Here is an 86775-nt window from a genome sequence, read left to right as displayed (position 1 = left end):
AAATAAAACACATCATTAAATAAAACACATCATTAAATAAAACACATCATTAAATAAAACGCATCATTAACCATTGATTGAATACCGCTAGATACAACACCGAATGTCATCTTTTTTTCAAAAAGGGGTAGAAATGGCATTCATTCAATCAATCATCCAATCATCCAATCATCCAATCATCCAATCATCCAATCATCCAATCATCCAATCATCCAATCATCCAATCATCCAATCAAGCAACGCTACCCTATTGTTGTAACTTTTACAATAACTTTTACAATAACTTTTACCAAAACCGACTTAAAAATCCCCTCCTTTTTATTATTCCCCTTTCCATTAACCCGCACCGCAACATTTTTGAACCATTTGATTCGATAAGCCCCATTTTTAAATCAGTGGGGCTTACAGAGTTAAATTCAAAGGAGAAGGTGATGGCAAAAGTAGAAGTAGAGTTAAAAAAACTCCATCAAATTTTAGTGGATAGTGAATTTTTTTACCAAGTTCCCGATTACCAACGCCCTTATGTGTGGGATAAAGATCATTTAGGGGCTTTGATTGATGATTTGGTGGGCAGCTATACCAACAACAGAGAAGACGAGTATTTTTGCGGCTCTATTGTGATCGCTGAAAATCAAAAAGATAAAAGATGGGATGTTGTGGATGGCCAACAAACGCTTAACGAGTTTTATCATTCTGGCTTGCACGATTTTAAGGCTTTATAAAGATAGTCTTGGGCAAAAATCTAAAGCTTTTATTAAAGAGAGTATTTATGACAGACACGATAAAGAAAAAGAGCGTCTGAAGTTTTTAACCACTCAAAATTACAATAGCATTTTTGAAAACACGGTGTTAAACCATTTGGAGTTTGAAGACAACATTAAAAAGAGCGAGTTGAATAAGAAATTTGAAGAAAACACTTATTTGCGTAACGCTTATTATTTCAAGGAGCTGTTGAATGAGAGCATGAAAAATGGTTCAATAATCGGTATTGATGATTTTGTCAAGTGGTTTTATGAACACATTGCTTTGACCAGGATCATTTGTTTTGAGCAAGACAGCGCGATGCAAATCTTTCAAGTGTTAAACGACAGAGGCCAACCCTTAAGCCCCATTGATATTTTAAAATCCAGTTTGATGCAAGAAATCAAACAAGATAGTGAAAAGCGTAAGGTTTTTATAACCACTTGGGACAAATTGGTTGAAGCTTGCAAGAGCGTTGAAGGCATAAATATTGATTTGGAAGACTTTTTTAACATGTATTTGGAATACGCTGATCCTAGCACTTCTAAAAAGAGAGCCGATAAGGGATTAAAAAAGGTGTTCAAAGATAGCAAAAAAGACGCTTGCGGGTTCATCTATGAGATCAGCGAGTTCATGAAAGCCTATACCGCATTGCTAAAAAAACAAGACCGATACATCTATTTATTGAGGTATCTCCCCTCTAGGTATTGGGCTAGTATTTTAACGACCGCCCTTTATGTCAAATACCCTGATTTTGACGCTTTGAAAAAGCTTTTAGTGTCTTACTATTACCAAACTTGGATTGCAGGAGGCACGATCATGCGCATCAAACAAACCAGTATCAACATTATCAAAAACGTTAAAAACAATAAAGGCATTGAAACCATCAAAGAGCTTGTATTGCATAACATAGACTCTTATAACACCTTTAACCAATACTTTTATAACTTATGGGAGAGCTCTTCTGTTTATCCTAGCAAATGGGTGCGTCCTGTCTTAGCCCTAGCTAATTATTTCATGGCAGATGAAGAGAAACCCCATTTTATCGTTATGGATGCCGAAACCCAAGTGGAGCATATTTTGCCCCAAAACCCCAAAAGAGGCAGTCAATGGAACGCGGATTTTAACAAAGAAAAAAGAGAAGAATGGGTGAATAGGATCGCAAATTTAACCCTTTTAAAGCGTAAAAAGAACGCGAAAGCTTTAAACATGGATTTTGATGAAAAAAGAAAAATTTATGGTGGCAAAGACACAAGCAAAGCGATTAGCTGTTATGACATCACTAAAGAATTGTATAGCGATTATAGGAAGTGGAATGAGAAGTCCCTCCAAGAGCGATACAAATTTTTGTATGAAATTATCACGCCCGTTTTGCACATAGAAGGGCAAGAAGAGGAATATGAAGAGGAAGATGAAGATGATTTTGATCTAGAATGATTACAGATCGCTAAGCATCAAAATAACAAAGGAGTGATCAATGCCTAAAAAAGAGCTATTAAAGATGTCAAAGAAAAGGATTTTTAAAGACTTCTTCAAAGAAGTCCAACAACACCGCCCCATTGTTTTCTATACGGATAATGATTGTGATGGCATGTTAGCTGGCAGCGTTTTAATGTCTGTGTGTTACAGATTGGGTATTAAAGATTTCTTTTTCTTTAGCCCATTAAGGAATGCGCATGGCTATGGTTTCACTGATCTAGCGATAAATGATTTATTGTCCCAACCTTGCATCTTTAACCCTAAAACCAACCAATTAGTCCGCTTGGATTGCATTAAAAACCAATTCCAAAAAGACCCCTTATTGTTTAGCGCTGATTTGGGGGCGGATTTGGCCGCTGATACACAATTGCAAGAAATCTTATTAGAGCGTTTTGAACAATGCATCATCACAGACCACCATAAGAGTTTTGAAGTTGATTGGATTGATGAAAATAAAACCGCCTACATTAACCTGAATGATGAAAAAGACGCTAACTATTATAGCGGGGCTTTCACAAGCGCTTTAGTGTTTAGTCAAATCTTTCAAATACAAACCACTCCTTTAGAAAAAGAATTGATCGCTATCACGCTTTTAAGCGATCCGCGTTTAAGCGTATTTAATGTTAAGGAATTCAAAAGATACAACGACATTAAAAAGAAAATGGTGAAAGAGAACGAAGAAAGCGCTCAAATTTTTTCTTATAACAAAATATTAGTGGCCATTTTAGATGAAAGCTGCTCTGTTAAATGGGGTATCAGCGGTTTAGTGGCTAATAACTTTTTAAAAAAATACCCTTCCAATCGCTCACTTTGTATCTATAAAGACAATAAAGACGGGTATAGCGGTAGCGCTAGAGGTGATGGGGATTTTTTAAGCCAGATTAAAACCATTCCTTTAATACAAGCTGGCGGGCATGAGGAAGCTTTTGGGTTGAGCTTTGCAAAAGAGGATTTTGAAAAAGTGGCAAAAAGCTTACAAGCCTTATAAAGTCAAATAACGCTAAGGATGGATTTTAAAAAAAGGACTTGACATGTTAATAGATTATGATTTTTTATTGTTATTGAACGATGAGAGCGGGAAGCCAACCAGATACTACTATTTGTTACAAGATTTTGAAAAGGATTTTGTGGCTGGAGAAGTGGCTCAAAATAGAGCGAAGCGATTCGTTAAGGAGATTATTGGGAGCGAGAAAGCCTCCAAAACTAAAAACAGCGCCATTGAAGTTTCTAACACGAAAGCTTCTGCTATTGAGGACGAAACAATTGGAAATAGCGATCTTAAAAAGGTGTGTGAGAAAATCAAAAGCGGGCTACCCTTTGGGATCATCTCAGCCTTTAAACCCTTTAAAGACGCTTTTTACAGAGATTTCAATGATGATGAGCAAAAATTACTGATAGGGGCGGCTAAAAGCGGTTGCATTCAATCTGGCGCTGATAGATTGGCTCAGTTAAGAACGCGCTTGCTCTATTGGCAGGACAAATCGGTTAAAGTGGATTGGGATAAACCCATTGGGATTAAGGACTTCTTTAAAGGCAACAATTACCTTTATAGGAGGTTTTGTTTTTTATTGGGGGAGCATTTTATGGACAGATTTTTAAAGAATAACGCTAAGGCGAGCGTGAAAGACTTTATGTCTAGTAAGGAGTTTGTCGCTAAATACCGATACACCCCCAAGCAAAATACAGAAAGAGCGGAAAAGTTACAATCGTATTTAGAGAATAAGCGTGATTTTATAGGGTTTGTTCAAACGCTTAACTCTTTAAAAGACAGCCCGCAAGATCCTTTTTTACCCCATGAAGAAACGAGCTTTTTGGTGTTCGCTAATGAATCTACTATCGTATTTAATTTAAGGGATTATTTATTGGTGCTAGCACAAATATTCAACCAACAAGCGATCTGTTATTGTGGAAGCAAAGGCTCTATAGAATTGATCAACGCTTCACCGGGTGAGGACTTTAACAAGACACAAGACAGCTTTTCAGACATCAAATTCTCAACACCCAATCAATTAGAACAATCCCTCAACGCTCTTAAAAACAAACTAGCCGTATTCTTTTCAAAACACCCTGATACACATAACGGCATGGAGTTTAATGAAATCGCTAAAACTCAAATAGAAGCGCTTTATATGCCACAATCTGACGGTGGTTTTGATGATTTTCGCGAACATCTTGAAGATAGCGTTAAAAGCTTTATCAGAGCGAAACAAAATCGTGGTTTTCCCAAAATCTTTGATGTTGCAGACATAGAACAAGAAGAGAGGGAAGTCATTGAATGGCGAGAAAAAGAGAAAGCGTCAAAACAAAGCTATAAACAAAACCTTCAAATCCACAAAATCGCTAACGATTTAAAGCATAATAAGGCAGTGGATAAAAGAACGATTTTAAGCGTGATAGACGCTGATATAGAGCGTGGTTTTATCCCGCCTAAAGATTTGTTGAAACAATTAGAAAAAATTAGCGCTTCTCTTTCTAAAGACATCGTCATAGCGATAAAGCAAGTAGAAAAATTAGAGCTTAACTACGCGCTAATAGACAATATCCAACACAACACGCTTGATGACACCCTTAATTTTACCTTTATTGTTGGAGATTCTTTGAGCGTTCAGTCGCTTTATGTTACCTTTAATCTTGTGATTGACATGGATAGACCCATGAGCGAGCAGTTCCTCAACCATATTGGGGAATTGGGGAGTTTTAAATCTAGAGAGCGAGCGTTAGAGTGTGTGCGATTAACACAAGCTAAACTGATCGTTGAAACGCCTAGAGAAGCGCTAAAAAATGCGGAATTATCGCAAATTGAAGAAATACTGACTGGCTGTATTTTTAATGGCGCTTACCGCCTTCAAGGCGATTTTAGGGGCAATAGATCATGAAAATTTTAAGCAAAATCCACACCCCAACAAGGAGGAACAACGCCATGCTGAAAAGATAAAGGACATTAAACGGATAATTGCAACGGATTTTAAAAATTTTTATCAAGGAGTATTTTATGGGTTTTCAAAACGAAAATGAATTAAAAATAGGCACATCAGTCAAAGCCACAATCAATAACAAAGTGGTGGAGGCTAAAGTCATTAATATTGGGTTTAATCGTGTAACCTTAAGGAGCGAAAAAGGCAACGAAGCTTCTTACGCTTTCAATAGCGAAAAATTCTTAAAGTGGTTTAAAGAAGTTCCTTTGAATGAAGTTTCTCATAATCACGCTGAAAAAAGAGCTGATGATTTGTTGAAAGGGCTTAAAATCGTAACGAGCGGACCAACCATTAAGGAAAGGACTTCAACTTCTAAAGAGAAAGAAAGCAAATTCAAATTGGACTTTGATTTCGCTGATGAGAATGAGGGTAGTTTTCTTACTATGGTGGCGCTTTATGCTAACGAAAAAAGGTCTAAAAGACTTGGTGTGTTGTTCGCTCCTATGAGTTATAATGGCGGAGGGTTTCAAGCGAGTTTAATTATTCTCCATGCGCTATCTTATGCGTCAAGTTTTAAACACCACACCGATTTGGAGTTTAACGCTATGATTGAAAGCCGAGACCCTGAAAATTGTATGTTTGATAGCTTTGATAATATGGGTATGGGCGATGTCTTTACTTTTTGTAAAGCGATGGAGATTTATGTGCTTAATTCTAAAAATGGCGATAAGAATGGTATTACTTTGGAAGAGTGGGCGTGGATTTTACCTAGAAATCAAAAAGAGGCGAAATTTGTGGCTCAACTCTTATGCGATGGCGGTATCAATAAATACGATTTAACATGCGCAGGTCTTACCGAAAACTTGCTAAAAGACAATCGTTGGTCTTATGGCATGCGAGATGAGGTTTATGATGATGAGGGTAATGTGATTGCGGAGGGTGATGAGGCAACTGCTCTTAAACTTAAAAATGAGGGCGAGGTAGAATAACCCCCCCTTGTGGGGTCTCCTTTTTTTAATCTCTTTTATTTTTTTCATTCTTCTATTGATTTATAGCGATTAAAGTCGTTTAAATCCATTTATAGCGTTCTTTTAAGAAATTGTGCGCAAATACCCGTTTTCGCTCAGCATGACATACAAGCGCCCCATGATTTCTTTCTTTTCTTCCATGTCTAGCTTGTTGTTGTCTTCAATTTTTTGTTTTAAAAGGCGCTCAATTTCTTTAGTGTCATAGTCCAAATCGTCTAGCACATCTAAAATCGTTTGGGCTTCGCAAATATCTTCCACTTCATAATCGCCTTTTTCATCAAAAACCACGCTAAATTCCGTAGGGTGCGTGAATAAATTGTGTTTCATGCCTAAAACTTCTTGATACGCTCCCACTAAAAAGAACGCTAAAAAGTATTCTTCTTCATCTATATCTATATCATGCAAAAACAAGGGTTTTGTGGAATCAAAAGCGATTTCCCCATCGCTATCGCAAGTAATATCCCACAAGCTCGCGCTCCTGGTGGGCTTTTCATCTAATTTATTCAAGGGCATGACCGGGAAATTCTGTCTCAAGCCCCAATAATCCGGCAAGCTTTGGAAAAACGAACAATTCAATAAATAGCGCTCTTGGACCTGCTCTTGAATGCGTAAAATATCGTTATGATCCTTAACATAAAGCAACTGCACCGCTTTTTTGACGATCAAATGGGCTAAAACTTCAGTGTTGCTCCTGTCAATCAAATCAATATAGCCCAAATCAAAAAGCGTGAATAGCGACTCGGTGTGATCAAAACTATCGTGCAAGTATTCAATGGCGTTTTTTTCATTGATATTAGCAAGCAAGTCTAGCATTTCATCAATCAAGGGGGGGTTATTGTTTTCTTTGATTTTTAGGGATTTTTCATTGTATTCATGCGAAAACAATTCTAACACCGGGGCCACTAAAACGGCATGGTTAGCGGAAATGTAACGGCCTGATTCAATGAAAATATCCGGCTCTATTTCCTGCTTATTTTTCACAATTTCCCTCAATAAAAACACCACATCAGCGCTGAATTCTTCTAAAGTGTAGTTCTTGTCTTGGTGATGCTTGTGTTGGGTGTATTCTACGGCTAACCCCCCTCCAATATTCACGCTATTAAGGTTTTTAGCGCCCATTTTACGCAATTCTGCATACAGGTTTCCCGCTTCTCTTAAAGCCTTTTTTAAGGGCGAAATATCGCTGATTTGAGAGCCTATGTGGAAATGTATCATGTGGAAATGCTCTAACAAGTCGTTTTCTTCTAAAAGGCGCATCGCTTCTAAAACTTCAGTGCTGCTAAGACCAAATTTAGAATTGATCCCCCCACTCTTTGCCCAAACGCCAGTGCCAGTGCTGTGCAAACGGATGCGGATGCCAATTTTAGGGCAGGCTAAAAACTCGTTTTGTTTAGCCACGGCGATAATGGTTTTTAACTCGTTCAAACCCTCAATCGTTAAAGTGATTTCATGCTGCATGCTTTTAGCGATAAAGCCAAGCTCAATCATTTCTTTGTCTTTAAAGCCATTCACGGTGATAGGGGCTGTGGGGTTAGTGTAACTCATCGCAATGATGAGTTCAGATTTACTCCCGGCCTCTAACCCGTAATTCAAACCTTTAGCCCCTTGCACTAAAGGGAAAACAAACGAGGGCATTTGATTGACTTTTAAAGGGAAAACCGCCTTAAAAGCCCCGCTGTATTGATACTCTTTAATCGCTAAAGAAAACGCATCAAACAGGCTTTTGATTTGTTTTTGCACCAAATGGGGGAATCGCACCAACAAAGGCCCTCTATAGCCCTTATCGCGCACGCTTTGAACGATTTCTAAAAGCGAGGGGTTTTTGCCATGACAAACTTTAACCAAGCCTTTTTCTATCTTAAATTCGTTATTGCTCCAAAAATTAATCCCATAATCATGGACTTCTTGCATTTTTTATCCTTTTGTTACGATAAGGTTTTAAAGAGATGGGGGTTATTTTTAAAATCTCTGATCGCTTCTTCATAAACTTTTTCAATTTGAATGACTGAATTTTCTAAAGTGTAATTTAAAGCGCTTTTAGCGTATTCGTTTTGCATCCTTTCTCTTTCAAGCTTGTTTTCTAACCACCAGTCTATTTTAGCGCTCAAATCTTTAGCGTTATTGGGCTCAAACAGCGATCGTTCATCCAGCGCAAATTGCCTGGTCGCGCTTAAAGGGCTATTAGCGATAACAGGCACAATCCCCACGCTAATAGCCTCTAAACACGCAATCGCTTCGCTTTCCACATTGGCTGTATGCGCATAAAGGGTGCAAGTTTTTAAAATCTCTAACAATTCATTGGAATTGACAAACCCAAACTCCGTTTTCACGCCTAGTTTTTGGGCTAAAAGTTTGATTTTTTTCTCATCAGGCCCTTTGCCTTTGAGCAATAATACAATGTCTTGTTTGTATTTGCTTAAAGCAACCGCTTTGATTAAAACGCTTTGATTTTTTTCATTAGAATAGCGCCCTACCATAGCGATTTTAAAGGGCGTGGTGTCAAAAAGGCTTTTTTGCAGGTGTTCAAATCTGAACATGGGATCAAAGCCGTTAGAAATAGCGTATTTTTTCCCTCCATAGTTGTATCTTTCTAATTCTTCTACAATGAATTTTGACGGGCAATGGATATGGTGGATATAGCGGTAATGCGAAGATTTAAACCACGAAAAAAGCGTCATGTTAAACCAAGAAAACCACCCCATTTTCATGTTATAGGAAATATGCTCTGGCTGTAAATGGAAAGAGCCAATGTAAGGCACTTGCATTTCTCGCGCGATTTTTACGGCTGTTTTTTCTAGCAAAAAAGGCAAATAAGTATGGATCATATCCGCTCCCTTAAAAGCCTTTCTTAAGATTTTTTCATCGGGTTTAGCAAAAAGAATGTGTTGTTTGTGTGAAATTTCTGTAACTAGGGGGATATAGCGCTCTTTAAGGTTGTAATACCCCTCTTCTTCACTCCCTAAATTATCCACATGAGGGGCAACCACCCTCATAACATGCCCTCTTTTTTTCAGTGCTTCAAAAAAACGAAACGCCGTCATAGAAGTGCCATTACTGGTGTCTTTAAAGCTATCCACGACTAAAACAATAACCATTGAACTACTCTTCTTTAAAATTGAATTTAAAAGGCTTTTTATCAAACACCACGATTTCTATCATTCCCTCTAAAACCTGAATGTCTAACACAAACGCCTCTATTTTTATTTCAGCTTTTTTCACGCCATCTTGAACCACTTGCGCTTTAATGAGCGCTTCTTGATTCAATTCTAGGGGGGCATAAAAATTGATGTTATTAGAAACCACCACGCTGTGTCTTTTATTCAACGCGCACAAGGCCGCATAATTGCACGCAATCAGCACAAACCCGGCATGCACAAAATTTTCTTCATACACCATGCTTTCATTGCCCTTGAAACACGCATGGGCTATATCTTTTTCTAAAACGACCAATTCAGTGCCAACGCTTGGTTTGAAATTCTTACAAATCTCTAAAGAGTCATAATCCACACGAACGACTGATTCTTGCACTACCTTATCCTTTATTGAAACTAACGCTTGCTTGGTTTAAGCATTTTAAAATACCCCCTTAAAGGAGCGTCATACCCCTCTAAAGTTTTAGAGGGATCTGTTTTATCCAAAAAATCTTCCAAACTCTGCCCCAAAATAAAATCCGTTTTACGCTGTTCTTTAGGCGTGGTCTTTAAAACGCTAAGAATCTCAAAATTTTCAAACCCTACCCTTTCGCACCACCCTTTTAGCGCGCCAACACTGGGGATAAAATAAACATTTTTCATTTTAGCATAAGTTTTTTTAGGGCAAAGGGCGATGTCTAGGGGCGAATCAATGATAAGCGTATCCAACACCAACTCCCCTTTCATCTTTAAAGCATGATACAAGGCTTTTAAAGCCTCTAGCGGGCTTTTTCTATGGTATAGCACCCCTAAGCAAAAAATGACATCAAAAGCGTTAGGGTATTTTTCATGCAAATCCTCTACCCCTAAAGACTCATAAATGATTTTTTTTTCTTTATCAAAAAAGGGGGCTAAAAATTCAAATTGTTTTTTGACTAAAACGCCCGGATCAAACCCCACCAAACTTTTAGGCCCATGTTCTAGCATTTTAAACAAGTAATAGCCGTTATTGCAACCCACATCAGCCACAACCTTATCTTTTAAAGGAGTGGCGTTTTTGACTAGATCCCATTTAATAGAGCTATCCCATTCGCTATCGATCTTAATTTGAGAAATTTCAAAAGGGCCTTTACGCCATGGCCTTAACGCCATGATTTCTTCTAAAAGGGTTTTTGGATTGGACTTATCGTTACAAATGAGCATGACTTACCATAGCGTGGGGGTTTTTTTAAAAAAGGGGGGGTTTAGAAGGGATTCTAAATGATGAGAGCTAATCCCATAAATAAAAGCGAAATTAAACGATAAATTTTTTAATTGCTCTTTTAAGTTGTTTTGGGTGGTGTAAAAATAAGGGTTGGTTTTTTTAAAGAAAGCCGCGCTGTTTTTACGGCAAAACACGACAATTTTCCCCCACGATAAGGTCTCAAGGGCTTTTTGAAGCATCATTTCAAACAATTCTTTTGAAGTCTCAGCGACAATCACCCTTGCCGTTGCGCCATAAGGTGCTATTTCTAGATTCTTATTCACAAAAAAGGGTTTGCAATGATCTAAAGGGTATTCTTTTTTGCCCAAAAGATTCAAATCAAACTTAATTTGCAATTTCTCGCACAATTGAATGACCCTTTTTAAAGGCTCTAAAAAGATGCATGGCATTTTGAATTCGTATTCTTGTTTTTCATAGACTAAAGCGCTGCAAAAAAACGATTGGTTGAGAACGCTTAAACGGCTTTCTTTTAAATCTTCCTTTAAATCTTCTTTCAAGCGCTCTTGCTTATAAAACAAATGGAGCCACTCCAATTTATCAAAAAAGGCTATTTTACACCCCTCTATAATGAATAAATCTTCAAGGCTCTCTTTCAAGCACCACACAAAATTGCTCACCATGATTTTAGAAGCGATCTCTAATTCTATAGAGCTTAACAGCGCTCCAACCACGCGCTCATTCAACAAGCAAAATTTAAACAAATGGTTCAAAGAATGCTCTATATCCTTAAGCTTGATCCATGCCACATCCCTATCGCTTAAAGGATACTCTCCTGCGTATAAAATCCCATAAGCCCCTAACTCTAAAGCTTTAGGGATGAGCGTGTGATCTTTAGCGGCAAATAAAGAGCCTTTTTGGACTTTGTTTAAAGACAAAACAATAGAATTAAAATAGCTGATTGAGGGCGTGTTTTGCAATTCGCCCAAACTTAATTCTACGGCTTCATTCACCCCTAATCGCATTTAGCTGATCAAACTTCCTGCAATTTTTTCTCTTGTAGGGCTAATCAAAGCCAGATTATCGCTATCTCGCACCGCTAAAATCATGCCCTCACTCATTTCGCCCATAAGCTTTGCGGGTTTTAAATTAGCCACCACGCACACCATTTGGCCCACCAAACTTTCAGGCTCATAATCCAAAGCGATCCCTGAGATAATCTGCCTCAAATAACCTTCGCCTAAATCCACTTTCAAGCGCAGTAATTTATTGGATTTTTCAATCCTTTGAGCTTCTTTGATAAGCCCCACTTTGATCTCTACTTTTTTAAAGTCCTCAATGCTGATATAGTTTTCTTGTTTTGGTGGGGCTTTTTCTTTTGCGTCTTTTTTTTCTTTTTCATCTTTTTTTTCTTTTGCGTTTTTTTCTGGTGAGGCTTCTCCCGCTTGTTCAGTCTTTTCAATTTTCTCAATTTTGCAAAATAAAGGCTCGGTGTCTTGTAAAATCATATCTTGTAATTCTTTGGCTTTAAAAAAGCGTTCGTAATTACTGGGCGTGATTTCTGTATGAAAAGCGCTCGCTAACTTCATAGCGCTCTTTGGCATGAACGCATAGAGCAAAAAGCTTGATTGTAAAAGCGCGTTTGCGATCAAACTCAATAAGGCTTCTAGTTTTTCTGATTCATTGTTTTTGTGCAAAACCCACGGCTCTTCTTTAGCGATGAGCTTGTTTAAAAAATCATAAATGTTAAACAATTCCTCTAAAGCTTTATGCAATTGCATTTTAGGCACAAAAGAATGAGCGTTATCTAAAATTTGATGCGCTTTTTCCAGCTCTTTAGAATAATAAGCGGTGATTTTTGTGCTTTTTAGAGAATAATTGAAATATTTTTTAGCCATGCCTAGCAAGCGATTCAACAAATTCCCCAAATCGTTATTCAAATTCGCATTGATCCTTTCTGTTAACGCTTTTTTAGAAAAATCCCCATCTTGTCCAAAAGGCACCTCACGCAATAAAAAATAACGCAATTCCTCAATCCCATACTCCATAGCGAGCTTTTGAGCGTCTAAAACATTACCCAAGCTCTTACTCATTTTCACGCCCTCTATCGTCCACCACCCATGCACGCAAAGCTGTTTGAATAAGGGCAAATTCAAACTCATCAAAAAAGCTGGCCAATAAATGGCATGGAAGCGTAAAATATCCTTACCCACAATATGCCTAGTGCGTTCAAAATGCGCCATTTTATTGTCTAAATCATTCAAATACCCTAACGCGCTCGCATAATTCAATAAAGCGTCCAGCCAAACATACACCACATGTTTAGGATCGTTCATTTTTTTAGGTAAAGGAATGCCCCATTCAAAGCTCGTGCGCGTGATAGACAAATCCAATAAACCCTGCTCAATGAAAGAAGTTACCTCATTTTTACGATAAATGGGCAAAATCGCTTCAGGATTTTTAGCGTAAAAATCCAATAAAGGCTTCTCATACGCGCTCAATCTGAAAAAATAACTCTCTTCTTCTAAAAGCGTGGTCTCTCTCAAGCAATCAGGGCATAAGACTTTATCGTTCGTGTTGTCCGTTTTAGAGATCGCACAATAACTCTCGCAGCTCACGCAATAATACCCACTATAAGCGCCTTTATAAATATCCCCTTTTTCAAACATGATTTCAAAGGCGTTTTGCACGCATTTTTGATGCTCTCTGTCTGTGGTGCGGATAAAACCATCATAATCTAAATTGAAAAAATCCCACTGGTCTTTAAAAATCGCGCTGATGCTATCAGCGTAAGCTTTAGGGCTTTGATTCCTGAGTCTCGCGCTTTGTTCAATCTTTTGCCCATGCTCATCGGTGCCGGTTAAAAAAAAGACTTCTTCGCCTTGAAGCGTGTAATACTTCTTTAAAGTATCCGCAATCAAAGTCGTATAAGCATGGCCAATATGAGGGATGTCATTCACATAATAAATGGGGGTTGTGATCAGTGATTTTTGCATCTTTATAATCGTGTTACCTTAAATTTGTTTAAATCTCTTAATTTTAACATGCTTTTAAAAATTTAGAGAATAGAGGTTGAATTTATGCTTATTTGTGGGGTGTTTTTGGCTTAAAATTCATTATAATTAACGCTCAAAAAATTGAAAATGAGTTAAGGAATAGACAAATGATTTCAAAATTTTTGCTCAAAAGCATGTTCAAGCAGTGGAAAAACGGCGATTATCAGGTCGTTTTTTGGGATAATAGCATTTATAGGAATGGCGAACATTCGCCTAAATTCACCCTTAAGATCCATCGCCCCCTAAAATTTAGCGATATTAAAAAAGACATGTCTTTGACGATTGCTGAGGCTTATATGGACGGCGTGATTGATATTGAAGGCTCTATGGATGAGGTGATGCATTCTTTGTATTTGCAAACCAATTATGAGCATTTGCACAAACATGATAACGCTAAAGCTGTCCAAAAACCTCTCAAAGAAAGCTCCAACATTTCTAAACATTACGATCTAGGGAATGACTTTTATTCTATTTGGCTGGATGAAACCTTAAGCTATTCATGCGCGTATTTCAAAAAAGACGATGACACCCTCCATGCCGCCCAACTCCAAAAATTAGATCACACTTTAAAAAAGCTCCACCTAAAGCCTGGCGAAAAACTGCTGGATATAGGCTGTGGCTGGGGCTATCTCTCTGTAAAAGCCGCACAAGAATATGGGGCGGAAGTGATGGGGATCACCATTTCTAGCGAGCAATACAAACAGGCTAACAAACGAGTCCAAGAGCTAGGGTTAGAGGATAAAGTAACGATCAAGTTATTGAATTACCAGGATTTAGACGGGCGCTTATACCGCTTTGATAAGGTGGTGAGCGTGGGCATGTTTGAGCATGTGGGTAAGGATAATTTACCCTTTTATTTCAAAAAAGTTAAAGAAGTGTTAAAGAGAGGCGGGATGTTTTTGCTCCACTCCATTTTATGCTGTTTTGAAGGCAAGACTAACGCATGGGTGGATAAATACATCTTTCCAGGCGGCTACTTGCCCTCTTTAAGAGAAGTGATGAGCGTGATGAGCGAATGCGACTTCCACTTGCTCATGGCTGAAAGCTTACGCATCCATTACGCTAAGACTTTAGACATTTGGCGAGACAACTTCAACCACAATCTGGACCAAGTGAAAAGACTCGGCTATGATGAACGCTTTATCCGCATGTGGGATCTGTATTTAAGGACTTGCGCGTCCGCCTTTAGGGTGGGGAGCGCGGATTTATTCCAACTGCTTTTAACCAACAGCGTGGATAACACTTTCCCCTTAACTAAAGAATATATTTACCAATAATTTCAGATTTTAGCCCCTTCTTTCAAGCTAACTTCTGGCAAACTCTCCACATACAAACTCTGCGATGGGAAAGCAAAACTCAAATGGTGCTTTTCTACAATCCCCATGATTTTTAGCATCACATCTTCTTTGACTTCTAGCCACTCTTCCCAAACCACTGTTTTAGAAAAGCAATACACTAAAATATTAATAGAGCTGTCCGCAAACTGGTCTAAAAAGACAAACAAATTGTTTTTATACCCTAAAAAATCATCAATAGAAACAATATCTTTTTTAAACATGTAACGGTAATCGCTCACATTTTGCAAAGCGCTATCGGCCCCGTTAGCGATTTTAGGGTGGTTTTCTAACATTTCTTTAATGTCTTTCACGCAAAGCTGTAAAGCACTTTGGCTGGAGCTATAAGTTAAGCCTATTTCCATTTTAATACGCCTCCCCACTTTACGACGGCTCCAATTCCTGATGGGTTTTCCGGCTAATTCTGAATTAGGCACGGACAAAAGAGCGTTGTCAAAGGCTCTGATCGTGGTGCGCCTTAACCCCATTTCCACCACCGTGCCCTCCACTTCACCACACACAATCCAATCCCCTTGAGAAAACGAATTGTCTAATAATAAAATGACCGAAGCAAAAAAATTCGCTAACACATCTTTAACCGCCAAAGCCACCGCTAACCCCCCAATCCCTAAAGAAGCGATGATGGCTGAAACGTTAAACCCTAGTTGTTTCAAAACCCCTAAAAGCGCGACAATAAAGATCAAAAAATACACGACTTTTAAAATCAAGTTGATCACTTCTTTTCTAAAATTGTGCGTGCTTTTGGTAGCCATATTCGTAACTAACGCTTCCCCATAGCCTTTAAAAAGCGCTATCACTAACCACGCTAAAAGCATGATATACACCGCGCCCACCCACATAGAAACTTTAGGGGGCGATGCGTTAGGGTAGTAGAAAATGTCTAAAGCCACATCGCAACTAAATAAGGCTAAAAAGACAGAAACCGGCGAAACAATGCTTTTTTGCACATTGACATGCATTTTTTTATTGCGTTGCATGATTTCAAAAATCCAATCCAGGAATTTGGCTAAAAGCCAAGTGATCAACTTCCTCAAACCTAACAATAAGGTTAAAATCATCAAAGCAAGCGCAATCTTACTCACTTGCAAGCTATGGGCTGTGAAAGGCAAGATCTTGCTGATTTTGTTTAACACAAAATCCATATTCACTTCCATGATCAAGTTTTTAGGAAGCACTTCTTTAGGGTGGTTTTTGATGTAACGCAAGACTTCGGTATAAGTGTTCAAACGCAATTCATAATCGCTAAACATCTGCTCTAATTCATGCATTTTGACATTGTCTAAATTTTTAGGGAAAGTGTAGAGTTTGAATTGCCCTAAACGCAAAAGGAAAGCATCGCTGATACTTTCCACATCTTTTTGTTCGCTAAAAATATCAATACTGCTCCTGATTTTATCAATAAAACGATACAAAATTTCATCTATCAACAAAATATCTAAAGACAATCTGTCTTTCATGAAAGTGTAGAAATTATCGCCCTTAATGCTTCTAGACAAACGCTTTTTGATTTTCTCTTGCTCTTTTAAATTTTGATTGATGTCAATGCCAATTTTATCCCTTTCATTCAACACTTTAGAAGTCAAACTTTTAATCAAGTCGTTCTTTTGGGTGTTATACAGAGAGATTTCAGCGCTTCTTTCAGGGTTTTTTTTGTAAGTTTCAATGACTTGATTGAGTTGGTTGATTTGATTGAAAATCAAAAACAAATCCACCGCATCTGTTTCATGCTCTTCAACCGCTCTCAAAGGATTTAAAAACAATGACAACACCAATACCCACCACAATAATAAACGCATGCAAAACCCCACTCAAACAAGATAAAATCTTTCTCATCATTTCTAGCGATTATACCAAAAATTAGAAACGCTCCACCCCATAAAGTTACCCATGCAAGTTTGAAAGCGCTTTTTATTTATCCCTAAAAAGCGGGCTTTATCCCAATTATGAGCCTCTTTTCAGATCGCTATATTGCTTGATGGCTTTGAGTATTTTTACATTTTATGATTGAGGTTCAATTAAAAACAGAGCCTTAGTTTTTAACAAGTCTTGTTTTATTTAATATTTTTAATATTTTTATAGTAGGATTTCGCCTATCTTTCATTCTTACATATCTCTCATTTTTGGATTTTTATAACCGCTTTTATTAATGTTTTCATGCAAGATTTGTGTTTTAGAGATTTCCAACCCTACCTCTTGTAATCGGGCTATTTTGATGATCAATCTTTAGAAGAAAAAACCATAAAGATGTAGTATCCTATGCCTATAAGAAAAACAAGAATTAAGAAAATGAGCAATCCCCACTCTAAAAAATCCATAACTCCTCTTTAAAGAATGTCAAAAGTGGTGCGCTTGGCAGGACTCGAACCTGCGACCTACGGCTTAGAAGGCTGTTGCTCTATCCAGCTGAGCTACAAGCGCATGATATTGGCGTTAGGTGGTGCGCCCGAAGGGAGTCGAACCCCTAACCCCCAGATCCGAAGTCTGGTGCTCTATCCAATTGAGCTACGAACGCTTACAATTCAAATAAAGAAACGACTAATATAAATTTGGCAAAACGCTTATTTAATGAGATGGGGTGGAAGATGGGAATTGAACCCACGACCCTCAGGACCACAATCTGATGCTCTAACCGACTGAGCTACTCCCACCATTCAACGAAAGGAAGCGATATTCTACCAAAGAATTTTAAACAGAACAATAAATTATGCAAAAAAGTGGTCGGGGCGAAAGGATTCGAACCTTCGACCCCTTGGTCCCAAACCAAGTGCGCTAACCAGACTGCGCTACGCCCCGAAATTTTCACATGAAGCACTATTATAGCTGAATTTTCTAATTTTTGAGCGTAATTTTTCAAAAATGCCGCTAAAATCAAAAGCGGAACTCAAAAATTATTAATCCAACTCCCCCACCCTTTTAAAAAGCTACTTTTTAAAAACAGCTCTAAAGGATTTTTAAACTTTTCGTTTCTTAAAAACTACTTTCGTTTTTTCATTTCACTAGAAACTTTTTCATAATGTTCCATGTGTTTTTTGCTTAACTCTTTGGTGATATTCACCATCACTTTGTGATAGGCTTGATTCATGATTTTTCTAATGGCTTGATCATGGTCGGTTTCCTTAATCTTATGCACAAAAGTTTTGGGGACAAAACCTCCAGAATTGGTGCGCCGCAATTCCACTCTTTCAATCACAGCCTTAATCTTTGAAACATCAATACCAAAACTATGGATAATATCTTCACTTTTTGGCTCAACAAAATTCAAGTTCAAATACCCTGAAGACATGTCTATCGCTCTTTCTTCACTGAGCGCATCGCTCCCTTCTACAATATCTTCTAAGATAGCCACATTCCCATCCATGCGTAAAACGAGCAACGCTTTTTCTTTAATGTCTTGAGGGATTTCGCTAGCATCTTGAAATTGCGAAACGCTATAGCCTTTCCTCTCTAAAAAACTGCTCAATTGGAGGAATAAAGACTTCTCAAACTCTTTTTGATAATTTTCAGGGATAACTTTATTAGCCTCTATCTTAGGATCGATTAAAACGACTAAATGACCATTTTTAGGCTCTTGCTTGCCTTTAATAGGATAGTGGAAATGCAACTCCACGGACTCACCCATATTATTGTGCTGTTGCTTTGCAGGCATTCCATCAGCTAGAGCCGTATAAAACGCCCCACTCGCTAATAACGATCCTAAAACTACCGCTAAACTACCTTTTTTCATTAACTTCCTTTCTTTCTTTTTCTTTAAAATCAATTCCTAATCTTACCCAAAAAATCCCACTTTTAGTGCTATTTTTTAAGATAATCATTCCCATTCAATCGTTCCTGGTGGTTTAGAGGTAATATCATACACCACCCTATTGATACCGCTCACTTCATTAGTGATACGATTAGAAACCTTTTCTAAAAAAGAATGCTCTAAAAATGAAAAGCTCGCTGTCATGCCATCGCTCGCATTTACCGCTCTCAAACAAATAGCGTTTTCATAAGTGCGGTTATCCCCCATAACCCCCACAGAATTGACATTCAACAGCACGCAAAAAGCTTGCCAAACCTTGTCATACAAATTGGCTTTTTTAAGCTCTTCTATAAAAATAAAATCCGCTTCTTGCAAGCGTTTGATTTTACTCTCACTGACTTCGCCTAAAATCCTTACAGCAAGCCCAGGCCCTGGAAAGGGGTGGCGCATTAAAAAATCCTGGCTAACGCCCAATTCCTTACCCAACAAACGCACCTCATCTTTAAACAATTCCCTTAAAGGCTCTATGAGTTTAAAGTCCATCCATTCAGGCAGTCCGCCCACATTATGGTGGGTTTTGATCACCTTTGAAGGCCCTTTAACGCTCACGGATTCAATCACATCAGGGTATAAAGTGCCTTGGGCTAAAAACTCAATTTTGCCTTTTAAATGGTGCTTCTTGGCTTCTTTTTCAAACACTTCAATAAAGGTTTCGCCGATGATTTTTCGCTTCAATTCAGGCTCGCTCACGCCCTTTAATTTAGACAAAAAGATTTCTTTAGTGTCTATCGTGTTTAAAGGGATTTGCAAGTCTTTAAACATCGCTTGCACCCTTTCTTTTTCATTTTTACGCAACAAGCCATGATCTACAAAAACAGCGATCAAATTATCCTTAATGGCTCTGTATAATAGCGTAGCGACCACCGTAGAATCCACGCCTCCACTCACCGCGCACAAAACCTTAGCGTTAGCAATTTTTTCTTTCAATCGCACGATTTCTCTTTGAGCGAAATGCTGCATCCCCCAAGTTTTTTCACAGCCACAAACCAAAAGGGCAAAATTTTCTAAAATCTTACCCCCCTCTTCGCTTTGAATGACTTCTGGGTGGAATTGCAAGCCAAAAATCTTGCCGTTTTCAATCGCGCAATGGGGCGAATTAGGGCTTTTTGCAAGAGTAGTGAAGCCTTTAGGCAATTCTATGACTTTATCCATATGGCTCATCCACACAAGGCTTTTGGTTTTCACGCCTTCAAAAATCACAGAATCTTGAGTGATTTCTAAAACAGCCTTACCAAATTCTTGCTCGTTCGCACCAACCACTACCCCCCCAAAAAAATCCACCAAATATTGCATGCCGTAGCAAATCCCTAAAATCGGCACATTCAAATCAAAGATTTTCCCATTAGGCTTGTAAGCGTCTTTAGCATACACGCTCGCTGGCCCCCCACTCAAAATCAAACCTTCAGGGGCTTTTTTTTGAATGTTTTCTATGCTTTCAAAAAAAGGGACTATTTCTGTATAAATCCCATTCTCTCTCAATCTTCTAGCAATCAGCTGTGTGTATTGGCTCCCAAAATCTAATACTAAAATCATCGCTCATTCTTTATTTTTGTGGGATCTGTGTTTTATTGTATTGATTCTTGTAATTCACCCTATAGCTTTCAGCCAATGCGGGCACTTTTTGCACAAACCAGCGTTCTAATTTTTCTAATTCGTATCTGTAATTTCCACCTTTTGAACAATATTGAGTATCAATCAGCGAAAACGCATAGAGCGTTTTATTTTCTTTAGATTGGAATAAAAACTCCTTATGGAATAGCGCTTTTTCAGGCATGCCGCTCATCAGAGCCTCAGGCAATAAAAAAGCGTCAAAATCACAAAGCACTTTTTTACTCAACTTATTGCTTTTGGTGAAAACAAAAACGATCTCTTTTCTCATGTCTTGTTTAAAAGCTAATGAAAGCACATTCAAAAAGGGCGGAGTCAAACTTTTATCCACCCTAATCTTAAAAGCTTTAGAATCCCCTAATAAGACTCCCATAGACAAAACCAACCCCATGCAGCATTTCAAACTCGTTTGAAAAATATTCATCTTTTATCCTTATAAGCGTCAATATTGAAAACAGAAATTAAACGCATTGATTGGGTATTATAATATAAAAATTGAGAATTACGCTTTAGCTTGGCTAGCGTTCAAGCCTTTAGCGCTTAAGTTTTTCTAAAACACTCTCATGCTAGTATCTTCACTCCTTTTAAGCCCCAATAATGCTTGGTGTTGAAATGGAATGATAGGGCTTGACTAATTCATACTTTCTAAGTCTTCTGATATTAACTAAAGCGGTATTGGCTGAAATGGCTTGTGTCATGCTGCTTGTGGGGCGCAAAGAAGTGAGCGTATTCACATGCCCTCCATTGATCGTGGGTTTCTAACCCTAACATCTTCTGGGTCATACCACGCCCCTTTTTGGATACTCAAAACCCCTTGACGGATATTCTTAGTTACAAACGCCCCTGCTAATAACCTCCCCCTAGCGTTAAACACTTCTACAATTTCACCATGCCTAATGCCCAATTTATTAGCGTCTAGTTCGTTGATCATTACAGGCTCTCTGCCTTGAATTTTATACACATTCCTAACCCAAGTGTTATCAAGCTGTGAATTGACACGGTATTTTGGGTGCGGAGAGATTAAATGGAACGGATAAATCTCAGCCATTTTAGAGCCTAGCCACTCAGCTGGCTCAAACCAAGTAGGATGCCCTTTAAAATCAGCCAGTTTAAAATCCGCGCATTTTTGAGAAAAAATTTGAATTTTCCCGCTCTCTGTATCCAGTTTATTACTAATGGGGTCTTGCCTGAATTTCGCATGACGCACAAACTTTCTCGCATTTTCAGGGATTTCAAACTCCACAAAGCCATCCCTCCAAAACTGATCAAATGATTTCAAAGTGGGGCCATCGCTTTTTTCATAAAGGCCCTTAATCCATTCCATGTAACTCTTAGATTCAGTGAATCGTTGTTCTGTTTCATTGCCCCCAATGCGTAAAGCAAGCTGTCTGAAAATCTCATAATCGTCTTTAGATTCATAAACAGGCTCTACCACCTTACGCATGGCATAAACCACATTTTTAGAATAACTCCCTCCAAAAGTAATATCGTCTCTTTCCATAGTGCTAGTGGAAGCAAAGACAATATCAGCAAATTTTGCCGTAGGCGTCCACCAAGGCTCATGCACGATCACGCAATCTAAGGTCCTTAAAGCGCGAATCAGTTCGTTTGTATCAGCTTCATGCCCTAACAAATCCGCCCCACAATTATAGATCATTTTGATTTTAGGCAATTTGAGTTTTTTACCCATAAAATCAATTTCTTTATCCGGATTTAAAACCGCTTCAGAAATTCTAGATGCTGGAATAACGCTTTTTACAGAATTATGCCCTTGTGGAATCATAGGGACAATTCTTGCCCCTGAGCTTGCTTGAGCGTTCCCTCCATAATGCATAGAAAAGCCAAAGCCCCCACCAGATAAGCCCACTTGACCAATCATACTGGCTAAAACAATTAACGCCCAATCAGGTTGCTCGCCATACTGAGCTCTTTGCATGGCCCAATTACCCGCTAAAAAAGTGCGTTTAGAAACAAACAAATCCGCTAATTCTTTGATTTTTTCTGCGCTCACTCCAGTGATTTGAGACGCCCATTCTAAAGTCTTAGGCGCATTATCGCTCTCTCCTAGCAAATAGGGTAAGAATTTATCAAAACCATCAGTGTATTTAGCGATAAACGCTTTATCGTATTGATTGCTCGTATAAAGATAATGCATCATGCCTAGCATTAACGCTACATCAGTATTAGGGCGAATGGGTATCCATTCAGCACTGAAGGCTTGAGCGGTTTCGGTATAAATGGGATCGATACTGATGAATTGAATACCAGCTCTTTTATACTTAGGGTAGTAGCTGTCATTGACATGGTTTGGCACAAAATAATCAATGCGGTTGCACTTGAATAAATCCGCCCCCCACATGACATACACCTTACAATTTTTAATCATCTCTTCGTGAGTGGTTTGTTGCGAATAAACTTCCATATCCCCTACAATCATAGGGTTTATTCTTGCAGCCGCGCCATTGCCATATTCCCCATCAGTGCCAATAGCCCCCCCTAAAGTCGTGTTAAAAAAACGCCATGCTAGATGATGGCAACGATGCAAGCTGCCCGCATGCCCCCAACCACCATAACTGGCATTATAGATGTTTTCTTTAGGGATTTCTTTAAGCTTTTTAGCCGCTAAATCCAACGCCACATCCCAACTCACGCGCACAAACTCTTCTCTCCCACGCAATTCTTTGTGGTTTTTTTTGTTTTCTAAGAAGCTCTTACGCACGCAAGGATACTTCACCCTGCTATCTGAATACACCCTATCAACCATCGCTTTTAACATCATGGTAGGGTTATAATCGCTCTTTTGGGGGACAATATCTTTAATCACTCCATTTTGAACCTTTGCGATAAAGGGGCCAAAATGCGTTGCATGCGGAATGGATTCTACTTTTTCAAAAACACTAGTAGCTTTCAAAACATTAGCACTAGCGAACGCGACTGGGATTTTTGTTAGGATACTTCTGCGTGAAATGGACATGGTTCTCCTTCAAGCTTGCATTCTGTTAAAACACCCCAAATTCTAACATATATTCACATAAAATTACCGCTAATAAGCCCTCAAAGCAAAGTGGTCATTTAAAACTACTTTTTATTCACGCTGCTCATGTCAGCGACTTTCCCCCACATCAAGCGGTATTTCCTCTTCATAAATTCAATTTCTTCTCTCGCTTGATTGAGTTCATCTCGCAAAAGATCGATGGTTTTTTTATCCTCTTCATAGACTTCTTGCATAGAGATTAAAGCGTCTTTTAAAAACATGTTTTCATTTTTAAAGGCTGAAATCGTTTCATCTTTAGCGCCAATGACTTTATCATGCAAGTTTAAAATCGTGTTAATGGTCTTTTCCACGAACACAGGCTCTAAAGAACGCCCGTTCATATCCATAGAAATCAAATTGTTTTCTACTTTTTTGATTAAAGCGTTTGTCCCGCTGCTCGCATCAATCAAAAGCTTGTTGTTGCTTATTTTACTTTTAATTTTACCGATATTCACTAATTCCAAGACCCTTTCTTTAGGAAGCCCTGAAAGGCGGCTAAACTCTTCTAATTCAAGCCATGCTAAAGCGCTCAAATCTTCTAAAACCACCGGCTCTTTAGACTCCCGCTCTTTATCCTCTACCTCTTGTTCATTTGGTTGCACCGCTTGCGCTTTGTTCAAATCTAAAATATCCAAATTTTTCCTTAAAAATAGTTTTAGCTTAACGCAATTTTTTAACCGCTTTTTTCAAGCTGTCTAGCAAATAATCAATATCGTTTATGGAGTGCGTGAAGTGCAAGCTCACTCTAAGCCATCCGGGTTTAGCGTTAAAATCGCTTGACTTTTGAGCGTTAAGATTCAATAAATCATGCCCATAAGGCCCCGCGCAAGAGCAACCTGCCCGGGTCTCAATAGCGTGTTCATAGCTTAAAACCCTCGCTAAATCATAGGGCGAAATCCCCCCAATATTAAAAGCCACTACCCCCACACGACTCGCTGTTAAATTCCCATAAATATTAATAGCGGGCAAGTCTTTTAAGCCATGCATGAGCACTCTTAAAAGGTTGTTTTCTTTCTTGTGGATAAAATCCAAACCGCATTCATCTCTTAATTGATACGCTAAAGCACTCCTGTAAAATTGCAACAATCCTGGCGTGCCAAACTCTTCTCTTAAAGGCAATTCATCAATAAATTCATGCCGTGTGCAATTAGCGTATTTAATCACGCCCCCTGCGCTAAAACTCGGGGCGATCTGCGTGTCAATCAAATCTTTAGAAATGCCTAAAAGACCGCACCCTCCAATACCCCCTAAAAGCTTATGAGGCGCATAAAAACTGGTTTGGTACTCGCAATCTTTAGGGTTAGCATGTGCGCTAAAATTCGCTAAATCCAAAGCCAAATCGGCCTTATATTTCTTACACAATGATGAAACTTCTTTTAAGGGCGTAAGCAGTCCGGTTACATTAGAAGCCGCGCTCATAGAAACCAGGCTGTTAGGGGATTTTTTTAAAACTTGCTCTAAAATTTCTAAATCCAATAAGCCATGTTCATTCAAAGGGATACGCACCACTTCACACAAGCCTTCACGCCAGCTGATTTCATTAGAATGATGCTCATAAGGCCCTACAATCACACGCTTTAAAGCCATCTCTTTCAAATACGGCTCTAAGTTTTTCTTCGTTTTTGAAGGGATACACACCCCTAAAATTTCTTGAAATTTCTTAATCGCTGAGCTCGCCCCATACCCCGTGCTCAAGACGCAATAACCATCGCTCAAATTTAAAGAACGCTTTAACTTTTCTTGGCACTCTTTTAAAAGCATGCCCATTAAAATCGCATGTTTAGAAGCAACAGAATGAGCGTTCGCGTAATAAGGCAGTAAAGATTTCACGCGCTTTTCCACTAAAGTGCTCGCTAAACCCGAAGCCCCCCAGTCAAAATAAGACACCCCTTTTTTTAAAATAATACTGGATTTAACCTGCTCTAAAACGCTCTCGTTAGGATTGAGTAAGGGAGCGAAACTCCTATTTAAAAACGCTTGCACGAAACACCACCAACGCTTTTAATGTTTATCCCCGCTTAAAATATGAAAATGCAAATGCATCACCTCTTGCCCGGCGTTTTTACCCACATTGGTTAAAAGCTTGTAGCCCTTTTCTTTGATGCCTAATTTTTCCACCACTTCAAAAATAAAACTTGTCATTTGAGCCATAAGCTCTGGGGTGATGCCGTTAAAATCCTGAATGCTTTGTTTGGGGATCACTAATGCATGCACTTGAGCTTTAGGGTTAATGTCATAAAAGGATAAAAAACGCTCGTTTTCTAAAATCTTAGAACAAGGGATTTCGCCTTGGATTATTTTTTCAAACACATTCATGCTTTTTTGCTCCCTTTTAAGGTTTTTCTTTTATTAAAGTTGTATTATAGCTTTTTAAAAATAAAATATAAGGATCGTTATTGCACACCTTAATAGAGCGATTAGAAAAGGTTACTAATAGCAAAGAGTTAGAAGAAGCGCGCTTGAATGCTTTGGGTAAAAAAGGGGTTTTTGCGGATAAATTCAACCAGCTCAAAAACCTGAACGGCGGAGAAAAAAACGCCTTTGCTAAAGAAATCCACCATTATAAACAAGCGTTTGAAAAGGCCTTTGAATGGAAAAAAAAGGCGATTTTAGAGCTTGAATTAGAAGAACGCTTGAAAAAAGAAAAAATTGATGTGAGTTTGTTTAACGCTATTAAAACAAGCTCTTCTCACCCTTTAAACCACACTAAAAACAAAATCATTGAATTTTTTATCCCATTAGGATACAAGCTTGAAATCGGCTCTTTAGTGGAAGATGATTTCCATAATTTCAGCGCTTTAAACTTGCCCCCTTACCATCCCGCAAGAGACATGCAAGATACTTTCTATTTTAAAGATCACAAGCTTTTAAGGACCCACACTTCGCCCGTTCAAATCCACACCATGCAAGAACAAACCCCACCCATTAAGATGATTTGTTTAGGCGAGACCTTTAGGCGCGATTATGACTTGACCCACACGCCAATGTTCCATCAAATTGAAGGGCTTGTCGTGGATCAAAAAGGGAATATCCGTTTCACGCACTTAAAGGGCGTGATCGAAGACTTTTTGCATTATTTCTTTGGCGGCGTGAAATTAAGGTGGCGTTCTAGCTTTTTCCCTTTCACAGAGCCAAGCGCTGAAGTGGATATTAGTTGCGTGTTTTGCAAGCAAGAAGGCTGTAGGGTTTGCTCGCACACAGGCTGGCTAGAAGTGTTAGGCTGCGGCATGGTCAATAATGCGGTGTTTGAAGCCATAGGGTATGAGAATGTGAGCGGGTTTGCCTTTGGCATGGGGATTGAAAGATTAGCCATGCTGACTTGCCAGATCAATGATTTGCGCAGTTTTTTTGAAACTGATTTGAGGGTGTTGGAGAGCTTTTAATGAAACTGAGTGTCAATGATTTGAATGTTTTTGTAGATACACCCAAAGATATAGCCAAACTTTGTGAGGATTTGAGCCGCTTAGGTTTAGAAGTGGAGAGCTGTATCCCTTGTGTCGCTCCTAAAAATGTGGTTGTTGGTAAGGTTTTAGAAAAAGCCCCCCATAAAAACGCTGAAAAACTCAGCGTGTGTCAAGTGGGTGTGGGCAAGGAAGTGTTACAAATCGTGTGTGGGGCTAAAAATGTCGCGCCAAACCAATTCGTGCCAGTCGCTTTAAATGGGGCGCTAATCAGCTCAACAACCATCGCTAAAACTGAGCTTAGGGGGGTTGAAAGCTGCGGCATGATTTGCTCTAGTAGCGAATTGGGCTTCCCTAAAATCAATGATGGCATCTTGGAATTAGATGAGAGTGTTGGGGAGTTGGTTTTAGGGAAAGAATTAAACGAATACGCCCCTTTCAACACGCATGTTTTAGAAATTTCATTGACTCCCAATCGTGGGGATTGCTTGAGCGTTTTAGGGATTGCCAGAGAGATTAGCGCCTTTTATCACACGCCCCTAAAACCTATCAAGGCTTTAAATTTTACGCCAAAAAGCGATTTGATCACGCTTAGTGCGGGTGAAAATATTGAATCGCATCTGGCTTATTATTTGGTTTGCAATCATTCTTTAAAAACCCCTTTAAATATCAAACTTTCGCTCGCTCACAACAATGCCTTAAATGAGAACGATCTAAACAATTTCATAGAATTTAGCGCGCATTTTAGTGGGGTGGTAATGAACGCTTATAGCCTGAATATAACCCCTATTGATTTGAGCGTGAAAAACGATGAAAATAACCTTGAAAGCGTTTATATTAACCATCAAAAACGCTCCACCATCGCTATCAAGCATCAAGATCAAAAAGATTTGAGCGAGTGTTTGCTTTTAGAAGCGAGCTATATTGATCCTGTAAGCCTGTCTTTAAAATTACACGCCCTAAAAGAAAAAACGCTTCAAAAAGACAACGCCCTTATTTATAGAAGCGCTAGGGGGAGCAACCCTAATTTATCAGACGGCTTGAATTTTTTAAGCGCTCATTTGAAAGCGGCAATTTTAGAAAGCAAACAGACTAAGCATGCTTTAAAAGATCGCGCCCTTAGATTCAAACTTGAAGACATTACCGAAATTTTAGGGCTTGCTGTAGAAACAGAAAAAATTCAAGGCATTTTAAAAAATTTAGGCTTTAAAGTTAGCGTAAAAGAGCCAAACTCAAAACCCCAAATTTTAGAGGTTGTGGCGCCAAATTTCAGGCATGACATTCAAACGATCCAAGATATTGCTGAAGAAATCTTACGCTTTGTAGGGATTGATAATCTAGTCTCAAAGCCTCTTAATTGCATCAGTAACAAAAATTCAAACCCCCATTATGACACGCACCGCTTTTTTGAAAACCTTAAACACAAGGCTCTCGCTTGCGGTTTTAAAGAAGTCATTCATTACGTGTTTTATTCTAAAGAAAAGCAGCAAAAACTGGGCTTTGAAGTTTTAGAAGATCCCCTAGAATTGCAAAACCCTATCACAACGGAGTTAAACACCTTAAGAACGAGCCTTGTTTGTGGGCTTTTAGACGCCAGTTTAAGGAATAAAAATTTAGGGTTTAAAAGCATAGCCCTTTATGAAAAGGGGAGCGTGTATAACTCTAAAAGAGAAGAGATCCAAAAACTAGGCTTTTTAGCGAGCGGCTTACAAAAAAAAGAAAGCTACCCTGATTCTAAGGGCAAGGCTTGGGATTTTTACTCTTTTGCCGAATGCGTTTCAAAAGTTATAGGGGATTTCAGCTTGGAAAAACTAACCACTCAACCCCCCATTAACCACCCCTACCAGAGCGCTAAAATCATTCAAAACCACAAAGTCATAGGCGTAATCGCTAAAATCCACCCTAAAGTGATCCAGGAATTGGATTTGTTTGAAAGCTATTATGCTGAGATAGACGCTTTTAAACTCAAACGCCCTGCCATGCTGTTAAAACCCTTTAGCATTTACCCTAGCAGTGTGAGGGATTTGACTCTCATCATTGATGAAAACACCGCTTTTAGCAGGATTAAAAAAGCCCTAGAAGACGCTCAAATCCCTAATTTAAGCGAGATTCTACCCCTTGATATTTTTAAAGAAAGTCATAATTCCATAGCCTTAAGCGTGCGTTGCGTGATCCATTCTTTAGAAAAAACCCTGAATGACGAAGAGGTCAATGCAGCCGTGCAAAAAGCGCTTGAAATTTTAGAAAAAGAATTTAACGCCCGCCTTAAGGGATAATATAAAGGATAATATGTGATAGAGCTTGACATTAACGCTAGCGATAAATCGCTCTCGCACAGAGCCGTTATTTTTAGCCTGCTCGCTCAAAAGCCTTGTGTTGTGCGGAATTTTTTAATGGGAGAAGATTGTTTAAGCTCTTTAGAAATCGCTCAAAATTTAGGAGCTAAAGTGGAAAATACCGCCAAAAATTCTTTTAAAATCACGCCCCCAACGGCTTTAAAAGAGCCTAACAGGATTTTAAATTGCAACAATTCTGGTACCAGTATGCGTTTATACAGCGGGCTTTTAAGCGCTCAAAAAGGCCTTTTTGTTTTAAGCGGGGACAATTCCTTAAACTCACGCCCCATGAAAAGAATCATTGAACCTTTGAAAGCTTTTGGGGCAAAGATTTTAGGGAGAGAGGATAACCATTTCGCCCCCTTAGTGATCTTAGGGAGTCCTTTAAAAGCTTGTCATTATGAAAGCCCTATCGCTTCAGCTCAAGTCAAAAGCGCTTTTATTTTAAGTGCCCTACAAGCTCAAGGCTCAAGCATTTATAAAGAAAGTGAGCTTAGCCGTAACCACACAGAAATCATGCTTAAAAGTTTGGGAGCTAATATTCAAAATCAAGACGGCGTTTTAATGATTTCACCCCTAGAAAAACCCCTAGAAGCCTTTGATTTTACTATAGCTAATGATCCGTCTAGCGCGTTTTTTTTCGCCATCGCTTGCGTGATCACGCCAAAAAGCCGCCTTCTTTTAAAAAATGTCTTGCTCAACCCCACTCGCATAGAAGCTTTTGAAGCGTTGAAAAAAATGGGTGCTTCCATAGAGTATGCGATCCAATCCAAAGATTTAGAAATGATTGGCGATATTTATATAGAGCATGCCCCTTTAAAAGCGATTAATATTGAGCAAAATATCGCCAGTCTTATTGATGAAATCCCTGCTTTAAGCATCGCTATGCTCTTTGCAAAAGGCAAAAGCATGGTCAAAAACGCTAAAGATTTACGATCTAAAGAAAGCGATAGGATAAAAGCGGTTATTTCTAACTTCAAAGCTTTAGGGATTGAGTGCGAAGAGTTTGAAGACGGATTTTACATAGAGGGATTAGAAGATATAACCCAATTAAAACAGCGCTTTTCTCAAAAAAAACCCCCCCTTATTAAAAGCTTTAATGATCACAGGATTGCGATGAGTTTCGCTATTTTAACTTTAGCATTGCCTTTAGAAATTGATAATTTAGAATGTGCAAACATTTCTTTCCCGCAATTCAAACGCTTACTCAATCTATTCAAAAAAGGGAGTTTCAATGGAAATTAAAATGGCTAAGGATTATGGTTTTTGTTTTGGCGTCAAAAGAGCGATACAAATCGCTGAAAAAAATCAAAACAGCTTGATTTTTGGCTCGCTCATCCATAACGCTAAAGAAATCAATCGTTTGGAAAAAAACTTCAATGTGAAAATTGAAGAAGACCCTAAAAAAATCCCTAAAAATAAGAGCGTGATCATAAGAACCCATGGCATTCCTAAGCAGGATTTAGAATACTTGAAAAATAAGGGGGTCAAAATCACTGATGCGACTTGCCCGTATGTGATCAAGCCTCAGCAAATTGTGGAGTCCATGAGTAAAGAAGGGTATCAAATCGTGCTTTTTGGGGATATTAACCACCCTGAAGTCAAGGGCGTGATCAGCTATGCCACTAACCAGGCTTTAGTCATCAATTCTTTAGAAGAATTGCAAGAAAAAAAGCTCCAACGAAAAGTGGCTTTAGTCTCCCAAACCACCAAACAGACCCCAAAACTCTTGCAAATCGCTTCTTATTTGGTGGAAAGATGCACTGAAGTGCGTATTTTTAACACGATTTGTAACGCTACTTCTTACAACCAAAAAGCCGCTTTGGATTTGAGTAAGGAAGTGGATATTATGATAGTCGTGGGCGGTAAAACTTCTTCAAACACCAAACAGCTCCTAAGCATCGCCAAACAGCATTGTGAAGACAGCTACTTGGTAGAAGATGAAAACGAATTAGAGTTGGCGTGGTTTAAGGATAAAAAATTGTGCGGGATTACCGCTGGGGCTTCCACGCCGGATTGGATTATAGAAAATGTCAAGCAAAAAATCAGCACGATTTAACACATTTTGAAAATTTTCTTTAAAAAAACCGCTAATTGTTAGTTTTTAAACGATTTTGTAAGCCAAAAAAGGATACAATACCCCTAAGGATTTTATATTTATTTTATAGTAAGGCAGTCAATGAGCAAGATAGCAGATGATCAGAACTTTAATGACGAGGAGGAAAACTTCGCAAAACTCTTTAAAAAAGAATTAGAAAAAGAAGAAACCCTAGAAAAAGGCACTATCAAAGAAGGGCTAATCGTTTCCATCAATGAGAATGATGGTTATGCCATGGTGAGCGTGGGCGGTAAGACAGAAGGCCGTTTGGCTTTGAGCGAGATCACCGATGAAAAGGGGCGGTTGCTGTATCAAAAAAATGACCCCATTATCGTGCATGTGTCCGAAAAAGGTGAACACCCTAGCGTTTCCTACAAAAAGGCCATTTCCCAACAAAAGATTCAAGCTAAAATTGAAGAATTAGGCGGAAACTATGAAAACGCCATTATTGAAGGCAAGATTGTAGGCAAGAATAAAGGGGGTTATATCGTGGAGTCTCAAGGCGTGGAGTATTTCCTCTCCCGCTCGCACTCTTCTTTAAAGAATGACGCAAACCATATTGGCAAACGCATTAAAGCATGCATCATTCGTGTGGATAAGGAAAACCATTCTATCAATATTTCTCGCAAACGATTCTTTGAAGTCAATGACAAACGGCAGCTTGAGGTTTCTAAAGAATTGTTAGAAGCTACAGAGCCGGTGTTAGGAGTTGTGCGCCAGATCACCCCTTTTGGCATTTTTGTAGAAGCTAAGGGGATTGAGGGCTTGGTTCATTATTCTGAAATCAGCCATAAAGGACCAGTCAACCCTGAAAAATACTACAAAGAGGGCGATGAAGTCTATGTCAAAGCCATCGCTTATGACGAAGAAAAAAGACGCCTTTCACTCTCCATAAAAGCGACCATAGAAGACCCATGGGAAGAGATCCAAGACAAGCTCAAACCCGGATACGCCATTAAGGTGGTGGTGAGCAATATTGAACATTATGGGGTGTTTGTAGATATTGGTAATGATATTGAAGGCTTTTTGCATGTTTCTGAAATCTCTTGGGATAAAAATGTCAGCCACCCTAACAACTACTTGAGCGTGGGGCAAGAGATTGATGTGAAGATCATTGACATTGATCCTAAAAACCGCCGCTTAAGGGTTTCTTTAAAGCAACTCACTAACAGGCCTTTTGATGTTTTTGAATCCAAACACCAAGTGGGAGATATTTTAGAAGGCAAAGTAGCGACTTTAACGGATTTTGGGGCGTTTTTGAATCTGGGTGGGGTGGATGGTTTGCTCCACAATCACGACGCTTTTTGGGATAAAGATAAAAAGTGCAAAGACCACTATAAAATTGGCGATGTGATCAAAGTGAAAATCCTTAAAATCAACAAAAAAGATAAAAAGATTTCTTTGAGCGCGAAGCACTTGGTTACTTCCCCTACAGAAGAATTCGCTCAAAAACATAAAACAGATAGCGTGATTCAAGGCAAAGTGGTGAGCATTAAGGATTTTGGCGTTTTCATTAATGCTGATGGCATTGATGTGCTCATCAAAAATGAAGATTTGAACCCCTTGAAAAAAGATGAAATCAAAATAGGGCAAGAAATCACATGCGTGGTGGTTGCGATTGAAAAATCTAACAACAAGGTGCACGCTTCTGTGCATAGGTTAGAACGCAAAAAAGAAAAAGAAGAATTGCAAGCTTTTAACACGAGCGATGATAAAATGACTTTAGGGGATATTCTTAAAGAAAAACTCTAAAGAGCGATTTTAAAAGCATGAGAATGGCATGAGATTTAAGAGTGTTGTTGCTTTTATTTCCCTAGCTGTCGCTCTTGGCGTTTTAGCCTATTTGTTTTTAAGCGTTAAAAAAGAAATACCCGCCATTTCTCATGCAGATGCAAAAAGCCATGACATTAACCTAGAAGAAAATAGCTCTGATGAGACCTCTCATAATGAAAAAGCCCCTCATAACGAAGAAGATCGCAATAACGCCCTTTCTCAAAACCTTGATGCGCAAGAAGTTATCAATTACCCTGTTATAGAGCATCATTTTGAAATCCCTTTTGAAGAAAAAAAAAGGGAATATTCAAAGCTTATCATTAAGGATTTAAAGGGTTATCAATTCTTGTGTTTGAAAGAAATCCTTAAAAAAGAACAAATTGATTACGCTTACGATAACACCAAAAACCAACCTAACCTCATCATCTATTTAGATAAAAACAAAAAAGAACGCTTTTTAGCTGATTTAGACTATTACAAAATACGCTATCATGCTGTTTTTTAAATTCAAAGGATAAAAATGTATCAAGTAGCCATTTGCGACCCCATCCATGCTAAAGGCATTCAAATTTTGGAAGCTCAAAAAGACATTGTCTTGCATGATTATTCCAAATGCCCCAAAAATGAGCTTTTAGAAAAACTCACTCCCATGGACGCGCTCATCACGCGCAGCATGACCCCTATCACAAGCGATTTTTTAAAACCCTTAACCCACTTAAAATCCATCGTGAGAGCGGGCGTGGGAGTGGATAACATTGATTTAGAAAGCTGTTCTCAAAAAGGGATTGTAGTGATGAATATCCCTACCGCTAACACGATTGCCGCCGTGGAATTGACCATGGCGCATTTGATCAATGCAGTGCGTTCGTTCCCTTGTGCGAACGATCAAATCAAACACCAAAGGTTATGGAAAAGAGAAGATTGGTATGGCACGGAATTGAAAAATAAAAAACTGGGCATCATTGGTTTTGGGAATATTGGCTCTAGGGTGGGCACTAGAGCTAAAGCCTTTGAAATGGAGGTTTTAGCCTATGATCCTTATATCCCTTCTTCAAAAGCCACTGATTTAGGGGTCATTTACACAAAAAATTTTGAAGACATTTTGCAATGCGATGTGATCACTATCCACACCCCTAAAAATAAAGAAACCATTAACATGATAGGCACTAAAGAGATCGAACGCATGAAAAAAGGGGTTATTTTGATCAATTGCGCTAGGGGTGGACTTTATAATGAAGACGCTCTTTATGAAGCTTTAGAAACCAAAAAAGTGCGTTGGCTTGGCATTGATGTCTTTTCTAAAGAGCCTGGCATTCACAACAAGCTTTTAGACTTGCCTAATGTTTATGCGACCCCCCATATTGGCGCGAACACTTTAGAATCCCAAGAAGAAATTTCCAAACAAGCCGCTCAAGGGGTTATGGAATCTTTAAGGGGTTCAAGCCACCCGCATGCTTTGAATTTACCCATGCAAGCTTTTGACGCGAGCGCAAAAGCCTACTTGAATTTAGCGCAAAAATTGGGTTATTTTTCCAGTCAAATCCATAAGGGCGTGTGCCAAAAAATTGAGCTTAGTCTTTGTGGGGAGATCAACCAATTTAAAGACGCCCTTGTAGCCTTTGCGCTAGTGGGGGTGTTAAAACCTGTTGTAGGGGATAAAATCAATTACATTAACGCCCCCTTTGTGGCCAAAGAAAGAGGCATTGAGATTAAGGTTAGCCTTAAAGAAAGCGCTTCGCCCTATAAAAACATGCTCTCTTTAACTCTAAATGCGGCTAATGGCACCATCAGCGTGAGCGGCACGGTGTTTGAAGAAGATATTTTAAAACTCACTGAGATTGATGGGTTCCATATTGATATAGAGCCAAAGGGTAGAATGCTTTTATTCAGGAATACGGATATTCCAGGCGTTATTGGGAGCGTGGGGAATGCGTTCGCTAGGCATGGCATCAACATCGCTGATTTTCGTTTGGGGCGTAACACGCAAAAAGAAGCTTTAGCGCTCATTATTGTAGATGAAGAAGTTTCTTTGGAAGTTTTAGAAGAGCTTAAAAGCATTCCTGCATGCTTAAGCGTTCATTATGTGGTTATTTAAGGTAGTTGGATGCGAAATTTTTTAAAGCTTTTAAAAAAACATGATGAATTAGAAGTCATTGACACCCCCCTTGAAGTGGATTTAGAAATCGCTCATCTGGCCTATATAGAAGCGAAAAAACCTAATGGGGGCAAAGCCCTTTTATTCACGCAACCCATAAGAAAAGAGCGTAACCAAATCAAAACCTTTGACATGCCGGTTTTAATGAACGCTTTTGGCTCTTTCAAACGCCTAGATCTTTTATTAAAAACCCCCATAGAAAGCCTGCAACAACGCATGCAAGCGTTCTTGCACTTTAACGCTCCTAAAAATTTCACTGAGATTTTGAAAGCCTTAAAAGATTTATGGGATTTAAGACACATTTTCCCTAAAAAAACCGCTCGCCCTAAAGACCTCATTATCAAGCGAGATAAAGAAGTCAATTTGTTGGATCTACCCGTTTTAAAAACTTGGGAAAAAGATGGCGGGGCTTTTATCACTATGGGGCAAGTCTATACCCAAAGCCTGGATCATAAAAAAAAGAATTTGGGCATGTACCGCTTGCAAGTTTATGATAAAAACCATTTAGGCTTGCACTGGCAAATCCATAAAGACTCCCAACTCTTTTTCCACGAATACGCTAATGCTAAAGTCAAAATGCCTGTCAGTATCGCTATTGGTGGGGATTTGCTCTACACATGGTGCGCGACAGCCCCCTTACCTTATGGGGTTTATGAACTCATGCTCTATGGGTTTATGAGAGGAAAAAAAGCGTGCGTGATGCCATGCCTAAGCAATTCTTTGAGCGTGCCAAGCGACTGCGACATTGTGATAGAAGGGTTTGTGGATTGCGAAAAGCTAGAACTTGAAGGGCCTTTTGGGGATCACACTGGCTATTATACCCCCATTGAGCCTTACCCTGTTTTAGAAGTCAAAACTATTAGCTATAAAAAAGATTCCATTTACTTGGCCACTGTGGTGGGTAAGCCCCCTTTAGAAGACAAATACATGGGGTATTTGACTGAACGCTTGTTCTTGCCCTTGCTTCAAATGAACGCCCCCAATCTGATAGATTATTACATGCCAGAAAACGGGGTGTTCCATAATTTGATTTTAGCCAAAATACACACGCATTATAACGCTCATGCCAAACAAGTCATGCATGCTTTTTGGGGCGTGGGGCAGATGAGTTTTGTCAAACATGCGATTTTTGTCAATGAAGACGCTCCCAATTTAAGAGACACCAACGCTATCATTGAGTATATATTAGAAAATTTTTCTAAAGAAAAAATTCTCATCTCTCAAGGCATATGCGACGCTTTAGATCATGCAAGCCCTGAATACGCTATGGGGGGGAAACTCGGTATTGATGCGACCTCTAAAAGCAACACCCCCCACCCCACGCTTTTAAACGATAACGCCTTATTAGCGCTTTTACAAGATAAAATGCCCAATATCGTTCTTTTGAAGCAATATTACCCGCACACCCGTAACCCCATTTGCGTCATTAGCGTGGAAAAGAAAGACAAAAGCGTCATTGAATTGGCTAAAAACTTGCTCGGTTTTGAAGAGTATTTACGCATTGTCATCTTTGTAGAGCATACCAGCAACGATTTAAACAACCCTTACATGCTGCTATGGCGCATCGTCAATAATATTGACGCGCAGCGCGATATTCTCACCTCTAAACATTGTTTTTTTATAGACGCTACCAATAAGGGCGTCATGGATAAACATTTTAGAGAATGGCCTACAGAAACCAATTGCTCCATGGAAGTCATAGAGGATTTGAAAAAGAAAGGGCTTTTAAAAGATTTTGAAACTTTAAATCAAAAATTCCATCTCACGCATTCTTTTAGCACGCATAAAGAAGATCTATAAAGAAGAGCTATGACAGATTATAGCCAAAGGATTGATACCCTCATCGCAAAAATAGAAAAGGCTCGCACCGCCTATTCAAGGCACCACATTGTAAAAATCGTGGCTGTTTCAAAAAACGCTTCCTTAGAAGCTATCCAACATTATTATAACTGCTCTCAAAGGGCTTTTGGAGAAAACAGAGTCCAGGATCTAAAAATGAAGGCACAAAGCCTAGAGCATTTGCCCCTTGAATGGCACATGATAGGCTCTTTACAAGAGAATAAAATCAATGCGCTTTTGAGTTTAAAACCCGCTCTTTTGCATTCTTTAGACTCCTTAAAACTCGCTTTGAAGATAGAAAAGCGTTGCGAAATACTGGGCGTCAATTTAAACGCTCTTTTACAGGTTAATAGCGCGTATGAGGAAAGTAAAAGCGGGGTGGCGCCTGAAGAAACGCTAGAAATTTATTCTCAAATCAGTGAAACTTGCAAGCATCTCAAACTTAAGGGGCTTATGTGTATAGGCGCTCATGCTGATGATGAAAAGGAAATTGAGAAGTCCTTTACCACCACCAAAAAGCTTTTTGACCGATTAAAGAACGCGAGTATTCTTTCAATGGGCATGAGCGATGATTTTGAATTAGCGATTGCTTGCGGGGCGAATCTTTTAAGGATTGGCTCTTTTTTATTCAAAGAGTAAGATGCTAGAATCTTATGCACTTAAAAATGGGGCTGTTTTTATCTCTGATGCACATTTTTTGCCTAAAAGCCCTCATTTAATCCATACGCTTAAAGAACTTTTAAGCGCCAAACCTCCACAAGTCTTTTTCATGGGCGATATTTTCCATGTTCTTGTGGGCTATTTACCCCTAGATAAAGAGCAGCAAAAAATCATTGGTTTAATCCATGCGTTAAGCGAAATTTCACAAGTCTTTTATTTTGAGGGTAATCATGATTTTTCCATGCGTTTTGTATTCAATTCCAAAGTGGTGGTTTTTGAGCGCCAAAACCAGCCCGTATTATTCCAGTATGACAACAAACGCTTTTTACTATCCCATGGGGATTTATTCATTACTAAAGCGTATGAATTTTACATCACGCAGCTCACCTCCACTTGGGCTAGATTTTTTTTAACTTTTTTAAATTTATTAAGTTTTAAAACCTTATACCCCCTTTTTAAAAAACTCATTTATCAAAAACCCATCCGCCTTTGGGAATTAGAGCCAAAAGAATTGCAATCTTTTATTGAAAAGCGCCTAAAAGCCTATCAAAACTACATTAAAGATCTGAACTTAGATAGCATTGACGGCATTATAGAGGGGCATTTTCATCTCAAAAGCGGCGCAAAAATCCCCTTGAATACGCCTATTTATTGCCCACTGCCTTCCTTTTATTACGAACAAAGCCTTTTTAAGGTATCATCAAGCATTTTAGAACCATCTCAAAATAAGGACGCCTAAATCATGGCAGAAAAAACAGCTAACGATTTAAAATTGAGTGAGATAGAACTCGTGGATTTTCGTATTTATGGCATGCAAGAGGGCGTCCCTTATGAGGGGATTTATGGCATCAATGTGGCTAAAGTCCAAGAAATCATCCCCATGCCCACTCTTTTTGAATACCCCACGAATTTGGATTACATTATCGGCGTGTTTGATTTGCGCTCCACGATCATTCCGCTTATAGACTTGGCTAAATGGATAGGGATTGTCCCGGATAAAAGCAAGGAAAACGAAAAAATCGTCATTATCACTGAATTTAACAATGTTAAAATGGGCTTTTTAGTCCATTCCGCTAGGCGCATCAGGCGTATTAGCTGGAAAGATGTGGAGCCTGCCTCCTTTAGCGCATCTAATAGCGTCAATAAAGAAAATATCACCGGCACGACACGCATTGAAAACGACAAAACCCTGCTCATTTTGGATTTAGAAAGCATTTTAGACGATTTAAAGCTTAATGAAGACGCTAAAAACGCTAAAGATACCCCTAAAGAGCGTTTTGAAGGCGAAGTGTTGTTTTTAGACGATAGCAAGACCGCAAGAAAAACCTTAAAAAACCATTTGAGTAAAATGGGTTTTAGCATCACTGAAGCTGTGGATGGGGAAGACGGGTTGAATAAATTAGAAATGTTATTCAAAAAATATGGGGACGATTTGAGAAAACATTTGAAATTCATTATTTCAGATGTTGAAATGCCTAAAATGGATGGCTATCATTTCTTATTCAAGCTCCAAAAAGACCCCAGGTTTGCTTATATTCCTGTGATTTTTAATTCTTCTATTTGCGATAATTATAGCGCTGAAAGGGCTAAAGAAATGGGGGCTGTAGCGTATTTAGTCAAGTTTGACGCAGAGAAATTCACCGAAGAAATTTCTAAGATTTTAGACAAGAATGCGTAATTCTTTTTATAAAATTGTAAAATACTTTTATCTCAAACGCTAAAAAGGGGTTTTAAATGGATGATTTGCAAGAAATAATGGAAGACTTCTTGATTGAAGCCTTTGAAATGAACGAGCAGCTGGATCAGGATTTAGTGGAATTGGAGCATAACCCTGAGGATTTGGACTTGCTCAACCGCATTTTTAGAGTCGCTCATACTATTAAAGGCTCTAGCTCGTTTTTGAATCTCAACATTCTCACGCACCTCACGCACAACATGGAAGATGTCTTGAATCGTGCCAGAAAGGGCGAAATCAAAATCACGCCTGATATTATGGATGTCGTGTTGTGCTCTATTGATTTGATGAAAACCTTGCTCGTAACGATTAGAGATACCGGCTCTGATACCAATAACGGCAAGGAAAACGAAATTGAAGAAGCGGTCAAACAGCTTCAAGCCATCACGAGCCAAAATTTGGAGGGCGCTAAAGAAACTTCAGGGACTAAAGAAGCCCCCCAAAAAGAAAATAAAGAAGAAAATAAAGAAGAAAATAAAGAAGAGGCGAAAGAAGAAAATAAAGAAGAAAATAAAGAAGAGGCGAAAGAAGAAAATAAAGAAGAAAATAAAGAAGAGGCGAAAGAAGAAAATAAAGAAAACAAAGCAAAAGCCCCTACTGCAGAAAACTCCGCAAGCGATAACCCGCTGGCCGATGAGCCGGATTTGGATTATACTAACATGAGCGCTGAAGAAGTGGAAGCAGAGATTGAACGGCTATTGAACAAACGCCAGGAGGCTGATAAAGAACGAAGAGCTCAAAAAAAACAAGAAGCCAAACCCAAACAAAAAGTTACCCCAACAAAAGAAACCCCCAAAACAGAAACTCTCAAAACCGAAACCCCCAAAGCCCCCAAAACAGAAACTAAAGCTAAGACTAAAGCCGATACTGAAGAAAATAAAGCCCCCTCTATTGGCGTGGAGCAAACCGTTAGGGTGGATGTGCGCCGCTTGGATCACTTAATGAATTTAATCGGTGAGCTTGTTTTAGGAAAGAATCGCTTGATTAGGATTTATAGCGATGTGGAAGAACGCTATGATGGGGAAAAGTTTTTAGAGGAATTAAACCAGGTGGTTTCTTCTATTTCAGCGGTAACGACAGACTTGCAGCTTGCGGTGATGAAAACCAGGATGCAACCAGTGGGCAAGGTGTTCAATAAATTCCCTCGCATGGTAAGGGATTTGAGTCGGGAATTAGGCAAGAGCATTGAACTGATCATTGAAGGCGAAGAAACCGAATTAGACAAATCCATTGTAGAAGAGATTGGCGATCCGCTCATCCACATTATCCGCAACTCATGCGATCATGGGATTGAGCCTTTAGAAGAAAGAAGAAGGCTTAACAAGCCTGAAACCGGTAAAGTGCAATTGAGCGCGTATAATGAGGGTAACCACATTGTGATTAAAATCTCTGATGATGGCAAGGGATTAGACCCTGTGATGCTTAAAGAAAAAGCGATTGAAAAAGGGGTGATTAGCGAAAGAGACGCTGAAGGCATGAGCGATAGGGAAGCGTTTAACCTCATTTTCAAGCCCGGCTTTTCTACCGCAAAAGTCGTTTCCAATGTTTCAGGCAGAGGCGTGGGCATGGATGTGGTGAAAACCAATATTGAAAAGCTCAATGGGATCATTGAAATTGATTCAGAAGTGGGGGTAGGCACGACTCAAAAGCTTAAAATCCCTCTCACTCTGGCTATCATTCAAGCTTTACTCGTGGGCGTTCAAGAAGAATATTACGCTATCCCGCTTTCTTCAGTGTTAGAAACCGTGCGCATCAGCCAAGATGAAATCTACACCGTTGATGGCAAGAGCGTGTTGCGTTTGAGAGATGAGGTGCTTTCTTTGGTGCGCCTTTCTGATATTTTTAAAGTGGATGCCATTTTGGAATCTAACTCAGATGTGTATGTGGTTATCATTGGCTTGGCCGATCAAAAAATTGGCGTGATCGTGGATTATTTAATCGGTCAAGAAGAAGTGGTCATCAAATCTTTAGGCTACTATCTTAAAAACACTAGAGGCATTGCTGGCGCTACGGTGAGAGGCGATGGGAAAATCACTCTTATTGTAGATGTGGGAGCGATGATGGATATGGCAAAAAGCATCAAGGTCAATATCACTACCTTGATGAACGAATCCGAAAACACGAAGAGCAAAAATTCTCCTAGCGATTATATTGTCTTAGCGATTGATGACAGCAGCACGGATAGAGCGATTATCCGCAAATGTTTAAAACCATTAGGCATCACGATTTTAGAGGCCGCTAACGGGTTAGAAGGCTTAGAAATGCTTAAAAATGGCGATAAGATTCCGGACGCTATTTTAGTGGATATTGAAATGCCTAAAATGGATGGCTACACTTTCGCTTCTGAAGTGCGTAAATACAATAAATTCAAAAACCTGCCTTTGATCGCAGTAACCAGTCGGGTAACTAAAACCGACAGGATGCGCGGCGTTGAATCCGGCATGACTGAATACATCACCAAACCTTATAGCGGTGAGTATTTAACCACCGTGGTGAAACGCAGCATTAAATTAGAAGGAGACCAGTCATGAGCAATCAATTGAAAGATTTATTTGAAAGACAAAAAGAAGCTAGTGCGGGTTCTAAACAAGAAGATAGTGAAGAAATTTTGCAATTCATTGGCTTTATTATTGGCGATGAAGAATACGCCATTCCCATTTTGAATATTTTAGAAATCGTCAAACCCATTGGTTACACTCGAGTCCCTGAAACCCCAAACTATGTGCTTGGCGTGTTCAATTTAAGGGGTAATGTCTTCCCGTTAATTAGCTTGCGTTTAAAGTTTGGCTTGAAAGCTGAAAAGCAAAACAAAGACACTCGTTATCTGGTGGTGCGCCATAACGATCAGATCGCTGGGTTTTTCATCGATCGCTTAACCGAAGCCATTCGCATCAAGCAAACGGATATTGACCCGGTGCCAGAGACTTTGAGCGATAACAATAATTTAACTTATGGCATTGGGAAACAAAACGACAGACTCGTAACCATTTTAAGAGTGGAAGAAATCTTAAAGAAAGACTTTTAAAAACCTTTTCTATCTAAATAAGCCCCCTATGGGCTTTGAGAAGGACTTATCCCGTTAAAAAGCTTGATTTTAATCAAGCGATAATGTTTGATTCAAAACAGAGTTTTTTTAATCTTTTCTTTTAAAAACAGCGTGAAAATTTTTTAAACGGATTAAAAAGAACCCCTTATTTTTAGTTTTTATCGCCAACACTTTTTAATAAGTGGGGCTTTTTGCGTTGAGATTCACTAAATTGTAGCCCCCTCCTTTTAAGGATTTCCTATTTCAACACTTTTAAAAGCGCTTCATAATTGGGCTCTTCTAAAATGTTTTGAACGATTTCTTTATAGATAACCACTCCCTTATCATCAAGAACAAACACCGATCGAGCGAGTAAGCCTTGAAAAGAGCCTTTGCCTAACAGCACGCCGTAATTTTCCCCAAAAGCCTTATATCTAAAATCGCTTAAGATTCTTAAGTCCTTAATGCCTTCAGCACCGCAAATTTGCCCTTGAGAAAAAGGCAAGTCCATAGAAATAACGCTAAAACTCACAGAAGGCAGTTTGCCGGCTTGCTCATTAAAGTGTTTGGCTTGGAGCAAGCAAACCGATCCGGTTAAACTAGGAAGCGCACTAACGACCTGAAAACGCACGCCTTGCTTCAACAAATTGACTTCTTGCAAATCGCCATTGACCAATTTCACATCAGGAGCTTTATCGCCCACCTTTAAGGGTTTCCCTTCTAATTGGTATGTTTCTTCTTTAAAAGTAACTTTTTGCATTGTTAAATCCTTTCTAATGAATTGCTGTATTGCGTTGGAATAATAGCCCATTAAGATTAACTTTTAAAAAATTTAAAAAAAATTTGTTTAAAAAGTCGTTTTAATTTTAAAAAACCCCTTAAAATCTACAAAATTTGCATAACGATCAATTTTTAAGAAAAGATTTACCAAAAAGTATTAAAAAATGATTACAATACGGCTATCTGATCACAAGGAGAAAACATGTTTACATTACGAGAGTTGCCTTTTGCTAAAGACAGCATGGGAGATTTTTTAAGCCCCATAGCGTTTGATTTCCACCATGGGAAACACCATCAAACTTATGTGAATAATTTGAACAACCTCATCAAAGGCACGGATTTTGAGAAAAGTTCTTTGTTTGCTATTTTGACAAAATCTAGCGGAGGCGTGTTTAATAACGCTGCTCAAATTTACAACCACGATTTTTATTGGGATTGCCTAAGCCCCAAAGCGACTGCCTTAAGCGATGAGTTAAAAGGGGCTTTAGAAAAAGATTTCGGCTCGTTGGAAAAATTTAAAGAAGACTTCATTAAGAGTGCGACCACTCTGTTTGGCTCTGGCTGGAATTGGGCAGCGTATAATTTAGACACTCAAAAAATTGAAATCATTCAAACGAGCAACGCTCAAACCCCAGTTACGGATAAAAAAGTGCCGCTTTTAGTGGTAGATGTGTGGGAGCATGCTTATTATATTGACCATAAAAACGCGCGCCCTGTGTATTTGGAAAAATTCTATGGGCATATCAATTGGCATTTTGTTTCTCAATGCTATGAATGGGCGAAAAAAGAAGGCTTAGGCTCAGTGGATTACTACATCAATGAGTTGGTGCATAAAAAAGCTTAAGCGTTATTACTATTGTGGTTTAAAGATTTTTAAACCACGCTTCTTTTTTGAATGAAAGACACTCTGTTTAATCAATCCCTAAATAAACGCTTTTGTTTTGATGAGAAAGTCGCCCATGTTTTTGATGACATGCTGGAGCGCTCCATCCCCTATTATTATGAAATGTTGGATTTGGGGGCGTATTTTATCGCTCAAAACTTAAAAGAAAATCTCAATCCTAAACCCTTGATTTATGATTTGGGCTGTTCTACCGGGAACTTTTTTATCGCGCTTAACCGGCAAATCCAACAAGATATTGAGCTTGTAGGGATTGACAATTCCATGCCCATGCTTAAAAAAGCGCAAGAAAAATTAAAAGATTTTAAAAATACCCGTTTTGAATGCATGGATTTTTTAGAGGTTGAGTTTCAAGAAGCGAGCGCGTTTTCATTGCTTTTTGTGCTGCAATTTGTCCGCCCCATGCAAAGAGAGGTGCTGCTCAAAAAGATTTATAACAGCCTTGCGTTGAATGGGGTTTTATTGGTGGGCGAAAAGATCATGAGCGAAGATCGGATATTAGACAAGCAAATGATAGAGCTATACTATCTTTATAAACAAAATCAAGGCTATAGCCACAATGAAATCGCTTTCAAAAGGGAAGCGTTAGAAAATGTGCTTGTGCCTTATAGTTTAAAAGAAAATGTCGCTCTTTTAGAAAGCGTAGGGTTTAAGCATGTGGAAGCGCTGTTTAAATGGGTGAATTTCACGCTGTTAGTTGCCAGAAAAACTTAAGTTTTTTGAAATAATATATAAAACTTAAGTTTTTAAAAAATATCCACAGGATCCATATTCACGCTGCAAGGGATATTGGGAGCGGTTTTTAAAAACGCATGCACGCTTTTAATTAGGCTTAAAGGGTCTTTGGAACGCAACAAAATCAGGTAGCGGTAAGAAGAAGCGATTTTTTCAATGGGGGCTTTAAAGCTAGAGAGCGTTACGCCCTTTTCTAAACACAAAGAAAGGGTTTGAGAGGCTTTTAGGCTCAATTGTTGGGCTTTTTCTTCGTTTTTATGCTTAAACTCTAACAAACACAGCCTTGAAAAAGGCGGGTAGAGTTCGCACCTTTCTTGCAATTCGTATTGTAAAAAATCTTCATAATCTTCTAAGAAATTTTCTAATAGATCTGTTTCGGTGCTTTGAATGAACACTTGGCCAGAAATTTGCCTAGCGCTCCTCCCAGCGATTTGATAAAGCAACGACACGCCCTCTTCTAAAGCCCTGTAACTATTAGATTTAATGACATTGTCTATGCCTAAAACAACCGCCAAACTCACTTTAGCGTAATCATGCCCTTTGCTTATCATTTGAGTGCCGATTAAGATATTGGTTTTTTGAGCGTTGAAATCGTTTAAAATGTTGTGGAGTTTTTTGGGCGTGCTGGTGTGATCTTTATCTAAAATCGCTATTTTAGTGCCTTTCAAAAGGCCTTCCAACTCATTCAACACTTGCATGGTGCCTATCCTTTTACCCACTAAAACTTCGCTTTGACACGCGCTGCAAATTTTAGGGATAGGGCTTGAAAAATGGCAATAATGGCACATGAGTTTGTTGGTTTTTAAATGCAAACTCATATTCACGCTGCAAAAGGGGCATTGAACGCTTTTGTAGCAATTTTGACACAGCAAGGTTTTGAAATTAGCCCTTGTAGGCACAAAAATAATGGCTTGCTCGTTTTTGTCTATAACTTGTTTTAGCGCTTCTAGGAGTTTGGGCGTGATAAAATGCTCGGTTTTTTCAAAAATAATGTTTTTTTGCGTAGGGGTGTAGCGCCCCTTTAAGCGCACTAAAGCCCTATCTTTAAAGCGTTTGTAACTCTTTAAACTTGGCGTAGCAGAGCCTAAAATCACTTGAATAGGGAATTTATGGGATAAATACAAGCATAAATCCCTAGCGTTATACATGGGGCTTTGATGGGATTTATAAGAAAAGTCATGCTCTTCATCTACAATGATTAAACCCAACTCCTTAAGGGGTAAAAACAACGCGCTTCGTGTGCCTACCACTAATTTGATTTCTTGGGAATAAAGCTTTTCTAAAAATTGTTTTTTTTGATTTTGAGAGAGTTTGCTATGCCACAAGCCTAAATTCTCTTTAAAAACCCTTTTAAGGCGTTGCTGCATTTGAGGGGTGAGGGCGATTTCTGGCACTAACAACAAAGCGCTTTTTTTTTGCTCTAAAGTTTGAGCGATTGCATGCATATAGATCTCGGTTTTCCCGCTACCCGTATCGCCAAAGAGCAAGCTTGCTGAATGTTTTTGCAATTCTTTTAAAGCGTTGGTTTGCGTTTGACTTAATATATTAAGAACAGGCTCAATTTTTTCTAACCCCATTCCATCACATTCTTTAAAAGGAGTAAAAAGGCTTAAGACTGAAGAAAGATTAGCCGAGTAATATTGAGCGATAAAAATAGCGAGCTCCATTTGAAAGGGGAGTAAAAAATAAGGGGTTTTTTCTAGCTCTAGGCATTCAAAAGAGGGTTCTGAAACTTCTTCAAGAACGACGCCTAAAAGCGTTTTATTCCTTAAAGGGATATTGACTAACGCCCCTTTTTGGTGCCGCTCCTTAGAAAAGTAAGTTAAAGGGGGGGTTTTATTCTTTAAAGGAGCGATTAAGTGATAGAACATGATGAGATTTTTTCTAAAAGCTTTTTGAGTTCATTGTGCAAATACTCGTTTTGACAACTTTCATGCAAATAATCCTTTAAAAGCTCTAAGGCGTTTAATTCTTGGTTATGGAAACGCTCTTTTAGGGTGCGTTTCATCTCATCGCTAAAGGTGTTATTGAGAGAGATTTTATAGCGTTTGCCTAAATAAGTGATTTCTAAGCTGTCGTTTTCGGAATGCATGTTTTTAATGGTTTATGACAATAAATCAGAGATTTTGTCATAAAGACCTTGAATGCCCTTATCTTTAGCGCTCAATTCATCGTATAAAATAGCGATTTGAATGTCTTTTTCTTCATTTTGCGCATTCAGCGTGGTGTTTGCTTGGCGTAAAGCGTTCAACTCTTCTTCTTGTTTTTTGATTTTTTCAATCAATTCATCAATTTTAGCGCCCAATTGGTTTAACAAACTTAAAGATTGCATAGTAAGCCTTTCATGGTTTTTAAAAGTTATTATATCAAAGCTATTTGAAGGTAATGGCTTTTAGCACAAAATAAAGTAACTAAACCCCATGTTTTAAACAATTCTTATGGCGGTATTTGGTATTTTTGATTACCATAAAGCAACAAGATAGAAAACTTAACATGGGAGTGATAAATGCAAAAAAGTATATTAAAAATGACTCTGTTGTTGGTTTTCCTCTTTTTGAAAAACGCTGTTGGTTTAGAGGATAAAAAAGCCGATCTTAAAAGCGTTCAAAATACGCCTAAAAATTTACCCCCTATCCAATTAAGGCTCAATCAAGTCCATGAAGAACTTATAGAAATGTTGGATAATATGGAGAAAGGCACGCCGTATGAGTTCCCTAAAGTTAAAGAAATCCTAGAACAAAGCGAAGAAGAATGGCTCAAAGTCGCCCATGAAGAATGCGTGGCGTTGGTCATGCTCATAAGCCCTAAAGCTTCTATTGAAAATAGTCCGATTTATGAGAATTGCTATGAAGCTTATGTGAAACAAAGAATCCATGATTTATATGATTTTTATATAGAAAGCAAAAAGGTGAAAAGAAAAATCAAGAAAGCCCATAAGCAAACGCTCGCTCTTGATGAATTCAAGCCCCTAACAAAAGAGCCGCCTAAAAACGAAAATAAAAAGAGCTTAATCAAACCCAGCTTAAAAGATGCGAGTATCCCTAAAGGGTATTATTTGCAAATTGGGGCTTTTTTGAACGCGCCCAGTAAGGATTTTTTGCAAACGCTCAAAACTTTCCCTCACCAAATAAAGAAAAAAGACTCCCTCACGCATTATTTTATTGGCCCTTATAAAACGAAAGAAGAAGCCCTAAAACAGCTTGAAAATGCGCTTAAAAGCTTTAAAAATAAGCCCGTATTGGTGGAAAAATAATTTTTACTTAGTTTGATTGGATTTTATAAAGCCACCCAACTATTAGCGCGACAAACAAACTCGCGCCCAAAAACACATAGCCTATCATTTTATAAAGGGGGATAAAATTTTTTTGAATTTCTTCTTCTGCGATAATGATTTTAGAAACCCCTAAGCGGTTCGTTGGGGTGCTGTCTGTGAGGTAAAAGCCTTGTTTTTTGAGCGTAAAATAAGGGGTTTTGATTAAGGCGTCATTTTTAAAAGAGGCCACAAACGCCCCGATATTAGAAAACTTGACTTTATTGTTCTCATCTAATAAGACAAAGGGGGTGTTTTTGAATCGTTCTTCTAAGGTTTTTAAAGGCTCTAAAGAATGGGCATTATCCAATTCTAAAAGGCTTTTAGCGATCGCATCAGCGGTGTATTGCATGCGTATTTGGGTGTTCTCTAAGAGATTATTTTTCGCATAAAAGAAAAATAACGCTAACAAAACCCCCACTAAAAGCAAGGTAGAAAGGGCGTAAATGATTAAAAAACGCTTTTTAAAAGAATAGGGCATGATAAACCTTTTTGTTTATAGCAAGTTGGATAACACAGCTTTTTAGGATTAAAAACGCTCAAAAACAGCCCTTTTTTTCTACCATATTTATTTAATTTTATGGCAAATTTTTGAAAAATTGTTATAATTCCTACACTTTTATTGGCAAATTGATTGAGAAAGGGGTTTAGAGCATGCTTGACATATGGATAGATATGATAATTTGTATTTTTTATTTGCTCTTTTTTACGACTCCTTACATTGTGGGCGATATTTTGCAATTGAAATTTATCCGTCAAAAGCTCTGCGAGAAGCCTGTTTTACTCCCACAAAAGGATTATGAAGAAGCGGGGAATTATGCCATTAGGAAAATGCAATTATCCATTATTTCTCAAATTTTAGACGGGATAATCTTTGCTGGTTGGGTCTTTTTTGGCTTGACGCATTTAGAAGATCTCACGCATTATTTAAGCCTTTCTGAAACGCTAGGTTACTTGGTGTTTGCTTTGTTGTTTTTAGCGATTCAAAGCGTTTTATCCTTACCCATTAGCTACTACACCACCATGCATTTGGATAAGGAATTTGGCTTTTCTAAGGTGGGTTTGTCGTTGTTTTTTAAGGATTTTTTCAAAGGGTTATTGCTCACTTTAAGCGTGGGATTGTTGTTGATTTACACTCTTATTATGATCATTGAACATGTGGAGCATTGGGAGATCAGCTCGTTTTTTGTCGTGTTTGCTTTTATGATCTTGGCTAATCTTTTTTACCCTAAAATCGCTCAGCTTTTCAACCAATTCACCCCCTTGAATAATAGGGATTTGGAGAGTCAAATTGAGAGCATGATGGATAAGGTGGGTTTTAAATCCGAAGGCATTTTTGTGATGGACGCTAGCAAGAGGGATGGGCGTTTGAATGCGTATTTTGGGGGCTTGGGCAAAAACAAGCGGGTGGTGTTGTTTGACACTTTGATCTCTAAAGTTGGGACAGAAGGGCTTTTAGCCATTTTAGGGCATGAATTAGGGCATTTTAAAAATAAGGATTTGTTGAAAAGTTTAGGGATTATGGGAGGCTTGCTCGCTCTTGTTTTTGCTTTGATCGCTCATTTGCCACCATTAGTTTTTGAAGGCTTTAATGTCTCACAAACGCCAGCGAGTTTGATTGCGATTTTACTCTTGTTTTTGCCGGTATTTTCTTTTTACGCTATGCCTTTGATCGGGTTTTTTAGCCGAAAGAATGAATACAATGCGGACAAGTTTGGGGCGAGTTTAAGCTCTAAAGAGGTTTTAGCCAAAGCGTTAGTGTCTATTGTGAGCGAGAATAAAGCGTTCCCCTATTCGCACCCTTTTTATGTTTTCTTGCATTTCACGCACCCGCCCCTATTAGAGCGCTTGAAAGCTTTGGATTATGAAATTGAATGACCCTTTCACAAGCCCTAAACAAAGCCAAAAAAGGATTATCGCAAAAAGGTTTTAGGGGGGGCTTAGAATCTGAAATTTTATTAGGCTTTGTCTTGCAAAAAGAAAGGGTTTTTTTGCACACGCATGCCTATTTAGAGTTAAACCACGAAGAAGAGGTGCGCTTTTTTGAATTGGTAGAAAAGCGCTTGAACGACTGCCCCATAGAGTATTTATTAGAAAGCTGTGATTTTTATGGGCGCTCTTTTTTTGTGAATGAGCATGTTTTAATCCCACGGCCTGAAACGGAGATTTTGGTCAAAAAAGCCCTTGATACTATTTCTCAATACCATTTAAAAGAGATAGGCGAAATAGGCGTAGGGAGCGCTTGCGTGTCTGTTAGTTTGGCTTTAGAAAACCCTAAACTTTCCATTTTTGCGAGCGATATTTCACCAAAAGCTTTAGAAGTGGCGTCCAAAAATATTGAACGCTTTAATTTAAAAGAGCGTGTTTTTTTAAAAAAAACGCATCTTTGGGATCGCATGCCAACGATAGAAATGCTTGTCTCTAACCCGCCCTATATCGCTAGAGGTTATCCTTTGGAAAAATCCGTTCTCAAAGAACCGCACGAAGCCCTTTTTGGGGGGGTTAAAGGCGATGAAATCTTAAAAGAAATCGTTTTTTTAGCCGCTGGATTAAAAATCCCTTTTTTGGCTTGTGAAATGGGGTATGACCAGTTAAAAAGCTTGAAAGAATGCTTGGAGTTTTGCGGTTATGATGCAGAGTTTTACAAGGATTTGAGCGGCTTTGATAGAGGGTTTGTGGGCGTTTTAAAAAGTTTTTTAAGATAAAGTTAAAACTTAATTACCCTTTTAGTGTTACAATAAAAACACTTAAAATCATAAAGGATGCCGCTTATGTATATTGAAAAAATCCTCCAATCTTTACAGAAAAAATACCCCTATCAAAAAGAGTTCCATCAGGCCGTCTATGAAGCTATCACTTCTTTAAAACCCCTTTTAGACAGCGATAAAAGTTATGAAAAGCATGCGGTTTTAGAGCGTTTGATTGAGCCTGAAAGGGAGATTTTTTTTAGGGTGTGTTGGCTAGATGATAACCATCAAATCCAAGTCAATCGAGGGTGTAGGGTTGAATTCAATTCAGCTATTGGCCCTTATAAGGGAGGTTTGAGATTCCACCCTAGCGTGAATGAAAGCGTGATCAAGTTTTTAGGCTTTGAACAAGTGCTGAAAAATTCGCTCACCACTTTGGCTATGGGGGGCGCTAAGGGGGGGAGCGATTTTGACCCTAAAGGGAAGAGCGAGCATGAAATCATGCGTTTTTGCCAAGCGTTCATGAATGAATTATACCGCCATATTGGAGCCACGACTGATGTGCCAGCTGGGGATATTGGCGTGGGCGAAAGAGAGATTGGCTATTTGTTTGGGCAATACAAAAAATTAGTCAATCGTTTTGAGGGCGTATTGACCGGTAAAGGACTCGCTTATGGGGGGAGCTTGTGCAGAAAAGAAGCTACCGGCTATGGGTGCGTGTATTTTGCGGAAGAAATGTTGCAAGAGAGGAACAGCTCTTTAGAGGGCAAGGTTTGCAGCGTTTCTGGGAGCGGTAATGTCGCAATTTATACCATTGAAAAATTGCTTCAAATAGGAGCCAAACCGGTAACGGCGAGCGATTCTAATGGCATGATTTACGATAAAGACGGCATTGATTTAGAGCTTTTGAAAGAGATTAAAGAAGCGCGTCGTGGGAGGATCAAAGAATACGCTTTAGAAAAAAAGAGCGCGAAATACACCCCCATAGAAAATTACCCCAAAGGGGGGAATGCGGTGTGGCATGTGCCTTGTTTTGCGGCTTTTCCTAGCGCGACCGAGAATGAATTGAGCGTTTTAGACGCTAAAACCCTCCTTTCTAACGGGTGCAAATGCGTGGCTGAAGGGGCGAACATGCCCTCAAGCAATGAAGCGATTGGATTGTTTTTACAAGCTAAGATTTCTTATGGCATAGGCAAGGCGGCTAATGCTGGGGGGGTGAGCGTGAGCGGCTTGGAAATGGCGCAAAACGCGAGCATGCACCCTTGGAGTTTTGAAGTGGTGGATGCGAAATTACACCACATTATGAAAGAGATTTATAAGAATGTCTCTCAAACCGCTAAAGAGTTTAAAGACCCTACTAATTTTGTGTTAGGGGCTAATATCGCTGGTTTTAGAAAAGTAGCGTCTGCGATGATAGCGCAAGGGGTTTGATGGGTTTGTTTTACAAACTTACTTTTTAACCCATCTCCTTATTAAACGCAACAAAGGTAAGGATTTTTGATAGGCTTTGCGATAGATTTTAAAAGAGGTGTTTTGAGATAGTTCCAATAAAGGTGAAGCGTTTTCTATAAAGGCGTCTAGTAAGGGTTGGAACATGGTTATCCTTTAAACCAATTTAGGCAAACTCAAATGGCGTTTGAAATACGCCAAGATCACGAGAGCAAAAGGTATCGCTACTAAAAAGTATAAAAAAGTAGGGATAGGCAAGGGATCGCCTGCGGCATAGCTGTGTAAGCCAGAAAGGTAGTAATTCACGCCAAAATAAGTCATTAAAACCGAATAAAACCCTAAAACGCTGCTGCTCGCTAAAATAAAGGGCCAATTTTGAGAGCCTAGAAAACGCAAATGCAAGATTAAAGCATAGACGCAAATAGAAATCAATGCCCAGGTTTCTTTAGGGTCCCACCCCCAATAGCGCCCCCAAGATTCATTCGCCCACACCCCGCCTAAGAAATTCCCGGCTGTGAGCATGAACAGGCCTAAAATCATGCTCATTTCATTGATAGCACTAATGGAGAGGATGGTTTTGTCCAAATTGAAACGCCCTTGTTTGCGCAAAATAAACAAAACCAAACTTAAAATCCCTAGCACAAAACACAAACCTAAAAAGCCATAACTAGCGGTGATGACAGAAACATGGATATTGAGCCAATAGGATTTTAACACCGGCACTAAATGGCCAATTTGAGGATCCATAAAGCCTAAATGAGCCACAAAGAGCGCGATACCGGCCAAAAAGCTAGAAGCCGATAGTGCGAGTTTGGAGCGTAAAACAAACCCTGCGATAACAGAAGCCCATGCGATATAAAGCATGGACTCATAAGCGTTGCTCCAAGGCGAATGCCCGCTCACATACCAGCGTAAAACTAGCCCCATAGAATGAGCGAGTGCGCAAAGCAAGATAGCCACATAAAGGATTTTAGTGGGCCAAACATTTGGAATCGTGTTTTTAACAAGAGAGCTGATCACAACGATAAAAAGCAACAACCCTAGAAAAATATAAGGCAAAGTCAGGCGGTTAAAAAAATTGGTGTGGTTTAAAAAAATTTCAGAATCCACTTTAGAAGAGGGCAAATAGAGGTTTTTGGCATGCTCTTGTTGGTAAACGCTCAAATCTTTTAGGGTTTTTTCTACTTTATCCCATTGATTGGTTTTTAAAGCGTCATCAAACCCGCTAAAAATATTTTTTAAAAACGCCGTTGCCACGCTTGAAATTTCTTTATTGGGGCTGTTGATCGCTTCAATAGGCGAGAGCCAAGCGGTGGTTTTATCGCTAGGGAAAATGCGTAAAAATTGAGCGCTAAAAAGCGTATAGACTAAGTTGATTCGTTCATCTACTTTTAAGACATCTTTATCCAACTCGTTGCGCGCATTGGGGGATTTTTGATTGACTTCTTCAACAAGATTTTTTAATTTATACCCACGGCTATCAAACACGTCTCTAAAAGCGATACGGCTCTCGTCTAAAGGCGTGCCGATAAGCTTTCTTAAGGCTTTACTAGAAGTGTAAATCATCTTAATACTGCGCCAATCATTGGGGAAAAACATGATCCCTAAAAGCGTTTGCATGGCGTTTAGCCCCTGAAAATCATCTTTTTTTAAAATCTTATGGATATACTCAATGCTAATGGTATCAAGGGGTTTGATACGCCCGTCAAAATCCTGGACTTGAAGCCTTTGAAAGGCTTTTAAGTGGTCTTTGGAATACTCTCTTAAATGCTTCAAACGCTCTAAAACAGCGCTTTTAGAATCCTCTTTATTGGCGGAATTTTCTACGCTTTGTCGTTCTGTTGGAGTGCTTTTGCCCCCATGCATGTCAATTGGAGCTTCATTGGCGAACGAGGAAGTAAAAGGGCTGATCAAAATTAAAGCGATCAAGAAACTAGCGGCTTGTTGGGATTTTAAAAAGCGTGAAAGCTTCAAAAAACGCCCGTTCTTATCCAAAAGCAACCACAAAGCCCCTAAAATAAGCATCATATACCCTAAATAAGTGGGGATTTTACCCGGGTCTTTATTGACAGAGAGGATCGTGCCTTTTTCATCCGTATCATAGGAAGATTGGAAAAAGCGATAGCCTTCATAATCTAAAACATGGTTCATAAAAATCCTATAAGGTTTGATCAAGGTGTTATCCAATTTCAAAACTTCCACTTCTGAAGCGTAAGATGAAGGGCTCATAGAACCGGCGTAACGCTCTAACTCAAAACGCTTCAGTTTGATTTGAAAGGGCAATTCAATGTAAGCGGATCCAAAACTTAAAGAGAGCTTGTCGTCTTTAAACGTCTCGCTTTCTTCTATGCCTTCATTCCTGTTGTTTTTAATGAGGTTGAATTTGTGGCTCACGCCGTTATAGGTCGCTTTTAACACTAAAATGGTAGCGTCATCTTTTTTAATGGCGTTTTGCTTGTAAATCTCTAAGGGTTCTAAAATCAAAGGCTTGTGATCTAAAGTGGCATGAATGGGTCTTAATCGTTTGGAATAATAAAAGGTTAAAGGCGTTTTTAAAGAAAGTTTGGTGGTGTCATTAAGAGTGATATTAAGGTAAGTGTCCGTGCTTTCAAAAGAGCTTTGCGCGCTATTTTCTCGCACATGCATAAGCCCTTCTACGCCAAAAAATCGTGTGATGGCTGCCCCTAAAATGATTAAAATCAAGGAGCTGTGGAAAAAAAGGCTTGCGTATCTTTTGCGCTCTAAAGCTTTAGAATTAATGAATGTGCCTATTAAAACCACCAACAAATACGCATGCAAGAAATTAAACCAAGGGGTGTTATACACAATCGCCTTACTCGCGCTCGTGCCGTAATCGTTTTCTATAAAAGTGGCTATCGCGCACGCTAAGGCATAGAGTGCCATTAAAGGGATAGCGACCCAAAAAGAAGCCAGCAAAAAAGAAAGCAGGCTTTTGAGATTCTTCATTAGACTTTCCTAGTTAGACTTGCTTTTAGAAAGGTTGGTTTTATACTTGATGTAAGCCTTTAATTTTTTAGTGAGATCCTCATCGTTTTTCGTGTCTTGATACTTCCCATCGCCGATAAATTCTAACACGGCTAAAAATTGCGTAGAGGGCATATAGCCGGGCAATTCATAGATGGTTTTGCCGGTTTTATCGGATAAAACAATCGTAGGGGTGGATTGGACGGCATAAATTTGCGCTAATTCTTCTGTGGACATTTTGATTTCTTTTTCATCATTTTTATCCTTATCGCCGACTTTAAAATCATGCTCTTTGGAGTAGCTGATATTGACATAGTAAGCGCTAAAATGCTCTTTAATATAGTCGTGCAATTCTTTGACATTTTTGAGATCTTTTTTAAGCCTTTCGCAATAGGAGCAACCATTACGGCCAAACACTAAAAGCATGTATTTGTTATTAGGGCTAATGGACTTATTGTCTAAAAAAACATCTTCTAAACCGGCGTAGCTCTTTTTGTCTATGTTGTCTCGCTCATCGTTTAATTCTTTGGAGCTTTGAGAGCCGGAGCTTAAAAGATTTTCATCTAACTTGTCTTTATTGTTGGATTTGCAAGCGCTTAAAAATAGCGAAATCAATAATAAAACGCTTAAAAATTTCTTGGAAACATAAGAGAGTGAAAACATGAAATAACCTTTATCTTTTAATGGGTTTGGAAACTAGGTATCTTACTACAATAATCGCTTTTTTATGCGCATTTTACTATTCCTTGAGATTTTTAACCCGTTCAATGATAAATTTTGCGAACTCTATGGAATCGTTTAAGCATGGGCAAACTAAATATTCTTTAATTGCCAAGCGCTCTGCCATCAAGCGGTATTGCATGTCTAATTCATAGAGCGTTTCAGAATTATCAATCGTGAAAGCTAAAGGATAGATAATAATATGAGACTTGCGGTGCTTTTCTATCAATTCTTCAGTGCTTGGCTCTAGCCATTTCATAGGCCCTAGCTTGGATTGATAAGAGAGTAAGACTTCTTTAAAAGGGATATTCTTTTGTTGCATCAACTCTTTTAGCAAACTCACATGGTGTTCGCATTCTTGCTGGTAAGTATCGCCGGCATCAATAACACTTTTAGGTAATCCATGGACGGAAAAGATTAAGACAAAATCCTGGCTTTTGCGGTTGTTTAGGGCGCTTAAAATCGTGTTTAAAATGATTTCATTAAGCTTTTTGTCAGCATAAAAGCGCTCTATGACTCGCACTTTAGGGCGGAAAGTTTCTAAAGATTTGAGAGCGTTAAAAGCGTCATTGAAACTAGAAAGGGTGGTCGTGCTAGAATATTGCGGATACATGGAAAAAAACACCAAGCTTTCTACCTCTTTTAAGGCTAAATCTTGCAAGACCATAGACGCATAAGGGGGGGTATAACGCATCGCATAAGTGTAAAAGCGAGAAGGATCCAATTGGTTCAAACGCTCTGTAAGGGCGAATGTGATAGGCGTTAAAGGGGATTTGCCTCCTAATTTTTCATAGATTTTTTTGGATTTTTCTATGCGGCTATTGACAATCATTTTACCCACCATTTTACGCATAAAATTATTTTTAATGGTAAGGATAAAGGGGTCATCAAACATGTTTTTTAAAAACACCCCCACTTCATAAAGGCTGTTAGGCCCTCCCATATTCAAAAGAACGACTGCTTCTTTGGGGGATTTTGCGGCGTTATTTTCTAAATTATTCAGCTTTTCATTGATTAAATTCATTGGTGCATGCTAAAATAAAACGATTAATAAAAAATAAATCGTTAGAAAGAAGTTAATGTTAGAGATGAGTTTGCAAGCATTAAATACACAAGATTCTTCTGTGATGGCTCAATCCTTGCTTATCCATGCCTTTTTTGCCGCCCTGCTTGCCCTAGCCTTTATGATCAATCTTTACACCCTTTTTAAAGAGAAAAATTTGATCCAATTGAACAAAAAAATCTATCTTGTCATGCCAGCGATTTACATTCTTTTAAGCATCGCTCTTTTGAGCGGGATTTTTATTTGGGCGATGCAACAATTTGAATTTTCTTTTAGCGCTGTTGTCATGCTTTTAGGGCTGTTGTTGATGCTGATAGCAGAAATCAAACGCCATAAAAGCGTGAAATTCGCTATCACTAAAAAAGAGAGGATGGAAGCGTATATCAAAAAGGCTAAAATCCTGTATTTTTTAGAAACGATTCTTATTGTTGTGTTAATGGGCCTTTGAATGCGTTTTGTCTACCACCCTTTAGCCAAAGAGCCTGTTTTAAAAATAGAAGGCGAGAGTTATACGCATTTATACCGATCAAGACGCATCAAAAGCGCGAGTCGTTTGGATTTAAGAAACTTAAAAGACGGCTTTTTATACACCTATGAGCATGCAGAAATCACTAAAAAACACGCCCTTTTAAAGCTAGTGGGCGGGCGATTATTAGAGGTTATGGCCAGTAAAAAAACGCATTTGATTTTAAGCGTGATTGAAATCAAAAGCGTTGAAAAAATCCTACCCTTTTTAAACCAGTTAGGCGTGAGCAAGTTGAGTTTATTCTATGCGGATTTTAGCCAGCGTAATGAAAAAATAGACAGCGCTAAATTAGAGCGCTTTCAAAAGATTTTGATTCATTCTTGCGAGCAATGCGGTAGGAGCGCTTTAATGGAATTGGAAGTGTTTTCAAACACTAAAGAGGCACTAAAAGCTTACCCTAAAGCGAGCGTTTTGGATTTTAAGGGCGAAACTTTGCCCACAAGCATGGGTTTTGAAAAGGGCGTTATCATAGGGCCTGAAGGGGGCTTTAGCGAACAAGAAAGAGGGTATTTTAAAGAGCGTGGAATTTATCGCATCCCATTAGACATGGTGCTAAAGTCTGAGAGTGCATGCGTGTTTGTGGCGAGTATCGCGCAAGTTTAGGGGGTTATTGGGGATTTTAAATCCTAGAAAATCCACCCGTAATTAAAAAACACTTTAAAATGGCTACCCCCCTCATTCAAAACAACAGAGTCCGCATAGATGCCATTATTAGAAGCGATTTTAATACCGCTTTGGATTAAAGGAACGCTAATGCCTACAGAATATTTGGAATGCTTGTAGCGGTAATTAAACCCAGTAACTATATCTAAATTACCGCTTCCTTTGACCTGGTTGAAAACATAGTAGCTGTTGTATAAGCCCCTTAACCCCCCAAACACCCCAAAAGAGGAAGCAAAAATTTTTTTAGTGGGATTGTCTTGCTTTTTATGGGTATAAGTGGTGATGAAATCAAATAACACATCCATTCCCCCACCATAGCTTAATTGCTGGATTTTTTCATCGTTAGCTTGAGCGTAGTTGTATTTGATGATGCCGTAATAGGCTAACCCTATGTAGTCATTGAAATAATGTTGGTAGCCTATTTTAACATTAACCCCTAAAATAGGGCTTCTAAAATTCTTACTTGAAGAGCGGTAAGTGGTGGTGGAAGTGGTGGAAAAATTTTGTGCGATCGCACTGACCATAGAGGTTGCAAAATTTTGTGTGTTCAAACTGGCGTCTAAATAGTTGGCTTGGCTGCTCAAATTAGCGAAATTAATAGGCAGAGCGTTTTGGTTGATGAGCTGTTGCCAAACAACGGTGGTAACCCCTATAAGCCCAGCGGGGACTTGAGCGCAATTCGTATAAATGGAATTGGGGTAATTGCCCGCTGTATAGACTTGGTGGTTGTCCTTATAAAAAGAACATACATTATAGGTGTAACCATCCTGATCTTTTACTTCTTTTCCGTTTGTAAATTTTAGTTCTTCTTTTCCATTGACCAATTCTTCTTTCCCACCCTCACATTCTTGTATAGCTCCGCCGTTTTCTTGACACAAGCGCACCCTTTGATAAGTCATGTTCCCGTTATGGGTATAGCCTTTAGTGTGGCTAAATTCATGGATAATGTCTCTTAATTCCACAATATCAACTTTGTTCAAAGTTTTACCAAACAATTTTTCAGGGTTTAATGCAGAAGCCATTATCGCTAAATTGCCATCGCCTTCATCAAGTTCATACCCTAGCCCCACAAAACCTGATTTCATGATGTTCACTTCAAGATTGATCGCCCTTCTAAACGCATCTACAACGGATTGAGGGGTTAGCACATAGTGTTCATAGATGTGAGCGACACGCCCGTTATTGAAAGGGTTCACGCATTTAGGGTAATCAGAGCCGCACTCTGATGAACTGTTAGAAAATTGGAAGGGGGCGTTTAAAATGGCTTCTTTCCAAGCTTTAGAGTCAAACACCGCAATCATGTTCAGCATCAAATTAGTCAATTCTTCTGCGGTTTGTGGGGTGAAATCTGACATGCAATTAGTGCAATTGCCCTTAAAATTGTTGTTATTAGCATTTTCATAACTCATCACTACATGTGTCGTGATCTGACTGATCTTGTCAAACAAACTCTTTGTGCCTAAATCAGAAAAGGGGGTGGCAGTGGCTTTGAGTTGTTGGAAAACAAAAGGGTCTTTTTTGAGAAGTTCAGGATCGTTAAGCTCTGGGTCATTAAACAAGCTTGCAGGCAGGGTAATTTGAGATTGTTTAGGGATGGTCTCTATCACGCCTAAATGGATTACTCTACCTTGTTTGTCTTTAAAGGTAAGCTCAACATTACTTAAATCATAAGGCAGAAAGTTTTGTATCGTTACACTCCCATTAGCCGCGCTTGCATACACAGGATTTAAAGAGTCAAAGGTGAGATTAGGGATGTTTTTTGTGGTGAATAGAGCGCTCGCCTTTTTTACAATAGCGCTTTTTTGGATGTAGTATCTCCCATAAACGCTTTGTGGGGTGGCTGTATCGCTTTTGTTTGGTTCTTTAGGTTGTTCTTTAATTTGCGGGTGAGTTAGGGGGTTTTTTTGGATTTTTTGGGTGTTTTGAGCTGTTGCTTCTTCTTTGGTTTGTGCGCCTTCTAATAATCCGGTTTCAAACCCGGCTTCTATAAAAAAGCCGTCTTTTTGGTGTTTTTGAAAAGCTTCTAAAGGGTTGAACAAGCCGATTAAGCAAATCGTTTTACTAACGAATCTTAGCATGGTAATTTCCTAAATGGTTTAGCGTTTTGTTCTCAAAGAGTTTGTAACTCAATCAAACTGAAGTTTCGTATTATAATACATTTTTGAGAAATTGCGGTATTGTTTGTATTAAAAAATAAACAACGATCACAAGGATAAGCGCTTTTATCTTTCTTCAAATCACTTTAAAATTTTAGGCAAAGTGATACCCACTTGCCCTTGATACTTACCGCCTCTGTCTTTATAGCTTTGCTCACACACCTCATCGCCTTGTAAAAACACCACTTGCGCGATCCCCTCATTGGCATAGACTTTAGCCGGTAGATTAGTGGTGTTAGAAATTTCAATCGTGATATAGCCTTCAAATTCCGGCTCAAAAGGCGTAACATTCACAATAATCCCGCATCTGGCGTAAGTGCTTTTGCCCAAACAAATCGCTAAGGTGTCTTTAGGCATTTTAAAATACTCTATCGTATGGGCTAGGGCGAATGCGTTAGCGGGTAAGATAAAAAAGCCCTCTTGGCTCGCATCAATTTTAGTTGCGTTGTTGGGGTCAAAGTTTTTAGGGTCAATTAAAGCGTTTCTGTTATCAAAGAGCATGAACTCACTCCCCACTCTAATATCATACCCATAACTGCTCAAACCATAGCTGATCACATTCTTACCGACTTGCTTTTCGCAAAAAGGGCTAATCATGCCATGCTCTAAACTCATTTTTTTAATCCAAGAATCCGCTTTCAATCCCATATACACAAAGCCTTTAAAGTTTGTTAATAATTATGTTATTATAACAATAATTTTTTGCTAAAAACGCTTATGGTTAGTGAGATTATGTGTTTGTGGCATATTTTAAAATAATATTAAGGAATAAATCGTTATGAACCTTTCTGAAATTGAAGAGTTGATCAAAGAATTTAAAGCTTCTGATTTAGGGCATTTGAAATTAAAGCATGAGCATTTTGAGTTGGTTTTGGATAAAGAATCCGCTTATGCGAAAAAAAGTGCGTTAAATCCCGCCCATTCTCCAGCCCCCATTATGGTAGAAGCGAGCATGCCAAGCGTCCAAACCCCTGTGCCTATGGTATGCACCCCTATTGTGGATAAAAAAGAAGATTTCGTGCTTTCGCCTATGGTAGGCACTTTTTATCATGCGCCATCCCCTGGGGCTGAGCCTTATGTCAAAGCGGGCGACACGCTTAAAAAAGGGCAAATTGTGGGCATTGTAGAAGCGATGAAAATCATGAACGAAATTGAAGTGGAATACCCTTGCAAGGTGGTTTCTGTTGAAGTGGGAGACGCTCAACCGGTAGAATACGGCACGAAACTCATCAAAGTTGAAAAGCTCTAAAATCCATGAATAAAGAAAATAAAAAGGTAGAAAAAAAAGAGCTTTCACGCATTTTGATCGCTAATAGAGGCGAGATCGCTTTAAGAGCGATCCAAACCATTCAAGAAATGGGTAAAGAATCCATAGCCATTTATTCTATCGCTGACAAGGACGCCCACTACCTCAATACGGCTAGCGCCAAAGTGTGTATAGGGGGAGAAAAATCCAGCGAGAGTTACTTGAATATCCCTGCGATCATTAGTGCGGCGGAATTGTTTGAAGCGGATGCGATTTTCCCTGGGTATGGGTTTTTGAGTGAAAACCAGAATTTTGTAGAGATTTGCTCGCACCATTCTTTAGAATTTATTGGCCCGAGCGCGAAAGTCATGGCTTTAATGAGCGATAAATCCAAAGCCAAAAGCGTGATGAAAGAAGCCGGCATGCCTGTGATTGAGGGCAGTGATGGGTTGCTTAAAAGCTATCAAGAAGCTGAAGAAATCGCTGATAAAATCGGCTACCCTGTCATCATTAAAGCGGCCGCTGGTGGGGGCGGGAGAGGCATGCGCGTCGTAGAAGATAAATCCAAGCTCAAAAACCTTTATCTAGCCGCCGAAACGGAAGCTTTGAGCGCATTTGGCGATGGGAGCGTGTATTTAGAAAAATTCATCAACAAGCCTAAGCACATTGAAGTCCAAATTCTAGCCGATAAGCATGGCAATGTCATTCATGTGGGCGAAAGGGATTGCTCGGTGCAAAGACGCCAGCAAAAGCTCATTGAAGAAACCCCGGCAGTGGTTTTAGAAGAGGGCGTTCGTAAGCGTTTGTTAGAAACAGCGATCAAGGCCGCTAAATACATCGGCTATGTGGGGGCTGGGACTTTTGAATTTTTGCTGGATTCCAACATGAAAGATTTTTATTTCATGGAAATGAACACTCGTTTGCAAGTGGAACACACCATTAGCGAAATGGTGAGCGGGTTAAACCTCATTGAATGGATGATTAAAATCGCTCAAGGCGAAGAATTGCCCAAGCAAGAAAGCTTTTCCCTCAAAGGGCATGCGATAGAATGCCGAATCACTGCAGAAGATCCTAAAAAATTCTACCCAAGCCCGGGCAAAATCACCGAATGGATCGCTCCTGGTGGGGTGAATGTGCGCCTTGATTCGCATGCGCATGCTCATTATGTCGTGCCTACGCACTATGATTCTATGATTGGCAAGCTCATTGTGTGGGGTGAAAACAGAGAAAGAGCGATCGCTAAGATGAAAAGGGCTTTAAAGGAATTTAAAGTAGAAGGCATTAAAACGACCATTCCTTTCCACCTTGAAATGCTTGAAAATGCGGATTTCAGGCAAGCAAAAATCCACACGAAGTATTTAGAGGAAAATTTTTAAGTTTTAAGGATTTTCTTAAGCATGATTTAAGGATTTTAAACGATCAGAAAAAATCAGCATTAAATTTTATGATTCTATAGTAAAGTTTTTTTCATGCAAACCTTGTTTAAAGAAATTACCCCTAAACGCTATGTCAATGGCAATGAGATGAAAGAAAATTCTAGCAATGTTCTAGATCAGTATTTCACTAAGCCTAGTGTGGCTTTAAAATGCTTTCAAAAAGCTTGTGAAGTGATTAAAAAATACGAAAATCTGGATGACTTTATTTTTTTAGAGCCAAGCGCAGGCGATGGGGTGTTTTATGACTTGTTCCCTAAAAATAGACGCATTGGTATAGACATTGAACCCAAAAGAGATGGATTTATTCAATGCGATTTTTTAAATTATAAATTGCCTACGCATCAAAAAGTGATTTGCTTGGGCAACCCTCCTTTTGGGCATCGTGGGGTTATGGCGTTAGAATTTATCAACCATGCTAGAAATTGTGATTTTGTGTGTTTCATCCTACCCATGTTCTTTGAAAGTCAAGGAAAAGGCTCTATTAAGTATCGTGTGAAAGGTTTGAATCTGCTTTATAGCGAACGCTTAGAAAAAAATGCGTTTATAGATTTTAAAAATAAAGAAGTGGATGTGCATTGCGTGTTTCAAATTTGGAGCAAAAAGTATCAAAACAAAAAAAGTGAATTTTTTGGTATAAGAATCGCCATAAAGAACCCTTTGGCGAGTATATCAAGGTTTTCACGGTTTCGTTAGCTAAAAACAGAGAATGCGGTAAAGAGTGGATTTTTAATCAAAAAGCGTCTTTTTACATTTCATCAACTTTTTACAAAAGCACACAAATTGTAGAGAACTTTGAGGAAGTTAAGTATAAATCTGGTATCGCTGTGGTATTTACTAGCACTAACAAGGCTTTAAACGCTAAATTAAAAAAACTATTCAAAGAGATTGATTGGACAAAATACGCAAGTTTAGCGACTAATTCTTGCTATCATTTAGGAAAAAGTCATATTTTTCAAGCCTTATATGATCATTTAGATAGTTTAAAGGATAATTGATGGACTTAGAGCAAACTTTTTTAAAAATTATTGAAAAAAACATGAAGAATTGAATTTAGGACAAGATTACAACGCTATTTTTTCAAAAATTAGAGATTTTGAAGCCAACGCTATAGGGCAGATTGGTGAAGAGTTTTTAAAAAGCGTGCTTAACGCCATAGACGAAGTAATCAATGATGGCGTTATTCATGATGAATACGATATTATGACAAAAAGTGGCGTATCCTTTGAAGTTAAAACAGCGCGAAAAGGCAGAACTAACAACACTTTTCAATTCAATGGTATAAACCCACGATACAACTATGATTTTTTGATTTGTTTAGGAGTGCGCGAAGACAAATTGCTTTATAGAATTTTTAAAAAGGATGAGATCAATTACATTCATAAAGAAAGAAAATACTTTATGAAACAAAATGAGTTTAAAAAGCAATTGGTGCCAATGAATCCTGATAATCAAGTCAATTATAAGCTCACTCTCAATATTAAAGAATTGGAAGAAATTACAAATCTCATCAAAGAGTTAGAAAGGGTTTTAGGGTTAGATTAATATTTTTAGATAGAATTGAGTGGATCAAAATGTTTTTAGGAATAGAGTTTGCTTATCTTTAAGAAAGTCCAATGAAGTGGAGGATAAGATGTCTAAGATTTCAAATCATTATAACCCGTCTTTGATGGTGAGGGATTACCACACCCAAAGGGTTGGTTCGCACGCAAGAAAAGAAGAAAATAAAGAAATTCAAAATCTTTCAGAGAATGATGAAAAAATCAAATTAGCCAAACAAGCCAAGCAGGATAACCTAGCCATAGGGGATTTAGAAAGCCGCCTTAAAAGCTTAAAAGGCATGGATAAAGACGCTAAGGAATTGGTGGGGATTTCTAAAGCTTACGCTCATAATAATGGAAAAGATCGAAGCGATTTTGAGCATTTCAAAAGCCGTTTAGACAAAGCGATTGATTCTTTCAATCAAAAATCCGGCAATGATAGTTTGAAACTCCCTAGCAATATTGATATTGACGACACGAAAGCTTTGGAAAAATTTTCAAAATCATTAGAAAGTGAGAAAGAAAACATTCAAAACTCTTTGCACCAGTGGAAAAAACAGCTCGCTGAAACGAATCATTTAAACAAGGAATACAACACCTTAGATAAAACGAGACTGAACGCTCAAAAATTCCAAGATGTCCATGACACAAGCAAGATCACCCCATCTCGCTTGCAAGACTTGCTCGCTTGAAAGAGTTTGCTTATAGCGAGCCTTGTTTAGATGAAGAAGATAAAAAGGCTGTTTTAGAGGTTTTAAATTCCAAACAGCTCACGCAAGGCAAACGCTCTCTTTTGTTTGAAGAAGCTTTGTGCGAGTTTTTGGGCGTTAAGCATGCGTTAGTGTTTAACAGCGCGACTTCAGCCCTTTTAACGCTCTATAGGAATTTTAGCGGATTTAACGCTGGTTGTAATGAAATCATCACCACCCCCATAAGCTTTGTGGCGACGGCTAACATGCTTTTAGAAAGCGGTTACAAACCCGTATTTGCTGAAATTAAAAACGATGGCAATATAGATGAATTAGCCCTAGAAAAGCTCATTAACGAAAAAACCAAAGCCATAGTGAGCGTGGATTATGCTGGTAAAAGCGTGGAAGCAAAAAGCATTCAAAAGCTTTGCAAAAAGCATTCTTTGAGTTTTCTTTCTGACAGCTCGCATGCTCTAGGGAGCGAGTATCAAAACCAAAAAGTAGGAGGCTTTGCGTTAGCGAGCGTGTTTAGTTTCCATGCCATTAAACCTATCACTACGGCTGAAGGGGGAGCGGTCGTTACTAACGATAGCGAATTGCATGAAAAAATGAAATGGTTTCGCTCTCATGGCATGTTCAAAAAAGATTTTTTTGAAGGCGAAGTCAAAAGCATAGGGCATAACTTCCGCTTGAATGAAATCCAAAGCGCTTTGGGTTTGAGCCAGCTTAAAAAAGCCCCCCTTTTCATGCAAAAAAGAGAAGAAGTCGCTCTAACCTATGACAGGATTTTTAAAGATAACCCTTATTTCACACCTTTACACCCCTTGTTAAAAGATAAAAGCTCTAACCACCTTTATCCTATTTTAATACGCCAAAAATTTTTGACATGCAAAAAACTCATTTTAGAAAATTTGCACAAGCGTGGCATTTTAGCCCAAGTGCATTACAAGCCCATTTACCAATACCAATTATACCAACAGCTCTTTAACACAGCCCCATTAAAAAGCGCAGAGGATTTTTATCGCGCTGAAATTTCCTTACCTTGTCATGCGAATTTAAGTTTAGAGAGCGTTCAAAACATCGCTCATGGCGTTTTAAAAACTTTTGAGAATCTTAAGATAGAATAAGTTTCATTTATAGGGCTTCAAATTTTAATCATTAAGAATGGTGCGGAAGAAAGGAATCGAACCTTCATGCCTTGCGGCGCTAGATCCTAAGTCTAGTGCGTCTACCAATTTCGCCACTTCCGCACACCGCACGCAATCGCATGCATAAGAAGTAGAAAATAAAGAAGCAGTATTTTAGCTTTTTAATCCTTTAAAAATACTGAAAGATTGAAGTTTTTTAAAATTTGGAGTTTTTTCTGGCTTTTAGGGGGTTTTAAATTCTTTTAAGGTATTCTAACAAGGCTATATCATTAGATAGGTTTTAAGGAAATTAAGGAACAAAATGGAAGTTTCACGCAAGAAAATTTACAACCCCAATTCTACAGAAAGTGTGAATGAAAGAAAGATTTTTGGGGGCAATCCTACAAGCATGTTTGATTTGAATAAAATCAAGTATCAATGGGCGGATCATTTGTGGAAAACGATGCTCGCTAACACCTGGTTTGCTGAAGAAGTGAGCATGAATGATGACAAAAGGGATTATTTGAAATTAAGTGCGGAAGAAAAGATCGGCTATGACAGAGCTTTAGCACAACTCATTTTTATGGATAGCTTGCAAACCAATAATTTAATTGATAATGTCAATCCCTTTATCACCAGTCCCGAAATCAATTTGTGTTTGGTGCGTCAAGCTTATGAAGAAGCCTTACACAGCCATGCGTATGCGGTGATGGTGGAAAGCATTAGCGCGAATACTGAAGAAATTTATGACATGTGGCGTAACGATATGCAATTAAAAAGCAAGAATGACTATATCGCGCAAGTGTATATGGAATTAGCCAAAAACCCTACAGAAGAAAACATTCTCAAAGCGCTTTTTGCTAACCAGATTTTAGAGGGGATTTATTTTTATAGCGGGTTTAGCTATTTTTACACTTTAGCTAGGAGCGGTAAAATGCTAGGATCAGCGCAAATGATTCGTTTTATCCAAAGAGATGAGGTAACGCATTTGATTTTATTCCAAAACATGATCAACGCTTTAAGGCATGAAAGAGCGGATCTATTCACGCCGCAATTGATTAATGAAGTCATAGGAATGTTTAAAAAAGCGGTAGAAATTGAAGCTTTGTGGGGGGATTATATCACGCAAGGCAAGATTTTAGGGCTCACTTCAAGCTTGATTGAGCAATACATCCAGTTTTTAGCGGATAGCCGTTTGAGTAAGGTGGGTATCGCTAAGGTTTATGGCGTCCAACACCCCATTAAATGGGTAGAGAGCTTTTCAAGTTTCAATGAGCAACGCTCTAATTTCTTTGAAGCTAGGGTGAGTAATTACGCTAAAGGGAGCGTGAGTTTTGATGATTTTTAAGGGGCTTGTTTGAATAGTATCAAAAACCATTTGATGTGTGAAGAAATCCATAAGCGTTTCAACTTGCACCCCAAAGTGAGAGAGGCTATGGAGAGCATTGAAAGAGAAGTTTTTGTGCCAGCCCCTTTTAAACATTTTGCCTACACTCTAAACGCGCTTTCTATGCAAGCGCAACAATACATTTCTTCGCCCCTAACCGTGGCCAAAATGACGCAATATTTAGAAATTGATCATGTGGATAGCGTGTTAGAAATTGGCTGCGGGAGCGGCTATCAAGCGGCGGTGCTGTCTCAAATTTTCAGGCGCGTTTTTAGCATTGAAAGGATTGAGAGCCTGTATTTAGAAGCGCGTTTGCGCCTTAAAACTCTGGGTTTAGACAATGTTCATGTTAAATTCGCTGATGGGAATAAGGGTTGGGATCAATACGCCCCCTATGATAGGATTTTGTTCTCTGCTTGCGCTAAAAATATCCCTCAAGCGCTTATCGATCAGCTTGAAGAAGGCGGGATATTAGTCGCGCCCATTCAAGAAAATAACGAGCAAGTGATCAAACGCTTTGTGAAGCAAAATAACGCCTTGCGCGTCCAAAAAGTGTTAGAAAAATGCTTGTTTGTGCCTGTTGTAGATGGGGTGCAATAAAGATTAAGGCATGATGAAACACTATCTTTTCATGGCGGTTTCGCAGGTTTTTTTCTCTTTCTTTTTAGTGCTGTTTTTTATCTCCTCTATCGTGCTATTAATCAGTATTGCAAGCGTAACGCTCGTGATTAAAGTGAGCTTTTTGGATCTAGTGCAACTCTTTTTGTATTCCTTGCCTGGAACCATTTTTTTTATTTTACCGATCACTTTTTTTGCGGCTTGCGCTTTGGGGCTTTCAAGGCTTAGCTATGACCATGAATTGTTAGTGTTTTTCTCTTTAGGGGTTTCGCCTAAAACAATGACTAAAGCGTTTGTGCCTTTGAGTTTGTTAGTGAGCGCGATTTTATTGGTGTTTTCGCTTATTTTAATCCCCACTTCTAAGAGCGCTTATTACGGGTTTTTGCGTCAAAAAAAAGACAAGATTGATATTAACATCAGAGCGGGTGAATTCGGGCAAAAATTAGGCGATTGGCTCGTGTATGTGGATAAAGCTGAGAACAATTCCTATGATAATTTAGTGCTTTTTTCCAATAAGAGCCTTTCTCAAGAAAGCTTCATTCTGGCTCAAAAAGGCAATATCAACAATCAAAACGGCGTGTTTGAATTGAATTTATACAAAGGGCATGCGTATTTCACTCAAGGCGATAAAATGCGTAAGGTTGATTTTGAAGAATTGCATTTGCGCAACAAGCTCAAGTCTTTCAATTCTAATGATGCGGCTTATTTGCAAGGCACGGATTATTTAGGTTATTGGAAAAAAGCCTTTGGCAAAAACGCTAATAAAAATCAAAAACGCCGTTTTTCTCAAGCGGTTTTAGTTTCATTGTTCCCTTTAGCGAGCGTGTTTTTAATCCCCTTATTTGGCATCGCTAACCCGCGATTCAAAACGAATTGGAGTTATTTTTATGTCCTTGGAGCGGTTGGGGTTTATTTTTTAATGGTGCATGTGATTTCTACGGATTTGTTTTTGATGACCTTTTTCTTCCCCTTTATTTGGGCGTTTGTCTCTTATTTGTTGTTTAGAAAATTCATTTTAAAGCGTTATTAGATGCGTTGTTTTAAGGCTACTATCGCTTATGATGGGGCGTATTTTTTAGGCTATGCCAAACAGCCCAACAAACTCGGCGTTCAAGATAAAATAGAGAGCGCTTTAAACGCGCTAGGGATTAAAAGCGTTGTGGTTGCGGCTGGGCGCACGGATAAAGGCGTGCATGCGAATAACCAGGTTTTATCTTTTCACGCTCCAAAACACTGGAATGCCGCTAAATTATTTTATTATCTAGCCCCCAAACTCGCCCCGCATATTGTCTTAAAAAAACTAGAAGAAAAAAACTTTCATGCGCGTTTTGACGCTCAAAAAAGAGCGTATCGTTACCTTTTGACGAAGAATTTAAAAACGCCTTTTTTAGCGCCTTATATCGCTTGTGGGGATTATGGCTCACTAGATTTATTAAATACCGCTTTAAAGCAATTCACAGGCAAGCATGATTTTTCCATGTTTAAAAAAGAAGGCGGGGCGACAACCAATCCTAAACGCGTTATTTTTAACGCTTTTGCTTATAAAACCTTTATCGCAGGGCATGAGTGCGTGGTGTTTAAAATCATTGGCGATGCGTTTTTACGCTCTAGCGTGCGTTTGATCGTTCAAGCGTGCGTTCAATACTCCTTAGAAAAAATCACGCTCGCTGAAATTCAAGCGCAAATCCACAACCTCAAAGCCGCTATAAGAACGCCCATAATGGCTAATGGCTTGTATTTGCACAGGGTGTATTATTGAAATCTCAAAAGGTGTTCTTCCCAATCTAGAGCGCTTTTGATAATGGTGTCTAGGTTGTTATAAAGGGGTTTGAAAGGGGTGTTTTGTAAGATTTTAGCGTTATTGGCAATAAGGCTTGCTGGATCGCCCTGTCGTTTGTCTAAAATTTCCACTAAAAAATCGTTGTTTGAGATTTCCTTAACCTTTTCTATCACTTCTTTCACGCTATGGCCTTGATTGTAGCCGACATTATAAATCTCGCTCTTATTTTTTTCTAAAAGGGTTTGATAGCCCGCTAAATGCGCGTTAGCCAAATCATCTACATGGATATAATCCCTAATGCAAGTGCCATCTCTTGTGGGGTAGTTAGCACCAAAAATCCCCATTTTTTTCCTTTTCCCTACCGCGCATTCGCATGCGATTTTGATCAAATGCGTGGCGTTGAGCGTGCGCTGGCCTAGCGTGTAAGGGGTGGTATAATCATTGTGCATGCATGCCCCAGCCACATTGAAATAGCGCAAAATAACGCATTTAAAATCCGCTATTTTAGAAGTGTCCAATAAAATCCTTTCGCTCATCATTTTAGACGCTCCATAAGGATTAATGGGTTTTAAGGGGCTTTCTTCGTTCAAGCTTGAACTAGATTCGCCATAAACCACGGCCGTAGAAGAAAAAATAAAACGCTTGATTGCATGTTTTAAGCAAAGTTTGACAAGCTCTAAAGTGTTGAGCGTGTTGTTGGTGTAGTATTCTAAAGGCAAGCGCGTGGATTCTTCTACTGAGATTTTAGCCCCAAAATGCAAGATAGCTTCAATGGGATCTTTTAGTTGCTGCTTGTTCAAAAACGCGTCCAATTTTTGCGTTTCATTCAAATTCGCTTGAATAAACACAACCCTATTAGGGTAATAATGCTCTAACGCTTTGATATGTTCTAAAAAACCGGTGCTGAGATCATCTACAATAACGATGTTTTCTTTGGTTTTTTCTAAAAACGCCCTTGCGGTATGCGAGCCTATATACCCGCACGCCCCTGTGAATAACAATGCCATAAAACCCCTTTTGAAATGAAAAAATAACGGGTATTATAACATCTTAATCCCGTTTATTATTTAAGGATTTTTTAAGAAAGTTTAACCTATAATTTCATCTTTATTGACTTTGAAGGGCTTATAGCTCAGGTGGTTAGAGCGCACCCCTGATAAGGGTGAGGTCGGAGGTTCAACTCCTCCTAAGCCCACCATTTTTACCAATCTTTGGGGAATTAGCTCAGCTGGGAGAGCGCCTGCTTTGCACGCAGGAGGTCAGCGGTTCGATCCCGCTATTCTCCACCATTATTTTTCTCCTTGAATTTTTTTATCCATCATGTTTGGTTGAGAAAATCCTAAACGATTGGATCGTCCTTGTTTAACACCGCAAGTCTTTTAACTTAAAACTCCTTGATAAAAGATTGAATTAAATTGATATTTTTTATTTGCTTTGTCCTTTAAAATCTATAAAACCCCTATCGCTATCAAAATCCTTATTACCGCTCGTTAAGGCTTTATAAAAAATGTTAGAAACCCTTACAAAACAAGCTAATATATTCCATTCAATTTGCTTCAAGGACAAACAAACATGAAAAGACTTCTTTATGCCATACTTGCGCTTCTTTTAATCAGCCTTTTAACAACCTATCTCATCCTTTTTACAGAATGGGGGAACAAAATCATCGCTTCGTATATAGAGAAAAAAATCAATCCGAACGAGCACTATTTGAGCGTTAAAACCCTTAAATTGAGATTCAACTCTTTGGATTTTAAAGCTCAAGCCAACGATGATTCTACGCTCATTCTTAAGGGTGATTTTTCACTTTTAAAGCAAAGCGTGGATTTGAATTACCATATAGATATTAAAAATTTACGCTCTTTCAAAGAATGGATACCCTACCCTTTAAGGGGGGCTATTACTACTTCTGGGAATATCAAAGGGCATAGAAAAGCCCTTATGATTCAAGGCGTCTCTAATGTGGCTCAATCCCACACTGCCTACAACGCCCTTTTAGACGATTTCAAGCTTTCTCACTTAAGTTTGAACGCACAAGACGCCAATTTAGAAGATTTGCTTTATTTATTCAACCGCCCCACTTATGCGAACGCAAAAGTGTCTTTACAAGCGGATTTTAACTCTCTAAAGCCTTTAGAGGGGCATTTGACTCTAACAGCCAATAACGCTTTAATCAATAACGCCCTAATCAATCAAATGTTTCATTTAAACCTTAAAGACACGCTTATCTTCAACCTCTCGCACTCAAGCAACTTTAAAGAAAACAAAGCCATCAGCGATACCACCATAACTAGCCCTTTAGCCAATTTTACAGCCCTAAAAAGCGAATATTTTTTCTCTGCTTTAAAACTCAACGCCCCCTACACTTTAGAAATACCCAATCTGGCCAAACTCCATAACATTACCAACCACCCCCTAAAAGGGAGTTTGACTTTAAAAGGCGCTATAGAGCAAAGCCCCAAACTCTTAAAAGTCAGCGGCCATTCAAATTTACTGGACGGCACGCTCTATTTCACGCTTTTAAATAAAGATTTGAAAGCCCGTTTTTCCAATATTTCCACTTTAAAAGCTTTAGATTTATTCAATTACCCTAAGTTTTTCCAATCCCTTGCAGACGCTAATTTGGATTATGACTTTAGCGCTAAGCAAGGCGTGTTGAAAGCCCGCCTAAAAAACGCAAGATTTATCAAAAATTCATTCAGCGATTTCCTCTACTCCATTTCTAAATTTGATATTACTAAAGAAATTTATAACGATGCCAATCTGGTAAGCCAAATCAACCAGCAACGCCTGCTCTCTAATCTCAGCATGAAAAGCCCCAAAACCCAATTACAAATCCATAACGGCTTATTGGATTTAAACACCAAGCAAATGGACATGCTCATGGATGCGGAAATCTTAAAATTCATTTTTAAAATGAAACTTCAAGGCAACATGCACCAGCCAAAATTTTCCCTCATTTTAAACGAAAAAGCCATCCAACAAAACCTGCAACAAGGCTTGAAAGAAATCTTGAAAAACAACACCCTTAAAAAAGGTTTAGACCATTTGCTTAAAGATGATAAGCTCAAAGAAAAGCTTGAAAAAGGGCTTAAGGGGCTTTTTTAACCCTAATTTTAAAGGATAGAAATGGCGCGCATTCTAGTTAGCGGGGCGACTTCAGGGTTTGGGTTAGAAATCGCTAAGGCGTTTTTACAAAAAAACCATGTGGTTTTTGGCGCAGGGAGGCGAAAAGAGAATTTGCAAGAATTGCAACTCGCTTATCCCAAGCATTTCATTCCCCTGTGTTTTGATCTTAAAGACAAGCTTGAAACTAAGCGGGCGGTAGAAACTATTTTTTCCATGACGGATCGCATTGACGCTTTAATCAATAACGCCGGTTTAGCGCTAGGCTTGAACAAGGCTTATGAATGCGAGCTAGACGACTGGGAAATCATGATAGACACGAATATCAAGGGGTTGTTGTATCTCACTCGTTTGATCTTGCCCTCTATGATAGAGCATAACCAAGGGACTATTATTAATCTTGGCTCTATCGCTGGCACTTACGCCTATCCTGGTGGGAATGTCTATGGAGCGAGTAAGGCGTTTGTGAAACAATTTTCTCTAAATTTGCGAGCGGATTTGGCTGGCACTAACATTAGAGTGAGCAATGTTGAGCCCGGTTTGTGCGGTGAAACCGAATTCAGCATGGTGCGTTTTAAGGGCGATAAGATAAAAGCCCAATCCGTCTATGAAAACACCATTTACCTCAAACCACAAGATATTGCTAACATCGTTCTATGGATTTATGAACAACCCTTGCATGTCAATATCAACCGCATAGAAATCATGCCCATAAGCCAAACTTTCGCCCCCCTACCCACCCATAAAAACCCTTAAGGGTTTTAAGAATAAATTTAAACTTTAACAACTCTTTAACTGATCTTCAAAAAAAGGGATTTTGGTTATTTTATTTTAAACTCATTATTTTAAGAGAATAGGGAGTGTTTTGAAACAATCCTCCCCTAAAATACGCCTAACCCCCAAAAGAGCGCTTTTTAAAGCCGTTTGATGAAGCTTTATTCAAACTAAACTTTAATCTTAAGCTGCTTGAGAATATCGCACGCCCCTTTAGCGCCTAATTTACAGCCTTTTTTAAAGTTTTCTATGGCTTGCTTTTCATTCCTTGTTACGCCTTCACCATTGTATTGCATGGCCCCCAGATTGAAACACCCTCCGCCATTTTCCAATTCGCATGCTTTAGAATAACGAGCGAGAGCCTCTTTAAAATTCTTCGCCACGCCATCGCCATGATGATACATATTCCCTGCGTTAAAGCATCCTGGGCTGTCTTTTAACCCACAAGCTTTATCATACGAAGCGAGCGCCTTTTTCAAATCTTTAGGCGCGCCTCTGCCTGCATCATACAAGCTCCCTAATATCGTGCAACCATCGCCATCGTTCAAATCGCAAGCTTTAGCGAAATATTCCACCGCTTTTTTAAAATCCCTAGTTACCACTTTACCATCATGATAAATCCCCCCTAAACTCGCGCACCCTTCAGCGTATTTCAAGTCGCACGCTTTAGAATAGTATTGTAAGGCTTTATTGGTGTTTTGGGACACACCTTGCCCGCTGTAATATAAATTCCCTAATAGATGACACCCGTTGCTGTAATTTAAATCGCAAGCTTTAGCGTAAAAGGAGGCGGCTTTTTTCAAGTTCTTTTCCACCCCTTGCCCTTGATAATAAAGCACCCCTAAATTAAAACACCCGCTATTTTCTTTCAAATCGCAAGCTTTTTCAAAATATTTCTTAGCTTGAGTGAAATCTTGCTCTTTGTAGCTCTTTGCACCCAAACCCACAAGCTCTTTAGGATCTTGCTCTGCCATTAGCCCCCCTAAACACAACGCACCCAAGCACAAAACCCTAAAAAGGGATTTTTTGACATTTTCTAACATGATGTATCTCCTTATTAAAAATTTTATTATAGTGTTATTAAGCAAATACAAAATGCCATGATCTTTTTGTTATGTTAAAGCTAACGCTCGCTTACAAATTTCTGTGATTTTATCCCACTCTTTGTTTTGAATCAAATTTTTAGGGGTAAGCCAACTCCCCCCCACGCACAAAACATTTTCTAAATCCAAATAAGAACGCATGTTATCTGCGCTAATCCCCCCAGTAGGGCAAAATTTCACCCCTTTAAAAGGGCCATTAAAAGCGTTTAAAAGTTTAACGCCCCCGCAATACTCTGCCGGGAAAAATTTTAAAGCGCTATAGCCCAATTCTAAGGCTTGCATGACTTCACTACTGCTAGAAACCCCGGGTATTAGGGGCATGTCTTTTTTCTTGGCGTATTCTAAAAGCTTTATCGTAAGGCCCGGGCTAATCAAAAACTCTGCCCCCCTATTTTGAGCTTGCTCTAATTGAGCGGGATTTAAAATCGTGCCAGCGCCCACGCGCATTTTTGGCACATTCTTAGCGATAAGCTCTATGGCCTCTAAAGCGCAACTGGAGCGCAAAGTAACTTCTATGATTGGAATACCCCCCTCTATCAGGCTTTGCGCTAAAGGCACAGCGTCTTTTATATTTTCAATCACCACCACAGGGACAATGGGGCTAATTTGTAAAACCTCTATTGTTTTATCTTGCATTTTATTTCCTTTATATTTTTATGCCAAAACTCATGCCGCCCTCTTCAGCGGTATTGGCATTCAATCTCAAGCTTGTAAACAATTCCCTACCCAGCCCAAAAGTAGGCTTTTCTAAATTTTCTAAGGTTTCTAAAAACAAGGGGTTGATGCCTCTATCTTCAAAATCCTTTTCAAGCACATTCAGGGCGTTATTAGGAGCGTCTAATTCTATCCAATCGCCATCTTTAATCTTAATGATCGCCCCATTCAACGCTCCCTCAGGGCTTAAATGGATCGCGCTAGGCACTTTCCCACTCGCCCCGCTCATGCGCCCATCCGTAACCAGCGCAACCTTATAGCCCATATCCTGCAAAGCCCCTAAATTCGTGGTGAGTTTGTGCAATTCTGGCATGCCGTTAGACTTAGGCCCTTGGAAAGGCAAGACCGCCACAAAGTCCCTTTCTAATTCTTTATTTTTAAAGCGTTCTAAAAATTCGCTTTGGGTTTTAAAAACAATCGCTCTGGCTTTAACTTTCCTGTGCTCATCTTTAATGGCTGAGATTTTAATCACAGCCCGCCCTAAATTACCCTTTAAGATTTTAAGCCCCCCATTAGCGGCAAAAGGCTCGCTAACAGGGCGTAAAATATCCGTATTCAGGCTATGATTAACAGCGTCTTTATACACCAATTGGTCGTTTTCTAAAAAGGGGGTTTTGGTGTAATTTCGCATGCCTTGTTGCGTTTCTGTATCCATAATCGTATGAGTGTCTTCAAATAAAAGCCCCTCTTTTAACAATTCTTTGATCACAAACGCTAATCCCCCACACGCTTCAAAAGCGTTCACATCCGCCGATCCGTTAGGATAGACTTTAGCTAAAAGAGGTATGAGATCAGAAACAGCGTCAAAATCATCCCAATTAAGGATAATCCCGCAAGATCTAGCGATAGCGATCAAATGTAAAGTGTGGTTAGTGGAACCTCCGGTTGCCATTAAGCCTATGAGAGCGTTAAGAATGCTTTTTTCATCAATGAGTTTGGCTAAGGGTAGGACTTTCCCGCTCGCTAATCTTTTAGCGCTCTCTTCTACTAAAACCTTCCGTAAGGGGTTGTTAGGGTTGATAAAGCTAGAATTAGCTACATGCAACCCCATAAACTCCATCATCATTTGATTAGAATTAGCCGTGCCATAAAAAGTGCAAGTGCCCACATCATGATAGCTTTGCATTTCCACTTTTAAAAGCTCTTCTCTGTTGATCTTTCCCATTGCAAAATCTTGGCGCGCTTTGGCTTTTTGATAGTTTTCTATCCCGCTCACCATAGGCCCGCTTGGCACAAACACGCTCGCTAAATTCCCAAAGCTTAACGCTCCTATGAGCAAGCCTGGCACGATTTTATCGCACACGCCCAAAAAAAACGCCCCGTCAAAAACATTATGGCTTAATCCCACGGCGGTGCTTAAAGCGATCACATCTCTGCTGAATAAACTCAATTCCATGCCATCATAACCCTGCGTGATACCATCACACATCGCTGGCACCCCACTAGCGACACTCGCATAAGCGTTATGCTCTTGCAACTCTTTTTTAATCCAATCAGGGTAATTTTTAAAAGGCTGGTGGGCTGAAAGCATGTCATTATAGGCCGTGATAATCGCAAAATGCTTTCTTTTATGCGAACCTAAAGGCATTTTTAAATGCTCTGGCATGCTCGCTGTAACATGCGCGATATTCGCGCAACCCAAGCTCTCAATCTTGGGCTGGTTTTTAGGGTTAAAGATATTTTCTAAATAAAGCTCTCTGGTTTTTTTGCTACGCTCTGTAATTTTTTCTTTGATTTGTTCTAAAGAATGCTTAGGCATGAACACCCCTTTAATTAAGATTTAATATATAATAATAACTCAAAAACACTCTAAAAGGGTTATTGATGTTAGATTTTGATCTGGTTCTTTTTGGCGCGACTGGGGATTTAGCCATGCGGAAGCTCTTTGTTTCGCTCTATGAAATTTATACCCATTATGGTTTTAAAAAAGATTCTAAAATTATCGCATCGGGGCGTAAGGAACTATCCAATGAAGAATTTTTAGCGTTTCTTTGTGAAAAAACACAACTGCATTCAAGAGAAAAGGGTAGGGAATTTTTAGCCCATATCAGTTATGTTTGCGTTCGTTTGGATAACCCTAAAGACTTTGAAGAATTGAGTAAAATCGCTACAAAAAATAAACCCTTGATTTTCTACTTTTCCATCTCCCCTAGTTTTTTTGCAACGACCGCTCAAAATTTGGCCCAAAACGCGCTCAATCACGCTAATGCACGCTTGATTTTAGAAAAGCCTTTAGGGCATGATCTAAAGACTTGTAAAGAGATTTTCCAAAGCATTAGCGCTTTTTTTAAAGAAGAGCAAATCTTTAGAATCGATCATTATTTAGGGAAAAAGGGCGTTCAAAATATCCTTGAATTGCGCCGAAATAACCCTATCTTAAACATTTTATGGGATCAAATCAGCGCGGTTGAAATCTGCGTGTATGAGACTTTGGGGGTGGAAGAAAGGGGCGAATTTTACGATAAAATTGGGGCCTTAAGGGATATGGTTCAAAACCATCTCTTGCAAGTTTTATCCCTTATCGCTACAGATTTACCCAAGGATTTAAAGGATTTGAGGAAAGAAAAAATCAAAGTTTTAAAAACCTTACAACCTCCTAAAGACTTTAAAAAACAGGTTATTCGGGCCCAATATCAAGGCTATAGAGATGAAAATAAGGTCCATAAAGAGAGCCAAACAGAGACTTTTGTCGCTATTAAAGCCTTTTTGGATACGCCTAAATTTAAAGGCGTGCCTTTCTACCTTAAGCACGCTAAAAAAATGCCCCGCAATCAAGCGAGCGTGAAAATCCATTTCAATGCAGTCAATACGCTAGAATTTTTCCTCTCTCAAGATAAAATCACCCTCACCCTACAAGATCATCAAAACCCCCTTATTTTAGAAACCCATCACAAACAGGAATTTTTACAGCCCTACGCCAAATTGCTCTATGATGCGATACAAAACAACCACAATAATTTCGCCCACCAGTTGGAATTAGAAGCGTCATGGGTTTTTATTGACACGCTCATAGAAGGTTTTATGAATAACGCCACGCCCTTATATTCCTATGAAAGCCATGATCTAAACGAATCCGAATTTTTAAAACCACTCTATCAATAAAAGGGATTTTATGGGTTATCAATTGTTTGAATTTGAAAATTTGAAAGATTGCCACAAGGCTTTAATAGAGCGTTTTAAAGAATTTTTTAACACCGCCTTAAAAAAGCACCATCAAGTTTCTATCGCTTTTTCTGGGGGCCGTTCGCCCATTAGTTTGTTGCAAAAATTGAGCGTTTTGGATCTCAAATGGCATGAGTGTTTAGTCAGTTTGGTGGATGAACGCATCATAGACACAAGCCACAATGATAGCAACACCAAATTGTTACACGATTACTTATTGCAAAATAACGCCCTAAAAGCTTCTTTCATCCCGCTTTTGCCTGAAAAGATTTCTAGCGATACAAACGCGCTTTTTAATTTCGCTAACCAGCATTTCAAACAGCCCCATTTAGCCATTTTAGGCATGGGGACTGACGGGCATACGGCTAGCCTTTTTCCTGAAACGAGTGCTTTTTTAAACGAAGAAAAAGAAAATATCGTCCTAACTAAGCCAGCTAACGCTCCTTATGAACGCCTGAGCATGTCTATTAACGCTTTAGAAAATTGCGAAAAACTTTTCTTAAGCGTTAGCGGAGCGCAAAAAAGGGGAGTTTTAGAAAAAGCTTTAAAAGAAAACGCTCCCTATTCTCTGCCGATCGCTAGGATTTTACATTCTCAAAAAGTTACCACGGAGGTGTTTTATGCCAAAAACTGAAACTTACCCAAGACTATTAGCCGATATTGGCGGCACGAACGCACGCTTTGGTTTGGAAGTCGCCCCACGACAGATTGAATGCATTGAAGTCTTGCGGTGCGAAGATTTTGAAAGTTTGAGCGATGCGGTGCGGTTTTATCTTTCTAAATGCAAAGAAAGCCTTAAACTGCACCCTATTTATGGCTCTTTTGCTGTGGCTACGCCCATTATGGGGGATTTTGTCCAAATGACTAACAACCACTGGACTTTTTCTATTGAAACGACACGGCAATGTTTGAGTTTAAAAAAATTGCTTGTCATCAATGATTTTGTCGCGCAAGCCTATGCCATTAGCGCGATGCAAGAAAACGATCTGGCTCAAATAGGCGGGATTAAGTGCGAAATCAACGCTCCTAAAGCGATTTTAGGACCAGGAACCGGGCTTGGGGTAAGCACTCTTATCCAAAACAGCGATGGCTCTTTAAAAGTCTTGCCCGGCGAAGGAGGGCATGTGAGCTTTGCCCCTTTTGATGATTTAGAAATTTTAGTGTGGCAATACGCCCGTTCTAAATTCAACCATGTGAGCGCGGAAAGGTTTTTGAGCGGGAGCGGTCTGGTGTTGATTTATGAAGCCTTGTCTAAACGCAAAGGCTTAGAAAAAGTGGCGAAGTTAAGCAAGGCTGAATTAACCCCACAAATCATTAGCGAACGCGCTTTGAATGGGGATTACCCTATATGCCGATTGACCTTGGACACTTTTTGCTCCATGCTAGGCACGCTCGCTGCTGATGTGGCTCTCACTTTGGGGGCTAGAGGGGGCGTGTATTTGTGTGGGGGGATTATCCCTCGATTCATTGATTATTTTAAAACTTCGCCCTTTAGAGCGCGTTTTGAAACGAAAGGGCGCATGGGGGCGTTTCTCGCTTCTATCCCTGTGCATGTCGTGCTGAAAAAGACTCCGGGACTTGATGGGGCAGGCATTGCGTTAGAGAATTATTTACTGCATGATAAGATATAGCAGCGTTAAGATAGAAGCGGCTTATACAAGGGGTGTGTTTGAACGCGCCAAACAACGATACCATATAACCAACAGTTATAAAATTAGTTAAACCTATAGAAACATAAGCAAACCATAAAAACGATACAATAGCGGTATTTTAATGAAACAAGGAGTTTTTATGAGAGTTCCATCTAAAGGTTTTGCTATTTTTTCTAAAGACGGGCATTTCAAACCTCATGATTTCAGCCGCCATGCTGTAGGCCCTAAAGATGTGTTGATTGACATTCTTTATGCAGGGATTTGCCATAGCGATATTCATAGCGCTTATAGCGAATGGAAAGAAGGCATCTATCCTATGATTCCTGGGCATGAAATTGCTGGGGTCATCAAAGAAGCGGGTAAGGAAGTTAAGAAATTTAAGGTTGGCGATGTGGTGGGCGTGGGCTGTTTTGTCAATTCATGCAAGGCGTGTAAGCCCTGTAAAGAACACCAAGAGCAATTTTGTGCCAAAGTGGTATTCACTTATGATTGTTTGGATTCTTTCCATGGCAACGAACCCCACATGGGCGGATACTCTAATAATATTGTCGTGGATGAAAACTATGTGATTAGCGTGGGTAAAAACGCTCCTTTAGAAAAAGTAGCCCCCTTGCTTTGTGCGGGCATCACCACTTATTCGCCCTTAAAATTTTCTAAGGTTACTAAAGGCACAAAAGTGGGCGTCGCTGGGTTTGGCGGGCTAGGAAGCATGGCGGTCAAATACGCTGTGGCTATGGGGGCTGAAGTGAGCGTTTTTGCAAGAAACGATCACAAAAAACAAGACGCTTTAAATATGGGGGTCAAACATTTCTACACGGACCCCAAACAATGCAAAGAAGAATTGGATTTTATCATTTCAACCATTCCTACCCATTACGATTTAAAAGACTACCTCAAGCTCTTAACTTATAGTGGCGAATTAGCCCTTGTGGGACTCCCTCCTGTAGAAGTTGCTCCAGTGCTCAGCGTTTTTGATTTTATCCATTTAGGCAATCGCAAGGTTTATGGCTCATTGATTGGGGGCATTAAAGAAACCCAAGAAATGATGGATTTTTCTATTAAACACAATATTTACCCTGAAATCGATTTGATTTTAGGCAAGGATATTGACACCGCTTATCACAACCTAACCCATGGGAAAGCGAAATTCCGCTATGTGATTGATATGAAAAAATCGTTTGATTAAAGGCTTTGGCTTTAGCTCTTTTTTAAAAGCTTGAGTTGGATTAGGATTTTTTTAACAATCCCATGAAGCCCTAGAATTTTAAGGGTTTTACTGACCACCTTTTTAGCTAACGCTTTAGGCATAAAAAACCCAAAATAAATAAGCTTATTGAAAAATTTTTTCACCAAACCACCAGTTAATTCAAAAACTCTTGAATGGATTTTCCTTTCTTTAAACACAACAAACAAATACGATTTGAAAAACAAATACGGAGCCTTAAAAAGAATTTCTTTTGAAGACTTTATTGAAGAAAAATAATATTGTTGAGCCATTTTTGTGGTGTAAAAGCTCTCATTGGTGTGCATTTTTTGAGTGTAATCGCTCATAAATGGGGTTTTAGCCAAAGCGTTTAGCCACAAATCCGCTTTTAAACCAAAAGGGTAATCCCAAGGCTTCACCGCTCCCCACCAAGCGTCATAGTGGATAATTATAGGGTTTTGGAGCGCCTCTAAAATGGTTTTCTTGTAATTCTCGTTCAAATACGCGTTAGAAAAATCTTTAATAGTGTAATAATAGGGGAAAACGCAATACTCAATCCCTAAAGCTTTCATATTGGGCCAACACCATTTCGTAAAATCCAATTCTTCTGTAGCCTCATTCCCCTTTAAAAGATCATGCATTCTTAAGGTGAAATTTTTCTTGCGCTGGTAATCTAAATTACAAAACAAAAACCCTTCCATCATGTGGTGCTTTCCAACTTCTAAAACCCCATGAAAATAATTCTCATCATTTTCTTTAATGTTTAAGAAATCAGCACTAAATTCATTACAAAAGATGACATCCACATCGCTCCACACCATTTTGGAATATTTGGGGAACAAATCCGCCAAAAAATACTTCACTAACACCATTTTAGAAAAACGCTTAGTGAAATCCTCATCAAAAGGGTTAGGGATGGTGTCTAAAAAAGGTTCAATATCTTTCACTTCTAAAACAGCAAATTCCTTAAAAGGCTCTGCGATTTGGTGGAGCTTTGCTCTATCTTCTTCATTCAAGCCTACCACTAAAGCGTGTAGGGTGTAACGGATTTTTTTATTGGCTTTAGCAATGCTTTCTAGCAAGGAATAAATGCACGCGCCCGCAGGAATGAGGTAATTCTTATCAAAAGCAAAAGCGATAGGGACGATAGGGATATGAAAATCTTGTTCTTTAAAAGAATGGCTTGAAGCTGAAGTCATAAAAATTAAACGTCCTTTTTTAAAGCCATTTTATCCAAAAAAAAAAAANAAAAAAAAAAAACAGAACTTGAAAGGGTTCTGTTTTTGGTTTTTATGTTGTTTTTAATGAAAATTAATTTAAAATCGTGTCTTGTCTTTAAAAGTGCCGCTATTTTAAATGCTTCAATTTTAAAAGATGATGAAAGGGGCTGAATTCTGATTTGATTTTCTTAAAAAAATCTCTTTATGCGTTGTTGTTTTCAGGTTTTTTAACACCACCCTTAATGAAAGCGGCTAGTTTTGTCTATGACTTGAAGTTTATGAGCTTTAATTTCAATTTAGTGGCCCCAAATAACAACCCCTATTGGAATAGCCTAACCAAAATGCAAGGTCGTCTCATGCCTCAAATTGGCGTCCAATTAGACAAAAGACAGGCCTTGATGTTTGGAGCGTGGTTCATTCAAAATTTACACACGCATTATAGTTATTTCCCTTATTCATGGGGGGTTACGATGTATTACCAATACATAGGGAAAAATTTGAGATTTTTTTTAGGCATTGTGCCGCGAAGCTATCAAATAGGGCATTACCCTTTAAGCGCTTTTAAAAAACTTTTTTGGTTTATAGACCCTACTTTTAGGGGAGGAGCGTTCCAATTCAAACCGGCTTATGATCCTAATCGCTGGTGGAATGGGTGGTTTGAGGGCGTTGTGGATTGGTATGGGGGGCGCAATTGGAACAACCAGCCCAAAAAGAAAAATTATGATTTTGATCAATTCTTGTATTTTGTTTCTTCAGAATTTCAGTTTCTTAAAGGGTATTTAGGTTTAGGGGGACAGCTTGTCATTTTTCATAACGCTAGCTCTCATAGCATGGGAGATAACTACCCTTATGGCGGAAATTCCTACTTAAAACCAGGCGATGCAACCCCACAATGGCCTAATGGCTACCCCTATTTCAGTCAAAAAAATAACCCACAAGGCGGAGAAATAGGGAAATACTCTAACCCTACTATTTTAGACAGGGTCTATTACCACGCTTATCTTAAAGCGGATTTTAAAAACCTCATGCCTTATATGGACAATATTTTTATGACCTTTGGCACGCAGTCGTCTCAAACCCATTATTGCGTGCGTTACGCTAGCGAGTGTAAAAACGCCCGATTTTATAACAGCTTTGGGGGGGAATTTTACGCTCAAGCGCAATACAAGGGCTTTGGGATTTTTAACAGATACTATTTTTCCAACAAACCCCAAATGCACTTTTATGCCACTTATGGCCAATCCCTTTATACCGGGTTGCCATGGTATAGAGCCCCTAATTTTGACATGATAGGGCTTTATTATGTTTATAAAAATAAATGGGTGAGCGTGCGAGCGGATGCGTTTTTTAACTTTTTAGGTGGGGGCGATGGGTATCATTTGTATGGGAAAGGGGGCAAGTGGATCACCACTTATCAGCAATTCTTAACCCTAACCATAGACACAAGAGAGTTGATTGATTTTGTCAAATCTAAAACCTCTAAATAACTATATCTAAAAATTATAGATATAATTGAAATAAGCTACCGGTAAGCGGTGCCATAAAGTAGTCACGCTCAAGCCATCAACGATTTCAGTTCTTTTGTTAGGAATGAAAGGGAATTTCAACCCGAAAGTGATTTCATTGTGGAAAAAGCCAAAACGAAAACCCACTTTCACAAGCAATTGGAAAAGCGAATTTTCTTTGCCTAAATTTTGAGCGATAATCCCATGCATAGCCCCTCCTGGCATGTAAGTCGCCCCAGCGATACCTACGCCAAACTCTAACCCTAAAAACATCTTTGGCGAATTGAAAGCGTCCCACAAACCGCTAAATTCTAAACCATAGGTAGAAATATAGGATTTGTGAGAAGAAAAGGTCTGATCATAAAACAACCCGTAACGAAAACCCACATGCTCTACAGCTTGCGTTTTAGCCACAAATTTCCCCCCTAACACCACACCAAAGCCATTGCCGGTCATAAAATACGATTTATCCACAGACTCGGTGCTAAAAGATGTGTTGATCGCGCTAAGTTGATACCCAACCCCTAAATAAAACGTATTCCTGTCCGCAAATTTAGGTTTTTTTGATTTTTCATCAAGCTCTGCCTCTGTGGCTTGAAGCGATGATAATAACGCCATGCCCATCAATATTTTAACCATTGTTTTATTTGTTTTATTCATACCCCAATTCCTTATGTTATCCTGCTCCACACTTGCCCCATACAGACTAAAATCAAATCACACCCTAAATAATAACAAAGTTTAAAATAAATATTAGTGATTTTGATTAAGAACGCCTATCTTTTTAGAATAAATAGCCATAAAATAGCCATAATTCTTGTAAGTATGCCCCCATTTTCCTATAAAAATTCCTAAAAAGATATTGTTATAAGACACATTAATAGTTTTTCTTGTATAATGTTTAGGCTAAATTCAATTTATTTTATACGATATTAAGGAGACATATTACCATGTTTCAAATTAGATGGCATGCACGAGCGGGTCAAGGCGCAATCACTGGCGCTAAAGGGCTGGCCGATGTGATTTCAAAAACAGGCAAAGAAGTGCAAGCGTTCTCTTCCTATGGTTCAGCTAAAAGGGGGGCTGCTATGATGGCTTATAACCGCATTGATGATGAGCCTATTTTAAACCACGAACGCTTCATGCAGCCTGATTATGTGCTGGTGATTGATCCGGGTTTGGTTTTCATTGAAAACATCTTCGCTAATGAAAAAGAAGACACGACCTATATCATCACCAGCTATCTTAACAAAGAAGAATTGTTTGAAAAAAAACCTGAATTAAAAACCCGTAAGGTGTTTTTAGTGGATTGTTTAAAAATCTCTATGGAAACCTTAAAACGCCCCATCCCTAACACGCCCATGCTAGGAGCGTTAATGAAAGTGTCTGGCATGCTTGAAATCGAGGCTTTTAAAGAAGCTTTTAAGAAAGTTTTAGGCAAAAAGCTCACGCAAGAAGTCATTGACGCTAACATGCTCGCTATCCAAAGAGCTTATGAAGAAGTTCAATAACATTTAAGGAACAAAGATGAAAGATTGGAACGAATTTGAAATGGGAGCGGTGCTCTTCCCTTTTGAAAAAAACGCACAAAGCGAAATGGAAAAACACAATGATGAGCGCCATTACACCGAGCAAAGCTACTTCACCACTTCAGTGGCTCATTGGCGCGTGGCTAAGCCTGTGCATAACAATAATATTTGCATCAACTGCTTTAATTGTTGGGTTTATTGCCCAGACGCTGCTATTCTTTCAAGAGAGGGCAAGTTAAAAGGCGTGGATTATTCTCATTGTAAAGGCTGTGGCGTGTGCGTGGATGTCTGCCCCACCAACCCTAAATCGCTATGGATGTTTGAAGAACAAATTGAGCCTGCTACCGCCCTCACTCAATGGCCGCAAAAACAAGAAAAGAAAAAATCATAAGGAAAAAATATGGCAAGAAGTATTGAACTACAAGAGATAGAAGTGTGGGATGGCAATACCGCTAGCTCTAACGCTTTAAGACAGGCTCAAATTGATGTCATCGCAGCCTATCCTATCACCCCATCAACGCCCATTGTGCAAAATTATGGTTCGTTTAAAGATAATGGCTATATTGATGGCGAATTTGTTTTAGTGGAATCTGAGCATGCTGCCATGAGTGCATGCGT

General features: G+C 39.0%; 71 protein-coding genes, 7 tRNA genes and 6 pseudogenes. 48 read left to right on the top strand and 36 right to left on the bottom strand.

What is annotated here, in order from left to right:
* Positions 1 to 431: 431 nt before the first annotated feature.
* From DV63_RS12235 to DV63_RS12220, 4 genes and pseudogenes are all read left to right on the top strand, one after another.
* Positions 432 to 2178, top strand: a pseudogene (locus DV63_RS12235) (DUF262 domain-containing protein).
* A gap of 40 nt (positions 2179 to 2218) precedes the next feature.
* A complete protein-coding gene (locus DV63_RS12230; RefSeq protein WP_001124677.1) occupies positions 2219 to 3208 on the top strand; it encodes a DHH family phosphoesterase in 990 nt (329 codons plus the stop codon).
* 43 nt (positions 3209 to 3251) lie between these two features.
* On the top strand, positions 3252 to 5096 hold the full coding sequence (locus DV63_RS12225) for a hypothetical protein (RefSeq protein WP_000904323.1): 1845 nt from the start codon (positions 3252 to 3254) through the stop codon (positions 5094 to 5096).
* Positions 5097 to 5212: 116 nt separating this feature from the next.
* The gene (locus DV63_RS12220) at positions 5213 to 6124 is read left to right on the top strand and encodes a hypothetical protein (RefSeq protein WP_020982398.1); all 912 of its coding nucleotides are present in this window, start codon (positions 5213 to 5215) and stop codon (positions 6122 to 6124) included.
* Positions 6125 to 6226: 102 nt separating this feature from the next.
* Here DV63_RS12220 and speA read toward each other — a convergent pair whose 3' ends face one another.
* Genes speA through metG form a run of 6 tightly spaced genes read right to left on the bottom strand, consistent with a single transcriptional unit; the run spans position 6227 to position 13491 of the window.
* Entirely contained in the window at positions 6227 to 8074 is a 1848-nt protein-coding gene (gene speA, locus DV63_RS12215; RefSeq protein ID WP_001158580.1) for an arginine decarboxylase, read from the bottom strand.
* Between the two features lie 14 nt (positions 8075 to 8088).
* The gene (locus tag DV63_RS12210) at positions 8089 to 9258 is read right to left on the bottom strand and encodes a glycosyltransferase family 4 protein (RefSeq protein WP_000237293.1); all 1170 of its coding nucleotides are present in this window, start codon (positions 9256 to 9258) and stop codon (positions 8089 to 8091) included.
* Between the two features lie 4 nt (positions 9259 to 9262).
* Positions 9263 to 9691 (bottom strand): hotdog domain-containing protein, encoded by a 429-nt coding sequence (locus DV63_RS12205; protein ID WP_001158308.1) that lies wholly within the window; start codon positions 9689 to 9691, stop codon positions 9263 to 9265.
* 20 nt (positions 9692 to 9711) lie between these two features.
* Positions 9712 to 10497: a tRNA 5-methoxyuridine(34)/uridine 5-oxyacetic acid(34) synthase CmoB gene (gene cmoB / locus DV63_RS12200; RefSeq protein ID WP_000903922.1), complete on the bottom strand. Its 786-nt coding sequence runs from the start codon at positions 10495 to 10497 to the stop codon at positions 9712 to 9714.
* A 3-nt stretch (positions 10498 to 10500) separates the two neighbouring features.
* Positions 10501 to 11520: a hypothetical protein gene (locus DV63_RS12195; RefSeq protein WP_001236475.1), complete on the bottom strand. Its 1020-nt coding sequence runs from the start codon at positions 11518 to 11520 to the stop codon at positions 10501 to 10503.
* Positions 11521 to 13491 (bottom strand): methionine--tRNA ligase, encoded by a 1971-nt coding sequence (gene metG, locus DV63_RS12190; RefSeq protein WP_001172498.1) that lies wholly within the window; start codon positions 13489 to 13491, stop codon positions 11521 to 11523.
* Positions 13492 to 13658: 167 nt separating this feature from the next.
* Here metG and cfaS point away from each other — a divergent pair, with 167 nt between their 5' ends.
* A complete protein-coding gene (cfaS, locus tag DV63_RS12185; protein ID WP_000623762.1) occupies positions 13659 to 14828 on the top strand; it encodes a cyclopropane fatty acid synthase in 1170 nt (389 codons plus the stop codon).
* 2 nt (positions 14829 to 14830) lie between these two features.
* Here the strand turns inward: cfaS and DV63_RS12180 are convergent, their stop codons facing one another.
* From DV63_RS12180 to DV63_RS12120, 12 genes and pseudogenes are all read right to left on the bottom strand, one after another.
* Positions 14831 to 16702, bottom strand: a complete 1872-nt coding sequence (locus DV63_RS12180) for a mechanosensitive ion channel family protein (RefSeq protein WP_001238109.1) — start codon at positions 16700 to 16702, stop codon at positions 14831 to 14833.
* A 545-nt stretch (positions 16703 to 17247) separates the two neighbouring features.
* Positions 17248 to 17324 (bottom strand) — tRNA-Arg (locus DV63_RS12170).
* 17 nt (positions 17325 to 17341) lie between these two features.
* Positions 17342 to 17418: transfer RNA gene (locus DV63_RS12165), tRNA-Arg, on the bottom strand.
* Between the two features lie 59 nt (positions 17419 to 17477).
* Positions 17478 to 17554 (bottom strand) — tRNA-His (locus DV63_RS12160).
* Between the two features lie 67 nt (positions 17555 to 17621).
* Positions 17622 to 17699 (bottom strand) — tRNA-Pro (locus DV63_RS12155).
* 181 nt (positions 17700 to 17880) lie between these two features.
* A complete protein-coding gene (hpaA2, locus tag DV63_RS12150; RefSeq protein ID WP_000715785.1) occupies positions 17881 to 18630 on the bottom strand; it encodes an HpaA2 protein in 750 nt (249 codons plus the stop codon).
* 84 nt (positions 18631 to 18714) lie between these two features.
* Entirely contained in the window at positions 18715 to 20241 is a 1527-nt protein-coding gene (gene guaA, locus DV63_RS12145; RefSeq protein WP_000604592.1) for a glutamine-hydrolyzing GMP synthase, read from the bottom strand.
* A 10-nt stretch (positions 20242 to 20251) separates the two neighbouring features.
* Positions 20252 to 20740 (bottom strand): hypothetical protein, encoded by a 489-nt coding sequence (locus DV63_RS12140; RefSeq protein ID WP_001020217.1) that lies wholly within the window; start codon positions 20738 to 20740, stop codon positions 20252 to 20254.
* Between the two features lie 160 nt (positions 20741 to 20900).
* Positions 20901 to 23290, bottom strand: a pseudogene (locus DV63_RS12135) (molybdopterin guanine dinucleotide-containing S/N-oxide reductase).
* A gap of 104 nt (positions 23291 to 23394) precedes the next feature.
* Positions 23395 to 23985: a DUF3972 domain-containing protein gene (locus tag DV63_RS12130; protein WP_000352044.1), complete on the bottom strand. Its 591-nt coding sequence runs from the start codon at positions 23983 to 23985 to the stop codon at positions 23395 to 23397.
* Between the two features lie 25 nt (positions 23986 to 24010).
* Positions 24011 to 25333 (bottom strand): aminotransferase class V-fold PLP-dependent enzyme, encoded by a 1323-nt coding sequence (locus DV63_RS12125; protein ID WP_001147652.1) that lies wholly within the window; start codon positions 25331 to 25333, stop codon positions 24011 to 24013.
* An 18-nt stretch (positions 25334 to 25351) separates the two neighbouring features.
* Positions 25352 to 25666, bottom strand: a complete 315-nt coding sequence (locus DV63_RS12120; RefSeq protein ID WP_001100360.1) for a histidine triad nucleotide-binding protein — start codon at positions 25664 to 25666, stop codon at positions 25352 to 25354.
* 80 nt (positions 25667 to 25746) lie between these two features.
* Between DV63_RS12120 and pheS the strand changes: the two genes are divergently transcribed.
* From pheS to cheW, 13 genes are all read left to right on the top strand, one after another.
* Positions 25747 to 26733 (top strand): phenylalanine--tRNA ligase subunit alpha, encoded by a 987-nt coding sequence (gene pheS, locus DV63_RS12115; RefSeq protein ID WP_000557079.1) that lies wholly within the window; start codon positions 25747 to 25749, stop codon positions 26731 to 26733.
* Positions 26733 to 29027 (top strand): phenylalanine--tRNA ligase subunit beta, encoded by a 2295-nt coding sequence (gene pheT, locus DV63_RS12110; protein WP_000778244.1) that lies wholly within the window; start codon positions 26733 to 26735, stop codon positions 29025 to 29027. The genes pheS and pheT overlap by 1 nt, the downstream gene beginning before the upstream one ends.
* A gap of 15 nt (positions 29028 to 29042) precedes the next feature.
* A complete protein-coding gene (gene aroA, locus DV63_RS12105; protein WP_000570974.1) occupies positions 29043 to 30332 on the top strand; it encodes a 3-phosphoshikimate 1-carboxyvinyltransferase in 1290 nt (429 codons plus the stop codon).
* Positions 30322 to 31146 (top strand): 4-hydroxy-3-methylbut-2-enyl diphosphate reductase, encoded by an 825-nt coding sequence (locus tag DV63_RS12100; RefSeq protein ID WP_000403560.1) that lies wholly within the window; start codon positions 30322 to 30324, stop codon positions 31144 to 31146. The genes aroA and DV63_RS12100 overlap by 11 nt, the downstream gene beginning before the upstream one ends.
* A 120-nt stretch (positions 31147 to 31266) precedes the next feature.
* Positions 31267 to 32937 (top strand): 30S ribosomal protein S1, encoded by a 1671-nt coding sequence (locus DV63_RS12095; protein WP_000034000.1) that lies wholly within the window; start codon positions 31267 to 31269, stop codon positions 32935 to 32937.
* A 28-nt stretch (positions 32938 to 32965) separates the two neighbouring features.
* Positions 32966 to 33463: a hypothetical protein gene (locus DV63_RS12090; RefSeq protein WP_001211341.1), complete on the top strand. Its 498-nt coding sequence runs from the start codon at positions 32966 to 32968 to the stop codon at positions 33461 to 33463.
* Positions 33464 to 33478: 15 nt separating this feature from the next.
* Positions 33479 to 35053, top strand: a complete 1575-nt coding sequence (gene serA, locus DV63_RS12085) for a phosphoglycerate dehydrogenase (RefSeq protein WP_000285129.1) — start codon at positions 33479 to 33481, stop codon at positions 35051 to 35053.
* 9 nt (positions 35054 to 35062) lie between these two features.
* Entirely contained in the window at positions 35063 to 36913 is a 1851-nt protein-coding gene (locus DV63_RS12080) for a menaquinone biosynthesis decarboxylase (RefSeq protein WP_001243505.1), read from the top strand.
* A 9-nt stretch (positions 36914 to 36922) separates the two neighbouring features.
* Positions 36923 to 37591, top strand: a complete 669-nt coding sequence (locus DV63_RS12075) for a YggS family pyridoxal phosphate-dependent enzyme (RefSeq protein ID WP_000133282.1) — start codon at positions 36923 to 36925, stop codon at positions 37589 to 37591.
* Between the two features lies 1 nt (position 37592).
* Positions 37593 to 38351: a UDP-2,3-diacylglucosamine diphosphatase gene (locus DV63_RS12070; RefSeq protein WP_000894282.1), complete on the top strand. Its 759-nt coding sequence runs from the start codon at positions 37593 to 37595 to the stop codon at positions 38349 to 38351.
* Positions 38352 to 38354: 3 nt separating this feature from the next.
* The gene (cheV3, locus tag DV63_RS12065) at positions 38355 to 39290 is read left to right on the top strand and encodes a chemotaxis protein CheV3 (RefSeq protein WP_000818704.1); all 936 of its coding nucleotides are present in this window, start codon (positions 38355 to 38357) and stop codon (positions 39288 to 39290) included.
* 56 nt (positions 39291 to 39346) lie between these two features.
* Positions 39347 to 41878 carry a chemotaxis histidine kinase/response regulator CheAY2 gene (gene cheAY2 / locus DV63_RS12060; protein ID WP_020982397.1) on the top strand — a complete coding sequence of 844 codons (2532 nt, stop codon included), beginning with the start codon at positions 39347 to 39349 and terminating at the stop codon, positions 41876 to 41878.
* Positions 41875 to 42372: a chemotaxis protein CheW gene (cheW, locus tag DV63_RS12055; protein ID WP_000070769.1), complete on the top strand. Its 498-nt coding sequence runs from the start codon at positions 41875 to 41877 to the stop codon at positions 42370 to 42372. Before cheAY2 ends, cheW begins: the two co-directional genes overlap by 4 nt.
* A 259-nt stretch (positions 42373 to 42631) precedes the next feature.
* Here cheW and tpx read toward each other — a convergent pair whose 3' ends face one another.
* Positions 42632 to 43132, bottom strand: coding sequence for a thiol peroxidase (gene tpx / locus DV63_RS12050; protein ID WP_001174684.1), 501 nt, complete (start codon positions 43130 to 43132; stop codon positions 42632 to 42634).
* Positions 43133 to 43354: 222 nt separating this feature from the next.
* Between tpx and sodB the strand changes: the two genes are divergently transcribed.
* Positions 43355 to 43996, top strand: a complete 642-nt coding sequence (sodB, locus tag DV63_RS12045; protein ID WP_000494599.1) for a superoxide dismutase [Fe] — start codon at positions 43355 to 43357, stop codon at positions 43994 to 43996.
* A gap of 51 nt (positions 43997 to 44047) precedes the next feature.
* Positions 44048 to 44767 (top strand): carboxy-S-adenosyl-L-methionine synthase CmoA, encoded by a 720-nt coding sequence (cmoA, locus tag DV63_RS12040; protein ID WP_000655632.1) that lies wholly within the window; start codon positions 44048 to 44050, stop codon positions 44765 to 44767.
* Positions 44768 to 44799: 32 nt separating this feature from the next.
* Here cmoA and DV63_RS12035 read toward each other — a convergent pair whose 3' ends face one another.
* The 3 genes from DV63_RS12035 to DV63_RS12025 are packed head-to-tail and all read right to left on the bottom strand — an operon-like array spanning position 44800 to position 47120.
* Positions 44800 to 46659: a primosomal protein N' gene (locus DV63_RS12035; RefSeq protein ID WP_000499336.1), complete on the bottom strand. Its 1860-nt coding sequence runs from the start codon at positions 46657 to 46659 to the stop codon at positions 44800 to 44802.
* The gene (locus tag DV63_RS12030; RefSeq protein ID WP_000555362.1) at positions 46644 to 46880 is read right to left on the bottom strand and encodes a hypothetical protein; all 237 of its coding nucleotides are present in this window, start codon (positions 46878 to 46880) and stop codon (positions 46644 to 46646) included. Before DV63_RS12030 ends, DV63_RS12035 begins: the two co-directional genes overlap by 16 nt.
* Positions 46881 to 46892: 12 nt before the next feature.
* Positions 46893 to 47120 (bottom strand): cell division protein ZapB, encoded by a 228-nt coding sequence (locus DV63_RS12025; protein WP_001191188.1) that lies wholly within the window; start codon positions 47118 to 47120, stop codon positions 46893 to 46895.
* A 174-nt stretch (positions 47121 to 47294) separates the two neighbouring features.
* Here DV63_RS12025 and DV63_RS12020 point away from each other — a divergent pair, with 174 nt between their 5' ends.
* Positions 47295 to 48041: an SPOR domain-containing protein gene (locus DV63_RS12020; protein ID WP_001172446.1), complete on the top strand. Its 747-nt coding sequence runs from the start codon at positions 47295 to 47297 to the stop codon at positions 48039 to 48041.
* A 7-nt stretch (positions 48042 to 48048) separates the two neighbouring features.
* On the opposite strand, the gene DV63_RS12015 is transcribed toward DV63_RS12020, so the two are convergent.
* The gene (locus DV63_RS12015; RefSeq protein WP_001146954.1) at positions 48049 to 48579 is read right to left on the bottom strand and encodes a hypothetical protein; all 531 of its coding nucleotides are present in this window, start codon (positions 48577 to 48579) and stop codon (positions 48049 to 48051) included.
* Between the two features lie 173 nt (positions 48580 to 48752).
* Here DV63_RS12015 and DV63_RS12010 point away from each other — a divergent pair, with 173 nt between their 5' ends.
* The 3 genes from DV63_RS12010 to gdhA all read left to right on the top strand — a co-directional run bounded on the left by DV63_RS12010 (position 48753) and on the right by gdhA (position 52216).
* Positions 48753 to 49976, top strand: coding sequence for a M48 family metallopeptidase (locus DV63_RS12010; RefSeq protein WP_000884456.1), 1224 nt, complete (start codon positions 48753 to 48755; stop codon positions 49974 to 49976).
* On the top strand, positions 49973 to 50803 hold the full coding sequence (locus DV63_RS12005) for a peptide chain release factor N(5)-glutamine methyltransferase (RefSeq protein ID WP_000176077.1): 831 nt from the start codon (positions 49973 to 49975) through the stop codon (positions 50801 to 50803). The genes DV63_RS12010 and DV63_RS12005 overlap by 4 nt, the downstream gene beginning before the upstream one ends.
* 66 nt (positions 50804 to 50869) lie before the next feature.
* Entirely contained in the window at positions 50870 to 52216 is a 1347-nt protein-coding gene (gene gdhA, locus DV63_RS12000; RefSeq protein ID WP_000275128.1) for an NADP-specific glutamate dehydrogenase, read from the top strand.
* Positions 52217 to 52234: 18 nt separating this feature from the next.
* On the opposite strand, the pseudogene DV63_RS11995 reads toward gdhA, so the two are convergent.
* The 4 genes and pseudogenes from DV63_RS11995 to hemH all read right to left on the bottom strand — a co-directional run.
* Positions 52235 to 52363: pseudogene (locus tag DV63_RS11995) on the bottom strand (fucosyltransferase); the annotation flags it as partial.
* Positions 52364 to 52390: 27 nt separating this feature from the next.
* Complete coding sequence (locus DV63_RS11990) at positions 52391 to 55201, bottom strand: cytochrome c biogenesis protein (protein WP_000793264.1); 2811 nt, start codon at positions 55199 to 55201, stop codon at positions 52391 to 52393.
* A 9-nt stretch (positions 55202 to 55210) separates the two neighbouring features.
* Positions 55211 to 55882: a SoxW family protein gene (locus DV63_RS11985; protein ID WP_000492198.1), complete on the bottom strand. Its 672-nt coding sequence runs from the start codon at positions 55880 to 55882 to the stop codon at positions 55211 to 55213.
* Positions 55883 to 55958: 76 nt separating this feature from the next.
* Positions 55959 to 56963, bottom strand: coding sequence for a ferrochelatase (hemH, locus tag DV63_RS11980; protein ID WP_001049038.1), 1005 nt, complete (start codon positions 56961 to 56963; stop codon positions 55959 to 55961).
* Positions 56964 to 57018: 55 nt separating this feature from the next.
* Between hemH and DV63_RS11975 the strand changes: the two genes are divergently transcribed.
* Both DV63_RS11975 and DV63_RS11970 read left to right on the top strand, forming a co-directional pair.
* Complete coding sequence (locus DV63_RS11975; RefSeq protein WP_000892121.1) at positions 57019 to 57450, top strand: hypothetical protein; 432 nt, start codon at positions 57019 to 57021, stop codon at positions 57448 to 57450.
* On the top strand, positions 57451 to 58131 hold the full coding sequence (locus DV63_RS11970; RefSeq protein WP_001213179.1) for a 16S rRNA (uracil(1498)-N(3))-methyltransferase: 681 nt from the start codon (positions 57451 to 57453) through the stop codon (positions 58129 to 58131).
* A gap of 23 nt (positions 58132 to 58154) precedes the next feature.
* On the opposite strand, the gene DV63_RS11965 is transcribed toward DV63_RS11970, so the two are convergent.
* Together DV63_RS11965 and dcd are read right to left on the bottom strand one after the other, a co-directional pair.
* A complete protein-coding gene (locus DV63_RS11965) occupies positions 58155 to 60269 on the bottom strand; it encodes a porin family protein (RefSeq protein ID WP_000943627.1) in 2115 nt (704 codons plus the stop codon).
* 159 nt (positions 60270 to 60428) lie between these two features.
* Positions 60429 to 60995, bottom strand: coding sequence for a dCTP deaminase (dcd, locus tag DV63_RS11960; protein WP_000523118.1), 567 nt, complete (start codon positions 60993 to 60995; stop codon positions 60429 to 60431).
* Positions 60996 to 61125: 130 nt separating this feature from the next.
* Here dcd and accB point away from each other — a divergent pair, with 130 nt between their 5' ends.
* From accB to pseC, 6 genes and pseudogenes are all read left to right on the top strand, one after another.
* A complete protein-coding gene (gene accB, locus DV63_RS11955; RefSeq protein WP_001053815.1) occupies positions 61126 to 61596 on the top strand; it encodes an acetyl-CoA carboxylase biotin carboxyl carrier protein in 471 nt (156 codons plus the stop codon).
* A 5-nt stretch (positions 61597 to 61601) separates the two neighbouring features.
* Complete coding sequence (locus DV63_RS11950; RefSeq protein ID WP_001031281.1) at positions 61602 to 62969, top strand: acetyl-CoA carboxylase biotin carboxylase subunit; 1368 nt, start codon at positions 61602 to 61604, stop codon at positions 62967 to 62969.
* A 93-nt stretch (positions 62970 to 63062) separates the two neighbouring features.
* Positions 63063 to 64024, top strand: a pseudogene (locus DV63_RS11945) (SAM-dependent methyltransferase).
* A pseudogene (locus tag DV63_RS11940) lies at positions 64024 to 64571 on the top strand (restriction endonuclease). The pseudogenes DV63_RS11945 and DV63_RS11940 overlap by 1 nt, the downstream one beginning before the upstream one ends.
* Positions 64572 to 64659: 88 nt before the next feature.
* Positions 64660 to 65259, top strand: coding sequence for a hypothetical protein (locus DV63_RS11935; protein WP_000036563.1), 600 nt, complete (start codon positions 64660 to 64662; stop codon positions 65257 to 65259).
* Positions 65256 to 66383: a UDP-4-amino-4,6-dideoxy-N-acetyl-beta-L-altrosamine transaminase gene (gene pseC, locus DV63_RS11930; RefSeq protein WP_000657276.1), complete on the top strand. Its 1128-nt coding sequence runs from the start codon at positions 65256 to 65258 to the stop codon at positions 66381 to 66383. Before DV63_RS11935 ends, pseC begins: the two co-directional genes overlap by 4 nt.
* 38 nt (positions 66384 to 66421) lie before the next feature.
* Here pseC and DV63_RS11925 read toward each other — a convergent pair.
* Positions 66422 to 66506 (bottom strand) — tRNA-Leu (locus tag DV63_RS11925).
* A gap of 199 nt (positions 66507 to 66705) precedes the next feature.
* Between DV63_RS11925 and DV63_RS11920 the strand changes: the two genes are divergently transcribed.
* The 4 genes from DV63_RS11920 to truA are packed head-to-tail and all read left to right on the top strand — an operon-like array spanning position 66706 to position 70147.
* Positions 66706 to 67731, top strand: coding sequence for a ribonucleotide-diphosphate reductase subunit beta (locus DV63_RS11920; RefSeq protein ID WP_000454016.1), 1026 nt, complete (start codon positions 66706 to 66708; stop codon positions 67729 to 67731).
* Positions 67732 to 67740: 9 nt separating this feature from the next.
* Positions 67741 to 68370, top strand: a complete 630-nt coding sequence (pcm, locus tag DV63_RS11915; RefSeq protein WP_001084538.1) for a protein-L-isoaspartate O-methyltransferase — start codon at positions 67741 to 67743, stop codon at positions 68368 to 68370.
* Between the two features lie 10 nt (positions 68371 to 68380).
* Positions 68381 to 69418: an LptF/LptG family permease gene (locus DV63_RS11910; RefSeq protein WP_000975502.1), complete on the top strand. Its 1038-nt coding sequence runs from the start codon at positions 68381 to 68383 to the stop codon at positions 69416 to 69418.
* Entirely contained in the window at positions 69419 to 70147 is a 729-nt protein-coding gene (gene truA / locus DV63_RS11905; protein WP_001203313.1) for a tRNA pseudouridine(38-40) synthase TruA, read from the top strand. It abuts the gene before it with no gap.
* Here truA and galE read toward each other — a convergent pair.
* Positions 70141 to 71175: a UDP-glucose 4-epimerase GalE gene (gene galE / locus DV63_RS11900; RefSeq protein WP_001196137.1), complete on the bottom strand. Its 1035-nt coding sequence runs from the start codon at positions 71173 to 71175 to the stop codon at positions 70141 to 70143. The two genes, truA and galE, sit on opposite strands and share 7 nt — an antisense overlap.
* 114 nt (positions 71176 to 71289) lie before the next feature.
* On the opposite strand from galE, the gene DV63_RS11895 reads away from it, so the two are divergent.
* The 4 genes from DV63_RS11895 (at position 71290) to DV63_RS11880 (ending at position 74050) form a co-directional block, all read left to right on the top strand.
* Positions 71290 to 71366, top strand: a tRNA-Ile gene (locus DV63_RS11895).
* Positions 71367 to 71381: 15 nt separating this feature from the next.
* Positions 71382 to 71457 (top strand) — tRNA-Ala (locus DV63_RS11890).
* Between the two features lie 283 nt (positions 71458 to 71740).
* Entirely contained in the window at positions 71741 to 73276 is a 1536-nt protein-coding gene (locus tag DV63_RS11885; protein ID WP_000826263.1) for a hypothetical protein, read from the top strand.
* Positions 73277 to 73297: 21 nt separating this feature from the next.
* Positions 73298 to 74050, top strand: a complete 753-nt coding sequence (locus DV63_RS11880) for an SDR family oxidoreductase (protein WP_000101120.1) — start codon at positions 73298 to 73300, stop codon at positions 74048 to 74050.
* Between the two features lie 188 nt (positions 74051 to 74238).
* Here DV63_RS11880 and hcpC read toward each other — a convergent pair whose 3' ends face one another.
* From hcpC to edd, 3 genes are all read right to left on the bottom strand, one after another.
* Positions 74239 to 75111, bottom strand: a complete 873-nt coding sequence (hcpC, locus tag DV63_RS11875; protein ID WP_000892783.1) for a Sel1-like repeat protein HcpC — start codon at positions 75109 to 75111, stop codon at positions 74239 to 74241.
* 69 nt (positions 75112 to 75180) lie between these two features.
* Positions 75181 to 75807, bottom strand: a complete 627-nt coding sequence (locus DV63_RS11870; RefSeq protein WP_001153026.1) for a bifunctional 4-hydroxy-2-oxoglutarate aldolase/2-dehydro-3-deoxy-phosphogluconate aldolase — start codon at positions 75805 to 75807, stop codon at positions 75181 to 75183.
* A 10-nt stretch (positions 75808 to 75817) separates the two neighbouring features.
* Positions 75818 to 77644, bottom strand: a complete 1827-nt coding sequence (gene edd / locus DV63_RS11865; RefSeq protein ID WP_001124085.1) for a phosphogluconate dehydratase — start codon at positions 77642 to 77644, stop codon at positions 75818 to 75820.
* Positions 77645 to 77709: 65 nt separating this feature from the next.
* On the opposite strand from edd, the gene DV63_RS11860 reads away from it, so the two are divergent.
* The 4 genes from DV63_RS11860 (at position 77710) to DV63_RS11845 (ending at position 81885) form a co-directional block, all read left to right on the top strand.
* Positions 77710 to 78987 carry a glucose-6-phosphate dehydrogenase gene (locus DV63_RS11860; protein ID WP_000883556.1) on the top strand — a complete coding sequence of 426 codons (1278 nt, stop codon included), beginning with the start codon at positions 77710 to 77712 and terminating at the stop codon, positions 78985 to 78987.
* A gap of 10 nt (positions 78988 to 78997) precedes the next feature.
* On the top strand, positions 78998 to 79681 hold the full coding sequence (gene pgl / locus DV63_RS11855; RefSeq protein ID WP_000542205.1) for a 6-phosphogluconolactonase: 684 nt from the start codon (positions 78998 to 79000) through the stop codon (positions 79679 to 79681).
* The gene (locus tag DV63_RS11850) at positions 79668 to 80678 is read left to right on the top strand and encodes a glucokinase (RefSeq protein WP_001126884.1); all 1011 of its coding nucleotides are present in this window, start codon (positions 79668 to 79670) and stop codon (positions 80676 to 80678) included. Before pgl ends, DV63_RS11850 begins: the two co-directional genes overlap by 14 nt.
* Before the next feature lie 160 nt (positions 80679 to 80838).
* Complete coding sequence (locus DV63_RS11845) at positions 80839 to 81885, top strand: NAD(P)-dependent alcohol dehydrogenase (RefSeq protein WP_001265747.1); 1047 nt, start codon at positions 80839 to 80841, stop codon at positions 81883 to 81885.
* Between the two features lie 11 nt (positions 81886 to 81896).
* On the opposite strand, the gene DV63_RS11840 is transcribed toward DV63_RS11845, so the two are convergent.
* Positions 81897 to 83102, bottom strand: a complete 1206-nt coding sequence (locus DV63_RS11840; protein WP_000199755.1) for a glycosyltransferase family 8 protein — start codon at positions 83100 to 83102, stop codon at positions 81897 to 81899.
* A gap of 200 nt (positions 83103 to 83302) precedes the next feature.
* Between DV63_RS11840 and DV63_RS11835 the strand changes: the two genes are divergently transcribed.
* Entirely contained in the window at positions 83303 to 84610 is a 1308-nt protein-coding gene (locus DV63_RS11835; protein WP_000576588.1) for a hypothetical protein, read from the top strand.
* A 6-nt stretch (positions 84611 to 84616) separates the two neighbouring features.
* Here DV63_RS11835 and DV63_RS11830 read toward each other — a convergent pair whose 3' ends face one another.
* Entirely contained in the window at positions 84617 to 85288 is a 672-nt protein-coding gene (locus DV63_RS11830; RefSeq protein WP_017179798.1) for an outer membrane protein, read from the bottom strand.
* Positions 85289 to 85578: 290 nt separating this feature from the next.
* Between DV63_RS11830 and DV63_RS11825 the strand changes: the two genes are divergently transcribed.
* From DV63_RS11825 to DV63_RS0209140, 3 genes and pseudogenes are all read left to right on the top strand, one after another.
* A complete protein-coding gene (locus tag DV63_RS11825; protein ID WP_000486477.1) occupies positions 85579 to 86139 on the top strand; it encodes a pyruvate flavodoxin oxidoreductase subunit gamma in 561 nt (186 codons plus the stop codon).
* 16 nt (positions 86140 to 86155) lie between these two features.
* Positions 86156 to 86548, top strand: a complete 393-nt coding sequence (locus DV63_RS11820) for a 4Fe-4S dicluster-binding protein (protein WP_000656174.1) — start codon at positions 86156 to 86158, stop codon at positions 86546 to 86548.
* Between the two features lie 9 nt (positions 86549 to 86557).
* A pseudogene (locus DV63_RS0209140) lies at positions 86558 to 86775 on the top strand (2-oxoacid:ferredoxin oxidoreductase subunit alpha); the annotation flags it as partial.

The sequence above is a fragment of the Helicobacter pylori FD535 genome (assembly GCF_000296015.2).
Taxonomy (GTDB): domain Bacteria; phylum Campylobacterota; class Campylobacteria; order Campylobacterales; family Helicobacteraceae; genus Helicobacter; species Helicobacter pylori_CT.
The sequence above is the reverse complement of the archived record's forward strand: the minus strand, read 5'-3'. Positions and strand labels throughout refer to the sequence as shown.

What these genes read in the sequence shown, in the direction of transcription:
- DV63_RS12230 (WP_001124677.1), top strand. Translation starts at nt 2,219, where the DNA reads ATGCCTAAAAAAGAGCTATTAAAGATGTCAAAGAAAAGGATTTTTAAA.
- DV63_RS12225 (WP_000904323.1), top strand. Translation starts at nt 3,252, where the DNA reads ATGTTAATAGATTATGATTTTTTATTGTTATTGAACGATGAGAGCGGG.
- DV63_RS12220 (WP_020982398.1), top strand. Translation starts at nt 5,213, where the DNA reads ATGGGTTTTCAAAACGAAAATGAATTAAAAATAGGCACATCAGTCAAA.
- speA (WP_001158580.1), bottom strand. Translation starts at nt 8,074, where the DNA reads ATGCAAGAAGTCCATGATTATGGGATTAATTTTTGGAGCAATAACGAA.
- DV63_RS12210 (WP_000237293.1), bottom strand. Translation starts at nt 9,258, where the DNA reads ATGGTTATTGTTTTAGTCGTGGATAGCTTTAAAGACACCAGTAATGGC.
- cmoB (WP_000903922.1), bottom strand. Translation starts at nt 10,497, where the DNA reads ATGCTCATTTGTAACGATAAGTCCAATCCAAAAACCCTTTTAGAAGAA.
- DV63_RS12195 (WP_001236475.1), bottom strand. Translation starts at nt 11,520, where the DNA reads ATGCGATTAGGGGTGAATGAAGCCGTAGAATTAAGTTTGGGCGAATTG.
- metG (WP_001172498.1), bottom strand. Translation starts at nt 13,491, where the DNA reads ATGCAAAAATCACTGATCACAACCCCCATTTATTATGTGAATGACATC.
- cfaS (WP_000623762.1), top strand. Translation starts at nt 13,659, where the DNA reads ATGATTTCAAAATTTTTGCTCAAAAGCATGTTCAAGCAGTGGAAAAAC.
- DV63_RS12180 (WP_001238109.1), bottom strand. Translation starts at nt 16,702, where the DNA reads ATGCGTTTATTATTGTGGTGGGTATTGGTGTTGTCATTGTTTTTAAAT.
- hpaA2 (WP_000715785.1), bottom strand. Translation starts at nt 18,630, where the DNA reads ATGAAAAAAGGTAGTTTAGCGGTAGTTTTAGGATCGTTATTAGCGAGT.
- guaA (WP_000604592.1), bottom strand. Translation starts at nt 20,241, where the DNA reads ATGATTTTAGTATTAGATTTTGGGAGCCAATACACACAGCTGATTGCT.
- DV63_RS12140 (WP_001020217.1), bottom strand. Translation starts at nt 20,740, where the DNA reads ATGAATATTTTTCAAACGAGTTTGAAATGCTGCATGGGGTTGGTTTTG.
- DV63_RS12120 (WP_001100360.1), bottom strand. Translation starts at nt 25,666, where the DNA reads ATGAATGTGTTTGAAAAAATAATCCAAGGCGAAATCCCTTGTTCTAAG.
- pheT (WP_000778244.1), top strand. Translation starts at nt 26,733, where the DNA reads ATGAAACTGAGTGTCAATGATTTGAATGTTTTTGTAGATACACCCAAA.
- DV63_RS12100 (WP_000403560.1), top strand. Translation starts at nt 30,322, where the DNA reads ATGGAAATTAAAATGGCTAAGGATTATGGTTTTTGTTTTGGCGTCAAA.
- DV63_RS12095 (WP_000034000.1), top strand. Translation starts at nt 31,267, where the DNA reads ATGAGCAAGATAGCAGATGATCAGAACTTTAATGACGAGGAGGAAAAC.
- DV63_RS12090 (WP_001211341.1), top strand. Translation starts at nt 32,966, where the DNA reads ATGAGATTTAAGAGTGTTGTTGCTTTTATTTCCCTAGCTGTCGCTCTT.
- serA (WP_000285129.1), top strand. Translation starts at nt 33,479, where the DNA reads ATGTATCAAGTAGCCATTTGCGACCCCATCCATGCTAAAGGCATTCAA.
- DV63_RS12080 (WP_001243505.1), top strand. Translation starts at nt 35,063, where the DNA reads ATGCGAAATTTTTTAAAGCTTTTAAAAAAACATGATGAATTAGAAGTC.
- DV63_RS12075 (WP_000133282.1), top strand. Translation starts at nt 36,923, where the DNA reads ATGACAGATTATAGCCAAAGGATTGATACCCTCATCGCAAAAATAGAA.
- DV63_RS12070 (WP_000894282.1), top strand. Translation starts at nt 37,593, where the DNA reads ATGCTAGAATCTTATGCACTTAAAAATGGGGCTGTTTTTATCTCTGAT.
- cheV3 (WP_000818704.1), top strand. Translation starts at nt 38,355, where the DNA reads ATGGCAGAAAAAACAGCTAACGATTTAAAATTGAGTGAGATAGAACTC.
- cheAY2 (WP_020982397.1), top strand. Translation starts at nt 39,347, where the DNA reads ATGGATGATTTGCAAGAAATAATGGAAGACTTCTTGATTGAAGCCTTT.
- cheW (WP_000070769.1), top strand. Translation starts at nt 41,875, where the DNA reads ATGAGCAATCAATTGAAAGATTTATTTGAAAGACAAAAAGAAGCTAGT.
- tpx (WP_001174684.1), bottom strand. Translation starts at nt 43,132, where the DNA reads ATGCAAAAAGTTACTTTTAAAGAAGAAACATACCAATTAGAAGGGAAA.
- sodB (WP_000494599.1), top strand. Translation starts at nt 43,355, where the DNA reads ATGTTTACATTACGAGAGTTGCCTTTTGCTAAAGACAGCATGGGAGAT.
- cmoA (WP_000655632.1), top strand. Translation starts at nt 44,048, where the DNA reads ATGAAAGACACTCTGTTTAATCAATCCCTAAATAAACGCTTTTGTTTT.
- DV63_RS12035 (WP_000499336.1), bottom strand. Translation starts at nt 46,659, where the DNA reads ATGTTCTATCACTTAATCGCTCCTTTAAAGAATAAAACCCCCCCTTTA.
- DV63_RS12030 (WP_000555362.1), bottom strand. Translation starts at nt 46,880, where the DNA reads ATGCATTCCGAAAACGACAGCTTAGAAATCACTTATTTAGGCAAACGC.
- DV63_RS12025 (WP_001191188.1), bottom strand. Translation starts at nt 47,120, where the DNA reads ATGCAATCTTTAAGTTTGTTAAACCAATTGGGCGCTAAAATTGATGAA.
- DV63_RS12020 (WP_001172446.1), top strand. Translation starts at nt 47,295, where the DNA reads ATGCAAAAAAGTATATTAAAAATGACTCTGTTGTTGGTTTTCCTCTTT.
- DV63_RS12015 (WP_001146954.1), bottom strand. Translation starts at nt 48,579, where the DNA reads ATGCCCTATTCTTTTAAAAAGCGTTTTTTAATCATTTACGCCCTTTCT.
- DV63_RS12010 (WP_000884456.1), top strand. Translation starts at nt 48,753, where the DNA reads ATGCTTGACATATGGATAGATATGATAATTTGTATTTTTTATTTGCTC.
- DV63_RS12005 (WP_000176077.1), top strand. Translation starts at nt 49,973, where the DNA reads ATGACCCTTTCACAAGCCCTAAACAAAGCCAAAAAAGGATTATCGCAA.
- gdhA (WP_000275128.1), top strand. Translation starts at nt 50,870, where the DNA reads ATGTATATTGAAAAAATCCTCCAATCTTTACAGAAAAAATACCCCTAT.
- DV63_RS11990 (WP_000793264.1), bottom strand. Translation starts at nt 55,201, where the DNA reads ATGAAGAATCTCAAAAGCCTGCTTTCTTTTTTGCTGGCTTCTTTTTGG.
- DV63_RS11985 (WP_000492198.1), bottom strand. Translation starts at nt 55,882, where the DNA reads ATGTTTTCACTCTCTTATGTTTCCAAGAAATTTTTAAGCGTTTTATTA.
- hemH (WP_001049038.1), bottom strand. Translation starts at nt 56,963, where the DNA reads ATGAATTTAATCAATGAAAAGCTGAATAATTTAGAAAATAACGCCGCA.
- DV63_RS11975 (WP_000892121.1), top strand. Translation starts at nt 57,019, where the DNA reads ATGTTAGAGATGAGTTTGCAAGCATTAAATACACAAGATTCTTCTGTG.
- DV63_RS11970 (WP_001213179.1), top strand. Translation starts at nt 57,451, where the DNA reads ATGCGTTTTGTCTACCACCCTTTAGCCAAAGAGCCTGTTTTAAAAATA.
- DV63_RS11965 (WP_000943627.1), bottom strand. Translation starts at nt 60,269, where the DNA reads ATGCTAAGATTCGTTAGTAAAACGATTTGCTTAATCGGCTTGTTCAAC.
- dcd (WP_000523118.1), bottom strand. Translation starts at nt 60,995, where the DNA reads ATGGGATTGAAAGCGGATTCTTGGATTAAAAAAATGAGTTTAGAGCAT.
- accB (WP_001053815.1), top strand. Translation starts at nt 61,126, where the DNA reads ATGAACCTTTCTGAAATTGAAGAGTTGATCAAAGAATTTAAAGCTTCT.
- DV63_RS11950 (WP_001031281.1), top strand. Translation starts at nt 61,602, where the DNA reads ATGAATAAAGAAAATAAAAAGGTAGAAAAAAAAGAGCTTTCACGCATT.
- DV63_RS11935 (WP_000036563.1), top strand. Translation starts at nt 64,660, where the DNA reads ATGTCTAAGATTTCAAATCATTATAACCCGTCTTTGATGGTGAGGGAT.
- DV63_RS11920 (WP_000454016.1), top strand. Translation starts at nt 66,706, where the DNA reads ATGGAAGTTTCACGCAAGAAAATTTACAACCCCAATTCTACAGAAAGT.
- DV63_RS11910 (WP_000975502.1), top strand. Translation starts at nt 68,381, where the DNA reads ATGATGAAACACTATCTTTTCATGGCGGTTTCGCAGGTTTTTTTCTCT.
- truA (WP_001203313.1), top strand. Translation starts at nt 69,419, where the DNA reads ATGCGTTGTTTTAAGGCTACTATCGCTTATGATGGGGCGTATTTTTTA.
- galE (WP_001196137.1), bottom strand. Translation starts at nt 71,175, where the DNA reads ATGGCATTGTTATTCACAGGGGCGTGCGGGTATATAGGCTCGCATACC.
- DV63_RS11885 (WP_000826263.1), top strand. Translation starts at nt 71,741, where the DNA reads ATGAAAAGACTTCTTTATGCCATACTTGCGCTTCTTTTAATCAGCCTT.
- DV63_RS11880 (WP_000101120.1), top strand. Translation starts at nt 73,298, where the DNA reads ATGGCGCGCATTCTAGTTAGCGGGGCGACTTCAGGGTTTGGGTTAGAA.
- hcpC (WP_000892783.1), bottom strand. Translation starts at nt 75,111, where the DNA reads ATGTTAGAAAATGTCAAAAAATCCCTTTTTAGGGTTTTGTGCTTGGGT.
- DV63_RS11870 (WP_001153026.1), bottom strand. Translation starts at nt 75,807, where the DNA reads ATGCAAGATAAAACAATAGAGGTTTTACAAATTAGCCCCATTGTCCCT.
- edd (WP_001124085.1), bottom strand. Translation starts at nt 77,644, where the DNA reads ATGCCTAAGCATTCTTTAGAACAAATCAAAGAAAAAATTACAGAGCGT.
- DV63_RS11860 (WP_000883556.1), top strand. Translation starts at nt 77,710, where the DNA reads ATGTTAGATTTTGATCTGGTTCTTTTTGGCGCGACTGGGGATTTAGCC.
- pgl (WP_000542205.1), top strand. Translation starts at nt 78,998, where the DNA reads ATGGGTTATCAATTGTTTGAATTTGAAAATTTGAAAGATTGCCACAAG.
- DV63_RS11850 (WP_001126884.1), top strand. Translation starts at nt 79,668, where the DNA reads ATGCCAAAAACTGAAACTTACCCAAGACTATTAGCCGATATTGGCGGC.
- DV63_RS11845 (WP_001265747.1), top strand. Translation starts at nt 80,839, where the DNA reads ATGAGAGTTCCATCTAAAGGTTTTGCTATTTTTTCTAAAGACGGGCAT.
- DV63_RS11840 (WP_000199755.1), bottom strand. Translation starts at nt 83,102, where the DNA reads ATGACTTCAGCTTCAAGCCATTCTTTTAAAGAACAAGATTTTCATATC.
- DV63_RS11830 (WP_017179798.1), bottom strand. Translation starts at nt 85,288, where the DNA reads ATGAATAAAACAAATAAAACAATGGTTAAAATATTGATGGGCATGGCG.
- DV63_RS11825 (WP_000486477.1), top strand. Translation starts at nt 85,579, where the DNA reads ATGTTTCAAATTAGATGGCATGCACGAGCGGGTCAAGGCGCAATCACT.
- DV63_RS11820 (WP_000656174.1), top strand. Translation starts at nt 86,156, where the DNA reads ATGAAAGATTGGAACGAATTTGAAATGGGAGCGGTGCTCTTCCCTTTT.